The following is a 115,343-nucleotide window of genomic DNA, read 5'->3' on the forward strand; positions in this document are numbered from 1 at the left end:
CAAGGTGAAATCCTTGTGCGGAGTGACCAGGGTCACCAGCACCACCGAGACGACCAACACACCCAGGCCGGTACCGAAATAGGAAAGAAACGCGAGAAAACTCTGCAGGTTGATCGGATTCATGACAGGACCAAGGTGGGTGGAAGACGCGTGCGCGCTCAGGTGATATCCAGGTCGGCAACGGTGACATCGATACCGACCGCATAGGTGACGCAGAATTCGTTGGGGCCGGAATCTTCGCCGGTCACCAGCAGGAATTCTTCGCGCTGCAGCTCCGGCACATCGCGGCTGTAGAGCATGGCGTAATGGGTCAGATCGCCATCGCGGCGTGGCGGCTGGTAGCGGTACAACACTTCGTCGTAGGCGATCGGCGGAATCCGCGACGCGTCATCGGTGGACTGGGTGGCGCGCTGCCATTGTTTGCCGGCGTACTCGATCTGCGCCGCGCCCAGGTGCGGGTGCTGCATCACGAACTCCTGAAACGCCTGCTTGCTGGGCGGGTTCACCGTCTCGCAATACACGAAGGCCTTCATCGCTTCCAGATCGCCGCCCACGGTGGTGACCTGCAGGAACGCATCGTCGTCCAGGTAGAACCGGTGCAGCGCATAGCCATCGCCCAGATTGACATGACCGTAGCAGGGAATGCCCTGATGCCCGCCCGGCAACTCGGCGGTCATGGCCTCCGGTGCCATGCGGTACAGGGTGGTGTCGATCTCCACCTGGCCACCGACACGCAGCCCCAGGGGCAGCGTGTGACCGATCGCGCCACTTCCGGAAGCGGGCAGCGGCGGCGGTTGCGGTTGACCGAACAACTTGCTGAAAAAACTCATCGTCAGACACCTTGTGGCGATGGGGAAATGGGAGCCTCGCTGCGCATGGCCTGCCAGGCGATGGCGTGCGCCGGCACGCGCTGCTCGGCCAGGTAATACAGCATGGCACCGGCGGCGACAGCGGTGCGTGCTGGCGGGTTCAAGCGCAACGCGCCATCGGGCGCACGCAGGCCCAGCAGCAATGCGCCGCGCTCACCGAAATCGGCCGCAAGCCGGCTGTATTCCAGCGGTTGCACATTCGCAGGTACTGCAAGACTGAATTGGGTGGGGCCATCGTCGACCGACAGCAGCTCGGCGGTGATCGCCGCGCTGCCCGGATCCTGCGCCGCACGTGCCAGGATCTCGGCCGTCATCGGACGCGTGCACTCGATGGCGGGGTAATGGCAGTTGACCAAGCGCGCCGCGCTGGCCGAATCGAAGTGCGCCACGATATGCGCGGCCGGCGCATTCGCCATCAACGCGAACACCGCCGCCAGGGTCTGGTCGTCGGAGGGCGGGTTGACGATCACCCGCGCCGCGCCGGCAATGCCGGCACGCAGGTACACCTCGGTATGCGTGTACGACTCGGCAGCAATGAAGCGCATGTGGTCGGGCATCGGATTTTCCGCCACGCCCTCGGCGATCAGCACCACGCCTTCGTCATCGGTGGCGGTGTCGGACAGCAGCAATTCCAGCAGGCGCGTGGAGGCCGCGCCCTGCCAGCCGATCAGAATGGTGTGCCCGCGCAGGTCTGCATAGGCCATCTTGCCCATGTGGTGGCGCCTCCAGAAAGTGATGAGCACGCCGCTGGTCTTGGCCAGCACCGTGGCGAACAACGCCACCGCACCCGGCATCAACACGAACGCGGCGATATAGCGCCCGGCCACCGAACCCGGCGACAGGTCGCCGTAGCCGATGGTGGTGGCCGTGGTCATGTAGTAGTACGGAAATGCGTCCAGGCCGACGAGCTTGTGCTCGCCAGCCCACAGCAGCAGCAACCAGCTCAGCCCCATGTGCGCCAGCAGTGCCAGCGCCACTGTGCCCCAGCTGACGCGGCGCACGTGGCGCCGCAATACCTGCAACAGCCGTCCAACGATGATCATGGCGCATCCTGTGCCGTGCGATGGATCAGCTGTCGCTGCGCGGAACCTGCTGCACGTCGCGTACCTGGCCAATCAGCGGCGCGCTGCCGCCGGCATTCTCGTGACCCAGCTGCGCAGCTGGCTTCTTGAAGCGTGCCAGCACCGCAGCGGCGTTGGATTCGCCTTCCATCAGGCCAGCGGCAGCCAGGCGCCGATTGAGATCGCCATCGCCGCTGGACGCTTCGAGTTCTTCGGCCGATTCGATGCGCGCGGAGGTTTCGGCCTGGCGCGCCTTGATGCGCTCCAGCGATTCCAGCGCCGAGCCCATCTTGCTGCTGGCACCGGAATGACGCGCGGCGATGGCGGCCTGCGCCTTCTGCACCGCGTCGGTGGCCTTGACCGTATCGATCTGCTGGCGCATGCCACGCAGCTGGTTCTCGGTCTTCTGGATGGTGGCCTTGAGCGTCACCACCGACTGGTCCAGCGCAGCCTTGGAGGCCTTGTCGCCGGCATCCTCGCTTTCCAGCGCGGCCAGCTTGACCGCCACGTCGTGTGCCAGCGCTTCGTCGTTCTTGGCCAGCGCGCCTTCGATGTAGCGCGTGTATTCGGCCATCTTGCCGGCGCGTGCGTCGATCTTCTGCTGGGCCAGCTTGCTCTGCGCCATCAGCTTGGTGAGCTCTTCGCGCGAGCGCGTGAGCTGGGCGCCGGCATCGCGCATTTCCTGGTCCAGGATGCGCAGCGCATTGGCGTCGACGGCCTTCTGGCCGGTTTCGTGTGCGGTACCACGCAGCAGCGTGATCAGCTTGGAAAAGATACTCATGACAACACGCCTTTAGGAAAAGAACGGCTTGAGAGATTCGGCGGCATCCAACGTATTGGCCGCCAGGGTCTGGATTTCTTCGTCGATCTGGTCGAGCGTCGAGGAGGCCGACAGTTCGCCAAACACCACGTAACGGTCCTTGCCGTCGACCTGGACCAGGCCCAGGTTGGACAAGGGGTTGAGCGGATTCAGGCGCAGGCAGGCGTCGTTGAATGCGGCACGGTCGTTGACGTGCTCGGCATGGGCCAGCAGCGTGGACACGAAAACCTGCGAGCCGGAAGCGGCAACCTGGATCTGCATGTCGCCGTGGTCGGCCAGGGTGAGATTGATGGCCGGCTCCAGGCCGTCGATCAGTTCGACCTGGATTGGCTGGCCACGGTAGCGCTCGGCCAGCAGGCCGTGCAATTCGACGGTGGTATACTGCGTCATACGATGTCCTGTCCTTTGGTCATGCCGTGGTGGTGATGCAGCGAACGTCCTGCAGCGACCGGACATACTACAGACTGCCCATGACCGGCAGAAAGGGCCGAAAGTCAGCTGGTCAGGCGCGCGGCAGGCGCGCAAACCGCCCGTTCAGCTGGCTTGTCGCCCACGCCGGCCAGCTGCCTCACGGATACAGCATCCGCTTGCTCCAATGGCTGGCCGCGTCGGCCTCGTAGCGCCAGCGCTCGTGCAGGCGGAACTTGGCGCCGTACCAGAACTCGAACGCCTGCGGCACCACCCGGAATCCGCCCCAGCCATCCGGGCGCGGCACCTGGCGCCCTTCGAACGTCGCTTCGACCTTGGCAATGGCCGCATCGAACTCTTCGCGCGAACCCAGCGTCTGCGACTGCCGCGAGGCCCATGCGCCGATCTGGCTCATACGCGGGCGCGAGGCGAAGTAGGCATCGGATTCGTCCGCGCTCACCAGCTGCACGCCGCCTTCGATGCGCACCTGGATGCCGGCTTCGCGCAGGCTGCGCCACAGGAACAGCAGCGCCGCCTGCGGGTGGGTCTGCAGGTCGCGGCCCTTTGCGCTGTCCAGATGGGTGTAGAACACGAACCCGCGCGCATCGAAGGCCTTGAGCAACACGGTACGCGCGCTCGGCCGGCCATCCACGTTGGCGGTGGCCACGGTCATCGCGCTGGCTTCGGGTTCGGCGCTGTTCTGCGCCTCGGCATACAGCGCGGCGAAGGTGGCAAGGGCTTCTGCGTACAGATCGGTCATGACGGTGCGTGGCAGCCAGATGGACGCCTATTGTGGGCGCATCGCCCGCGCTTCGCCTATGCACCGCGATCGAATTGCCGAAACGGCGCGGAGTTGGTGTGGCTGTAGACAGCCAGTACACCGTGCCATCGGCCCGGCCCGATGGCGTGAATGCTAGGATCCCTGCGCATGAACCCCGCACCCAATCTCGTGATGGTCGGCCCGATGGGCGCCGGAAAAAGCTGCATCGGCCGCCGCCTGGCCGAGCGCTTCGGGCTGGAATTCGTCGATGTGGACCAGGCCATCGTCGAACAGGTGGGCAGCAGCATCCCGGCCATCTTCGAGCAGCATGGCGAAGCCAGGTTTCGACAGCACGAGACCGAGACCCTGCAGGCGCTGCTGGAACAGGACAACAAACTGATCTCCACCGGCGGCGGTGCGGTGCTGGATCCGCGTAACCGCGAGCGCATCTGCGCGCGTGGGTTCGTGGTGTACCTGCATGTCAGCGTGCCGGCGCAGCTGACGCGGCTGGCGCGCGACCGCAATCGCCCGCTGCTGCAACGCGCCGACCGCGAGCAGGTGCTGCACGCGATGGCCGCGCACCGCACGCCGCTCTACCGCCAGGTCGCCGATCTCAGCCTGGAAACCGATCATCTTTCCCCCGCCGAGGCCACCGCGCAGCTGGTGCTGCGCCTGGCCGCGCAATGGCGCATGTCGAGTGCCCCCGCATGACACTTCCCCGTTCCTCGCGCAGCGTCGATGTCGACGGCGCGCAGCCTTACACCATCACCATCGCCCCGGGCCTGCTGGCCGACGGTGCGCGCCTGGCCAGCCACGTGCGCGGCCGCCACGCGCTGCTGCTCAGCGACTCGCAGGTGGCTCCGCATTACGCGGCCGGCGTACGCGCCGCCTTGTTGAACGCGCGGCCGGACCTGCAGGTCGGCGAATTGGTCATTGCCGCCGGCGAAGCCTCCAAAACCTTGGAGACCTTTGGCTCTGCGATCACCGCACTGGCCGAACTCGGTGCCACCCGCGACGCCTGCGTGTTCGCGCTGGGCGGCGGCGTGGTCGGCGACCTGGCCGGCTTTGCGGCGGCGTGCTGGATGCGCGGCGTGGACTGCGTGCAGCTTCCTACCAGCCTGCTGGCGATGGTGGATTCGTCGGTCGGCGGCAAGACCGCGGTGGACATCCCGCAGGGCAAGAACCTGGTCGGCGCCTTCCATCCGCCGCGCGCGGTGATCGCCGACCTCGACACCTTGCGCACCCTGCCCGCACGCGAACTGCGCGCCGGCCTGGCCGAGGTGATCAAGTACGGCGCCATCCGAGACCCGCTGTTCTTCCAGTGGCTGCATGCCGAGCGTCACGCACTGCTGGACAGCGACCCGGCGGCATTGGCGCAGGCCATTGCCCGCAGTTGCGAGCACAAGGCCGAGATCGTGGCGCGCGACCCGCTGGAAAAAGGCGAGCGCGCGCTGCTCAATCTGGGCCACACCTTCGGTCACGCGATCGAAACCGAGCAAGGCTACGGTGCGCCCGGCAACGACAACCTCAACCATGGCGAGGCCATCGCGGTGGGCATGGTGCTGGCGGCGCGCCTGTCGGCCGCGCTGGGCATGAGCGATCCACAGGACACCGAAGCCTTGCGCGCGCTGCTGCACGACTTCGATCTGCCCACCGAGATCCCGCAGGGCCTGTCCCCCCAGGCCCTGCTCGCGCGCATGCGCCTGGACAAGAAAAACATCGCCGGCCGCCTGCGCCTGGTGTTGTGGCGCGGCATCGGCAAGGCCGAGGTCGTTCCGGACGTGGAAGAGGCCGCAGTACTGGAGATCCTGGCGGGATAAGGCCAGCCGGCCGAAGGCACGGAACGCCGGACGCCCGCAACCAGCTGCCGTCGATCGCCACGACGCTCACTATTTGTAGGAGCGCCCCCCCGGGCGCGATGGGGCCTTGCCGATAATCCCTATCGCGCCCAGGTGCGCTCCTACGCACTGCCTGCCCCCGTCTGCACCGGCGGTCTGAACCTCGCTCGGGAGCGCTCCGGCAAGCGCGGACGCCCAACCAAGCGCCTTATCGCAACCAGAACCCCCGGACGCGCGACTGCTCTCAGCCTTCAGCAGCGCCCGGCTACAATCGGCCGCATGCGCATCCTTCTACAACACGATCCCGGCGGTAACGCGCCGCTCCGCTACGTCCAGCTGACCCTGCAACCGGATCTGTTCGGTGGCTGGGAACTGCTGCGCGAAACCGGCGAGATCGGCGGACGCACGCAGCTGCGACGCGACCAGTACCTGCAACAGGATGAAGCGGACCGCGCCTTCGACAAGGCGCGCGACACCCAACTCAAACGCGGTTTCCAACTCATCACCGGCGGCGCCGACGACGCGCCGCGCTGAGGACACACTTTCCCATGCTCAAGAACGATCGCCTGCTGCGCGCGCTCAACCGTCAGCCCGTGGACCGCACCCCTGTGTGGTTGATGCGCCAGGCCGGCCGCTATTTGCCGGAATACCGCGCCACCCGCGCACGCGCCGGCAGCTTCCTCGGCATGGCCAAGAATCCGGACATCGCCTGCGAAGTGACCCTGCAGCCGCTGCAGCGCTTTCCGCTGGATGCGGCCATCCTGTTCTCCGACATCCTGACCATTCCCGATGCGATGGGCCTGGAGCTGTATTTCGTCGAAGGCGAAGGCCCCAAGTTCCGCCACCCGGTGCGCGATGCCGCGGCAATCCACCGCCTGGGCGTGCCGGACATGGAGACCGAGCTGCGCTACGTGATGGATGCGGTGCGGGTGATTCGCCGCGAACTGGATGGTTCCGTGCCCTTGATCGGCTTCTCCGGCAGCCCGTGGACGCTGGCCTGCTACATGATCGAAGGCGGCGGCAGCAAGGAATACGCGCGCATCAAGGCCATGGCCTTCAATGCGCCAGAGCTGCTGCATCACCTGCTCGGCACCGTCACCGACGCGGTGATCGCCTACTTGGCGGCACAACGCGCTGCAGGCGCACAGGCGCTGCAGGTGTTCGATACCTGGGGCGGTGTGCTCTCGCCGGCGATGTACCGCGAATTCTCGCTGCCCTACCTCACCCGCATCGCGCGTGAACTGGAACGCGGCACCGGGGCCGAGCGCACCCCGCTGGTGCTGTTCGGCAAGGGCAATGGCGCCTACGTGGCGGATCTGGCCGCCAGCGGCGCCGAAGCCGTGGGCGTGGACTGGACCATCTCGCTGGCTGACGCCGCCCAACGGGCGGGCGGCCGCGTTGCCCTGCAGGGCAATCTCGACCCGGCCACCCTGTACGGCTCGCCCGAAGCGATCCGGAGCGAAGTTGCCAAGACCCTGGACAGCTACGCGCAAGGCAACGGCGGCTCACGCGAAGGCCACGTCTTCAACCTCGGCCATGGCATGTCGCCGGATATGAATCCAGAGCATGTGGGCGTGTTGGTGGACGCGGTGCAGAGCCTGAGCAAGCGCTAAGCCGCCGCGTCGAGCGAGCCGGGTTACACAGACCCGGCCTGTGCTCGCGCCTGTGCCTGTGCCTGTGCGCACCTTGGCATTGCTGCGTCCTGTCCTGCGCCACTGAATCGATCCGCCGGATCTGCAGATTCACTTCGCCTCCCGGATTACCGGTGCTGGAGGCGCTGGGCCATGAAGCGCGTCGCGCGCTTCACACCTGCGCCCAACCAGCCAGTGCGATAACGCGACCTCGTTGAGCGCGCGCGGCGGGCCTGGCTTCATCACAGCGCTCGCCGGCAACACACGCATGCAGGGCGTCGCACACAGCGTTCCGCGCCGTGCACAGCAGGGAAGCGATAATGCAGCGTTCCCCCGGCCAAGCCCCCATGTCTCAGCCCGTCCCCGCCTTGCGCGCCTACGCCAGCATCAAGCCGCTGCTGTGGCTGGTGTCGCTGGCAATCTTCATGCAGATGCTGGATGCGACCATCGTCAACACGGCGTTGCCGTCGATGGCGCGCAGCCTGCGCGAAAGCCCGCTGCAGATGCAGTCGGTGGTCTTCAGTTATGCGCTGGCGGTGGCGATGTTCATCCCCGCCTCGGGCTGGATCGCGGACCGCTTCGGTACGCGGCGCACCTTCCTCGCCGCGATCATCGTGTTCACCTTGGGCTCGCTGCTGTGCGCAGCCGCGCAGCACCTGCCGCAGTTGGTGGCCGCACGCGTGGTGCAAGGCATCGGCGGCGCGATGCTGCTGCCGGTCGGGCGTCTGGCGGTGCTCAAGACGGTGGCGCGCGCAGACTTCCTGCGCGCGATGAGCTTCATCGCGATTCCTGCCTTGATCGGCCCGCTGATCGGCCCGACCCTGGGCGGCTGGCTGGTCGAAGTCGCCTCGTGGCACTGGGTGTTCCTGATCAACCTGCCGATCGGGGTACTCGGATTTATTGCCGCGCTGAAGATCATGCCCGACCACTATGGCGATGCACGCAAGCGCTTCGACCTGGTCGGCTACCTGATGCTGGCGTTCGGCATGGTGGCCTTGTCGCTGGCGCTGGATGGCATCTCGGAACTCGGCCTGCGCCATGCGTTCGTTATGTTGCTGGCCATCGGCGGACTGGCTGCACTGGCCGGCTACTGGCTGCATGCGGGCAACACCCCCAACGCGCTGTTTCCGCTGGCGCTGTTCAAGGTAGCGAGCTACCGCATCGGCATTCTGGGCAACCTGTTCGCACGCGTGGGCAGCGGCTCGATGCCGTTCTTGATTCCGTTGCTGTTGCAGGTGGGCCTGGGCATGAGCCCGATGAATGCCGGGCTGATGATGGTGCCGGTGGCACTGGCCGGCATGGCCGCCAAACGCGCGGCGGTCAAGCTGGTGGGACGCTTCGGCTATCGGCGCGTGCTGATGCTCAACACCGTGCTGGTCGGCGTGGCCATGGCCAGCTTTGCGCTCATCGATATCGGCCAGCCGCTGTGGCTGCGCCTGGTGCAACTGGCCTGCTTCGGCGCGGTGAACTCACTGCAGTTTACGGTCATGAACACCGTGACCCTGCGCGACCTGGACCGCGACCAGGCCAGCCCCGGCAACAGTCTGCTGTCGATGGTGATGATGCTGGCCACCGGTTTCGGCGCTGCGGCAGCGGGCAGTCTGTTGGCGGCATTCAATACCCATCTGGGCGATACGCATGGCGCTACCGCCGCCTTGCATGCCACCTTCCTGTGCGTGGGCGGCATCACCTTGTCGTCGACGTTGATCTTCTGGCAGCTAGCCGAGACGCGGCCGCACCCCAAGGAAGTGGAAGCGGTTGCCGAATAGGTGCTGCGCTGGCGCACGGTCGCTTCCGCCGCGGCTACGCCCCATCGCGCGCGCGAGCATGCCGCAACGCCTCGGCAATGGTGGTGGCCAACATCTCGCCGGTGAGCGGCTTGCGCAGGAAACGGTCGAAGCCCGCTTCCTGCGCGCTTGGTTCGGCGGCTTCATCGGAGCGTGCGGTCACCGCGATCAACGGCATCTCGTAGCCGAAGACGCGCAGTTGCCGCGCCAGCGCAAAACCATCCAGCCCGGGCAGGTCCAGATCCAGCAATGCCAGATCGAACGTGTTGTCGGCCGCTTCGGTCAGCGCCGCCAGGCCGTGCGGCGCATGCACCACCGAGTGCCCCTGTGCGCGCAACAGGCCGATGATGACCTCGGCGATGGTCGGGTCGTCTTCCACCAGCAGGATGCGCTGGGGTTCGACAGGGCTGGCGGCATGCGCGACCTCGCCGTCCAGCGTCGCGTTCGACGCCACCCAGCGCAGCGGCAGATCCACCACAAAGCGCGTCCCCGCACCGAGCCGGCTGATCACCTCGATATGCCCGCCCATCGCCATCGCCAGCTCCTGACAGATCGCCAGGCCAAGCCCACTGCCGCCATAGCGTGAAGTGGTCTTGGCGCCGTCGCCCTGCTCGAAGCGCTGGAACAATCGCGCCTTCTGTTCGGCATTGATGCCCGGGCCGGTGTCGGCCACTTCGAAGCGCAGGCCTTGATAGGAACCGAGCGTGGTGAGCTTCAGCGCGACCACGCCGCGCTCGGTGAATTTGATCGCGTTATTGAGCAAATTGAGCAGGATCTGCCGGATGCGGGTGGAATCGCCGCTGGCAGTGATGTCGCCGAGCAGCCCGATTTCCAGGCTGAAACGCAGCCCGCGCTCCTGCGCCAATGGCGCCATCAGCGCTTCGACTTCGGCCACGAGCTGACGCACCGAAAACGGCTGGAAATCCAGTTCAAGCCGGCCCGATTCGATGCGTGCCAGATCCAGCGCATCGTTGACCAGCCGCAACAGATGCGCACCCGCACGGCGGATCGACTCGGTATAGCTGCGCTGCGTGGCGTCTTGCTCGGTCTTGAGCAGCAATTCGCTCATGCCCAACACGCCCGTCATCGGCGTACGCACTTCATGGCCCAGGGTTGCGAGAAAACGCGTCTTGGCCAAAGACGCCTGCTCGGCCAACTCCTGCTTATGCACGGCCAGCTGCCAGGCATTCAAACGCCGCAGCCGACGGCGGTACAACAAGATGGCCGCGGCGATCACGCACAGGCTCAGCACCGCCAACAGGCCCAGGCCCCACGGCGACAGCCACCACGGCGGCAACACCTGGAAACGGACGATCTGGCTGGCCGACCAGATGCCATCTGCAGTGCGCCCCTGCACTTCCAGCGTGTAATGCCCGGAAGGCAGGCGCGAAAACAAGCGCTCGCCGGTGGACCCCACGTCGATCCAGTCCGGGTCGTAGCCACTGAGGCGGAAGCGGTAACTGGTGGATTCGGGATTGGTAAACGTGGGCATCCGCGCCACGATATGCAGGTCGCGATCGCCGTCCTGCACCTGCAGCGGCGTCTTGCCGGTGACATCCAGTTCGCGCTCGCCGCGTCGCAGGCTGACACGTTCGATCAACAGCTGCGGTCGGCGCAGATTCGGACGCATCGTGGCCGGATCGAACACCACGATGCCATCGGACGTGCCGCCCAGGATCTGCCCCGTGCTTGCCTGCACCAGCGTGGCCACCTGCAGCGGCGAACTGGGAAGTCCGTCGTGCACGTCGTACACCCGCACCAGCTTGCTGCCGGGGTCGACCCGAATCAGTCCACGATGACTGGAGACCCAGGCCACGCCACCGGCATCGATCACCAGGCCGGTCGGCGAGACCATCGGAAATTCCTGTTCCTTTCCCACCGTATCCAGATGCGTGAGCTGCTTGCCGTCCCAGAGATAGCGCCGCAATTGTCCGGCCAATCCGATCCAGACGATGCCGCCATCTGCCTGGCGAAACACATAGGTCGGCAGGGACGGCGCGCCGCGGACCGCAACGAACTGGTCGGCATGCGGATCCCATCGCCACAGCCCGGCATTGTTGCTCAGCCAGATCTGCCCATCCGGCCCGATCCGCATGTCCAGGACAGTCAGCGCCTTCAGCCCGTGGCTTCCATAGTCGAGCGTCCTGAGCAGCTGGCCCTCGCTGCTCCACAGCTGCACCCCGTGCGTCAGCAGCGCCACCCAGATGCACCCCTGTGCATCTTCGGCCATCCTGCCAGGCCTGCCGACATCTTCCAGATCGGTTGCCGAATCCTGATGCCCGAGCAGTGGCCAACGCCTGGCCTCGCCTGTCTGCGGGTCGTACCGAACCAGCCTTTCCTGCACGCCAATCCAGACCATTCCCTGCCTGCTCTCGATGACGGTATCGGGAATGCGTTCTGGATCGACCGGGGCCAGGCGTGGCTCCACGCGACCGGTGACGGGATCGAAATGCTCAAGCGTTCCCCGTGTGCCGACCAGCCAGATGCCGCCCGTGATCGAAGGCGCCGTGGCAACGACCGAGGGGTTGGCGAGCGATTGCGGATCATCTGCGCGATGCGAAAACAGCGCGAAGGTATCCCAGCGCGGAGGCAGGTGCCACAGCCCGCCCTCCAGGCTGGCAAACCACAGGCCTCCTTCGCGGTCCTGGTAGGCGGTGATCCAGTTCCGGTTGACCAGGCCGTGCGCCGAGAAACTGTAGACCGGCACGCGTTCGACGCCACCATCGCGGGTACTCATGCCCAGGCCGGTGGCGGTATCCAGCCAGTAGCGCCCGAGCCGGTCGCGCAGCAGGACGCCCCTGACCTGCGCGGTGTCCTTTCCGCCTTGCCAGGTGCGGGCCATGGGCCGCCCGACCGTGTTGAACTGGACGGGGTTGCCGTCGAAATCGGCAACCCAGAGCGCCTTGCCGTCGGGCTCCTTGTACATTCTGTTGACCGACTGGGACGGGCCCGGAAGCGGCACGCGCTCCAGGCGTCGGCCATCCCAGTGCACAAGCCCGCCCCAGGTGCCGATCCACAGGCCGCCGTCGGGCGCAACTTCCAGACCAACCACGTTGTCGGACGGCAAGCTGCCGGCATCGCCTGCCTTGGCAGAAAAGTGCTGCATGCGCCCGTCGGGCCGGTAACGATACAGGCCCTGCTTGGCGGTGCCGATCCAGATGTCGCCGTCCGGCGTTTGTGCCAGCGACCACAAGGTGGCGTCGCGCAATTCGGGGAACTGCGGATCTTCCAACCGTTTGAACGTGCGCGTGTTCGCCTCCAGATAGCCGACACCGCCGTCCTCGAAGCCCATCCACACCCGGTCGTTGGCATCGACACAGATGGTCCAGACCACGTTGCTGGTCAGGCCATCTTCCATCCGCCAGATCCGATAGTTGCGGCCATCGAACCTGGCCAGGCCGTCATCGCTGGCAAGCCACAGATATCCCTGTTTGTCCTCGGCCAACTGATTGATCGTGTCCGACGGCAGCCCGTCGGCGATCGTCAGCTGGATGGGTACCGGTGTTGCGGGCGTCCGCGCCTGCACCGGAAGCACTGCCAGACACAGGCATACCCAGAGCACAGCGAGCAGCCGATGGGGCAAGCGGGTTAGAAAGCGCACCGGATCAACTTCACGACAAGTCGGCGCATAGTGCGGGCCACGCGCGGTGCGGGCAAGCGCGTTCTGCGCGTTCTGCGCGTTCTGCGCGTTCTGCGCGTTCTGCGCGTTCTGCGCATGCGCTCAGGCTACAAGACGCATGCGCGACAGGGGCATTGGCAAGTCCACTCCACGTTGCAAGGTTCGCAAGAGCGGACCCAACAATTCGTTCCCACAAAGCCTGCTTGCGACGCAACCGCTCGCTGCGACCCGGTTGGCAGGCACCTGCAGCGCGCTTTCGCCTGCCCAGACCATCGCGACCCGCATCGCTGTTCGAGCAGCCCAACAGCGGACCGACGCGCCGCATGACACCTGAGTGCCTGCTCCGGTGACAGGGCATGCGCATGGCGTGTTAGCGCTTGCTGCGTAACGCGTCGGCAATGGTGGCGGCCAGCATGTCGCCAGTGAGCGGCTTGCGCAGGAAGGTATCGAAGCCCGCTTCCTGCGCGCTTGGTTCGGCGACCTCGTCGGCGCGTGCCGTCACGGCGATCAACGGCATGTCGTAACCGAAGACGCGCAGTTGCCGCGCCAGCGCGAAGCCATCCAGCCCAGGCAGATCCAGATCCAGTAACGCCAGGTCGAACGTATTGTCGGCCGCTTCGGTCAACGCCGCCAAGCCATGCGGAGCATGCACCACCGAATGCCCCTGCGCTTGCAGCAGCCCGACGATGACCTCGGCGATGGTCGGGTCGTCTTCCACCAGCAGGATGCGCTGCGGTTCGACCGCAGTATCGGCATGTCCGGGTTCGCCACCGATTGCGGCGTTGGAGGCCACCCAGCGCAGCGGCAAATCCACCACAAAACGCGTCCCGGCACCGAGCCGGCTGATCACCTCGATCTGCCCGCCCATGGCGATGGCCAGCTCCTGGCAGATCGCCAAGCCCAGACCACTGCCGCCGTAGCGCGAGGTGGTTCTGGCGCCATCGCCCTGCTCGAAGCGTTGGAACAGCCGCGCTTTCTGCTCGGCGTTGATGCCGGGCCCGGTGTCGGCCACTTCAAAGCGCAGGCCCTGATAGGAACCGAGCGTGGTCAACTTCAAACCAACTACGCCACGCTCGGTGAACTTGATCGCGTTATTGAGCAGATTGAGCAGGATCTGCCGGATGCGGGTGCAATCGCCACTGGCAGTGATATCGCCGAGCAGCCCGATTTCCAGGCTGAAGCGCAGGCCCCGCTCCTGCGCCAGTGGCGCCATCAACGCCTCGACCTCGGCCACCAGCTGACGCACCGAAAACGGCTCCAGCTCCAGCTCCAGCCGTCCGGATTCGATGCGCGCAAGATCCAGCGCATCGTTGACCAGCCGCAACAAATGCGCGCCGGCGCGGCGGATCGACTCGGTGTAACTGCGCTGTTTGAGATCCAGCGAAGTCTTGAGCAGCAGCTCACTCATGCCCAGGGCACCCGTCATCGGCGTACGCACTTCATGGCCCAGCGTCGCCAGAAAACGCGTCTTGGCCAAAGACGCCTGCTCGGCCACTTCCTGTTTGTGCACCGCAAGCTGCCAGGCATTCAAGCGACGCAACCGACGGCGGTACAACAAGATAGCTGCAGCAATCACGCATAACGTCAGCAAGGCAAGCAGGCTTAAACCCCACGGCGACAGCCACCATGGCGGCAACACCTGAAAACGTAATGTCTGGCTCGCCGACCAGATTCCGTCTGCAGTACGCCCCTGCACTTCCAGCGTGTAACGGCCAGAAGGCAGACGCGAAAACAGGCGCTCGCCACTGGGCCCGACATCGATCCAGTCCGGGTCGTAGCCGCTCAGACGGAAGCGGTAGCTGTTGGATTCGGAGTCGGCGAAGCTGAGCAGGCGCGCGACGATATGCAAGTCACGGTCGCCGTCCTGCATGACCAAAGAAGTGACATGACTCAGATCCAGCCCGCTCTCGCCGCGACGTAGACCCACACGTTCGATCACCAACGGCACCCGATGATCATTCGGCTTGAGTTCGGCAGGATCGAAGATGACCAGGCCATCCGGCGTCGCGCCGACGATCATGCCCTTGGACGACTGCACCAAAGACCGCGCAACGAATTGCGGATTGGGCAGGCCGTCATGAACCCCGAACACGCGCACGCCCCGCGTGGCAGGGTCCACGCGAATCAGGCCACGCATACTGGACAACCAGGCAACACCGTCGTGGTCGACCACCAGTCCCTGTGGCGCAAGCGCAGGGGAAGTTCTGCTCGGGCCCCACTGTATCTAGATGTTGAAGGGCGCCGTTCTTCCATAAATAGCGATGCAGCTTCCCTAGCCCGGCAAACCAGGCGATCTCATTGTCGCTGAAGCGAAACGCGAAAATCGATTCGTCGGGCGCGCCGGCGATGCGCTCGAAGCGCGCAACCGACGCGTTCCAGCGCTGCAGACCACGATTACTCGCCAGCCAAAGCGTTCCGTCCGGCCCAGCCTGCAGGTCGTACACCACCAGATCTGCTGCAAGGCCATGCGTTCCGCGCAGCATGGTGCGCAGCAAGCGACCTTGTTCGTCCCGCTCTTGTAGCCCCAGCGTGGCATGGACCCAGATGTGACCATCGGCGGTCTGCTGGAGCGATTCCAGGGAAGCGTCCAATGTCGCGTCCTGTGCAGCGGCGCCCGAGCCGCTTGCGGCAGCCTTCCAGCGCTGCACCTGGCCAGTGGCGGAATCAAAGCGCACCAGCTCGGCAAACTGACCGATCCAGACGTTCCCCTTGCGATCCTCCAGCACGCTATTGGACCAGCTAGCGGACCCCAGGGTGGGCAATACACGCTCGATCTTGCCAGTGGCAGGATCTACGCGTTCGAGCACGCCGGAGGTCCCCACCAACCACATCCGGCCATCGTACGATTTTGCGGTGCCCTGGATCGCCAGGTTGCCACCTTGGCCGCCGTCGTCCATGTAGTTGAAAACTACCGCGAAACGACGCCAGTTCGAGGGGAGATGCCAGAGCCCGCCGTTGGGGCTGGCAAACCATACACCGCCCTCGCGATCCTGATATGCCGATTCCCAGTTGGGACGAATGCGCCCGTGCGCAGACAGACTGTACAGGGGGACGTTGCGCACCTCCGCACCAGTCGTATGACCTAGGCCGGCCAGGGTATCCAGCCAATAGCTGCCATCCTGGTCGCGCAACAACACGCCCAACACCGGATATTCTGCAGGCGCCTGCCAACGGTGCGGACTGAGATGACCAGTTGGATCGCGTCGAAACAGCTTGTCGTCGCTGGTGCCGATCCAGATGCTGCCATCGGCATCGGCAGTTAGCCGGGTGATGATCTGTGCGGTGCCATCCGGAAATGCCTGTCGCTCGAAATCCTTGCCCGTCCAATGCGCAGCACCATCGGCGGTACCGATCCAGAGTGTGCCGCGGGTATCGACATCGAGCCGATAGATCGCATTGTCGGGCAGGCTGCGCGGGTCGTCGTTCCGATGTACGAAATGGTCCAGCGAACCATCCGAGCGCAGCCGGTATAGCCCACTCATTTCAGTGCCGAACCATATGCTGCCGTCGTCGGTGGACTTGATATTCCAGATCGCAACGCCGCGAAGTTCCGGATAGCGCGCACCATCATAGAAGGTGAACTGATGGCGTGCGGGGTCCAGCATCGCAAGGCCTGCCATGCCGGTTCCGATCCAGACCCGGTTGCGCTTGTCGACGTGAACCGCCCAGATCTGGTTGTCGCGCAAACCGTCTTCGATGCGCCAGATACGGAAGTTTCGCCCGTCGTAACGCGCTAACCCATCGCTGCTGGCCAGCCACAAATACCCATTGGCATCCTCATCGAAGCCATACACCACGTTGGATGGCAGTCCGTCGGCCACGGTCAGCTGCCGCGGCTGCGGCAAGACCGGCACGCCGGCCAGCGCAAGGCTCGGCCAGCCTGACACGACGGCCAGGCAAAGCAGGAATAGAGCCCGCGTAACCAAGGCTTGCAGCGGCATGCGACGACTGGGGTGTTGTGGTGATAGCAGCATGCACTCGATGTCCTTTGCACGCATAGTGCGGACCTCGCCTGATGCTGGCAACACACATAGGCGCGCCAATGGTGATCGGTTGCAGCAGCTGGGCGGATACGGGGTCTTTAAATGATTCGATGCGAACGAGCATCGGGATCGTCAACACATCGGACCCTTACATGCAGGCTAGGCCGTCGCCTGCATGCCGGCGCCCGCGCGCGCAGCCGTCATCGCTTCCACCAGCAGATCGGCAGTGACCGGTTTGCGCATAAAGCCGTCGAAGCCTGCGGCCTTCGCCTGGGTCTGCGCGGCGCTGTCGGCCCGTGCCGTGACTGCCAGCAGCGGGAAGCGGTGGCCAAGCTGGCGCAGCTGCGATGCCAGGGCAAAGCCGTCCAGCCCGGGAAGATCCAGATCCAGCAGCGCGATGTCGAACCCGCCATCCACCGTTTCCGACAATGCAGCCAGCCCATGTGCGGCATGCACGACGCGGTGGCCTCGGTTGGTCAGCAAGCCGCTGATCACCTCTGCCACGGTGGGGTCGTCTTCCACCAGCAGGATGCGCAGCGGCTCGCCTGCAAGCGGCTGGACCTGACCGGCAGCGATGCGCGTGCCGGAGCGGTCGAGCGGCAAGGGCAGATCCACGGTGAACTGTGTGCCGACGCCAAGCCGGCTGCGCACTCGGATTCGGCCCTTCATCGCCACGGTGAGTTCCTGGCAGATCGCCAGCCCGAGCCCGCTGCCGCCGTAGCGCGAACTGGTGCGCGCACCCTCGCCCTGTTCGAAGCGCTGGAACAATCGCTTCTGCTGTTCCGACCCGATGCCAGGACCCGTATCGCGCACTTTGAAGCGCAGGGCGTCGCCGTGCTGGCTAACGGTGAGCGACACCTCGCCGCGTTCGGCAAACTTGATCGCATTGCCCAGCAGGTTGATCAGGATCTGACGCACTCGCGTCGCATCGCCCACGACCATCACATGCGTGGAAAGCCGATTGCGGTACTTAAAGCACAGGCCGCGTGCCTCAGCGATGGGATGCATGAAATCAGCCAGTTCCTGGGCGAGCTGCGCGGGATCGAAGGGCTGCTGTACCAGCTCCAGTTTGCCGGCCTCGATGCGTGCCAGATCCAGTGCATCGTTGACCAAGCGCAGCAGATGCGTGCCGGCCTTGCGGATCGCATCGACATATCTGCGCTGCGTGGCATTGAGCGACGTGGCCAGCAGCAACTCGCTCATGCCCAGCACGCCGGTCATGGGTGTACGCACTTCGTGGCCAAGCGTGGACAGGAAATGCGATTTGGCGATCGATGCCTGCTCGGCGAGCTGTTGCCGTTGCTGTGCCAGCACCCACGCCTGCTGCCGCCGCACGCGCTTTCGCCAGGCCCACATACCCAGGTACAGCAGCAGCATGCAGAGCGCTGCCGCCACCAATTGCGCGGCCGTGCTCAACCACCACGGCGGCCGTACCTTCAGTTGCAACACCGGTGCGGTGACCCAGTCGCCATCGCCGGCGCGCGCCTGGACCTCGATGCGGTAGTCGCCAGGCGGCAATCGCGAGATCACGCGCTCGCCGCTGGCACCCTGCTCCACCCAACGTTCGTCGTAGCCATTGACACGGTAGCGGTAGTGCGCGGAGGTCGGATCGACAAACGACAACAGCCGTGCACTGATACGCAGATCGCGATCGCGCGCTTGCAAGATCACCGGCGCGTTGTGGGCAACCGTCTGCGGGCGCTCGGCATCGTTGCGCCGCACCTGCACCGATTCGATCACCAGGCGGGCCAGCGGCGCAGGCGCAAAAGGCCGTGACGGATCGAACAACACGATGCCGCTGGTCGTCAGCGCCAGCACCTGCCTGTTGGGGCCAATGGCCGGCGGACGCATCGAGAACTCGCTGTCTGGCAAGCCGTCGCGTGGACCGAACCGACGTACCTGCGGCTGGCCGCGCTTGTAGGCGAACAGACCTCGCGAGGTGGTGGCCCAGACCGTGTCGTCGCCGCCCAGCGCCAGGCCGCGTATCTCGGTAGAAGGCAGGCCGTGTTCGTGCCCGACCCGCTCCAGCAGGCGCGCCTGCTGCCCGTTCCAGCCGTAGCGCTCCAGCGCACCGGAACGCCCTACCCAGAACTCGCGCGACGAAACGAAGGCCAGCGCGTAGGCTTCATGATTGGCGTCCTTGACCACTGCGCGAAATCGTTCGCCCTGCCAGACCCACACACCGTCACCGGCTGCGACCCAGGCCGTGCCATCCGGGCGCACCGTCAGTTGCTGCACCATGCCACCGACCTCACTGAGATCGGTGCCGAAGCGGAACGTGCCCAGCAGCCGCCCATCGGCGGCACGTCGTTGCACGCCACCTTCCACGATCGACACCCAGAACTCGCCATCGATGCCGGGTGTCATCAGTTCCACCCGATGCGTTGCGGAAACACCGATCTGCATCGCGAGCTTCTGTTGCTGGCCGGTCGCCGGGTCATAGCGCGTCACGCCATCGCGCAGCGCGATCCACAAACTGCCGCCCCCGGCCGGCAGCACCGACTGCACGGTGCCGCCGCCCAAGGCATCGCTGTGCAGGACCGGCACCAGTTCACCGTCATTGCCGAGCCGGTAGACGCCTTCGCCGGTCGTCAACAGAAAGCTGTCGCCATCGGCCGCAGCGTTGACCAGATACAAGCTCTCCAGCGGCTTGCCCTGGGTCTGGAAAATGGTGGAAAACCGCCGCCAATCCGGCGGCAAATACGCCACGCCCTGCGAAATCAGTCCGAGCCATAGCCCGCCCTGGCGATCCTGCATCGCATCGAGTACACCGCTATGCGCGGTGAGGAAGCCGCTGCCGCGATCGCCTTCCATCAGGCGCAGCGTGGTGTCTCCCGGCGCCACCCGGAAAAATCCGTCGGCTGCACCAACCCAGTAGCCGCCGTGCACATCGTGTACCACGGTAGCGGCACGTAGGGCATCGGCCCCGCTCCAGGGCGCGCGTTCCAGCGCACCGGCAGGCGTCACCCTGCACACGCCCTTGCTGGTCCCGACCCACATCGTACCGTCGGCATCCTTGCTGAGCTTGAAAACCGTCGCGCTTAGTCGGTCTGGCGCGATGCGCACGAAGCGCTCGCCGTCGCGCATCACCAACCCGCTATCGGTGCCGATCCATAGCCGGCCGCGCGCATCGGTCACCAGGCTCATGATGGTGTTGCTGGGCAGTCCGTCCGCCGCATCCGGCGTGGCACGGAACGCCGTCACCCGACCATTCTCTTCGCGCCGGCAGAGCCCGGCGCTGCTGGTTCCTATCCAGATCGCATCCTGGGCCTGGGCCAGCGCCCAGACCTGCCCATCGCATGCGGTGCCAACGTCGGGAAATGGCGTAAATGCCGAGCGCGCCGCATCCAGCATGCTCGGTGGCGAGCCGTTGATGCCAACCCATATCCGGTCGCGATCATCGACCAACAGCGTTTCCACTTCGTTGCCCGGAATCGAACTGGCGACATGCGGATCGTGCTGCCATACCTGCAAACCGATGCCGTCGTAGCGCGCCAGGCCATCGCTAGTCGCCGCCCAGACATAGCCTTGCCGATCCTGGGCCAAGGCCAGCACCATGCGCGAAGGCAGGCCTTCGGCACCACCGAAGCGGCGCATGCGCGGAGTCTCGATCTGATTCACCGCCGCCGCATCCACGCTGCTCAACAGCAAGAGCACGGCCAGCATCGACAACAGCACGTCCTTCATCGTCATCCCTGTCCCCATCGCCGCGTGTGCACCCAGGCGCTCCTTGCTGGGACTGCACTTTACCCGCTACGCGGCAGTGATTGGTTGCGCCAAGTGTCTCGCCCCTTGGCAAAGTTGCCGGTCTGCTGATCGCTACGACCGGGCCGGCATGCGACCACTGCCCGGCCGGCCAATGCGGCAGCTACCTGCGTGCACGCCACTGATTGCGGCGTACGCAGTGCCGGTTTGCCGTCTGCCATGTGGAACCAAGACAGCGCCAGCGCCAGGCTGCTGTCGCGTCCTCGCCGGGCTTGCCCCTGGACCTACGCGTCGCCGGCCTCGCGATCGCGCTGGCCATCATCGGCATCGGCAAGCACCCGCGCCAATGCCTGTGCCAGCAAGTCGCCCGTGACCGGTTTGCGCAGGAAGCCATTGCAGCCGGCGGCCATCGCCTGCGGTTCGGCATCGGTGTCGGCACGTGCGGTCACCGCCACGATCGGGAAGCGCACGCCGCGCGCGCGCAACTGCGCTACCAGCGCCGCGCCGTCGAGGCCGGGCAGATCCAGATCGCACAATCCTGCATCGAAATTGCGCGTACTTACCTCTGCCAGCGCGGCAAGACCATGCAGTACATGCGTAACGTGATGCCCGCGCGTCTGCAGCAGGCCCACGATCACCTGCGCCACGGTCGCATCGTCCTCGACCAGCAGCAACTGCAACGGCGCTTGCTCACGCAGCGACGGGGCGCGCACCGCAGGCGCCATGACCGCAGGTAACGTGGACACCCAGTGCAACGGCAGCTCGACCACAAAACACGCGCCCTGACCCAGCGCACTGGTGACCGTCACCGCGCCGCCCATCGCCGCCGCAAGTTCGCAGCAGATCGCCAGCCCCAGCCCACTGCCACCGTGCCGTGCCAGCGTGACCGCGCCTTCGGCCTGTTCAAAGCGCTGAAATAGGCGTCCGCGCTGCTCGGCGCTCATGCCTGGCCCGGTGTCGCGCACTTCCACGCGCAGACCCTGCCCGGTATGCAGCGGCAACGTGGTGACGCGCAGGTGCACGCTCCCGCGCTCGGTGAACTTCACCGCATTGAACAGCAGATTCAACAGGATCTGCTGTACGCGGCTGGCATCGCCATGCAATGCCGGCGGCAATGCATCGTCGAGCTCGCAATGGAAAGCCAGCTGCTTCTGCTCGGCACTCGGGCGTACCAGTTCCACCACCTGCCCGACCAACTGACGCAAGTCGAAATCGCGATAATCCAGCGGCAATTTGCCCGCTTCGATCCGGGCCAGATCCAATGCATCGTTGACCAGACGCAGCAAGTGCTTGCCGGCCAGCTGGATTGCGCTTGCATAGCCTTGCTGGCGACCATCCAATGGGGTCTGCAGCAGCAACTCGCTCATGCCCAGCACACCGGTCATCGGCGTGCGTACCTCGTGACCCAACGTTGCCAGAAAGCGCGTCTTGGCCAGCGATGCCTGCTCGGCCAACTCACGCTTGTGCTGCGCCAGCTGCCACTGCGCACGCATGCGGATACGTCGGCGATATGCAGCGGCCAGCAAGGCGCTCAACAGCAATCCGGAAAAACCTATCAGCGCAATCCCGATCTCGCTACGCCACCAGGGCGGCCTCACCGAAAATTGCAGCGAACGCACCTGCGAGCGATTGCCCAGCGGGTCGATGCCCTGCAGCGCAAGCTCATAATTGCCGGCAGGCAGGCTGGCGAATTCGCGGATGCCGGTGTTGCCTATCGTCTGCCAGTCCGTATCGAAGCCTTTCAGGAAGCTGCGATACCGATTGGACAGCGGGTCGCTGTACGACAGCAGGCGGCTGACGATCTGCAGCTGGCGGTCCTCGGGGCCCAGCTGGAACGGGCGGTCCATGGGCAAGGCGATGCGTGCGCCATTGCGCAGCACGCTGACATGTTCCAGCTGCAGTGCCGGCACGAACGGTGCAACATCCGGCATCGCGGTATCCAGCAGCACGGTTGAGCCATCGCTGGTTGCACCGATCAAGGTGTCGCCCGACGTCAACAGGCAATGCTGGATGAACTCCTGACTGGTGAGGCCATCGCGCGTGCCGATATTGCGTACCCGCGCCGGATGCACCGAGGGATCGATCCGCCAAAGCCCGCGCAGACTGGAAATCCAGACACGGCCACGCGGGTCGATCTGCATGGCAGAGGCATCGAACCCGCTCAGTCCATCCGCTTCGCCGACCTGACGGACGCGCTTCCAGCCGGCTGCGCGCTTTTGCCACTGCTCTGCACCGGAGGCGCGATACACCCAAAGCGTGTCCGCAGACTGGCTGGCAAATGCCTGGATCGGCGTCCCCTCGAGCCCTGCCACCGGCACGAAGCGGCCTGTCGCCTCGTCCCATGCGAACATGCCGCCCTCGCCGGCCACCCAGACGCGCCCGTCGGGTCCCTGGTCCAGCTGTTGGATGTCGATCGCGCGTAGGCCATGCAGGTCTTGTTGGGTCATCCGCTGCAAGACCTTGCCGGTGCGCAGGTCGCGCTGCTGCACCATGTCGATGAAGGCCATCCAGACGGTGTCGCCATGCTCCATGATCCATTCCGGCGCCGACAACGCCGATGACGGTTCGGGCCCATCGGACGGCCAGTGCACGAAGTCACCGGTACGCAGGTCCATCCGCGAAAGGCCAAAGGTCAGATTCCCCAGCCACACCCGTTGCAGGCGATCTTCCAATGCCGACACCAACTCCATCCCTTTGAGCTGCGGCGACTGCAGGCCTGTCTGGAACGAATCGCCGGTGCTCGGATCCACGCGCAACAGACGCCCCTGCGCATCGACCTGCCACAAGCCGCCTGAGCGCTTGGCAGGCGCCAGGTTGCAATAAATCGCATCGCCCATCGGCACCGCGGGCTTGAGCACGGCACTGCGCTTCCAGTCGGCCGGCAGATACCCAAGCCCGGTGCCATGCATGGGCACCCACAGGCCGCCATCGGCCGCCCCCATCAAGCCGATCACGTTACGCCGCGACAACGGCCCCTCCCCGCTCAAGGCGGGCACCGGTGGACGCTCTCCGCGCGTGCGCCACAACCCACGCCCGCTGCCCAGCCAGAATTCGCCATCCGGCGTTGCGACTGCGCCCCAGAATTCATTGCCATTGCCGAACATCGTTGACCAGGCAAGCGGCTGCCAGCGACCGTCGGCGCGCAGCACATGCAATCCCGATTCGCTTCCCAGCCACAAACGGTCCCCGGTCCACTGCAAACCGAAGACGGCCGCTTCCCGGTTCGGCTCGTCCGCGATGTACTGGCGGTGCAGTTGCTTGCCGTCGTAATAGGCCAGGCCATTGCTGGTGCCGATCCACAGGCGGTGCTGGTTGTCCACCGCCAGGTTCATGACCATGGCGTGATCCAGCGCGCCTTCGATCCCGCCCAGATTCACCGACGACATCCCTCCGCTGGCATCGATGCGCACCAGCGCACCGGTGGTGGTGCCGGCCCAGATGCCGCCATCGAACGCGGCGATGCTGAAGATCTCGCCGTCCTTCAACAATGGATAGTCTGCAGCGCGATAGTGAACAAAGCGCCTACGGCCGGCATCCAGCACGCTCAGCGTCTTGCCGCACCCCACCCAGACCCGGTCCAGCGCATCGATATGCAATGCCTGCACCGCGTTGCAGGGCAACGAGCCAGGGTCGGCCGGATCGTGACGCCAGGTCCTGAAGCCGGCGCCGTCGTAACGCACCAGACCGTCGAGCGTTCCAAGCCATAAATAGCCGGCGCGATCCTGGCTGATGGCGACCACCATCGTCGAAGGCAATCCTTCGCTGGGTCCCACGATCCGAAAGCGTGGCACTTCCGGAATCTTTGCCGCGCACGGCCAGATGGCCAACAACACGGCCAGCACCACGATGAGTACACGCATGGGGGAATCCTTTCCTCGTCCAGCCGGCATGCTCGCAACGGATCGTTGCGAGCGCAAGCCAAGCGCGCGTTGCCGGGATATGTCTAGAATCCGCCCATGACAATCCTCGCCCGCTTAGTGGTGTCCTCTGCCCTGGTCGCAACCAGTCTCGCCGCCACCGCTGCGCCAGCGCGGTATGCGCTGGATCCGGTGCATACCCGGGTGCTGTTCGCGGTGGAACATGCCGGCTTTTCCAAGGCATTGGGCACCGTTTCCGGAAGTAGCGGCACCCTGGTCTTCGACCCGGACGACTGGGCCGCCGCCCGTCTGGATGTCACCGTGCCGCTGCACCGCGCCGACCTGGGCGATGCCAAGTGGAACCAGGCCACCCTGGCACGCAACCTACTCGACGCCGAGCGCTTTCCCGACGCGCATTTCGTCTCCACGCACGTCGAGGCCAGCGGCGAAAACCATGCCAAGGTCACCGGTAACCTGACCCTGCACGGGGTCACCCGCCCGGTCACCCTGGACGTCACCCTCAACGCGCTCAAGCGTCACCCGCTGCCGCCGTTCCGCCGCACCGCCGGTTTCTCCGCCACCGCCACGCTGAGCCGTTCCGAGTTCGGGATTGATGCGTGGAAATCGATGATCGGCGACAGCGTGGAGTTGCGTATCGAAGCCGAAGCCGTGCGCGAAGGGCGCGCCGACGACGAGACGCCCGAGCCGCAGGCCGCACCCATCACGCCGGACACCGCCGCCAACCAGGAATCGGGAACATGAGCCTGAAGAACGTCGAACGCTGGGGCGGCGTCAGTCAGACCCTGCACTGGGTGATCGCCCTGCTGATCCTGGTGTTGGGCGTCGTCGGCCTGACCATGGGCGAACTGCCCAAGACCCCGAAATACTTCTGGGTATACACCGCACACAAGTCGGTGGGGCTGACTGTCCTGGCCTTGGTGATCGTGCGGCTGGGCTGGCGCATCTACGCCGGTGCACCGCCGCCGGTGGCCGGTACGCCGCGCTGGCAGGAGCGCATTGCCGGGTTCACCCACTGGCTGTTGTACGCCATGATCTTCGCCATGCCGCTGTCGGGCTGGCTGTACGACTCCACCAGCGGCCTGCGGCCGTTCCGCTGGTTCGGCCTGTTCAATGTGCCCAAGCTCAGCCCCCCGGACGAACAATTGCGCGCCATTGCGCACTTCATCCACGAATGGGGTTTCTGGCTGCTGATTGCCGTGGTACTGGCGCATGCCGGCGCTGCGTTTTACCACCACCTGTTCCAGCGCGACGCCACCCTGGCGCGGATGTTGCCGCGTGGCTGGCTGGCTCCCAAACCATAAGGATTTCCCATGTCGTCCAAGTTGTTTGTCTCTCCGATGCTGGTCGCCGCCTCGCTGGTTGCCACGTTCGCCGCCGCACCGGTGCTGGCCGCCGACTACGTGCAGGCGCCGGGCTCCAGCCTGGTTTTTGCCAGCAAGTACGACGGCGAAGTGTTCACCGGCAAGTTCCCCGGCTTCGACACCACGCTGAGTTTCGATCCGGCCAACCTGGCCGGGGCCAAACTCGACGTGCGCATCCCGCTGGCCAGCGCGGTCAGCGGCAACAACGACCGCGATTCCACCCTGCAGGGCCCGGATTTCTTCAATGTCGCCAAGTTCGCCACCGCGCGCTACCGCGCCGACAAGTTCCGCGCCCTGGGCGGCAACCAATACGCCGCCGATGGCACCCTGGAACTACGCGGCGTCAGCAAGCCGGTCACGCTGACCTTTACCTGGACACCCGGCGCGCAGCCGGTGCTGGCGGGCAAGGCCGTCGTCAAGCGGCTGGACTTTGGCGTGGGCGGTGGCGACTGGGCCGACACCAAGACCATTCCCAACGAAACCGCGATCAGCACCAAGGTCGTGTTGAAGGCGAAGTAACGCCACAGGCCGCACCGGACGCAGCCACTGAGCGGCGGACTACTCGTCGGGTCCGCCGCTTTTTTATGCCCGCACGGGGTGGGACAGCCAGCCGATGCTCACCGGCTGCGACACGGATTGCGGCCTCGGCACGTTGTCGCGCCGCGACTATCTCTCGGCGCCATTTTCGTCCAGCCATGCGCGCAAGCGCACGCGATCGAACGGCCAATCCAGCTCGCGTCCACGCGCATCGCGCAGCACCGGCACACGCGCGCCATAAACGGCCTCAAGCGTCGCGTCGTCGTCGATGAAAACGCTCTCGAAATCGCCTGCACGCGCCCGCGCCAGCACTTCCACGGCCTGGTCGCACAGATGGCAATCGTCGCGCTGGTACAGGGTCAGGGGCATCGGCCGGGCTCTCATGCTGCGCTGCAGCCGTGCCGCAAGCGCCGAACGACTAGAATAGCCGCCTTTACGCTCACCTCTCCGGCACGCATGGCTGTCAGCACGTTCGACCTGTTCAAGATCGGTATCGGTCCCAGTTCTTCCCACACCGTGGGGCCGATGCGCGCCGCCGAGCGCTTTGTGCATCGCTGGCTGCTCGATGCCGGGCGCCTGCAGGACGTGGTGCGCATCCGCGCCGAAGTGTTCGGTTCGCTCGCCCTGACCGGCCGCGGCCATGGCACCGACAAGGCGGTGTTGCTGGGGCTGGAGGGCCATCGCCCGAACCTGATCGACCCGGACATCATCCCCGCCACGCTGGAGCGCATTCGCACCAGCAAGCGCATCACCTTGATGGGCCAGCACGCCATCGTCTTCGACGAAAAGCGCGACTTGCCGATGAACAAGCGGCAGAAGCTGCCCTACCACACCAACGGCATGCGCTTTACGGCCTACGACGCCGACGAAGCCGTCATCGCCACACGCGACTACTATTCGGTCGGCGGTGGCTTTGTCGTCAACCAGGACGACGCTGCCGACGATCGCATCGTGGCCGACGAAACGCCGCTGCCCTACCCGTTCCTCAGTGGAGACGAACTGCTGGCGCAATGCGCGCGCAGTGGTTTGAGCATTGCCGCGCTGATGTTCGAAAACGAGAAGAGCTGGCGCAGCGAAGACGAGATCCGTGCTGGCCTGCGCGAACTGTGGAATGCGATGCAGTCCTGCGTAACGCGCGGCATCCGCGAAGAAGGCACGTTACCGGGCGGCCTGAATGTCTCGCGCCGCGCGCCAGCGCTGTACCGCGAATTGTCCTCCAAGCCGGAAGCGGCCATGCGCGACCCGTTGACCACGCTGGACTGGGTCAACCTGTATGCGCTGGCAGTCAACGAAGAAAACGCCGCCGGCGGCCGCGTGGTCACCGCGCCCACCAACGGCGCGGCCGGCATCATTCCGGCGGTGCTGCATTATTTCGACCGGTTCTGCGCGGGTGCCTGCGAACAACGCATCTTCGACTTCCTGCTCACCGCAGCGGCCATCGGCATTCTCTACAAGGAAAACGCCTCGATTTCCGGTGCAGAAGTCGGCTGCCAGGGCGAAGTGGGGGTGGCCTGCTCGATGGCCGCCGGCGGCCTGGTCGCCGCGCTTGGCGGCAACCCGGGGCAGATCGAAAACGCCGCGGAAATCGGCATGGAACACAACCTGGGCCTGACCTGCGATCCGATCGGCGGGCTGGTGCAGATTCCGTGCATCGAACGCAACGCCATGGGCGCGGTGAAGGCCATCAACGCCAGCCGCATGGCGATGCGCGGCGACGGCAAGCACAAGGTGTCGCTGGACAAGGTCATCAAGACCATGCGCGACACCGGCCGCGACATGCAGGACAAGTACAAGGAAACCAGCCGCGGCGGGCTGGCGGTGAACGTCATCGAATGCTGAGCAGCGTGCAGGGCGCCACGCACGCCCCGGCGGCACTGACCACGGCGTCGGCAGTCTCGCGGCCGCGTAACGACGACACCTGCTGAACACCTGCCGCCATGGCGATCTGTGACGTGTCTCGGCATTCTCGCCAGGTAGAACCAAACGCCCGCATGCACCGGAAGGAAGGTTCGCAAATCGGCAAATGACCGCGCAAATCGCGCCACTGCACGCTTGCCTGTCCAACGACGATCCAGGTTGGCACTTCGTTAACAACGACACGCCGGCCATCAGCCAGTTCCGAAATCGCGACACACAATCGGGGGATTCACCATGAAAGTGAACTGCGCTGTATCGGGGGCGTTGTCGTGCTGCCTCACCGTTCTGTCCGTCGTGCTGCCGGGTCATGCGATGGCATTGCCCAATCCCCCGTCCGCCGATGCGACCAATACGTCAACCGACACCCGCCACCGGCCACGTGCCGTCGACAAGCGCGTGATCGGCTACTTCACCCAGTGGGGCATCTACGGCCGCAATTATGTCGTCAAGGACATCCAGGCCAGTGGCGCGGCCGGCTATCTGACCCACATCAACTACGCCTTCGGCAACGTGCGCAACAATCGCTGCGAGGTCGGCGTCATCGCCCCGTCCGACCCGAATACCGGAGCCAGCGGCGACGCGTATGCGGACTACACCAAGGCGTTTTCCGCCGAACAAAGCGTAGACGGCGTGGCCGACACCTGGAACCAGCCCTTGCGTGGCAACTGGAACCAGTTGAAGAAGCTCAAGGCCGCCAATCCCAGGCTCAAGGTCCTGATCTCGCTGGGCGGCTGGAGCTGGTCGGGCGGCTTTTCCAGTGCTGCCCGCCCCGAGAACCGCAAGGCATTCGTCGCCTCCTGCATCGACGCCTACCTGAGCGGGAATCTGCCAGTCACCGACGGCGCCGGCGGCACCGCCGCGGCGGCCGGCGTATTCGATGGCATCGACATCGACTGGGAATATCCGGTGGCCTGCGGGCTGACCTGCGGCAGCCCGGAGGACCGGGAGAACTTCACCGCGTTGCTGGCCGAGTTCCGCCGTCAGCTCGACCAAGTGCGTCCCGGGCTGCTGCTGACCGTGGCCGTCGGCGCCAGCATCGACAAGATCCGCGTCACCGACCCCGGCCAGTACGCCCGTTTCGTGGACTACATCAACGTGATGACCTACGACTTCCACGGCGCCTGGGAGTCGCGCACCAATCACCATTCTGCGCTGTTTGGTTCGCCCGCAGATCCGTCTACCGGCGACCAGCGCCGCTACAACAGCAACGACGCTATGCAGGCCCTGCTCGATCGTGGCGTACCTGCCGCCAAGCTCAATCTCGGACTAGGCTTCTACGGCCGCGGCTGGACCAAGGTCGGCAACGCCAACGGCGGGCTGTACCAGAGCGGCAGCCCTGCGCCGGGAACGTACGAGAACGGCGTGGAGGACTACAAGGTGCTGCGCGGCCTGCCCGGCACCCACGCTGTCGATCCCTTGGCGCGTGCGCACTGGCTCTACGACGGTGCCACCTTCTGGAGCTACGACACCCCGGCACTGGTGGGCGAGAAGATGCGCTACGTCAAGGAACGCGGCCTTGGCGGCGCCTTCTTCTGGGAGTTCAGCGGCGACTACCAGGGCGAGTTGCTGCGGACCATCGGCAAGGGTCTGAAGTAACGCAATCGCCGCTGGCCCGAACCGCCCCCGCGAGCATCACGATGCCGGCCATGCGCCGGCATCGACTTCACTGCACGCACTGCAGCCTGTCAATCGCTAGCCCATGTCGCAACCGTGAAGGTGGCGCCACCGCGCCGTCATCAGCCGGCCACAATCCGCAGCACGTCATCCAGCAACGCGGCCGCGGTCACCTCGGCGCCTGCACCCGGTCCCTGGATCAACAGCGGCTGCGCGCGATAGCGGTCACTGCTGATCGCCACCCGGTTATCGGTCCCGGCACCGCCTGCCAACGGGTGATCCAGCGCCAGTTCGCGCAAACCCACGCTCGCTCCATGCGCGTCCACGCGACCGACAAAGCGCAGGCAACGCCCTGCAGCACGCGCCTGTTGCCAGCGCGCCACAACCACCGCATCCAGCGCGCCCAGCTGCGCATCCAAGGCGTCAAGCGGCAACCGTGCAATGCCTGCTGGCACCAGCGATTCCACATGTACCTGCTCGGCCTCCAGCTGCCACCCGGCGGCACGCGCCAGGATCAGCAGCTTGCGCCGCACATCCTCGCCGGACAGATCGATGCGTGGATCCGGCTCGGTATAGCCAGCCGCCACTGCTTCGCGCACGCAGGCGGAAAACGCGCCGCTGCCGTCGTAGCGATGAAACAGCCAGGCCAACGATCCGGACAACACGCCTTCGATCGAATGAATCTGGTCGCCGCCGGCCACCAGCGCGCGCACGCTGCTCAACACCGGTAGCCCGGCGCCCACAGTGGCGCTGTCGCCATAAGACGCGCCGCTGGCATGACGGGCCGCGTGCAGCGCCTGCGCACGCGACAACGCGGTGCCCTGGCCCAGTTTGTTGGCGGTGACCACATGCACACCGCGCTGCAACCATTCGGCATGCCAATCGGCCACGATATCGCTGGCAGTGGCATCCACCAGTACATCGCCGGCACGCAGTGCGGTGGTTTCTGCCCACGGCTGCAAGACCGCCTGCCCGCGCGGCGCCGCATTGGCGTGCTGCAGGGCCTGCTCGGCGCTGACGCCACAATCCTGCGCAACACGCGAATTGGCCAGCCAATCGAAGCACGGCAAGCGCAGTTGGCGCTGCTGCAGCGCGGTGTAGCGCGTCACGAAAGCGCGCCCCACGGTGCCGGTCCCCAGCAACGCCAGCCGCGGCGTGGGCGTCACTGCAGCGACCTGCGCGCGGCGCGAAACGGGCAGGACATTGCTCACGCGTCGACCTGTTTGCGGCTGGCGGTGGTCAGGGTCGCTTCGGCACGGGCCAGACCGGCGCGCAGATCGATCAGCAGATCGTCGGCCGACTCGATTCCGATCGACAAGCGCAGCAAGCCATCGGAAATGCCGGCTGCCGCACGCGCTTCGGCGGTCATTGCCGCGTGCGTCATCGAGGCCGGATGCGCGATCAGGCTTTCCACACCGCCCAGCGACTCGGCCAGGGTGAAGTAACGCAAGCCATCGACGAACGCACGCACGGCCGCTTCGCCGCCTTCCAGTTCGAAACTCATCATCGCCCCGAAGCCCTTCTGCTGGCGCGCGGCCAGCGCATGGCCCGGATGCGCCGCCAGCCCCGGGAAATACACCCGATTCACCACCGCATGCCCGTCCAGCAGCGCGGCGATGGCATCGGCGTTTTCCTGATGCACGCGCAGCCGCGCATCCAGCGTGCGCAGACCGCGCAAAGTGAGGAAAGCATCGAATGGCGAGCCGGTCAGGCCCAATGCATTGGCCCACCACACCAATTGCTGATGCAGCTGGGCATCACGCGCCACCACTGCACCGCCCACCACATCGCTATGGCCGTTGATGTACTTGGTGGTGGAATGCAGCACCAGATCGGCGCCGAAATCCAGCGGCTTCTGCAGCGCCGGCGACAGGAAGGTGTTGTCCACCACGGTCAATGCACCGACCTTCTTTGCCGCTTCGATGACGAAGCGCAGGTCGGTGATGCGCAGCAGCGGATTGGACGGGGTTTCGATCAACACCAGCTTGGGCGACTGCGCCAAGGCATCGGCCAGCGAACGCGGATCGATCAGATCAGCGGTGATCAGCGCGAAATGGCCCTTCTTGGCCAACGCATTGAACAGGCGCCAGCTGCCGCCGTACGCATCGTGCGGCACCACCAGCGTATCGCCGGGTTGCAGCACCGCGTTGAGCACCAGATTGATCGCGCCCATGCCGGTGGAGGTGATCACCCCGCCCGCGCCGCCTTCCAGTTCGGCCAGCGCTTCGCCCAACAGGTCGCGGGTCGGATTGCCGCTGCGGGTGTAGTCGTACTGGCGCTTGTTGCCGAAACCATCGAACGAGAAATTCGACGACAGCACGATCGGCGGGGTCACTGCGCCGTAGGCGGTGTCGCGATCGATACCGGCACGCACGGCGGCGGTGGCGGCAGTACAGGGGGCGTCGGTGGGGTCACGAAAGCTCATGCGGTTTCTCCGGTGCTGCGAAGGGCGGTAGTGAGGATGGCGTCGATGCGATCGATTTCTTTCAGGAAGGCGTCGTGCCCGTACGGCGAGCGCAACACGCGCAGGCTGCCGCGCGGGCCAAGGCCTTCGACCAGGCTGACCATGTCGGCCAGCGGCACCAGGCGGTCGCCCTCCACCGCCACCACGACGGTAGGCACGCGCACATGCGCGGGGTCGATGCGATGCAGGTCGATGGATTCGGACAGGCGCAGATACGCATTTACCGGCGTGCGCGCCACGTACTGCGCCCCGGCGGCGTCCAGATAGTCCTCGGCCGCCACCCGCACGCGGCCATTGATCACTTCCGGCGGCGCATCGAAGCGCTCGCTGAATTCTTCCGGCGTGCGGTAGCTGAGCATGGCGAACTGCCGCGCCAACGCCAGGCCATGCTGCTCTGCGCACTGCAGCTGGCCCAGCGCCACCGCGCGGCGTTGCAGGGCGCGCCAGGCCGCGGCGTATGGGTGCGCGCGGTGCGCGCCGCTCACCGCGACCAGGGCGCCTACTCGGGCCGCGTGGCGAATTGCGAACTGCAAGCCCACCAGCGCACCGTAGGAATAGCCGACAAAGCCGTGCAAGCGCCCGATGCCCAGCGCGTCCAGCAAGGCGGCAATCGCATCGGCCTGGTCGGCGGTATCGATGGGCGCGTCCAGATTGCCGTCGGCACCGAGAAAATCGAATGCCAGCAGGCGGCGCGCGGCAGGATCCAGCGCGCGGCCACTGCCGACCAGCCCATCCACCCAGCCCTTTTCGGGGAACAGGTTGCTGGCGGCCAGATGGCGGTATGCGGAGATGCCACCGGCCACGAACACCACCGGCGCAGTGGCCGCGCCGATCAGCTCATAGCGCAGCTGCAGCTCGCGCATGCCGGCATGGCGCATCGGCAGGGCGATGACGAGTTCGCCGCGCACGGCAGTGAAGCCGTCGTCGCTGCTGGCGGGGGTTTCGACGAAATCGTTGGTAGACGGCGATGCTGTATTCACGAGGCTCATGGCGGTATCCAGGGTGGATCGGCCATCGAGCTTCGCGGAGCTCGCGTTCGACGTGCGCAAGGCACGATTCGAACCATCTTTCGGCGGACGCGGAGGTCCCCGCAGGATTTGGCACCAAACGCGGACGCTTAACGCGTTCCGCTGGCTGCCCCGGCATCAAAGGGCCTGTCCCTCCGCCGGTCTCGATGGTGAGGCTAAGATGCCACCGGCTTTTTACGATGTCAATCTCTTCATGCGGATGGAAAGATATATTTTCATCCGATACCACTCCTCTCGACGCTGGGCCGCATACTTGCGCCCCCTTGCTCGAGTCGATGGCGTGCCCTATCACGTGTCTCGCACTGCTCTGCCCGCCTTGATCGCGGCATGCGTCTTGCTGCCGGCATGGGCACCCGCGGCATACGCACAACCGCCTTGGCATTGGCCCGGCGCTGCGCAGCACTCGCCCCAGGCACGCAACGCACAACCCGCGACTGCGGCCACAGGCACTGGCGCCTCGCTACAGCTGGAATGGCAGGCGCCGGTGTATCTGGCCTGGGTCGCCAATCCGCTGGCCGGCCCTGCGCAACTGCGCCTGAGCGCACCGCCCAGCGAGGATTACCGCGCCGTGCTGCAATTACCGCTGACGCTCAAGTTGGCCGCACACAAGCGCCGCCTTGTCGCCCGGCGGTATCCGGCCAGCAACCAGCGCACCCTGGGCGGCTTCGGGCTCACGCTCGAGGTGGTGCCGGGCGATCCAAGCGCCGCCCCGCAGCCAGTGCGTTATCAATTGCCCTTCCACAACGTGCCGGTGCAGGTGGCGCAGGGCTTTGGCGGGCAATTCAGCCACGCCGATCCGCCCAACTGGTATGCGGTGGACTTCGCCATGCCGCAGGGCACGCCGGTGCTGGCAGCGCGCGAGGGCGTGGTCATGGAAGTGCAGCGCGATGTCCTCGACAGCGCCCCGAACGACCCCGCCGCTGGCGGCGGCAACTTGGTGCGCGTCCTGCATGCCGACGGCAGCATGGCCCTGTACGCCCACTTGGCGCCCGACGGCGTGGCCGTGCGACCTGGCCAGGCGGTGCGCACCGGCGAGCGGCTTGGCGCCTCAGGCAATACCGGCTTCAGCACCGCGCCGCACCTGCATTTTGCGATCCAGCGCAATGCCGACATGCAGTTGCTCTCGCTGCCGTTCCGCATGCTCGGCCCGCAGGGCGAGCTGCAGTTTCCATCGCCGGCGCCCTGACCGCCGCCGGCCCGACCGAGGTCCGGCGCCCAGATCGCCGAGCCCCGCCCCTGCCGCAAAAGCGTGCCGCAGCGAAGCCGCTATAATCGTCGGCTTCCTCAGTTTCCGCAGGCGTCCAACCGGGCGCGCCCCGCCCATGTCCGAAGTCTCCAACGAAGCCGCGCGCCGCCGCACCTTCGCCATCATTTCCCACCCCGACGCCGGCAAGACCACGCTGACCGAAAAGCTGTTGCTGTTCGGTGGCGCGATCCAGATGGCCGGCTCGGTGAAGGGCCGCAAGGCCGCTCGCCATGCCACCTCGGACTGGATGGCTCTGGAAAAAGAGCGCGGCATCTCGGTGACCTCCTCGGTGATGCAGTTCCCGTACGAGGGCAAGATCGTCAACCTGCTGGACACGCCCGGCCACGCCGACTTCGGCGAGGACACCTATCGCGTGCTCACCGCGGTGGACTCGGCACTGATGGTCATCGACGTGGCCAAGGGCGTGGAGGAACGCACCATCAAGCTGATGGAAGTCTGCCGGCTGCGCGACACGCCCATCATGACCTTCATCAACAAGCTCGATCGCGAAGGCAAGAACCCGATCGATCTGCTGGATGAAGTGGAAACCGTGCTCGGCATCCAGTGCGCACCAGTCACCTGGCCGATCGGCATGGGGCAGCGCCTCAAGGGTGTGGTGCACCTGATCTCCGGCGAAGTGCATCTGTACGAACAGGGACGCAATTTCACCCGTCAGGATTCCACCATCTTCCCCTCGCTGGAGGCGCCCGGCCTGGTCGAAAAGATCGGCGAGCAAATGCTGGCCGAGCTGCGCGAGGAGCTGGAACTGGTGCAAGGCGCAAGCAACCCGTTCGATCTTGACGCCTACCGCGCCGGCCAGCAGACCCCGGTGTTCTTTGGCTCGGGCGTCAACAATTTCGGCGTGCAACCGTTGCTGGATTTCTTCGTCGAACACGCACCGCCGCCGCAGACGCGCGAGACAACCGGCCGCCGCGTGGAGCCGACCGAAGCCAAGCTGAGCGGCTTCGTGTTCAAGATCCAGGCCAACATGGATCCGCAGCATCGCGACCGCGTGGCCTTCATGCGCGTGTGCTCTGGCAAGTTCACTGCCGGCATGAAGACGCTGCATGTGCGCAGCGGCAAGGACGTCAAATTGGCCAACGCGCTGACCTTCATGGCGTCCGATCGCGAGATCGCCGCCGAAGCGTGGCCGGGCGATGTGATCGGCATCCATAACCACGGCACCATTTCCATCGGCGATACCTTCACCGAGGGCGAATCGCTGTCGTTTACTGGCATTCCCAACTTCGCCCCGGAACTGTTCCGCCGCGCACGCCTGCGCGATCCGCTCAAGCTCAAGCAATTGCAGAAGGGCCTGGCGCAGCTGTCCGAAGAAGGCGCCACGCAATTCTTCCGCCCGTTGATGAGCAACGACCTGATCCTGGGCGCGGTCGGCGTACTGCAGTTCGACGTGGTCGCGTACCGGCTCAAGGACGAATACGGCGTGGATGCGATCTTCGAGCCGGTGAGCGTCACCACGGCACGCTGGGTGCACTGCGACAATCCCAAGAAGCTGGAGGAATTTCGCGAGAAAAATGCCGGCAACCTGGGCATCGACGCGGCCGGCGAACTGGTTTACCTGGCACCGACCCGCGTGAATCTGCAGCTGGCACAAGAACGCGCGCCGGATGTGCGCTTCTCGGCCACCCGCGAACATGCGCATGCCAGGGCGATCGATTGACCTGCGCATGACCTGGAGCAAGCGTGCGGTACCGCTGGCGATGCGAATTGCTCGCAATTGCGGTACCTTTTTGGCATGAACGCAGACGCCTCCCCCTCGACCGACCTGCGCGACGAAATCGCCAGTGCCGTCACACACGGCCTGGGTGCGATTGCCGCACTGGCCGGTGGTTCGGTGCTGATTACGCTGGCCGCCATCTATGGCGATGGCTGGCAACTGGCCACCGCCATCGTGTTCAGTGCCACGCTGGTATTGCTCTACGTCGCCTCAACGCTGTTCCATGCCATTCCGCATCCGGGCGCCAAGGCGCGCCTGCAGGTGCTCGATCATTGCGCGATCTATCTGCTGATCGCCGGCACCTACACACCGTTTACGTTGATCAATCTGCGCGGCCCCTGGGGCTGGGGATTGTTCGCCGCCATCTGGACGATTGCCGCCGCCGGGGTGATTTTCAAACTGTTCTTTACCGGTCGCTTTCGATTGCTCTCGACGGTGCTGTATCTGGTGATGGGCTGGCTGATCATCGTGGCCATCGAGCCGCTGCTGCGCTCTGTCGACACCTGGTCGCTGTGCTGGCTGTTGGCTGGCGGGCTCTTCTACACCTTGGGCACGTATTTCTATCAACGCGACACCCAGCGTTACTTCCACGCCATCTGGCATCTGTTCGTGCTCGCCGGTAGCGCTTGCCACTTCGTTGCGGTGATTGCGCAGGTGATGTGATCTGTGACCCACAGCGCGTTCGCGCGCCGTGCACGAGCCATCGCCAACCATTGCGCACGTGAACAACGTGCCCTCCTCGCCCGCTCATTCGCCCGCCCGCCTATCGCGACGTCGCCGTTGGTGGATGTGGCTCGGCATCGTTGCTGTCCTCGTGGCGATCTTCGTCCTGCTGTTCGACTGGAACTGGTTACGCGGGCCGGTCGAACGCGCGGTCAGTGCGAAGACCGGGCGCGCATTTCATCTGGGTCATCATGGATGTCGATCTGGGCCGCATTACCACCGTACGCGGCGAGCGATTGAGCCTGGGCAATGCCGCGTGGTCCAAGCGCGGCGCCATGGCAGAAATGAACGCGGCCGAGATCGATGTCGAATTCTGGCCATTGCTGCGCGGCAGCCTGCGGTTGCCGGAGATCCGGCTTGAGCACCCCACCCTGTTGCTGGAAGCTGGCAACGACAGCCATCCGGGTAACTGGGTCTTCGACCAGAGTGATGGCGACGGCAGCATGCCGCGCTTGGGGCGCCTGTTGGTGAATGATGGGCGGCTGCAATATATCGACGATGCCAGCCGCTCGGACGTGGATGTGGCGATCAACAGCCTGGCACCGCCCAGCAGCGACCAGCGCGCTGCGCCGATCGGAATCGACGGCAAGGGTCGCTGGAAAGGCTACCCGTTCTCGCTCAAGGGTAATACCGCCTCGCCGCTGGAATTGAGCCAAAGCGAACACCCCTTTCGCATCGATCTGCGCGGCAGCGCCGGCGCCACGCGGACGCATGTGCGTGGCACCTTGACCAATCCGTTTCAGTTCCGGGTGTTCGACCTGCAGATGGCGCTGAGCGGCCAGGATATGGAAGACCTGTACCCGCTGATCGGTGTCGCGATGCCCTCCACGCCGCCTTACACGCTGGACGGCCGCCTGCGCCGTGATGGCGATGTCTGGCGCTATGAAAAGTTCGCCGGCACTGCCGGCGACAGCGATCTTTCCGGTACTGCAGAGATCGATCTGCGCAACAAGCGGCCGTTCCTGCGCGCAGACCTGGCTTCCAAACGGCTGGATTTCGACGACCTGGCCGGCTTCGTCGGCGCGCCGCCCAAAACCGGAGCCAACGAATCGGCAAACGCCGAGCAGAAGAAACAGGCCGCGCAGCTCGCCGCCAGCGCACGCGTTCTGCCGACCACGCCGTACGACCTATCCAAGTTGCGTGCAATGGACGCGCAGGTACGTTGGCGCGCACAGCGCATCAATGCACCATCGTGGCCCCTGGACGATATGGACGCCTCGCTGACGTTGAAGGACGGCCTGCTGCGGCTGGATCCATTGAACTTCGGCGTCGCCGGCGGCGACATCCGCTCCACCATCGGCATGGATGCGCGCAGTGCAGTCATCACCACCCAACTGAAGGCCAGCATTCGCGGCATTCGTCTGGATCAGCTGTTCCCCGATGCCGCGCTCGCCAAGCAGGCCTCGGGTGCGATCGGCGGCGAGCTGGATCTGCGTGGCCGCGGCAACTCCATCGCCGCAATGCTCGGCAGCGCCGATGGCAGCATCAGCGTCGGCATGGGCCGCGGCCATGTCGGCAACCTGATCATGGAGCTGGCCGGCCTGGACATCGCCGAATCGCTGAAATACCTGCTCACCAAGGACCGGCAGATTCCCGTGCGCTGCATTTTCGGCGATTTCGGCGTGCAGGATGGGTTGATGCAGTCGCGGGCACTGGCCTTCGATAGCACCGACACCATCATCGTCGGCGAAGGCAACATCAGCCTCAAGAACGAAACGCTCGATCTGCTGCTGCGCCCGCGCCCGAAAGATCGCAGCATCCTCAGCCTGCGCTCGCCGCTGCGGATCGGCGGCACCTTCAAGGACCCAAGCTTCCGCCCCGACTTCAAGGCACTCGGCGTGCGCGGCGCGATCGCGGTTGCGCTCGGCAGCATCGCACCGCCGGCCGCCCTGCTTGCGACCTTCGAACCAGGCCCGGGCAAGGACAGCGATTGCGGCGGCAAGTACGCGCAGTAAGTCAGCGCAGCGTCAACTGGCGATGTAGCGTTGCAGCTGATCGATATCCTGCCGCTGCGCTTCGATCACCGCCTTGACCAGGTCGCCGATCGAAATCACGCCTTGCACGCGGCCGTTTTCGACCACCGGCAGATGGCGAAAGCGTCCGTCGGTCATCAGTTGCATGCAGCGCTCCACCGTGTCCGATGGCGACACTGTCACCACCTCCGCGCTCATGATCTCGGCGACACTGGTCGTGGAAGACGAGCGATCGCGTAGTACCACCTTGCGCGCGTAATCGCGCTCGGAAACGATGCCGACCAAGCGCGACCCGTCCATCACCAGGACCGCGCCGATGGCCTTCTCGGCCATCAGGCGAATCGCCTCGATCACCGCGGCATCGGCGGCAACCGCAAATACCTCAACCTGCTTGGTCCCCAACAGCTGTCGTACGGTCTGCATGGCCCGCTCCGCGCTTGGTCTGGTGATCGCAGCCTACTCCCACCGCGCCGCGCCGGGTATCAACCAGATACAGCGGGCGCTGCTTGGCCTCGTCGTACAAGCGACCCAGGTATTCGCCAATCAGGCCCAGGGCAATCAGCTGAACGCCCCCCAGAAACAGGATCACCGACATCAGCGTCGGCCACCCGGCCACCGGGTCGCCCATCAGCGCGGCCTTGATGACGACCCAGGCGCCGAACAGGAACGCCAGCACCGCAGTCAGCAGGCCCAGATACGTGGCCGCACGCAGCGGCACCGTGGAAAAACTGGTGATGCCATCGATTGCGAAATTCCACAGCCGCCATACCGTGAACTTGCTATGCCCGGAAAGCCGCGGCTCACGCCGATACGGCAGCGCCACCTGGCGAAACCCGACCCAGCCGAAGAGCCCCTTCATGAAACGGTGGCGCTCGCGCAGCTGCTGCAAGGCCTGCACCACGCGTGGCGACAACAAGCGGAAATCGCCGGTATCGGCAGGAATCGGGGTGCGCGACAAGCGCCGGATCACCCGATAAAACGCGTGCGCAGCGCTACGCTTGAGCCAACTTTCGCCCTCGCGAATGACCCGCGTACCGAAAATGTTGTCGTAGCCACCCCGCCACAGCGCGACGAATTCCGGGATCAACTCCGGCGGATCCTGGCCATCGGCATCGAGCAACACGACAGCCCCCGGCAGCACGTGGTCCAGTCCGGCAGAAATCGCCACTTCCTTGCCGAAATTGCGCGACAACCGCACCGCACTCACCTGCGCATCGGCTTCGGTCAGCGCGTGCAACACCTCCCAGGTGCCATCGGTGCTGCCGTCGTCGACATACAGCACGTGCGTTTGCAGGCCGGGCAATTGCGCCAACACCGCGCACAGGCGCGGATGCAGCAGGGGGATGCTGGTTTCTTCATTGAAGGCCGCGATGAGTATCGTCAGGCGTTCGGGTGCGGACGGCGGTTGGGCAGTCTCGATCGTGTTCACCGCGATGGCGCCTGCAGATAGGCAGGGCCGCCCAACTGGCGCGTCTGCCGCTGGATCCACGTCGCACGCCGCTGCACGAATGCACCCGGACGACGCGCGTCATAGCGCCGTGGCGATGGCAACACCGCTGCCAGGCGTGCCGATTCGCTTGGCGACAAGCCTGCCGCATCCTTGCTCCAGAACTGCTGCGCAGCCGCTTGCGCGCCGTACACCCCGTCGCCGAACTCGGCCACGTTGAGATACATCTCCAGGATGCGTTGCTTCGGCCAGAACAGCTCGATCAACACCGTGTACCAGGCTTCCAGACCCTTGCGCACCCAGCTGCGGCCCTGCCACAGGAACACATTCTTGGCGACCTGCTGACTGATGGTGCTGGCGCCGCGCACGCGTCCACCGCGGGCATTGTGATCGCGCGCCTTCTCGATCGCCTGCAAATCAAAACCGTGGTGCATCGGAAACTGCTGATCTTCGGCAGCCACCACCGAAATCGGCAGGCTTGCGGCGATCTTGTCGTAATCACGCCACTGCTGATGCAGCGAAAAACGCCAGTCGCCTTCGCCCCACGCTTCCAGGCAACGCCCCACCATCATGCTGCTGATCGGCGGATCGACCACCCGCAAGACCAGCACCTGCAGCACGCTCGCCGCTGCAAACAGGAGCGGGGCCGCCATCAGCCAGCGGCGCCACCGCCGCGTGCGCCGCGGTGGCGCCGCCTGCTTGCCATCCCATGCATCCGTCCCCATTGTTCGATACGACCTTCAATCCCGATGCCTGCCGCATTATCCGGCAACCAGCGTCCCTTACGCCCGATGTTTCCATGACCGATCACGATCAGCTTTCCCGTTTCCTGCTGCCCGCCGCTGGCGTGCGCGGCGTCCATGTGCGCCTGACCAAGGCCTGGCACGACATCCAGGGTGCCGCCGAGTACCCGCCCGCCGCGCGCCAACTGCTCGGCGAAGCTGCGGTGGCCGCTGCATTGTTCACCGGCCATACCAAGGTCGACGGGCGCCTGTCGGTGCAACTGCGCGGCAACGACACCTTGCGCACCCTGTTTGCCGAATGCACCGCCGCCGGCACCTTGCGCGGCATCGTGCAGCTGGCCGAGGGTGCGGATGCGCCGACCGACCTGCGCGAACTGGGCGAGGCCGCGCTGCTGGCGATCACCATCGAGAACCCCGGCCTGGACCCGCGCGAGCCGCAGCGCTACCAGAGCCTGGTCGGCATGCAGGCACCGGATCTGGCCGAAGCTTTCGAAACCTATTTCCAGCAGTCCGAACAGTTGCCGACGCGCTTGCTGCTGGCCGCTGGCCCGGATCAGGCCGCTGGCCTGCTGCTGCAGAAGCTACCCGGCGATGAAGGCGATAACGATGGCTGGACCCGGATCGGGGCCCTGTTCGACACCCTGGGCGCACCGGAGCTGCTCTCGATCGCCGGCCAGGACCTGCTGCACCGCCTGTTCCACGAAGAAGAGCCGCAGTTGCTCGGCAGCAAGCCACTCAGCTTCGGCTGCTCGTGTTCGCGCGAGCGGGTCGCCTCGATGCTGCAATCGCTGGGCGAAGAGGAGGCACGCGCGGCCGCCGAGGCGACTGGCGAAGTTGAGGTGCGCTGCGAATTCTGCGGTCGTGAGTATCACTTTCCGTTGACCGCGCTGGACGTACTTTTCAACGCAGCGCAGCCCTCGCAGGAAGCGCCGGAAAGGTTGCAATAGATAGGATGATGGTTGCGTTCTGGGGGCATGCAACCACTTGTTAAATAATCATAAAAACCCTAGCATCCTACTTGCCCGCTCTCGGGAACTTAACAACTGCCCCTGGGTCTGACCTCTGGTATGCGATACCTACTGCGCCTCCCGCTAGCTTTGATGGTTGCCCTCGCGGCAGCCACCGGCGTGCACGCGCAGTCGGCCCAGCAGTTACGCGAAAGCACGATCCTGCCGGTGTGGAACAAGGGCAGCGGCAAGGTGGAAGCCTTTCTGTACCTGGAGCCGACCGGCGAGCAGAAAGCCGGCGCGCGGTGGCATTTCGGTCGCAACTCGCTCGATGCCGCGTTTGGTCTGAGCTCCGGCGACTCGCTTGGCCTGCTCTGCAACAGCAGCCGTGGCACCAATATCAGTGGTCTTGCCAGCCACTGCCTGCTTGCAGGCATCGGCGATGACGAAGAAGACAGCGCTGCTGCCTCGCGCCGTGTGTCCGGCACGCTGGGTTTCAATCGCGGTAGCGCCCGGGTCGGCGTCACTGCCGGCACAGGCCGCGACACCCTGCCTGCCTGGCTGATCGGCGCAGGCAAGGCCCCGTTGACGCGTGTCGAGCAAAACGACCTGACGGTGTTCGGACAGAAGAACATCGGCCGCGAAGGCTTTGTTTCGATCGGCGGCACGTATGCTCGCGCACGTCTGGTACCGCTGGCCGATGTGTCCCCGGCCATTGCCGACCAGTGGGACAGCAAGACCTTGAGCGTTGGCGGCGGCTACGGTGCCTTCAGCGCAAATGTCATCGGTCGCGTCGTCGACGTCCCCGGCCAACCCGAAAAATGGGAAGGCCTGGGCCTGGGCCTGACCTGGCGCACTCCCTGGAGCGGCCAGCTCACCGTGGGCGCCGAGAACGTCATTTCCCGCGGCAAGAACCCGTTCGCGCCAAGTAACGAGAGCAACAGCGACGGTACGGTTCCGTACGTAAGATACGAGCAAGACCTGTAACCCACTGATTCCGAAGCATTTCTCAAGACGCCATCGGCCTGCAGCCGGTGGCGTTTTTCGTTGCGGATCGAATGCCAGGCGGCCACTTTCACAACCTTCTTCTTTTTCGTTAACGGGACTTTAATTTCTCTCGCAACGCATATACCATCGGTTCACCCTGACGTTTTGGATCCGCTTTTTCGGAACCCCCGGCAGGCAAAACAACCCTTGGCAGTACCCAAGATCACTTGGAGAGAGAGCTAATGAATTGCAAGTCCAACAAACTGCGCGATGCAGTTGTCCTCGCGCTCGTCGTGAGTGTGGGCGGTACCGGCACCGCCATGGCCCAGGAAGCCGGCACCACCAACCTCGACAAGATCGAAGTGACCGGTTCGCGTATCCGCCAGGTCGATAGCGAGACAGCCCAGCCGGTGCTGCTGATCAGCAGGGATCAGATCGAAAAGCAGGGCTTCAAGTCGGTTGCGGACATTCTGCAGAACATTCCGACCGCGGGCTCGCCGGCCATCAGCCGCACCTCGCCGCTGAGCTCTGGCGAAAACGTCGGTGGTTACTACATCGACCTGCGCAATCTGGGTGCCAACCGTACCTTGGTCCTGGTTGACGGCCACCGCCTCGGCATCACCAACGGCGGCCTGCAGGACGTTGCCTCGATCCCGGCCGTCATGGTTGAGCGCATCGAAGTCCTGAAGGACGGCGCATCCACGATTTACGGTTCTGACGCGATTGCAGGCGTGATCAACATCATCACCCGCAAGGATTTCGAAGGCGCCGAAGCGAACGTCTACATTGGCCAGTGGGGCCAGGGCGACGGTCAGCGCGACGTGTACGACTTCACGATGGGCTTCCGTGGTGATCGCGGCTCGCTGACCGCCGGCGTCGAATACACCAACGAAGACCCGGTCTGGGCACGTAACCGCTGGTTCAGCCGCGCCCGATTCCCGACTGGGGAAAAGACCGATCCGCGTCCGGGCGGTCTTTCGGGAACCACTGAATTTGGTCGTTTTGCTTATACCAATGCTGCAGGCGGCACCTCGACGCGCACGCTGCGCCGCGACGTTGCTGGGCTGGATCCGGCTGACTTTTCCAGCTATCGCGCGCTAAACGGCACCGACACCTCCAATCCCTCGCTGGCATCCACGGTCTACAGCGGCATCAAGCGCAAATCGGCGTTCCTCAATGGGCACTTCGATTTCACCGACAATGTCGCGTTCGACACCAGCGTTCTGTACACCGACCGCGAGTCGTTCGCACAGAATGCCGGCTATCCGATGCAGAGCGCCAATTTCAACCTGAGCAGCGGCGGCCTGTCCATCGACAGCGTCTTCAATCCGCTGGGCAATCAGGCGACCGGCACGCTGCCTGCAGGCGTCGCCCCGCAGGCTGTTCAATATGTCCGGCGTGGCTGGGAAGTTCCGCGCGAAGTTCAGAACAATCTGACCACCTCGCGATTCACGGGCAAGTTTAGCGGTAATTTCAATTTCGGCGAGAAATACTGGGATTGGGAAGCGGGCTTCCTTTACAACCAGAATAAAGGCACGCAGATCAGCACGGGTAATCTCAATACCTATGCCGTCGGCCAGGCCACCGGCCCCTCCTTCATCAATTCCGAGGGTGTGGCACAGTGCGGCACCGCCGCTAACCCGATTACCCTCGGCTCCGGCCCCGGGGCATGCACGCCTTGGAATCCGCTGGTTCCGTTCGGCTACAACGCGCCGAACGGCTTGAACGACCCCAACGTCCAGGCTTACCTGTATCAGCCCGGCCAGGCGCTGTCCGAAACCACCACCAAGAACTACTTCGCAAGCGTTTCCGGCATCCTGGCCTCGCTGCCGGCCGGCGACCTGGGCGTGGCTGTTGGCGTGGAACGTCGCGAAGAAACCGGCTCGTTCTCGCCAGATGCACTCGCACAGACGGGTATCTCGACGGATCTGGCCGCCGGCCCGACCCGCGGTGGCTACAACCTCAACGAAGTCTACGCCGAGCTGCAGGTTCCGTTGCTGGCGGACCTTCCCGGCGCCAAGGAATTGAGCGTCACGCTGGCAACGCGTTATTCGGATTACGACACCTTCGGCAATACGACCAACAGCAAGTTCGGATTCAAGTGGAAGACGTTCGAGTCCGTGCTGGTGCGTGGTACATGGTCGGAAGGTTTCCGCGCGCCGACCGTTGCAGACTTGTTCGGCGGCCTGTCGCAGAGCTTCGAGAACTACACCGATCCGTGCGATACCTCGTTCGGCCCGGCTGCCGGCAATGCACGCTGCCTGGCTGATGTGCCGGCAGGTTTCCGTCAGCTCAATGCGTCGGGCGTCGCTCCCGCACCGGGCCCTGGCGAACAGACGAATGTGCCGTTCGTGTCCGGCTCGACTCCTACGCTGACCCCGGAAACCTCGACCTCCAAGACGCTTGGCCTGGTGTGGAGCCCCGGTTTCATCACCGGCCTCAACGCATCGCTGGATTGGTGGAATATCCGCATCGAAAACACCATCGTTGGCGACACGCCGACCGACCTGCTGGATGATTGCTACCTGCGCGGTATCGAGTCGCGTTGCGTGGGCTTTACCCGTAACGCAGCGGGCAACATCACCAGCCTTTCGTTCGGCCTGCGCAATGCCGGCTATGTTGAGACCGAAGGCTTCGACTTCGATCTGAATTATCGCTTCGAGACGCAGTGGGGCAACTTCACCACCTCGCTGTTGAACACCTACGTATCCAAGAACGAACTGAAGGCCGACAACTCCAGCAATCCGCCAAGCCAGCAAAATGGCTACGGCGGCAACTTCCGTGTTCGCTCCAACCTGTCGGTGAACTGGCAGTGGGACGATTGGTCCGTGACATGGAGCGCGCGTTACTACTCGCGTACCAAGGAGCGTTGCTTCGCCACCGATCGTTGCAGCTTGCCGGACTTCAGTGCTCCTGAGTTCCAGGGCGCGACGGTCGGCATGAACGAGCTGGGCTCGAACACGTTCCACGATTTGCAGGTCGCGTACGCCCTGCCGTGGAATGCCACGGTTGCAGTTGGCGCCAACAATATCTTCGAGCACTACTCGGCGCCGGCCTACGGCCAGCCGAACTCGGGATATTCGTACTACGGCGGCTACGACATTGGCCGTTTCATGTACATGAAGTATCAGCAGCGCTTCTGATAGGCTGACAGCACGAGAAACGGCCCCGTTCACCGGGGCCGTTTTTTTTTGGAGCAGATACACCATCTCCGCACACGTGCCCTGCAGCCAGCCATTTTCAGATGCGTAACAACTCGGAGAAGTCCCAACATCTGCGCCGCATGGGCATGACATCAGCGACGACGGCAACTGCTTTCGGTGCCCATGATCGAAGGACAATGGGCGCCGTAACAGTGGCAGTGTGCTGGTTACGCAAGACTGCACAACGTTGCAAGTAAGCTGTCAGCCGACGACAGCCCATAAGGCGGTCGACATGCCGCCTGTCGGCACATCGAAAGACGCGCCGAACTCTGCGATCGCCTATCGATGAAGTGATAGACGCCACATGTGGGCACCAGGCAGAAGGCAACGCGCTCTTGCGTACGCTCCGCCGCATCCACACGTGCTACTCCATTCGCCCTATATAGGAGCGAGCACTGGCAATGCTAGCGCTCACCCAGGAATCAACGTCTGGATCACATGCTCGACGTAGGCTTCGAAATCTTCGCGGGCCGGCTTGGGCTGTTGCAATTGCAGTGAGAGTTGCAGGAAGCCGACGTAGGCGGCGTAGGCCAAACGGGCGCGGTGCTGGGCGTCGGTGCGGGACAGGCCGGCCTGGCGGAACGAGGCGATGAGGTAATCGAGGCGACGTTGCGAGACGCGGTCGATGACCGGGCGCACGGCCGGGTGGTCGAGTGCCTTGAGCAGTTCGCTATAGATGACGTGCGGTTTGACTTCGTGGGCGACCAGCTGAAACAGCGCGCGCAGGCGGGCGCTGGGGTCGGGCACGTCTTCCAGGCTGCCGAACACCTCTTTTTGCTCGAAGATTTCCCAGCGCTCAAGGGCCGCTTGAAGCAGCGCGTCGCGCGAGGGGAAGTGCCAATAGAAGCTGCCCTTAGTCACGCCAAGCCGGCGCGCCAGCGGCTCGACTGCAACCGCGCCCACACCTTGTTCGGCAATCAGGTCGAGCGCTGCCTGTGCCCAATCGTCCGCGCTGAGGCGATTGCCGCGACCGGAGCTGGCGCGGGGCGTGGTGAGGCTGGAGTCGATGGTGTCGTTCATGCCGCGATTTAACCATACGCTTGTGTCAGTTGCAGTATGCATCACGAAATTGACATATCAGCGCCATGATTCAATGGCTTAACCGTCCATACGATTGAGTATTGACAGTCGCCATCGCCCATCCATACCATTAAGTATGGTCATCTCACCCTCTAGCCTCGCCTCCACTGCGCCCCTGTCCAGCGTCAACGCTGGCGACGCAGTGCTCGCGGTGTCGATGCGGGGTTCAGAACATGCCCCGACGGTGTTGTTCGCGCATGGCTTTGGACAAACCCGACATGCGTGGGAAGCCTGCGCCACGACGCTGGCAGACAAGGGCTACCGCACCCTGGCGTACGACGCGCGTGGGCATGGCGATTCCAGCTGCAATGCGGCAGACCACCCCTACTCGGCAACGCAGTTCACCGACGATCTGATCGTGCTGGCCGGCGAGCAGCCCGAGCCACCGGTGCTGGTTGCTGCATCGATGGGGGGCTTGTTCGGGCTGCTGGCCGAAGCGCGGTGGCCGGGCCTGTTTCGTGCCATCGTGCTGGTCGACATCACACCACGCTGGGACACCACGGGTGTGGAGCGCATCCTGCGCTTCATGACCGCGCATCCGGACGGTTTTGCATCGCTGGATGCGGCTGCCGACGCGATTGCCGCCTACCTGCCGCATCGGCCGCGCAAGACGCCGGGCCAACTGCAGGCATTGCTCCGGCAGCGTGCCGATGGGCGCTGGCACTGGCACTGGGATCCACGCCTGGTCGACGAGCTGGCCGGCCAGGATGCCCAGCTCCAGCAGCATGCATTGCTGGAGGCGGCAGCACAGGTACGTTGCCCGATGCTGCTCATCAGCGGCGGGCGCAGCGACCTGGTGACGCCAGCCAATATCGCCGAATTCCTCTCCATCGCGCCGCATGCGCAGCATGTGCATCTACCCGATGCCACGCACATGCTGGCAGGCGACGACAACACCACGTTTACCGCCACCGTGTTGCATTATCTGGACGCACTGCCGGCGGCTTGCACCATCGCAGCGTCCAACACTACCGAGCATGTCACTGGAGCAAGACCATGAGCATCATTGCACCGTTCCTCCTCGTCATCCTGGCGGCGGGTATCGCTGCCTATCACCGGATGCGCCTTGCCACGTGGGTTGCGAACAGCGCCTGTGTGCTGGTGGCGTGCTGGCTGCTGGGTGCCAATCTCACCGCCACCATCGTGGCCGCCGCGCTGGTGGTGCTGGTCTCCGCACCGGTGCTGCTGCCGTTCCTGCGCAAGCCGCTGCTGACCACGCCGCTGATGGGCTTCTTCCGCAAGGTGCTGCCGCCGCTGTCGCAGACCGAGCGCATCGCATTGGAGACCGGCTCGGTCGGTTTCGAGGGCGAGCTGTTCACCGGTGATCCGGATTGGCAGAAGCTGCTGAACTATCCCAAGCCGCAACTCACCGCCGAAGAACAGGCCTTCCTGGATGGCCCGGTGGAAGAGCTGTGCAAGATGATCAACGACTGGGAAATCACCCACGTCCACGCCGACCTGCCGCCGGAGCTATGGGACTTCATCAAGAAGAACAAGTTCTTCGGCATGATCATTCCCAAGCAGTACGGCGGCCTGGGTTTCAGCGCGCTGGCACACCACAAGGTGATCCAGAAGCTGTCCTCGATCTCCAGCGTGGTCAGCTCCACCGTGGGCGTGCCCAATTCGCTCGGCCCCGGTGAGCTGCTGCTGCACTACGGTACCCCGGAACAGAAGGACTACTATCTGCCGCGGCTGGCGGTCGGTGCGGAAGTACCATGCTTCGGCCTGACCGGTCCGTTCGCCGGCTCCGATGCCACCTCGATTCCGGACTACGGCATCGTCTGCAAGGGCGAGTGGAATGGCGCCAATGTGCTGGGCGTCAAGCTGACCTTCGACAAGCGCTACATCACCCTGGCACCGGTCGCCTCGCTGATCGGCCTGGCGTTCCGCGCCTACGACCCGGACGGCCTGATCGGCGACAAGAAGGACATCGGTATCACCCTGGCGCTGTTGCCGCGCGACACCCCTGGGGTGGAAATCGGCCGCCGCCACTTCCCGTTGAATTCGCCGTTCCAGAACGGCCCGATCCATGGCGAAGAGGTGTTCATTCCGCTGAGCCAGCTGATCGGTGGCGTGGAGATGGTCGGCAAGGGCTGGAACATGCTCAACGAGTGCCTGGCGGTCGGCCGTTCGATCACCCTGCCCTCCACTGCCAGTGGCGGCAGCAAGGCCGCGGCGGTGGTGACCGGTGCGTATGCGCGCATTCGCAAGCAGTTCGGCCTGTCGGTGGGCCGTTTCGAGGGCGTGGAAGAAGCGCTGGCCCGTATCGGCGGCAAGGCCTATGCGATCAGTGCGCTGTCGCAGGCCACGGCTGCGGCAGTGGATCGCGGCGACGTGCCGTCGGTGCCGTCGGCGATCGCCAAGTACCACTGCACCACCATGGGCCGCGAAGTGGTCAGCGACATGATGGACGTGATCGGCGGCAAGGGCATCATCCTGGGGCCGCGCAACTTCGCCGGCCGCGCCTGGCAGGCCGCGCCGATCGGCGTGACCGTCGAAGGCGCCAACATCATGACCCGTAGCCTGCTGATCTTCGGCCAGGGCGCCATCCTGTGCCATCCGTGGGTGTTGAAGGAAATGCAGGCCGCGCAGGATCCCGATACCCGTCGCGGTCTGGAGCAATTCGACCAGAGCCTGTTCGGTCATATCCGCTTCGGTATTTCCAACGCGGTGCGCTCGTTCTGGTTCGGCCTGACAGGTGCGCGCATCGGTGCGGCGCCGGGCGATGCGTATACCCGTCGGTTCTTCCGCAAGCTGGATCGCTATTCGGCCAACCTGGCCTTGATGGCCGACGTGTCGATGCTGATGCTGGGCGGCAAGTTGAAGTTCAAGGAGTCGCTGTCCGGTCGCCTGGGCGATGTGCTGAGCCATATCTACATGACCAGCGCGATCCTCAAGCGCTATCACGACGAAGGCGCGCCGGCGAGCGACCAGCCGTTGCTGGCTTGGGCGTTCCATGACAGCGTGCACAAGATCGAAACCGCGCTGTCGGCGGCGCTGCGCAACTTCCCGATCCGCCCGGTGGGCTGGTTGATGTGGGTGCTGATCTTCCCGTTGGGCCGTCGCGCCGAAGCGCCGGGCGACCGCCTGGGCCATCGTGTGGCGTCGCTGTTGATGACGCCCAATGAGGCGCGCGACCGTCTGGCCAACGGCGTGTTCCTGACGCCGTGCGCCAACAATCCGGGCGGCCGTATCGCCAGCTACCTGACCAAGGCGGTGATGGCCGAGCCGGTGGAGCGCAAGTTCCTGAAGGCGCTCAAGACCAAGGGCATCGAAGCGCTGGATTTCCCCGCGCAGCTGGACGAAGCCGTGGCCGAAGGCGTGATCAGCATGGAAGAGCGCAAGCTGCTGGAGGAGCTGCGGGAGATCATGATGGACACCATCACCGTGGACGACTTCGATCCGCATGAGTTGCGTGCGGCCAGCTTCTACGACAAGCCGCAGGTGCAACAGCCACGCGAAGCTGCGTAAGGCGTAAAACTGGGGCGAGAATAGACGACGGCGGGCTTCGGCCCGCCGTCGTTGTTTGTGCAGCTGGGTCTTTTCACCATCATGCTGCCTGCGGCCTTCGGCTGCAGGCTCGCGACAGACCGCATCCGTCGGCGACGCCACGCGCTTGGCCGACGATCGAATGAACGCGCATAGGGGCCGAACGCGTGCCAGAGTCGCCCACCTCACACGCTGCAAGCAGCCTGGTGTTGAGGCTAGGAACAAGCGCTAATCGCAGCCATGCACACTGCGAACAACTACCGCAGCTGGATCAGAACGGCAGCCATACCAGCGCCAAGGCGATCAACGCCGGCAGCGCCTGTACGAAGAAGATGCGGCGGTTGACGCTGTAGGCGCCGTAGCAACCTGCCACAACCACGCAGACCAGGAAGAAGCTCAGCACGTCGGCGCGGGCGGCCACTGCGCCCCACAACAGGCCAGCGGCCAGGAAGCCGTTGTAGAGCCCCTGGTTGGCAGCGAGCACGCGGGTGGCCTGCGCCTTCTCGAGGCTATTGCGGAAGGTCTTCAAGCCCAGCGGGTGCGTCCACAGCACCATTTCCAATACCAGGATGTAGACGTGCAACAGTGCGATGCACAGGCCGGCAATGATGGCGAACAGGGACATGGCAGACCGCCTCGGAAAATGGTGCCGCCAGCATAGCCGCGATTACGGTCGCGCTGTTCGGCACACCTGCACTGCCGAGCTGGTGCGTGCGCTTCTGGCGCGGCCGGTGTGAGAAGCAAACCGTCGGCGTGGTCGATGCCAAGGCGACAAGTGGCATCTGTGCGCCTCTGTGCCACATGTGCTGTGGCCGTGCTTACTCGGAAACGCGCTTGTCCGTCTCCACGTCGCGCTCGGCAGGTAGCTTGCGCGCTTGGCGCAACAGGCCGAACGCGCCGACCGTCATGCCGGTCGCCACGGCCAGGCCGACGCCGAACACCGCGCTGGAGCCGAACGCAGAGACCAGCTTGTGCACCCAAACGAAGGTGAGATCGCCACCGCGATAGACCACCGTGTCGATTGCGGCGCCCGCCTTGTAGCGCCACTCGCGATTCACCCGCGTGTACAGCGTTTCGCGCGCGGGCTTGGCCAGTGCGAATTCGCTGGAGCGGGTAATCACCTGCACAATCGCGATCATCATCGGCAACGGCGAAGCCGCCAAAGCCGCATAGCCCAGCATGATTGCCACGCCAGGGATCAACAACGCCGGCGCGATGCCGAAGCGCGACAGCAAGGCGCGCGTCACCAGCAGCTGCAGCACCAGCGCAAGCGCATTGATCGCCAGGTCAATGCTGGAGTAATAGGCGGTGGCCGCCGCTGCATCGGTGTAAAGCCGCCGCACCAGCGCCGCCTGCTCGTTGTAGAGCAAGGTCCCCACGCCCACGCCGAACAACACCATGAAGGCCAGCCAGCGCAACAGCGGTTCGCGCACGATCAGCTTGAGGCCGCCGAGCACATCGCCGCCCATCGGCACTTCCCCGGAGCTCAGCTGGCCCTCCTGTTCGCGCGCAACGGCCCACAGCCGCAGGCGCAGCACGCAGACCACGCAGACCGCCAGAAACCCGGCCGACACCAGCATCAGATGCGCGATGCCGATACGCTCGACCAGGACGCGTGTCAGGACCGGGCCGAGAAACGCACCCAGCGTGCCTGCCGCGCCGATATAGCCGTAGTAGCTGCGCGCTTGGGCATTGCTGAAGACATCGGCCATGAAACTCCAGAACACCGCTACCGCGAATAGGTTGAAAACGGTCACCCACAAAAAGAACGCCATGCCACGGCCCGGCACGCCGCTGTCGAACAGCACGTAGAACAGCAGCAGCGTGGCGATGAAAAAGCCATACACCCCCGGCAGGAACACCCGCCGCGGATAGCGGCTGACCAGGCCGCCGTAGACCGGTTGCAGCAGCACCATGATCAGGAAGGTGCAGGTAAACAGCACCTGCAGCGTGAAGTCCTTCAGCGGCACACCGTGCGCGGCGAAGAACGCGATCATGCCGGTGGGAAAGAGCGCCTCTACATCGGCCGAGGCGCCCATCGCCTCGCGCACCGGACGCAACACGTAGTAACCGCTGAGCAGGCAAAAAAAGTAGAGGAACGACCATGCCAGTGGTGGCGAGCTACGCAGTGCCGCGCTCAAACGGCCAGCCGCAGATCGCGGCGCAGAAGGGCTGGTCATGGGGTCACGGCCGCTCGCACAGGCGGGCCCGACAGAAAAAACATGGCAACGGCAGCACCTGCGAAAGAAGCGCGCAAGTTAGCCGATGCGAGGCAGCGCCACCAGCGACAGTCGCAGGACACTGCGGCCGGGGCTGCGCTTCGTGCCGGCACACTGCTTGCAGCGCCTAGTGCACCAGCGCGTGGCAACGCCTCGGCGGCCCCGGAATCCTCGATTTCTGAATCTAAAATCATCAACAGGATCAATGCGATGCCCATTCATCTTCCGGCAGTTTGTGCTATTGCAAAGCGCGGCGCTAGAATCGCCGGAGGCAGCGGAACAGGCGGGACCACCATGACAGAAATGCGCACGCGCCGACGGTTCCGACCGTTGGCCATCGGGCTGTTCGGGGCGTTATTGCCTCTGGCCCTCTCCTCCACCGCGCAGACACCCGCGCCCACCGCCGCTGCATTGCAGGCGGCCACTGTGGCGCAGTCGCCCACCGCACCGCTGCCCTATCGCAGCGCGTTGCCGGCCAATCAGGTGTTGGCACCGGCTGCCGGTTTCGATGTGGCGGCATTCGAATCGATGGCGGACCAGCTGACCTACGGCAACCGGGTGCCCGGCATGGCGATGGCCATCGTGCAGGGAGGCAAGGTGCTCAGCGCGCGCGGCTATGGCGTCACCGATGTCAATCATCCGCAGCCGGTCGATGGCCACACCGTGTTTCGCCTGGCCTCGCTGTCCAAAGCCTTCGCCGGCACCATGGCCGGGCTGCTGGTCAACGATGGCGTGCTGCGCTGGGACAGCAAGGTGGTCGACTATGTGCCGGGCTTCCAGCTCAGCGACAATGCGGCCACCCGTAAACTCACCGTGGCCGAAGTACTCAGCCATCGCGTCGGCCTGACCCGCAACGCCTACGACCGCGATATCGAATCCAACGTCGACTACTACTCGCTCAGCCATAAGCTGGCCGCTGCGCCGCTGCGTTGCGCCCCAGGCGATTGCTACGCGTATCAGAACGTCGCCTTCAGCCTGGTTGGCGATGTGGTGTTCGCCGCATCGGGCAGCTTCTACGAGCAATCGGTAGAGCGCCGCATCTTCAAGCCGCTGGGCATGAACGACGCCAGCATGGGTCTGGCCGGTATCCAGGCCAGCCCGCACTGGGCGCGCCCGCATGTGCGCAGCCGCAATGGCTGGGTGTCGCTGACGCCCAAGCCCACCTACTACCGCCTGGCGCCCGCTGCGGGCGTCAACGCCAGCGCCAGCGACATGGCGCAGTGGCTGCTCGCGCACACCGGCCATCGCACCGACGTGCTGCCTGCGCCGCTGCTGGCGACGCTGCACGCGCCGCTGATCTCCACGCCGGGCGAAATGCGTTCGGGCTGGCGCCATGAGCGTGTGGATGCAGCCAGCTATGCGCTGGGCTGGCGCGTATTCGATTACGCCGGCCATCAAGTGGTGTTCCATGCGGGCGCGGTGCAGGGGTATCGCGGCTTGGTCGCACTGCTGCCAGAGCGCGACCTGGGTGTTGCGATCCTGTGGAACGGCGAAAGCGGCCTGCCCTCGGGCATGCTGCCGACCATCCTGGACCGCGCGCTCGGCCTGCCGGCCAAACGCTGGCTGGACATCGACGTGGACGGCGACTTCGGCAGCGAGAATATGCTGGCAGAGAAGCCCGACCCGGCTGGCAAGGGCGTGTCTTCCGGCAAGTCGGTGGCGTCGCCACGCTAAGTGGACCTCGTGCACTGACCTGGTGTCGGTAGCGTAGGCAAAGGCGGCTTCGGCCGCCTTTGTTGTTTCTGTGTCTTCATTGCGCGTTGGGCGGCTCGCCGATGGCATGCCTGCCGGGCGCGCAAGAGCAAGGCCGTGGATGCGCAATGCGCCCGACATCCCTGGCTGCCGCAAACACCCAGTGCCCCCAACGCCGAGACTGAGCCGGTCTGTTCGGCGGACCGACGTGGCGAGCCCGAACGGTTGGCTCTGGAATCTCACGGCTTGGTCCGCCGCATGATCTTGCTCTGCGACCTGCTGCATTGCCACGCGATCAAATCAGGCAGCGGCCGCGTGCTGTCGTGCCCTCGAGCCAGTGTGCAAAGTACCGACAATTGTCCAGGTTGGCCGGCAGAGCCAGATGACCCCGCAGCAACGTCTGCACTGCCGATCGGCATGTGCCGGTGGCCGCACGATGCCGCGAACTTGAAATCAGCGATCTTGCTCGGCCGGCAACAGCGACGCCGTTTGCGGACTGGCGACGCGCAACCTCACAACCAGCACGCCGGTGCCAGGCATAAAAAAGCTCCCTCCCCGCTGGGCGTCGGGGAGAGAGCTCGATGTTTACGGAGATCGGGTATTACAAGATCAGATCAGCGGTGCCGGGGTTGCAGGCAGCGCGACCGGAGCGGCCTTCTTCTTGCGAACGGCCGGCTTCTTCTTGGCGACCTTCTTCACGGCGGGCTTCTTGGCAGCGGTCTTCTTGGTGGCGGACTTCTTGGTCGCCTTCTTCGCTACTGCCTTCTTGGCGGTCTTCTTGACGGCCTTCTTGGCGGTCTTCTTGGCGGCGGTCTTCTTGGTCGCCTTCTTTGCGGTCTTCTTCACTGCCTTCTTGGCGGCAGTCTTCTTGGTTGCCTTCTTCGCAGTCTTCTTCACTGCCTTCTTGGCGGTTGCCTTCTTTGCAGTCTTCTTGACGGCCTTCTTGGCAGCAGTCTTCTTCACTGCCTTCTTGGCGGTTGCCTTTTTGGCGACCTTCTTGACTGCCTTCTTGGCGGCAGTCTTCTTCACTGCCTTTTTGGCAGTGGGTTTCTTTTTCGCAGCTTTTGCAGTGGCCATGTAATTGGCTCCTCGTCAGTGAACTATGGAGGTGAAACGCCCAGTTGAACCAAACCCCGCGACGGCATGCCGTCGTCGGGAACCGTCCGCAGATGATGCGCGACGGAACGGATACAGAAACACCCGCATCGAACAGCGACACGGGTGCGTAGTCGGAACGACAACTGCTTTCTTGGAGAGAAGCGGACCCGACTCCACCGTGGTTAGCGCTTCGGTGGACATCCGGAACAAGCTTGTCGGCGCGATGTCGATTCTGCTCACTCTCTTCCGCAGCAATGTCTGCTGGGCGAAACCTAATCACGCTTTTTTTTACTGTCAACACTCTTTTGCAATTTTTTTTTACCCACCATCGCTGCGCGCCACGGCCACGCCATCGAATCACCCCGCGCGTGCACATCCTCGTCCAAGCGAAAAGCGCGTTGGCCCAACAGCGTTTTCAAAAAAGCACTTCTTTTCCGCTGTTTTTTTTATGCCGTGTGCTTGCGTGGCTGCCTGGGCGCTTGGACGACGCGGCGGCCAAGCCGATGCCGCGGCATTGCTTGCCGCCTGTCCGCCAGCTGAAAATTTTTTATCCAACGGCTGCACTTCCGACGTCGCATGAGCAGAAATGCGCAAACTTATCGAGCGCCTAGAGCGTCATGCACGCACCCGCGCGCACCGACTGCTGCATCCATCGCGTGCACCGACGGATGATCGAGCGAGGCGGCATGGCGCAAATTTTTTTCACCGGGCGCACGCCAAACCCTCACGAACGACTCACGTCAGAAATCCGGCGCAGTGCAGGTGGGCGAGCAGTGGATGCACGTTGGATCGTTGCTGCCGATCAACCGCATCGACATGCCACCAACGGCATCGCGGTCGGGGGCGGCCGACGCGTCCCTCTCGCCGATTGCGCGCCGGCTCGCGCCGCATCGCTGCACCGAGGCCCGCATCACCGACGCAGCCGCGCAAAAAAAATGGCCGCTCCAGGAGCGGCCATCGGATACCGGCGGCAACGATACCTGATCAGTGATCGTCGTCTTCGAGCAGCTCGGCATAGTCGTCCGGGTCCAGCAGGTCGTTGAGCTGTTCCTTGTCGTCGATCTCGACGACGAAGATCCAGCCTTCGCCATAGGCGTCCTCGTTGATGGTTTCCGGCTTGTCGCTCAACGCGCTGTTGACCTCGACAACGGTGCCGCTGACCGGGCTGTAGACGTCGGAGGCGGCCTTGACCGATTCCACCACCGCAGCGCCGTTGCCGACCTGCACGGTGTCGCCGACGCCCGGCAGTTCGACGTAAACCAGGTCACCCAGCAAGCCCTGCGCGTGGTCGGAAATGCCGACGGTCACGCGACCGTTGCTTTCGACGCGGGCCCACTCGTGGGATTTGAGGAACTTGAGGTCGCCAGGGATCTCGCTCATGGGTGTGCTCCGGGAAAGATGATGGTTGGGGACAGGTGGCTAGTTTAGACCGCGCGACAAGACAGGTGCACGCACGGCGGTGTGGCGATGGCGATACGGATACGGATACGGACCCGGGCGCCGCGCGCAATACGCGGCGCTACACGAGTCAGTCGCCGAGCACGCCGGGCTGTGCCTGGCCATCGCGCACGAACGGAAACTTCACTGCGCGCAGCGGCACCTGCTTGCCGCGGATGTCCACCCGCAGCTGCTCGATGCTGCCGGCCGGCACACGCGCGAAGGCGATCGCCTTGCCCAGCGTGGGCGAGAACGTTCCGGACAGGATCTCGCCTTCGCCACTGGCGGTGAGCACGGTCTGGCCGTGCCGCAACACGCCCTTCTCGTCCATCACCACACCGATCAGCTGACGCGGTGCGCCCTGCGCCTTTTGCGATTCGAGCACGCTGCGACCGATGAAGTCGCGTCCTTCGTCCAGGGCGATCGTCCAGGCCAGCCCGGCCTCGTAAGGGGTGACGCCATCGTCCATGTCCTGCCCATAGAGATTCATGCCCGCTTCCAGACGCAGGGTGTCGCGTGCACCCAGGCCTGCGGGCTTGACGCCCTGCGCGAGCAACGCATTCCAGAATGCGACGGCGGCCTGCTGCGGCAACACGATCTCGAAACCGTCTTCGCCGGTGTAGCCGGTGCGCGCGAGGAACAAATCAATGCCATCGCGCGAACGCGTCTGCAGCGCGGCGAAACGGCCGAGCTTGCTCGCCGCTGCGGTGTCGGCCGGGTCGAGCAGGTCGATGACCTTGGTGCGCGCGTTGGGACCTTGCACGGCAATCATCGCGAAGTCGCTGCGCTCTTCCACCCGCACGTCGAAGCGTGCAGCCTGCTCGCCGATCCACTGCAGGTCCTTTTCGCGGGTGGCGGCGTTGACCAACAGACGGAAGAAGTCTTCCGTCATGTAGTAGACGATGAGGTCGTCGATCACCCCACCCTGCGGATTGAGCATGCAGGTGTACAGCGCCTTGCCGGCGACCTTGAGCTTGTCCACCGAGTTGGCGAGCAGGTAGCGCAGGAACTCGCGCACGCGCGCGCCGTGCAGATCGACCACCGTCATGTGGCTGACGTCGAACATGCCGGCGTCGCGGCGCACCTGGTGGTGCTCGTCCAGTTGCGAGCCGTAATGGATCGGCATGTCCCAGCCGCCGAAGTCGACCATCTTGGCGCCAAGCGCACGATGGGTGTCGTTGAGGATGGTCTTCTGGGTCATGTGCGCCGTTCCAAGGGAAAGACGGCCATTATCGCCGTCCTGTCACGCTTGGGGGAACGGCGTACATGCCGCTGCGTGGTTGCGCTGCTTGCAAGCGCTGGCGCAACGCGATGCTACGCCGCGCTGCAACAATGCCGAGGTCGGCACCGCAGTGCCAAGCCCTGCCCGCGTACATCAACCGGCCGGCTGCACCAGCAAGGTCATGCCATCGACGCCGACGATGCGCACCGGCGTGCCGGCCGGCAGATCCGGGCCGGCCACCACCCAGAACGCATCATCGACCTTGGCCCGGCCGCGACCATCGTGGATGGCCTGATCGAGCGGCACGCAACGGCCGATCAACTGCTCGGCACGCCGATTGAGCAGCGGGCGATCGCTCTGTCGGCCCTTGCCGCGGAACCAGGTGCGATACACCTGCACCGAGACGAAGCTGAGCAGCACGAATGCCACGATCTGCCACAGCAACGCGATGTCCGGCAACACCAGCACCAATAAGCACACCGCTGCGGCAGCGATCCCCATCCACAACAGGAAGGCACCCGGCACCAGGGTCTCGGCCGCAATCAGCAGCAGCGCCAGCACTGCCCAGACCGCCACGTCCCAGCGCATGGCTCAGGCTCCCGCGCGCGGCGGCATCGGCGGTACGCGCACGGGCGCGTCGGGCTTGCCGGCCGCCTCCTTGGCCAGCTCGGCGATCCCGGCGATGGAGCCGATGATGCCGCTGGACTCCATCGGCATCAGCACGAATTTCTGGTTGGGTGCGGTGGCCAGCGCCTTGAACGCTTCCACATACTTCTGTGCGACGAAATAGTTGATCGCCTGCACGCTGCCGTTGGCGATGGCGTCGGACACCATCTGCGTCGCGCGTGCCTCGGCCTCGGCCAGACGTTCGCGCGCTTCGGCATCGCGGAAGGCGGCTTCCTTGCGGCCTTCGGCCTCGAGCACGGCGGCCTGCTTCTCGCCATCGGCGCGCAGGATTTCCGATTGACGCGAGCCTTCGGCTTCGAGGATCTGGGCACGCTTTTCGCGCTCGGCTTTCATCTGCCGCGCCATCGAATCGATCAGGTCGCGCGGCGGCTGAATGTCGCGAATCTCGATGCGCGTGACCTTGATGCCCCATGGATTGGTGGCCTGGTCGACTACGCTGAGCAGCTGCGCATTGATGGTTTCGCGCTGGCTGAGCGACTCGTCCAGATCCATCGACCCGATCACGGTGCGGATATTGGTTTGCACCAGCGCGATCGAGGCGATCTCCAGATTGGACACTTCGTATGCGGCCTTGGCCGCATCCAGCACCTGGAAGAACACCACTCCGTCCACGCGCACCACTGCGTTGTCCTTCGTGATGACGTCCTGGCTGGGGACATCCAGCACCTGCTCCATCATGTTGATCTTGCGCCCCACGCCGTAGACCACCGGCACCAGGAAGTGCAGCCCAGGGCTCATGGTGTGGGTGTAGCGGCCGAAGTGCTCCACCGTCCATTGGTAGCCCTGCGGCACCATGCGCACGGTTTTGAACAGGACAACGACGCCGGCAACCAACACGGCGATGGCGAGAAACGAAGTCGGAAACATGTGCAGCCCCTTGCAAGTCGTGGATCTATCCTTGCGTGAGTATGCCTCAGCGCTCCCGGCGACCAATGCCGGCCACGTGCAGGGCGGGCCCGGGCACAGCCGCTGCAGCCGGCCGCTGCCGCAAGACAGGCAACGTACGCGCATGCATGCAAACGCAGTCAGGCGCTACGCGGCGAGAACATGATGACCGCCATGCCGAGCAGGCAACAGGCGGCGCCGAGCAGATCCCAGCGCGTCGGCGTTACGCCATCCACCCACCACAACCATAGCAGCGCGCTGGCGATATAGACCCCGCCATAGGCCGCGTACACGCGACCGCTCGCTTCCGGATGCAAGCTCAACAGCCAGACGAAGACGGCAAGGCTCAGCGCAGTGGGCAGCAGCAACCACGCGCTGCCCCCTTTGCGCAGCCAGAGATAAGGAAGGTAGCAACCGACCAACTCGGCGAGCGCCGTCGCGGCGAACAGCAGGAGCGTGGTCGGCGCGATCGTCATGCGGGGCGCGGCGTATCGGCGTCGGCGTCGGCGTCGGCGTCGGCGTCGGCGCCATCGTGGCCGGTTTGATACCGCACTGCACTGCGGGAAGCCTCACCGCCGACGGACGGGTGACGGCTGGCAGGGCTGTCCACAGGCGGTGCGTGGGAAAGCGGGGCGCCCGAGGCCGATGCGTCGCCTGCGGAACTGTCGACGGCCGGCACATCGCCGCTGCGCTCCTCCCGCTTGACCTGTTGCCACAACGCTTCCTGCTCGCCCAGCGACAACGCGTCCAGCGACGTACCGGCAGTGCGCGCCTGCGCCTCCATCGCACGAAAGCGACGTTCGAATTTCAGGTTGGCGTGCCGCAACGCGGCGCCGACATCCACCTTGGCATGGCGCGCCAGATTGGCGCAGACAAACAACACATCGCCCAATTCGTCTTCCAGCCGGGTTTGATTGTCGGCCACCGGGCCGCGGGCGAATTCCACGCGCAGCTCGTCGATTTCTTCCTGCAGTTTTTCCAGCACCGGCATCGGGCCGGGCCAATCGAACCCCACGCGCGCCGCACGCGACTGCAGCTTGGTGGAGCGCTGCCATTCCGGCAGCCCGCGCGCGATGCCGGCAAGTGCGGAGTCGTCCCGATTGCCTGCGGCGCGGCGCTCGTCGCGCTTGATCTGCTCCCAGCTGGCGCTTACCGCCTGCGCATCGGGCGCCGGTTGCGCGGCGAACACATGCGGATGGCGACGTATGAGCTTGTCGCTGAGCGTGGCGACCACGTCGGCGAATGTAAACGCCCCCTGCTCGGCCGCCATTTGCGAATGGAAGACCACCTGCAGCAACAGGTCGCCCAACTCGTCGCGCAGGCCAGCCAGATCGTTGCGGTCGATCGCATCGGCCACCTCGTAGGCTTCTTCGATGGTGTACGGCGCGATGCTGGCGAAGGTCTGCTGCACATCCCAGGGACAGCCATTTTCGCGATCGCGCAGGCGCGCCATCAAGTGCAACAGCTGCTGGATATCGCCGGTGGATGGGGTCTGAGACATCGTGTATTCCTGGAACCTGAGTGAGTGCGCCGCCTGCGCATGCGCCACGCGACGCAAGCGATGTACGCGGCCGTTGCACACCGCAACAACGCGCCGCACGCAAGCGCGTACGGGGATACCGGAGTGTACCTTTCAGTGCGTCAGGGCCTTGCGCAGCCATGCCGTCGCCAAGACGGCGCGCATGCCGCTCAGGCCAGCCAATCGCGCCAGGGCAGATTGGGGTCGCCCAGTGCAATGAAGTCGCCGTTGAGCAAGGTGTCGCGGCGGTTGTAGCGGAACGGTTTGCCGCTGGCGCCGGCCAGCAATACGCCACCGGCCGCATGCAGCACGCACTGGCCGGCGGCGGTGTCCCACTCGGAAGTGGGACCGAAGCGGGGATACACGTCCAGGTCACCTTCGGCGATGCGGCAGAACTTCAACGACGACCCTTGCGCGACCACGTCGATCTCGCCCATCCGCTCCAGCGCGGCGGCGGTACGCGCGTCGCGATGCGAGCGGCTGGCCGCCACCCGCAACGGCGTGGCGGCCGGGGTGCGCGTGTGCAGCATCTCATCGCGGTCGCCATCGCGGCGGAAGGCATTCTCGCCGCGCGCGGCGTACCAGACCCGCCCGTCGACCGGCGCCTGCACCACTCCCAGCACCGGTGCGCCCATATGGATGAGTGCGATGTTGACGCTGAACTCGCCATTGCGCTTGACGAATTCGCGGGTGCCATCGAGCGGATCGACCAACCAGTAACTGGTCCAGTACTGGCGCTGTTCCCAGGCCACGTGCGCAGACTCTTCCGACAGCACCGGCACATCCGGGGTGACACGGCGCAAGCCTTCGACGATGACGCGGTTGGCCGCCAGGTCGGCTTGGGTCAGCGGGCTGGCGTCGTCCTTGATCTCCACCGAAAAGTCCTGGGCATAGACCTCCATGATTGCCGCGCCGGCATCGCGCGCGATGGCGATCACGGTTTCGCGCAGCTCCATCGGGATGCGGATCATGGAGTGCGCTCCAGCCATTCGCGCGCAATGAACAAGGCGGCCAGCGAGCGGCCTTCGGAGAAATCTTCGCGCAGCATCAATTCGTCCAGACGAGCGATCGGCCACGGCACCACGTCCATCTCTTCCGGCTCGTCGCCAACCAGGCGCTCGGGGTAGAGGTCGCGTGCCAGCACCAACCAGGATTGGTGACTCATATAAGTAGGAGCGAGCGTCATCGCGCGCAGCACCTGTACCTGGCGTGCGCCATAGCCGGCTTCTTCCTTGAGCTCGCGGTCGGCGGCCTGCTCGGGTGTTTCGCCGGCGTCGATGCGGCCCTTGACCAGACCGAGTTCGTAGCGGTGCACGCCAGCGGCATATTCGCGCACCAGCAGCACGGTTTGCGCATCGAGCATGGGCACCACCACCACGGCGCCGTGTCCCTGGCTGAGTTGGCGTTCGTAGATGCGGCGCTGCCCGTTGGAAAATTCCAGATCCAGCTGCTGCCGACGGAACGGCCCGTCGCCCAGATCGGTGATCTTGTGGATGATCGGCAGACGCGAGCTCATGCGTTGCACGCAGCCGCAAAGCGGGCCGATAGAATAGGCGGATGCATCGACATGTCCATGAACCCGAAATCCTAGCAGACCCTGCAGCCGCACAAACTGCCGAACATTGGCGGCAACGCGATCTTGCGGTGGTGTGGCACCCCTGCACGCAGATGCGTGAGCACCCGCATACGCTGCCGCTGGTGCCGATCGCGCGTGGCGAAGGCGCATGGCTGGTCGGCCATGACGGCCGCCGCTACCTGGACGCGGGGAGCAGCTGGTGGACCAACCTGTTCGGTCATACCGAACCGCGCATCGGCGCGGCCATCGCGCGCCAGGCCGGTGAACTGGAACAGGTGATGCTGGCCGGCTTCACGCATCCGCCGGCCGTGCAACTGGCCGAGCAGTTGCTGGCGATCGCGCCGCGCCAGGCCGGGCGTGCACCGTTGTCCAAGGTGTTCTACGCCGACAACGGATCGGCGGGCGTGGAGGTGGCGCTGAAGATGGCCTTTCATTACTTCCACAATCGCGGCGACCACCGGCGGACACGGTTCATCGCACTGGAGAATGGTTACCACGGCGAGACCATCGGCGCGCTGTCGGTTGGCGATATTCCGCTATACCGGCGCGTGTATGCGCCGCTGCTGCTGGAGGCGATGTTCACGCCCTCGCCCGATGCCTACCTGGCCGAGCCGGGGCAAAGCGCCGAAGACCATGCGCTGCAGGCAGCCGATGCGTTGCAGGCCCTGTTCGAACGCTCGCCCGGCGAAATCTGTGCGCTGATCCTGGAGCCGCGCGTGCAATGCGCGGGCGGGATGCGCATGTACCACCCGGCGTATCTGCGCCGCGCGCGCGAATTGTGCGATGCCCATGGCGCATTCTTGATCGCCGACGAGATCGCCACCGGTTTCGGCCGTACCGGCACCTTGTTCGCCTGCGAACAGACCGGCGTGATGCCCGACCTGCTATGCCTCTCGAAGGGGCTGACCGGCGGCTTCATGCCGCTGTCGGCGGTGCTGGCCACGCAGCAGTTGTACGACGCGTTTCTGGACGATTCGCGCGAGCGTGCGTTCCTGCATTCGCACAGCTACACCGGCAACCCGCTGGCATGTGCGGCGGCGCTGGCGACCTTGAAGATCTTCGCAGACGACGACGTGATCGCGCGCAACAGACCCATCGCCGCGCGCATGCGCGAGCTTGCTGCGCAGATCGGCGAACATCCGGCCGTGGCGGACGTGCGCCAGGCCGGCATGATCGTGGCGTTCGAGCTGACCCAGGGCGGCGACAAGCGCACGCCATTTGCGTCTGCCGCACGCTTCGGCCTGAAGGCGTATCGCGCGGCGCTCGAAAAAGGCGTGGTGCTGCGCCCGCTCGGCGACGTGCTGTACTGGATGCCGCCGTATTGCGTGGACGAGGCGCAGCTTGCGTTGCTGGCCGAAACCACCCGGCATGCCATCACGGAGGCGATGGCATGCGCCTGACCCGTTCGCATGTCGCGCTGCCGATGCACTGCGACCAGGAAGTGACATTGCCGGAAGAGTCGGCCAATCACCTGCTGCGGGTACTGCGGCTGCGCGAGGGCGATGCCTGCATCCTGTTCAACGGCGACGGCAGCGACTACCACGCACGCATCACCGTGGCGGGCAAGCGCGATGCACGTGCGCTGGTAGAACGCGTCGAGCCGCTCTCCAACGAATCGCCGCTGCGCATCACCTTGATGCAAGGCATCGCGCGCGGCGAGAAGATGGACCTAATTTTGCAGAAGGCCACCGAGCTGGGCGTTGCGGCGATCGTACCGGTGATCGCCGAGCGTACCGAGGTCAAGCTCGATGCGGCGCGTACCGAAAAACGCGTGGCGCACTGGCGCAGCGTGGTGGTGTCGGCCTGCGAGCAATCCGGCCGTGCACGTCTCCCCAGCGTGGCCGCGCCGCAGGGCTTGCAGGACGCGGCGCAGGCCAGCGATGCGCATGCGTTACGGCTGACGCTGGACCCACAGGGCGAGCATCGCCTGGGCACGTTGGCATCGAGCGTCCAGCAACACATCGTCGTGGCGATCGGGCCGGAAGGCGGCTGGTCGCCGCGCGATCGCGCGCTGCTTACCGAGGCGGGCTTCAGCGGCCTGCAGCTGGGGCCACGCATTCTGCGCACCGAAACGGCGGGGCTGGCGGCGATTGCGGCGCTGCAGTCGCGGTTCGGGGACCTGTAGCGCCATGACACTGTAGGAGCGCACCGGGGCGCGGCCGGGCGTTTATCGGTAAAGCCTCATCGCGCCCGGGTGCGCTCCTACGGGTCCGGGTACGCTCCTACGGGGATGCGGGCTTTGCTCGGCATAGCGTCGCCCCTTGCATGCTGACGGCTCCGTCCACCGCGTCCCGACCTGACACCCGCGCTGTCTCGTAGGAGCGCACCTGGGCGCGACAGGGCGTTTATCGGTAAGGCCTCATCGCGCCCGGGTGCGCTCCTACGGGGATGCGGGAATTTGCTCGGCATAGCGTCGCCCCTTGCATGTTGACGGCTCCGTCCACCGCGTCCCGGCCTGACACCCGCGCTGTCTCGTAGGAGCGCACCGGGGCGCGACAGGGCGTTTATCGGTAACCCCTCATCGCGCCCGGGTGCACTCCTACGGGTGCGGAGGTGATCGATCTGGTGCAGCCGGATTGCTGCACCTGCCGATGTGCAAACGCTCAGCGGCCGTGCTGCAGGAACCAGCTGGCCGCGCCGATGACGCCAAGCTGGCCGTGCTCGACGATGCTCACCGGCACCTGTTCCAGCGCGGGACGCAAGGCGCCCTTGTCGAGCAGGCGCGCGACAAAATCGCTAGCGGCAATGAAGGTGGCGATTTGCGGCAGGAACCCGCCAGCCAGATAGACGCCACTGCGCACGCCATACAGCAGCATCAGGTCGCCGACCACGCTACCCATAAAGCCGCAAAACGCCTGCAGAGCGTCGTGCGCCAATCCATCGTTGCCGGCCATTGCGGCCGCGGTGATATCGGCCGGGCTGGCGTGCAGCACGGGGTCGCCGCGCAACGCAGCCAGCGCGGTGTAGAGATTCAACAGGCCTGGGCCGGACAACAGCGTTTCGGTACCCACGTGGGTGCGCGTGCGCCGCAGTTCCTGCAGCAGCGCCATTTCCAGATCGCTGGCCGGCGCCAGTGCAGCGTGGCCGGCTTCGGTGGGCAGCACCACCGGATCGGCACCGTTGGGGATCCACAGCGCCGCGCCCAGGCCCGTGCCCGGACCAAGCACCAAGGCCGGGCCTGCGGCACCTTGCGCCGGGCCAGACAATTGCATGACCTGGTTGCCGATCATGTAATTGGCCGCATAGGCGACCGCTTCGAAATCGTTGACCAGATGCAGGGCCTGCATGCCGAGCTGGCGGCGAATCTGCTCCGGCGCCAGCACCCAGGGCAGATTGGTGGTGATCACGCTGCCGTCTTCCAGCGCATAGCCGGCGCTGGCGATCACGCCCCGGCGTACTGGCGCACACCCCAGTTCTGCGAAGAACGCGGCCATGATGTCGGCAAGGCCTGGATAGTCGGCGCAGCGGTATTTGCGGTAGTCCAGCACCGTGACCGGCTTGCCTGCGTCATTGCTTTCGCATACCAGCGCCAGGCGCACATGCGTCCCGCCCACATCGGCGGCAACGAAGGTTTCGGGGCGCGGAAAGGCCACCGCTTCCATTGGACTGCTTGCGCTCACGCATTCTCCTGATCAGTGCCGGCGGCTGGCGGCGTGGCCCGTTCTCCGACGAACGGCAAACGGGTAGACAACGTTGTCAGCAATCGCCTCGTAACGCAACCGTATCAACCGCGACTCGTCCCAGGTGGAACGACGCGCATCATTCGCCAAAAATCCGCAGGCGTAATGGCGATTCCTGCACAACTCCAGAGCGAACCAGTGTCGTTTCGATATTTACGATAGTACGCGCCGATGGTAGCAGTCGCGTTCGCAAAGCGCATTGCGCAAAATGCTGCAGCGCAGCGTTCGCTTTCGCCCGGAAATGCTGCATTGCAGCGCAATCGCAGCCACATCAGAGATCTGTGACGACGTGTTGACAACGCTGTCAGCGCTACGCGAGACTCGATTCAAATCGGAGTTCTGGCAGGAGGGGCCATGGACTGTTCGGTACTGAAGAACGGGCATTCCCTCGCCTGGCATTCCAGATTCGCGAGTCGTGCGTCGCCAGACGTTCCCGCTCGCTGATGTGCGTTTAGCTCCACCGCTTCACCACACGGGGGACACCTCCTTCACCACGCGAATCGCCTGCACTACTGCTTCGAAAGAAGCGTGCCAGCGCAATCACCGCGATCGGTCAGGGCGTGTTGTTTTGCCGGCCACGCCGAGCGCGTTGCGTCCTACTGCAGGGCAGCGCGCTCACAGCACTAACCAATGAGGTTTAGCCATGCACAGCCGCACCACGACGTTAGCACTCTGTATCACCGCCGCTCTGTACTGCTCCGGCTCTGCAATGGCTGCCGGACAAGAACAACAAGCCCCGGCCAGCACGCCGTCGGCCACCACCGAGCTGGATACCATCACCGTCACCGGCTACCGCGCGTCGCTGGAGAAGAGCCAGGCGGTCAAGCGCTCGGCCAACTCCATCGTCGATGCGATCAGCGCCGAAGACATCGGCAAGTTCCCGGACGTCAATGCGGCCGAATCGCTATCGCATCTTCCGGGTATCAGCGTCGACCGCCAGTTCGGCGAAGGCGAAAAGGTCAGCATCAACGGCACCGACCCGGCATTGAACCGCGTGCTGCTCAATGGCCAGACCATCGCCTCGGGCGATTGGGGCGGCAACCCGACCGACACCAGCGGCCGCACCTTCAACTACACGCTGCTGTCGCCGGAAATCATCGGCCTGATGGAGGTCTACAAGACCCCCGAAGCGCGCATCGACGAAGGCTCGATCGGCGGCACCGTGATCGTGCACACCCGCAAGCCGCTGGACCTGCCCAAGAACACCATCCGCGGCTCGATCGGCTACAACTACAACGACCGCTCCGAAGAAGGCAATCCGCGCGGTTCGGCGCTGTGGAGCTGGAAGAACGACGACGAGACCTTCGGCGCGTTGATTTCGGCCACGCACGACAAGCAGGACCTGGCGCGCGCCGGTATCGAATACTTCGGCTACACCACCGGTGCCAACATTCCGCCGACCGCCACCATCACCGGCGATGGCAGCGATGTGGCCACCGCGCGCGTACCGGCCGGTATCAACAGCGCATTCTTCCAGCAGACCCGCGAACGCAGCGGCGTGCAAGGTGCGTTGCAGTGGAAGCCGAACGACCAGAACGAATTCAACCTGACCGGTCTGTACATCAAGGGCAAGTACAACAACTTCAGCGAATCGCGTTACGTCTGCCCGGCCTGTAACAACGACATCCAGAAGATCACCAGCGCCAACGTCGAGAACGGCGTGGTGTCCTCGGCCACGGTATCGGACAACACCCGCGGTGGCGTCAACGATCAGCCATACGCGCAGCTGGATGCGAACTATCGCGAGAGCACCGTGACCACCAAGAGCCTGAACCTGCGTCACGACTGGTCGGGTGAAAAGTGGGTGTTCACCACCCAGGTTGGCGACACCCAGGCAACGGGCGGCAAGAACCCCGAATACCTGATGAAGTTTTTGATGACCGATGGCGGCTACAACTACGACTTCGACGGTTCGCACACCGCAGTCAATTACGCCAATGGTGGTGCATCGAACTGGACGCTGCCCGGCTCGCCGGCAGGCCTTGCACCGGGTTCGCAAGATGCCAGCGCCACGCAGGCGGGCGGCATCTTCTATCAGAAGAGCAAGGACGAAGAGAAATATTTCCAGTGGGATGCCGCACGCGACCTGGCGGTTGGCCCGTTCACCAAGCTGCTGTTCGGCTACAAGTACATCAACCATAACAATGGTGTAGACGCACGCGGCAACCGCATCAACACCACCGATCCGGTGTCGCTGACCCAGTTCAACCCGGGCACCACCCCGAGCGGTCTTTACGACGGCCTGGGTGCAAGTGGCGACCTGACCACCTGGCCGACCGCCAGCCTGAGTTCGGTCCGCAACTATCTGCTGTCGCAGCCGCAGGGTCCGTACCGTACCGACTTCGGCTCCTCGTTCGACGTGAAGGAAATCACGCAGAACTTCTACACGCAGTTGAACTACGAGACCGGCAAGTGGCGCGGTAACGTTGGCGTGCGTCTGGTTGATACCACCGACAAGTCCGAGTACTGGCAGAGCCAGGACGGCGGCACCACCTTCAGCCGTGTTGCCGAGACCAACGACTACCGCAAGGCGCTGCCGAGCTTCAACATCGCCTATGACGTCACCGACGATACCGTGCTGCGCTTCTCCGCTGCCAAGGTCATCGCACGTCCGCGTTATGCCGATCTGGCCGGTTCGTTCACCATCAACAGCGGCAACGGCAACCTGACCGCCAACGGTGGTAACCCGGATCTGAAACCATACGAATCCACCAACTACGATCTGGCTGCCGAATGGTATTTCGCGCCATCCAGCATGCTGTCCGGTGAAGTGTTCTATCGCGACATCAGCTCCTACATCGTCAACACCACGGTCAGCCAGCAGCTCAATCCGGCGCCGCCGGCAGTGGCGGGCGTCTACCAGGTGACCACGCCGGTCAACGTTTCCGATGCAAAGGTCAAGGGCGCATCGATCAACTACCAGCAGGCGTTCGGCCTCGGTTTCGGCTTGCAGGCGAACTACACGTTTGCCAAATCCGATGCGAGCACCGGCTTGAACCTGCCCTACCTGTCGCGCGACACCTACAACGTGATTCCGTATTGGGAACACGGCGACTGGACAGTGCGCGTGAACTACAGCTACCGCTCCAAGTACTTCACCCAGATCGGACGCCTGGGCTCGGAAGACTTCGCGGACAGCTACAAGCAGCTGGATTTGACCGCCTCGTATCAGATCACCGACTACATGGGTCTCACCTTCGGCGCCACCAACCTGCTGGATTCCACCTACCGCTTGTACAGCGGAACCAGGGACACCCCGACGGCGTTCTACAAGAACGGCCGCGGCTACCAGGCCCAGCTGAACTTCAAGTTCTGATGTGGCACAGGCGCGCCACCGACCCTCCACGGTGGCGCGCTTTTTTTTTGGACCTGTCGCTGTCCGCAGCGGCAGGTCGATGTCGCATCAAGGAGTGGTACTGGCCACGCCCCTTCGCTGCCGAGGGGGCATGGCCAGGCCCGCTTTCGCCATCCACGCGCGGCCGCAGCATGACCGACGCGTTTCGCTTACAGGAGTGCAGTTCCCATGACGACCGATAGCCGCCAGTTGGCGGCTCCATCCCGCCGCCACGCCGGAGCTGCACCCAGGAGCCGAATGCTCGCGTTCGCTCTCTTGCTCGCGCTGCCCACGCTGCACGTCAACGCGGCGCAATCGCCGACCGCCCCCACCGCCACCACGCTCAGCCCCGAAGCGATCGACCAGCAGTGGCTCGATGCCACCGCTGCCTATGCGCCCGAACGCGAGCGCCTGGTGCGCGAAGCCGAAGCCGGCGCGCGCAAGGGCCCGTTCCGTCCCGACTGGGCGGCACTGAAGGCGTATCAATCGCCGGCGTGGTACGACAACGCCAAGTTCGGCATCTTCATCCACTGGGGCGTGTTCTCGGTGCCGGCGTTCGGTAGCGAGTGGTATTCGCGCAACATGTATCTGCAAGGCTCCAAGGAATTCGCCCATCATGTGGCCACCTACGGGCCGCAGGCCAGCAGCGGCTACAAGGACCTGATTCCCAAGTTCACCGCGCCCAAGTTCGACTCGACTGGCTGGGCCAAGCTGTTTCGGCAATCCGGTGCGCGCTATGTGGTGCCGGTCGCCGAACACCACGATGGTTTTGCGCTGTACGACTCGAAGTTGTCCGACTGGACCGCGATGAAGATGGGGCCCAAGCGCGACCTGCTGGGCGAGCTGTCCAAGGCCATTCGCGCGCAGGGGCTGCATTTCGGGCTGTCATCGCACCGCGCCGAACACAACTGGTTCTTCGATGGCGGGCGCAAGTTCGATTCGGACGTCAACGATCCGCGTTACGCCGCGCTGTACGGTCCGGCGCAGGTGCGCTTGCCGGGCAAGGACGATGCCGATGTGGCCAACGACTGGACGCCGGTCTCGCAGGCCTGGCTGGACGATTGGCTGGCGCGCACTACCGAGTTGATCGACACCTATCAACCGGACCTGATCTATTTCGATTGGTGGATTGCCCACCCCACCTTCCGCCGCAGCCTGCCGACGATGTTGGCGTATTACTACAACCAGGGCGCAGCGCGTACCGAGGCCGACCGCGGCGTGGTGGTGAACTACAAGCTCGGCGCCTTCCCGGAAGGCGCTGGCACGCTGGATATCGAGCGCGGCCAGCTCACCGGCATCCACCCCACGCATTGGCAGACCGACACCTCGGTCAGCAATGCCTCGTGGGGCTACATCGAGAACGACACCTATAAGTCGCCCACCTTCATCATCCACATGCTGGCCGACGTGGTGGCCAAGAACGGCAACCTGATGCTCAACATCGGCCCGCGCGCCGATGGCTCGATCCCGGACACCGAGCGCGGCATCCTGCTGGCGATCGGCAAGTGGCTCAAGACCAACGGCGCCGCGATCTACGACAGCAAGCCGTGGCGCGTGTATGGCGAAGGCCCCACGGAAGTGGTGGGCGGCACCTTCCAGGACATCAAGACCAAGCCGTACACCTCCGAAGATTTCCGCTTCACCACGCGCGACGGCGCGCTGTATGCGATCGAACTCGGCTGGCCGAGCAATGGCGAGGCGGTGATCCGCTCGCTCAAGGCCGCCGACGGCGTGCGCGCTGTGACCTTGCTGGCAAACGGCAAGAAGATCCCGTTCGAACAACGCGCCGACGGCCTGCATCTGCGCCTGCCGGTCAAGCCGGTTGGCGAGAGCGCCTATGTGTTCCGCATCGACCTTTCTTCCCCCACTCCCTGACGGATGTTGTCTTTCATGAGCAAGCGATTGACCTGGATGTTGCTCGCGCTGGCATTTGCCTGCGCCCCGGCCTTGGCCAAAAACCCCACGGCGTTGTTCTATCTGATGAACACGCAGAAATCGACCAACTCGTTCATCGCCAACGTCGACAAGATCGATGTGGTGGTGCCCACCTGGTATGGCGTGGACCAGAACGGCCTGGTCAACGGCACCCCCAACATGTATCTGTACGACATCGCCAAGCAGCACAAGTTGCGGGTGATGCCGATCCTGTCGATGACCACCGGTCGCGAAGGCTTCCACAAGCTGATGCATGACGAAGCCGCCAAGAAGCGCATGATCGAATCGCTGCTCATCCACGGCAAGCAGCACAAGTACTACGGCTTCCAGTTCGATTTCGAAAACATCGCCTGGACCGACCGCGACGCCTACACGCTGATGGTCAAGCAGACCGCAGATGCGCTGCACAAGGCCGGGTTCAAGATGTCGGTCGCCGTGGTGCCGAATGCACCGGGTTATGCCGAAGGCGGCCAGTTCTCCAAGTGGATGTGGGAATACTGGCGCGGCGCGTACGACCTCAAGGCGCTGGGCCAGGCGGTGGATCTGGTCAGCCTGATGACCTACGACCAGCACACGCGCTGGACCACGCCCGGCCCGGTCGATGGCATGGTGTGGATGAAGAAGCACCTGGATTACGCCATCACCCAGGTACCGAAAGACAAGCTGTCGCTGGGTATCGCCACCTACGGCTACCGCTGGTACACCGGCAACCCGGTGAAGGAAGACGGTACCGAGGCATCGAATATTTCCGCAACGTATATCGATGCGGACGAGTCGTTCCCACTGGCGCAGGAACAGAACGCCACCGTGCAGTGGGATCCGGTCGAGCAGGAATCGTGGTTCTACTTCTATCGCGACGACATGCGCGAGTGGGTATTCCGCCCGGACGCACGTAGCTTCAAGGCACGTTACGAGCTGACCAAGCAATACGGCCTGGAAGGCTTCAGCTGCTGGGTGCTGGGCGCCGAAGACCCGAAGGTGTGGGACGAGCTGCCGACTGCGCAGCGCTAAGCGCAGCCGACGCGACGACGGCATAGTGATCAGGCGGGCGCGGTTGGTGCAAGGAATTGGACTGCGTGGTTGCAGTCCGGTTCCAGCGTTGCCCGCGCCCGTTTCGCAGCGACCGCTCCCACTGACGTGATCGCATGATCACGCAGCGCCCCCGCTGCGCAACGGGACGAAGCGTGCGCCAGTCACTGCGTCTTCCGACACGGCTTTGCTACTGTGCGTGGCTGCCGTGTACCGCCGCCATACCGGGATGTGATTGCATGATGTCGAACTCCGCACCCATTGCTCGCCTGACAGCCGTCGCGCCGTTCTCCTCGCGCCTGCTTGCGCTTGCGTTCGCAGCGATGTCGCTGGCCGGCTGCGGGCAACGTGCGCCAGGCACCTCGCCGGCCGCTGCCACGGCGGGCACCCCTGCCGCGGAAACCGCAAGCACGGCGGGTACTCCGTTGCCACTGATTCCCGCAGCAGTCGAGGTCAAACGCGGTAGCGGCAGCTTCACGGTGGGCGCCGGCACGGTGATCTCGATCGTGCCCGGCGACGCCGATGCACGGCGCAGTGCCGAACATCTGGCCGACCTGCTGCAACGCACGCGTGGGCTGCGCTTGGAAGTGCGCGCCGAAACCAGCGCATCGCCGGGCAGTATCCGCCTGGAGCGCAGCGCGCAGGCTCCGGTGGTGCACAAGGAAGGCTACAGCCTGGAGGCAGATGCCAAGGGCATGCGTATCACCGCGCGCGATGGTGCCGGCTTGTTGTATGGCGCAATCAGCGCCTGGCAATTGATGACACCGGATGCACGCAAGGGCGAGGTCCAGGTGCCGGCGGTGGCGATCCGCGACTGGCCGCGTTTCAGCTGGCGCGGCCAGCATCTGGATGTGGCCCGGCATTTCCATGATGTGGACACGGTCAAGCATGTGCTCGATACGATGGCCCTGCACAAGCTCAACGTGCTGCATTGGCATCTCACCGATGACCAAGGCTGGCGCATCGAGATCAAGCGCTATCCCAAGCTCACCGAGGTGGGCGCATGGCGTACACCGCCCGGCGCCGGCCAGCACGGCACGCCGCAGCGTTATGGCGGCTTCTACACACAGGAACAGATCAGCGAGATCGTCGCCTATGCGGCGCGCCTGCATATCACCGTGCTGCCCGAACTGGACATGCCCGGCCATGCGCAGGCGGCCGTTGCTGCCTATCCCGAGGAAGTGGGCGTACCCGGCGCACGCACGCAGGTGGGCGTGGACTGGGGCGTCAACCCCTACCTGTTCAACACCAGCGAACGCAGCCTGACCTTCATCACCAACGTGCTGGACGAAGTGCTGACGTTGTTCCCGTCGACCTACATCCACATCGGTGGCGATGAGGCGGTGAAGGATCAATGGGAGGCCTCGCCGGCGGTGCGCGCGCAGATGCGCAAGCTCGGGGTCAAGGACGCGCATGCGATGCAAGGCTGGTTCAACGAACAGCTGGCGGCCTACCTCACCCAGCACGGCCGGCGCATGATCGGCTGGGATGAAATTCTGGAAGGCGGCGTGCCGGCCAGTGCGTCGGTGATGTCGTGGCGCGGCATCGAAGGTGCAGTGACCGCAGCAAAGCAGGGCCACGATGTGGTGCTGGCGCCGGGCGACTGGCTCTATCTGGACAACCTGCAAACCACGCGCAGCGATGAACCGAACGGTCGCCTGACCGTATTGCCGCTGTCCAAGGTCTACGCATTCGACCCGGTGCCGGCCGAGCTCGGCGCCGAACAGGCCAGGCATGTACTGGGCGCACAAGGCGCGCTGTGGTCCGAATACATCCCCTCGCGCTGGCATGTGGATCACGCCCTGTTTCCGCGGCTGGCTGCGGTAGCGGAAGTGACCTGGTCGCCGCCGGCAGCGCGCAACTGGGACAGCTTTCTGGCGCGCATGCCAGCGCAGCTGCAGCGCTACAAGGCGCTGGGCATCGACTATAGCGACGGCGCCTTCGCAGCCGATATCGCGTTGGAAGGCGGATCTAATCCGGTGCTCGCCGGCGGGCCGGCCAAGGTGGCGCTGAGCACGCAAGCCGGCGCGGGCATGCTGCACTACACCATCGACGGCAGCGAGCCCACGCCGGCATCGCCGCGCTACAGCGCGCCGTTCGCGATTCAATTGCCGACCACGGTCAAGGCCACCACGTTCGATGCGGGCGGCACGCCGCTGGCGGCCACGCGCAGCCGTACCTTCGATCGCGCGAGCTTGTTGCGGGTGGATACGCAGGGATTGCAGCACTGCGTCGACACCAGCGCGCTCGGCTTGCGCCTGCCGCTGTTGCCGGAGATGACCGGCGCCGACACGCCGGTGTACAACGTCGACCTGTTCCATGCCTGCCGCCTGTATCCGCAGGCACGGCTGGACGGTATCGGCGCCATCCGCATCGACGCCGCACGCCTGCCCAACAACTTCGGCCTGGCGCACGAGCAATCCAAGGTCGTGCAATACCCGGCCAAGACCCGCGGCGGTGAGCTGGAAGTGCGCCTGGGCTGCGACGGCGAGCTGATCGCCAGCGTGCAGCTGCCGCGCAGCGACACCCTGGGCGAACAATTCACCCTGGAAACCGCACTGCCTGCACGCACCGGCATCCACGATCTGTGCCTGCGCTTCACCGCGCCGATCCGTGGCCCCCTGTATGCCATCGGCGCCGTCCAATTGATTGAAACCACTGCGCAGGCGCCCCCCGCCGCCACGCGCTGAGCCACCCTAGGAGAGTCACGCATGCCCCTGTCCCGTCATCGTTTTGTTCCCGCGCCCGCCCGTCTCGGGCTTGCCCTGGCCTTGGCCCTCTCGCAGGCCTGGGCAGCGCCGCCTTCGGCAGTGACGCTGGACAGCGGCTGGCAGGTGCGGCTGGTGCCGGGTCAGGAGCAGGGCAAGACGTATCCGAAGGCAGCGGCGTGGCTACCGGCGCAGGTGCCCGGTGCGGTGCAGACCGACCTGATCGCCGCCAAGATCGTGCCCGACCCGTTCTATCGCGACAACGAAGGCAAGATCCAGTGGGCCGGCCTGAGCGATTGGCAGTACCAGACCCGCTTCAACGTCGATGCAGCCACGCTTAAGCGCGAACATGTCGAGCTGGTGTTCGACGGCCTGGACACGTTTGCCGAGGTCACCCTCAATGGCAAGAAGCTGCTCAGCGCCGACAACATGTTCCGGCAGTGGCGCGTGGATGCGAAATCCCTGCTCAAGCGCGGCGATAACGTGCTCGAGGTCAAGCTGTATTCGCCGATCAAGAAGATCCAGCCGTGGCTGGCCAAGCAGCCGTATGCGCTGCCGGGCGCCTACGATTCGGCGTTCGGCGACGAGCCCGAAGCACGCCACAGCTCGACCTATGTGCGCAAGGCGCCGTACAACTTCGGTTGGGATTGGGGCCCGCGCATGGTCAACGCCGGCATCTGGAAGGATGTGCGCGTGGAAGCGTGGGACGCCGTGCGTGTGGATGGGCTGCATATTGCCCAGCAACGCGTGGATGCCGATAGCGCGCAATTGCAGGCGCAGCTGGACCTGCAGGCCGGCCGCAGCGGGCCGGTGCAGGTGACGCTGGATGTACTGGGCCCGGATGGGCAGAAAGTCGGCCAGTTCACCCAGGACGCGGTGGTCGATCCCGGCCGGAACCGCATCGACCTGGCGGTGCGCATCGCCCATCCCAAGCGCTGGTTTCCGGCCGGTTACGGCGCGCAGGACCGCTACACCTTTGTGGCCAACGTGCGCGATGCCGATGGCGACAGCCAGCAGATCAAGCGCGTCACCGGCCTGCGTTCGGTGGAGCTGCGCCGCGAAAAAGACCAGTTCGGCAAGAGCATGGAGATCGTGATCAACGGCATCCCGATCTTCGCCAAGGGGGCCAACCTGATTCCGCTGGATGCCTTCCCGGCACGTGTCACGCACGAGCGCATGCGCAGCACCTTGCAGGATGCGCGCGATGCCAACATGAACATGCTGCGCATGTGGGGCGGCGGGCATTACCAGGACGACTATTTTTACGACGTCGCCGACGAACTGGGCATCATGATCTGGCAGGACTTCATGTTCGGCGGCGCGGTACCGCCGTACGACGTGGAGTTCCGCGAGAACACCCGGCAGGAGGCGATCGAACAGGTCAAGCGGCTGCGCGACCACCCCAGCATCGTGTTGTGGTGCGGCAACAACGAGGTGCAGACCGGCTGGGAAAACTGGGGCGACCGGGTTAAGTTCAAGCAGTCGGTGGACCCGGAAGAACGCGCCCGCATCGAACGCGGCATGACCACCCTGTTCGGCACCGTGTTCCGCGAAGTGGTGGCCACCTACGATAGCGATGTGCCGTACTGGGCTACCTCGCCGGGCACCGATTTCGATGGCGCGGCCGACCAGACCAACGATGGCGACATGCATTACTGGAAGGTGTGGGGCGGCCCTGCCCTGCCGGTCACCGAGTACCTCAACGTCACCCCGCGCTTCATGTCCGAATACGGCCTGCAGTCGTTCCCCGACATGCGCACCGTGCGTGCGTTTGCCGAGCCTGGCGACATGGATCCGGAATCGCCGGTGATGCGCGTGCATCAGAAGTTCGACAAGGGCAACGGCAACAAGCGGCTGATGCTATACATCCGCCGCGAATTCGGCGAGCCCAAGGATTTCGAAAGCTTCGTCTACCTGAGCCAGCTGATGCAGGCCGAAGGCATCAACATCGCCGCCTCGCATCTGCGCGCATCGCGTCCGCAGTCGATGGGTTCGCTGTACTGGCAGCTCAACGATGTGTGGCCGGGCGCGTCGTGGTCCAGCGTGGATTACTACGGCCGCTGGAAGGCGCTGCATTACCACGCACGCCGATTCTACGCGCCGGACATGATTGCCGCGTTGCGCAACGACAAGGGCCAGACCGAGGTGTCGCTGGTGTCCGACCGCACCACCCCGCTGGCAGCACGCTGGCGCATGCGGGTGATGGGCATGGATGGCAAGGTGCTGAGCAAGCGCGAAGAAAAAGCCACGGTCAAACCGCTGAGCAGCCTGAAGGTGGGCAACTTCACCGACAAGCAATTGCTGGGCAGCGCCGATCCCAAGCGCACCTATGCAGTGTTCGAGCTGTTGGACGGCGACAGGCTGCTCTCGCGTGAGGTGGTGTTCTTCGCGCCGGCCAAGCAGCTTGCCTTGCCGGCCGCGAAGATCGACGGCCAGTGGCGTGCCGATGGTGATGGCTACGCACTCACACTGACCAGCAACACGCTGGCGCGCGAGGTCTGGCTGTCGTTCGGCGATGTGGATGCCACGCTGTCGGACAATGCCTTCGACCTGCTGCCGGGCGAGCCGCTGACCGTGCATGTCTCCAGCAAGTTTCCGCTCGCGCAGGTGCAGGCGGCGCTGCAGGTGCGCGATCTGGCCTCGACCCTGGCTGGCGCACCGGCCAAGCCGCAGGAGGCAGCGGCTGCGAAATAAGAAGCAGGGCGGCCCTCATCCGCCCTTCGGGCACCTTCTCCCGCAACGCGGGAGAAGGATTGGATTTCCTGCAATGAGAGACTGGATTTCTCGCAATTGAAGGACTGGATTTCCTGCAATGAGAGACTGGATTTCTCGAAATGAGAGACTGGATTTCTTGAAATGAATGACTTGGTTTCTAGCAATGAAGGACTTGATTTCTTGCGATGAGAGACTCGATCTCTTGCGATGCACATCTTCCTTCGCGCATGAATGCCCTTCTCCCGCTGGCGGGAGGGTAATCCCCCCACAGGTTAGCTGACGCCAGAAGTGGAATTTTCTCGTACCCTTTTCCGAGGAGGTTCCATGAAGACATCCCGCTTCACCGACAGCCAGATCATTGCCGTCCTCAAGCAGGCCGAGGCCGGCACGCCCGTGCCGGAGTTGTGCCGGGAACACGGCATCAGCTCGGCGACGTTCTACAAGTGGCGCAGCAAGTTCGGCGGCATGGACGCATCGCTGATGTCCCAGCTCAGGGAGCTGCAGGACGAGAACCGGCGCCTGAAGAAGATGTACGCCGATGCCCAGCTCAGCGCCGACCTGCTGAAGGAGGCGATGGCAAAAAAATGGTGAGGCCATCTCAACGCCGGGAGATGGCCCGATGGGCCGTAGATGGTGGCCACACGAACATCCGGCATGCCTGCCGGACCTTTGCGGTGAGCGAGACCTGCTTTCGCTATCAAGCCAAGGCCAGCGAGGAGAACGCCCGGATTGCCGATTGGCTGGTGCGGTTGACCACAACCTATCGTGATTGGGGGTTCGGCCTGTGCTTTCTGCACCTGCGCAACGTGAAGGGCTTTGGCTGGAATCACAAGCGGGTGTACCGCATCTATCGGGAGCTGGAGTTGAACCTGCGGATCAAGCCGAAGAAGCGGCTGGTGCGCGAGCGGCCAGAGCCGTTGGCGGTGCCGGAGACGATCAACCAGGTCTGGTCGATGGATTTCATGCACGACCAGCTGGCCGACGGCCGCAGCTTCCGGTTGTTCAATGTGCTCGATGACTTCAACCGTGAGGGTCTGGGCATCGAGGTCGACTTATCGCTGCCATCGGCCCGGGTGATCCGCTCGTTGGAACAGATCATTGACTGGCGCGGCAAGCCAAACGCCATTCGCTGCGACAACGGCCCGGAGTACATCAGCGGCGCGCTGCTAGCTTGGGCACAGCAGCGCGGGATTCGGATCGAGCACATCCAGCCAGGCAAGCCGCAGCAGAATGCCTATGTCGAACGTTACAACCGCACCGTCCGCTACGCCTGGCTGGCCACAACGTTGTTCGACACCATCGAGCAGGTTCAGGACAAGGCCACGCGCTGGCTATGGACGTACAACCATGAGCGCCCCAACATGGCGCTCGGCGGTATCACGCCAGCAATGAAATTGGCGATGGCCGCCTAGCTCCACTTTTGGCGAACGCTCAAAGCGGGGGGATTACCGGAGAAGGTGCCCCGCAGGGGCGGATGAGGGCCCACCGCAAGACCAGCACCAGCCGTCACCCACGGCACGCATGCCACCGCCGCGCCTCACCCTTCACCTCGCCGCAGCCATTGCGGCACTACCAGAACAATGCCCAGCGGCCTTGGCCGCTGCCCAGGAGTGAATCCATGTCGTCCGTGTTTGTATCGCGCCTTGCCATGGCAGTGGGCCTTGGCCTGACACTGCCCTGCCTCGCCCTTGCCGCCCCTGCCGAACGGGGCGGATCGCCCGAACAGCGCGCCGCCGCCCTGGTCGCGCAAATGAGCCGCGAAGAAAAAGTGGCGCAGGCCATGAACGATGCACCGGCGATTCCGCGCCTGGGCATCCCCGCCTACGAGTGGTGGAGCGAAGGTCTGCACGGCATCGCGCGCAACGGTTACGCCACGGTGTTTCCGCAGTCGATCGGCCTGGCGGCGAGCTGGAATACCCGCCTGATGCAACAGGTGGGCACGGTGGTTTCCACCGAAGCGCGCGCCAAGTTCAACCAGGCCGGTGGTCCGGGCAAGGACCATAAACGCTATGCCGGCCTGACCATCTGGTCGCCCAACATCAACATCTTCCGCGACCCGCGCTGGGGCCGTGGCATGGAAACCTACGGCGAAGATCCGTTTCTCACTGGGCAAATGGCGGTGGGCTTCATCCGCGGCCTGCAGGGCGAGGATCTCGACCATCCACGCACGATCGCCACGCCCAAGCACATCGCGGTGCACAGCGGCCCCGAGCCGGGACGGCATGGCTTCGATGTGGATGTGTCGCCGCACGATGTGGAAGCGACCTATACGCCTGCGTTTCGCGCCGCGCTGGTCGAAGGCCAGGCCGGCTCGGTGATGTGCGCCTACAACTCGTTGCACGGCACCCCGGTCTGCGCAGCGGACTGGCTGCTCAACGGCCGCGTGCGCGGCGACTGGGGCTTCAAGGGCTTTGTGGTGTCCGACTGCGATGCCGTGGACGACATGACCCAGTTCCATTACTTCCGCCCGGACAACGCCGGCTCGTCGGCCGCCGCACTGAAGGCTGGGCATGATCTCAATTGCGGGCATGCCTATCGCGAACTCGGCACGGCGATCGCGCGCGGCGAAGTGGACGAAGCCTTGCTCGACCAATCGTTGGTGCGCCTGTTTGCCGCGCGCTACCGCCTGGGCGAGCTGGAGGCTCCGCGCAAGGATCCGTACGCGCGGCTCGGCGCGAAGGACGTGGACAACGCAGCGCATCGTGCGCTGGCCTTGCAGGCGGCCGCCGAGTCGATCGTGCTGCTGAAGAACGATGCCGACACCTTGCCGCTCAAAGCCGGCACACGTGTGGCGGTGATCGGCCCGAATGCCGACGCACTGGCTGCATTGGAGGCCAATTACCAGGGCACCTCGTCTGCGCCGGTAACGCCATTGCTGGGCCTGCGTCAGCGCTTTGGCGCGCAGCAGGTGAGCTACGCACAAGGCGCACCGCTGGCTGCCGGCGTGCCCGGCATGATCCCGGAGACCGCACTGCGCAGCGATGACAAGCCGGGGCTGCGTGGCGAATATTTCGACAACCTCGACATGCGCGGTGCTGCACGCGTGGTGCGGCAGGACCGCACGGTGAGCTTCAACTGGGATCAGGTCGCCCCGGCGAAGGGAGTGCCGGCTGACCGGTATGCGGTGCGCTGGAGCGGCGAACTGCTGCCGCCCAGCGCTGGCGATTACACCCTGGCAGTGCGCGTGGCGCGTTGCTTCGATTGCAGCGGACACGACCCCGTGCGCCTGTATATCGACGACAAGCTGGTGGTTGCCGGCAACGCCGAAGACAAGCACGTGCCGGCCGGCATGCACAACGCCGACGGCCGCAGCGTGGAAACCGTGCTGCATTTCGACGACACCCGCCCACGCAAGATTCGCCTGGAAATGGAGCACCGCGGCCAGGATCAGGGCGTGCGCCTGGAATGGCTGGCTCCTGCCGCCGCGCAACTGGCCGAGGCCGAGCAGGCCGTGGCACAGGCAGACGCGGTGGTCGCCTTCGTTGGCCTGTCGCCGGATGTGGAAGGCGAAGAGTTGCGGATCGATGTCCCCGGCTTCGACGGCGGCGACCGCAACGACATCGCCCTGCCCGCCACGCAGCAAGCGTTGCTCGAACGGGCAAAGGCCTCGGGCAAACCGCTGGTGGTGGTACTGATGAGCGGCAGCGCGGTGGCCTTGAACTGGGCCAAGACGCATGCCGATGCGATCGTGGCCGCGTGGTACCCGGGCCAGTCCGGCGGCACCGCGATCGCGCGCATGCTGGCCGGCGACGACAATCCCGGCGGCCGCCTGCCGGTGACCTTCTACCGCTCCACCAAGGACCTGCCGGCCTACGTCAGTTACGACATGAAGGGCCGCACCTATCGCTACTTCAAGGGCGAGCCGCTGTTTCCGTTCGGCTATGGCCTGAGCTACACCCGCTTTGCCTACGACGCGCCGCAGCTATCCACCACCACGCTGCAAGCCGGCAACACGTTGCAGGTGACCACGACCGTGCGCAACACCGGTGTACGTGCTGGCGACGAAGTGGCGCAGGTGTATCTGCAATATCCGGACCGCCCGCAGTCGCCGTTGCGCAGCCTGGTCGGTTTTCAGCGCGTGCATCTTGCGGCGGGCGAGCAACGCACGCTGAGCTTCGAGCTGGATGCGCGCGCCTTGAGCGACGTGGACCGCAGCGGACAGCGCGCGGTGGAAGCCGGCAGCTACACGTTGTTCGTCGGCGGTGGGCAGCCGGGCACCGGCGCCGTTGGCAATGCGGCGTCGTTTTCGATCCAGGGACGTTCGCCGTTGCCCAAGTAATGTCCCTGATTGCGTGACGCACAAAGGCGCCGGCTGTCTGGGCCGGCGCCTGTTGCGTCGACGCGTGATGAAGGCCACGCCGGTGCGTGGCCACACGTTGATCTGAGCACCCGCTCGCAACTGTCTGGAATTCGAAACGGCGCCCGCTGGTCACTGCCGCGGGGCCAGCGCAATGCAAGGGGCGTGCGGTGTGCCGGTGCCGGTGCAGGTGCTGCTGGTGTTGCCATTGACGGCGCCAGCGTGGCACCGGCTTAGCGCCATCCACCGCCTGTCCTTTCAGCCAACAAGCTGGGGGGCGAGGGTCCGAGCGAGCCTCGCATACCCGGCGGCGGCAGGCTGGCGCTAGCGGTCTTTCGCGCCGCCGGCACCGAGGCTCAACGCGCAGCGCACTCCCACGCATACGGCGGAGAATTGTGCGACCGCACTATGCACGTTCGGCGCACACGTTGTATGGTCATCGGGAATTGGTCATGCATAGGTCTCATCCTTCGCCGGCAGGTAGCGCGGCGCTGGAGCGGCACTGGCGTGCAGGCCCGCTGTCGAAATCCAAGGAGTTCCAGGTCATGCACACCCGCCGCGACATCCTTCAGCTGCTGGGCGCCAGTGCCGGTGCCGGCCTGCTCGCCGGTGCCCTGCCCGCGCTTGCGGCCGCGCCCGCTGCCGGCACGTCTAGCACAACCGGCCGCTTTGTCAGCAAGCGTCCACCCAAAGCGCAGCGCCGCTTTGTCAGCAAGGCAGTCGAGCAGCAAATCGCGCAGGTCAAGGCGCGCATCGCCGACCCCGAACTGGCCTGGCTGTTCGAGAACTGCTACCCAAACACCCTAGATACCACGGTGGAAACCGGCACTCGCAACGGCAAGCCGGACACCTTCGTCATCACCGGCGACATCCACGCGATGTGGCTGCGCGATTCCTCCGCGCAGGTGCACCCGTACGTGCCGCTGGCCAAGCACGACCCGGCGTTGCGGCGCATGTTCCATGGCCTGATCCAGCGCCAGGCCGCATGCATCACGCTCGACCCGTACGCCAACGCGTTCCTGCCCGATGGCCAGACCCAGCGCCTGAAGTGGTCGCTCAACGACATCACCGACATGAAGCCCGGCGTGGGCGAGCGCAAGTGGGAAATCGATTCGCTGTGCTACCCCATCCGCATTGCGCACGAATACTGGCGCGCCACCGGCGATGCCGCACCGTTCGACGACGACTGGCGCGCGGCGATGCATGTGGTGGTCAAGACCTTCCGCGAGCAGCAGCGCAAGGACAACCGCGGCCCGTACGTGTTTCAGCGCCCCTCGCCACTGGCCACCGAAACCCTGGTGCTGGAAGGCTACGGCCAGCCGACCAAGCCCAACGGCATGATCCACTCGATGTTCCGCCCCTCCGACGATGCCTGCGTGTTTCCGTTGTTCGTGCCGGCCAACCTGTTTGCGGTGACCTCGCTGCGGCAGCTGGCCACGATGAGCACCGCCTTGCATCGCGACGCTGCCTTCGCCGCCGAGTGCACCGCGCTGGCCGACGAAGTGGAAACCGCCACCCGCCAGTTCGGCCAGCAACGCGATGCCGACGGGCAGGCGTACTGGGCGTTCGAAGTAGACGGCTTCGGCAACCAGCTGTTCATCGACGACGCCAACGCGCCCGGCCTGCTCAGCCTGGCCTACCTGGGCTGCTGTGATCGCGCCGACCCGGTGTTCCTGCGCACGCGCCAGCTGGCCTGGAGCGAGCGCAACCCGTATTTCTCGCGCGGCACCGCCGCCGAAGGCGTCGGCAGCCCGCACAGCGGCATGGGCACGATCTGGCCGATGTCGATCATTCAATACGCGCTGGTCAGCGACGACGACGCGCAACTGCGCCAATGCCTGCAATGGTTGAAAACCACGCATGCCGGCACCGGCTTCATGCACGAGGCTTTTCACAAGGACAACCCGAACACCTTCACCCGCGACTGGTTCGCCTGGGCCAACACCTTGTTCGGCGAACTGATCATCGACCTGCATCAACGCAAACCCCAGCTGCTGCGTAGCGCCTGATCCATGCGCAGCGCCTGTTCTCAGCCCTTCTCCCGCACGCGGGAGAAAGTGCCCGAAGGGCGGATGAGGGCGCTCCCGCACCGGCCCATGATTTACGAGAGCAAACACACATGACAACACGACGCGGTTTTCTCCAAGGCGCCATCGCCGCAGCCCTGTTCGGCAGCGTCGGCCTGCCCGGCCTGCCCGGCCTGGCCCGCGCGCGTGCCGGCAATTACGCGCTACCGGCCGATGCGCGTGCCCGCGCCGACCTCACCCGGCATGTGGATGTGTTCATCGGCACCGGCGGCCATGGCCACACCTTCCCCGGCGCCACGTTGCCGTTCGGCATGGTGCAGCTCAGCCCCGACACCTACAACGCCGTGTGGGATTCGTGCTCGGGATACCACGAGTCCGACGGCTCGATCATGGGCTTCTCGCACACGCATCTCTCAGGCACCGGCATCGGCGACATGCTGGATTTCCTGCTGGTGCCCGCCACCGGCGAGGTCAAACTGGTGCCCGGCCCGCTCGACAACCCGGACGCCGGCTACCGCTCGCGCTACGACCATGCCGATGAAGCCGCATCGCCGGGTTACTACCGCGTGCGGCTCAAGGACAGCGGCGTGCATGCCGAACTTACCGCCACCGCGCGGGCTGGCCTGCACCGCTATCACTTCCCCAAGGGCAAACCCGCGCATGTGTTGCTGGACCTGTGCCACGGCATGCAGGACAAGCCAGGCATTCCCACCCGCGTCAGCGATGCGCAGCTACGCGTGGTCGACGAACGCACGCTTACCGGTGGGCGCCGCGTGTACCAATGGGCCAAGGGCCGCTACATCTATTTCGCCATGCGCCTCTCGCGCCCCTTCAAGCACGTGCAGTTGTACAACGAGGACCAAGCACTGGCCGCCGGCACGCGCAGCATCGACGGCACGCACCTCAAGGCCGTGTTGCATTACCCCGACGCTGCCGACGCCCCGCTGCTGATCAAGGTCGGCATCTCGGCCGTCAGCGCCGACAATGCACTGGCCAACCTGGACGCCGAATTGCCGGACTTCGACTTCGCGCGCGTGCATGCGCAAGCGGTGGCCGCCTGGGAAAAGGAACTGGCCCGCGTGCGCATCGACAGCGATGACGACGCGCAACGGCGCATCTTCTACACCGGCCTGTATCACAGCCTGCTGGCACCCACGCTGTTCTCCGACGTGGATGGCCGCTACCGCGGCATGGACCTGCAGATCCACACTGCGCCGAAGGGCTACAACAACTACAGCACCTACTCGTTGTGGGACACCTACCGCGCCGCGCATCCACTGCTCACGCTGGTACAGCCCGAGCGCGTGCCCGACCTGGTGCAATGCCTGGTGCGCGGCGCCAACGAATGCCCGGACGGCGTGGGCATCTGGCCGCTGCAAGGCGTGGAGACCGGCTGCATGATCGGCTATCACTCGGCCGTGGTGCTGGCCGAGGCGCATGCCAAGGGCTTCACCGGGATCGACTACAAGGCCGCGTGGCCGGCGTACCGCAAACGTGCAATGGACGATACCACCCACGGCATGGGCGAGTACCGCAAGCTCGGTTACATCCCCGCCGACAAAGTGGACGAAGCGGTCAGCCGCACGCTCGAATATGCCTACGACGACTGGGCCTGCGCACACCTGGCGCAGGCCGCCGGCGCCAGCGACGATGCACGCGCATTGCGCGAACGCTCGCGCAATTACCGCAACGTGTTCAATCGCGATAGCGGCTTCGTGCAGGCGCGGCTTGCCGACGGCAGCTGGGCCACACCGTTCGACCCGCGCGGCATGGGCCACATCGCCAAATGGCGCGATTTCACCGAATCCAACGCCTGGCAGGCCACCTTCCTCAACCAGCACGATCTGTACGGGTACATGGACTTGTACGGTGGCCGCGCGGGTTTCGTCGCCAAGCTGGACGAGCTGTTTTCCACCAGCTCCGAACTGCCCGCCGATGCACCGCCGGATATCGACGGCATGGTCGGCCAGTACGCGCATAGCAACGAGCCCAGCCACCATGTGGCGTATCTGTTCGCCTATGCCGGCCAGCCGTACAAGACCCAGGCGATGGTGCGCCGGTTGCTGCGCGAGCAGTATCACGACGCGCGCAACGGCCTGTCCGGCAACGAAGACTGCGGGCAGATGAGTGCGTGGTTCGTGCTCAGCGCACTGGGGCTGTATGCGGTGGACCCGGTCAGCGGCAACTACATCGTGGGCAGCCCCTTGTTCAAGCGCGCCACGCTGGAGGTGGGCAACGGCCGCACGCTGCACATCGTGGCCAAGGACAACAGCGCGCAGAACGTCTATGTGCAGTCGCTCACCTTCAACGGCAAATCGCTCACCCGTGCCTGGCTCCGCCACACCGAGCTGGCTGCCGGTGGCACGCTGGAATTTGCGATGGGGCCCAAGCCGAACCCGGCCTTCGGCGCAGACAAGGAGGATCTGCCACCGTCGTTCGCGTAATGCCGGTCCGTCGCCTGCGCGAGCGGCGCGTTCGGTTCTTGCAACCCAAATGGAGAACGCCCTTCCCCGCTCACGCAAACAGGGATCGCTTTTCATTTGCCAGTGGAACTTGCTTTCTCTTTTCCGCAAGCGGGGATTGCTACTCCTTCTCCCGCAAGCGGGGATTGCTCTCCCTTCTCCCGCAAGCGGGAGAAGGTGCCCGAAGGGCGGATGAGGGCAACACCCAAACACCGGCCCCTGCCATCCACCCGCACCACCGGCCCTACCTACATCGAGACTTCCATGCTGCGTACCACTCTTGCTCCCCTGGTCCTGGCCCTGGCGCTCGCGCTGCCCGCCGCTGCCGCGACGCCCGAGTCCTGGCCCACCTTCGGCACCCAGGGCACGCAATTCGTGCGCGACGGCAAGCCGTACCAGCTGCTGTCCGGCGCCATTCATTTCCAGCGCATTCCGCGCGCATACTGGAAAGACCGCCTGCAAAAAGCGCGCGCCCTGGGCTTGAACACCGTAGAAACCTACGTGTTCTGGAACCTGGTGGAACCGCAGCAAGGCCAGTTCGATTTCTCCGGCAACAACGAAGTCGCCGCCTTCGTCAAGGAAGCCGCCGCGCAGGGCCTCAACGTGATACTGCGCCCCGGCCCTTACGCCTGCGCCGAATGGGAAGCCGGCGGCTACCCGGCCTGGTTGTTCGGCAAGGGCAACATCCGCGTGCGCAGTCGCGACCCGCGCTTTCTTGCCGCCAGCCAGGCGTATCTGGATGCGTTGGCCAAACAGGTGCAACCGCTGCTCAACCACAATGGCGGCCCGATCATCGCCGTGCAGGTCGAGAACGAATACGGCTCCTACGCCGACGATCACGCCTACATGGCCGACAACCGCGCCATGTACGTCAAGGCTGGCTTCGACAAGGCCTTGCTATTCACCTCCGATGGCGCCGACATGCTCGCCAACGGCACCTTGCCCAACACCCTGGCGGTGGTGAACTTCGCGCCCGGCGAGGCCAAGAGCGCATTCGACAAGCTGATCAAGTTTCGCCCCGATCAACCGCGCATGGTCGGCGAATACTGGGCCGGGTGGTTCGACCATTGGGACAAGCCGCATGCCGCCACCGATGCCAGGCAACAGGCCGAAGAGTTCGAGTGGATCCTGCGCCAGGGCCACTCGGCCAATCTCTACATGTTCATCGGCGGCACCAGTTTCGGCTTCATGAATGGCGCCAATTTTCAGAACAATCCCAGCGACCACTACGCGCCGCAGACCACCAGCTACGACTACGATGCCATCCTCGACGAAGCCGGCCACCCCACGCCCAAATTCGCGTTGATGCGCGATGCCATCGCCCGCGTGACCGGCGTGCAACCGCCCGCATTGCCGGCGCCGATTGCCACCACCACGCTGCCGGCCACGCCGCTGCGCGAATCGGCCTCGCTCTGGGACAACCTGCCCACCCCGATCGCCATCGACACCCCGCAGCCGATGGAACAGTTCGGGCAGGATTACGGCTACATCCTTTACCGCACCACGATCACTGGCCCGCGCAAGGGCCCGCTGTATCTGGGCGATGTGCGCGATGTGGCGCGCGTGTACGTGGATCAACGACCAGTCGGTAGCGTTGAGCGGCGCTTGCAGCAGGTGTCGCTCGAGGTAGAGATTCCTGCAGGCCAGCACACCCTGGATGTGCTGGTCGAAAACAGCGGCCGCATCAATTACGGCACGCGCATGGCCGACGGCCGCGCCGGCCTGGTCGACCCGGTGCTGCTGGACAGCCAGCAGCTCACCGGCTGGCAGGCCTTCCCGCTGCCGATGCGCACGCCCGACAGCATCCGCGGCTGGACCGGCAAGGCGGTGCAAGGCCCGGCGTTCCACCGCGGCACCCTGCGCATCGGCACGCCGACCGACACCTATCTGGACATGCGCGCCTTCGGCAAGGGCTTTGCCTGGGCCAACGGCGTCAACCTGGGCCGCCACTGGAACATCGGCCCGCAGACCGCGCTGTATTTCCCTGCGCCATTCCAGCGCAAGGGTGACAACACGGTGGTGGTCTTCGACCTGGACGATGTTGCCACCCCCAGCGTGCGCGGCCTGAAGCAGCAGGTCTGGCTCACACCGAAGGAGTGAGGCTTACGCGGCGGCTGCTGCAGACGCGTGCTCGCTCGCACGGCCACAATCAGGTCGTAGACGCCGGCGCTGCGGCAGCCGCCTGCTCGCGGATGCGTGCTGCCTGTATTTCGGTGGCCAGCAGCGTGCCGCGCACGTGTGTCGTGTGCTGACGGGCCTGTTTCATGCAGAACCGGGCGAAGCCTGCAACGCCTTCTTGCGGCACGATCGCGTTCGAGGTCAGCACCCGGATCAGGCGTTGCTGCAAACCGGGCATCCTGGCGGCGGCGCGCGCCTGGCTTCGCGCATCTGGGCTTGCCAGCTCCTGCTCGGCCATCTGCAGTTCCTGCAGCATCAGGCTGATGGTGCGCTGATGGGTGTCGTCGCGCATGCGCGCTTGGTGCAATTGCGCCAGTAAGCGTTCCGGCGCCCGATCGACCGTCGCAGCCGGCGTTTGGCCATGAGAATGCGGATCATCGTGCACGTCGGGCTGCGGAAGGTCCGCCTGCGCGCTGAGCTTGGTGTCGAGATATTTCTTCTGCAGTTCGAGGCAGCATTGCATGTAGGCGATCTGCGACTTCACCGAGCCGGGCGTTTGCAGCCACTGCGCAAACGCGGTTTCGGTCAGCACCGCGCTGTGCTTGGCATGGCTGCGCATCGCCTTACCGCGCGCCTGCTGCGGCTTACCGGTCAAGACCGCGCGCCCGTAATTGGCTGCTGCGCGCAGGGCTGCATTGACGCGCCGACCCAGCGGCGCCGCAGCTGCTGCTCGACCCGAGCCCTTGCCCTGGTCTGTCGAGCGCGGCTTGGCCGGATGCAATTTCTGCAGGTCGTCGGCACCGCTCTGCACAAACGCGTCCAGTGCGTTTTCCTGCCCGTCGATGCAGGCGTAGAGCGCACTGCGCAACTCGAATCCATGGTGGGGCACCGCGTTCTCTGCCGTGCTTGCACTCGAGGTGTCGGCAGTGGAAGCGGAGGGTTCCGGCAGTGCCGGTTGCCCATCACGTGCAGCAGAGGCGCCTTGGCGATGCGTCGGCTCCAGGCCGGGATCGGCGTCTGCAACGATCGCGTCTTCATCGCTCCCCGCCGCTTCCTCCGCCACTGACGTCAGTGCAACGTCCACCGCGGTTGGCTGCAACGGGTCGGCGAAGGTGGGCGCTTGCTGGGCTGCTGCACCCTCCGCCTCGCGTGCAGGCAATAGATCCGCCACCGCCAGTAGCGCGCGGTCGACGCCTGGCATGTCCTCGGTCTGGTACCTGCGATAGCGCTTCTGCTTGCCGTGCGCCAGCAGGAACTGATGGCTGCCGACCCCCATCGTGGCCGCACCGAGCAGACCTGCGCCGATGATCAGGCCGGTGCCCACCGGTGCGGCCACCGTGGCGCCGGCAACGACGGCCGCGCTGACGCCGACCTTGGTCAACGTACTGGCGGTGTAGGTGATTCCCCCCACAACAAAGCCCTTGTTCCACTGGTTGAACCGATGCGCAAAGTGGTCGTACTTGCCCAACTTGGTGTTCACGAAGTGCTGGTAGCGCTGTGCGCCAGGACTGAGTTCGCCAGGTTCGAGGTCGTGCAGGAAGCGCTGGACCCTGCCCACATCCACGGCAACACGCGTCCTTTCCCGACGCGACTGGTGCAGGAAGGTACCCCCCAATGCGGTGGCCGCCACGCTTGCCAACGGCGCGAGCACGAAGCTGCCGGCGATACCCGCCGCGGACGCAGCACCTGCGGCAGCGGCGCTGTGACCCACCAGGCCCGCCGCATTTGCGCTCTTGCTGGCGATGGCCAGCCCGCCCTGGATGCCGAGTTCGCTCGCCGCCTTGGTGAAGATCACCCCGGCCGAGGCCATGGAGGTCGCGGCAATGGCCCCGTCCCGCGCATTTCGCCGCTGCAGGTAGGCGTTGGTCTCGATCGCCTCGCTCAGTGCATGCGCGTGCGCATTTGCAGCGCCTGCAGGCGCTGCCGTGCCCAAGGCAGATTGCAGTGCCGCCTGCTCCGAGCGCAGGCGGCGCTCCTGCCGTCGCAAGTGCGTGCGCTGCTCGGCAACTTCGCGGGTTTCCTTGTACGCGGCATAGATCGCAAGACTCGACAGCGGCAGCATCGTCCCGCTGATGCCCAGGCTCATCGCCAGATCGAATGCGCCTGCCGGCGCGCCTTCCTCGGCAAGAGCGTGCAGGACGCCGTCCTTCGCCGTATCCCCAAGCGCTTGCGGATCCGCCGGATGCCCGACGCCGGCATCCGGTGCGTGCGGCCCCTCCGGCGTCGGCGCATGCGGGGCATCTGCAGCGTGCGGCTGTACGGGATGCGCGGCCTGCGCTGGATGCGGCGGGTGGTGGCCATCCGGTGCCGCTGCATGCTCGGCCGGTGAGTGCTCGGGTGGATGCGCCGACTCCCCAGCGTCCGCAGACTGCCCGGGTTCTCCGCGGCGGGGAATGTCGTTGATCAATTCGGCCGTTTTGTCCGCGGTTCCGTGCAAGGGGTCGGCCACGTACTTGGCGACCACGAGCACGTCGTAGGCTGTCTCCGCTTCGGCAACCCGGGCGTTGGCGTCCCCGTGGTGCGGTCGTCGCTCGCTCTCATCGCGGTGTGTGCGTTTGGGCACTGGCCGCGTCCGCAGCACTTGCAACCCCATTGGCCACCCCTGTCCATCTTGCGGCAATTCCGCTGTGGGCGGCGTTTCAACGTCCGCACAATCGCGTGAGACAAGATGCTGTGCAGTGGATCGCTGGACACGCATGAGCAAACTCCAACCGGTGCAAAACGGCGATGGTGCGCCTGTCTTCTCCAGCCAGTCTTGCTGCGACGAACACGCGATTGCGTAAACGAACTCTCCGGCGCAACCGCGCTCCGCACGGTTTATCCCGGAGAAAGCCGGCCGCTGGGACCTGCATGCTGGATGGGCAAATGCAAGACCCCGCACCGATGGCCTGGCGGAGCCGACACTGCCCCGCAAAGCGCCGAGATGGCGATCCGGCTGTCGAGCCGCCGCGTCCTGCAAGAGGTCCCCATCGCCTCGGGCCCTGTTGCGCAATCAGAGACCACCGCCGGAGCAGATTTCTGCCGATGGCACTTTAGACCTGGCCGCAGCCGCCGTTATCAGAACGTCCGGTGCCGCTGCGCCGCCCGCATACCGTCGAGGTATCGGACGGCACAGATTCCAGGCAATATCACCGGCTGACTCCGTTACGGATGCGCTTGCTTGCGACGTAGACGGCTTGATTGCAGGTTCCAGGAGCGTTGCATGTCGTCGTCTACCGTTGCACAAGAGTCCGTCCCCGCCGTTGCCGAGCACACCCAGAACGCCTTCGCCGAGCAGATCCACAGCAAGCCCATGGGCAGTGCCGAAGCCGCACACCTGATGACCTTCCTGTGCCAGACCGAATCGGCCAAGAAGCCGCAAACGCTGCTGCCGCCGCAAGTGCGCGACGACAACGCGGCCTGAGCGGGCCGTTTTCGCGGGCAAGCATGGCGACAGACGTGACGCTGCCGCCAGCGACGATTACTTCGCAGTGTCGAACGCGTTGAGCGCGGTGAGCAGACTGTTCAGAGTGTCTGCGGCACCGCCTTGGGCAACGTTCTCGACCTCTGCCGTGCAAGCGCTGGTCTCGACACCGTAGGTCTGCATCACGCCCTGGTTGTTGGCCGCCTGCGCCAGGGCGTTTTGCTGCTGTTGTGCAGCGATCGCATTCTGGAACAGGATGCCGCCCGAATGGGCCAGGCTCTGGTAAATCGAACCCATCGCAAACGCTGGGGCTTCGCCAACGACCTTGACGTTGGCCTGGGTGACGGCATCGGTGATCTGCGGATTGACTGCGGTTGGAAAAGCCATCAATGCACTCCTGAGTGAAGGGATGCACGGCGGTCTGCGTCGTGCCGGCCCATGGGTGCGAAGACCGCAACGCGGTCATGTCCCCGCAATACCGCCGACAAACCGCCACATCACGCTCGCCGTGCCATCCCGATAGCGGCCGGCGCGCGCGCAACTCGACCCTCGCAATGCCAGGTTTCGGCGCACGTCGCAGCATCAGTGTGATCGTGCACGCGGGTGCAAGGCTGCTGGGCAGTCTGCTGCAGTGAGGGCTGTGCCGCGGGCATGCTGCACGATGGCCGCGTGCACGTCGCCCCCAGGTCGGGCTAGGTGACACCAGCCAGTAGAAGCCGGAGCAGAGCGCCCCTTGCTGTACATCTGGCAATGCAGTTCGACCAATCCGCCCGACGACGGGAACACGTGGTATTTAAGAGATAATAAAGAGGTCTTTTAAACCTCGCACAGGACTGGACCACGATGCATCCGCCACGCCTGCTGAGCCGCCTCGTCGTGAGCCTTGCTGCAAGCCTGGCTGCGATCGTTGCGCAGGCGCAATCGCCCACGTCGCCGCCCTCGCCGATCGTGCTGAGCGAGTTCATCGCCGACCCGGCTCCCACGCCGCAAGCACATGCCTCCACCTTGCTGGAAACGCGCGATGGTCGCCTGCTGGCCGCCTGGTTCGGCGGCGAGCACGAAGGTTCGGCCGATGTCGGCATCTGGCTCGCTCAGCGCGGCCCGCAGCAATGGCAGCCACCACGTCGTCTTGCCGATGGCGCGCACGCAGGCGTCGATGGCACTGCAGTGCCGGCATGGAATCCGGTGTTGTTCCAATCGGCCACCGGGCCGGTGCAGCTGTACTACAAGCTCGGACCCAATCCGCGCCAATGGTGGGGGCTGCGTCTGCTCTCCACTGACGATGGCGTGCACTGGTCGCCACCGCAGCGGTTACCCGACGGCATTCTCGGGCCAATCAAGAACAAGCCGGTGCAATTACCGAACGGCCGTATCCTGGCGCCCAGCAGCAGCGAAGACCGCGGCTGGCGCGCGCATCTGGAATGGAGCGACGACGACGGCGCGCACTGGCAACGCGGCATGCCGCTCAACGATGCGAAGACGATCGGCGCGATCCAGCCCAGTCTGCTGCTGTATCCGGATGGCCGGCTGCAGGCGTTGGGCCGCAGCCAGCAAAACAAGCTTTTCAGCACGTTCTCGCTCGATGGCGGCCTGCATTGGCAGCCCATGTACTTGCTGGACGTGGAAAACCCGAATTCGGGCACCGATGCAGTGGTGCTGCGCGACGGTCGTGCGTTACTGGTCTACAACCCCGCCATTGCCGGCAAGGACTAGTGGGATGGCCGCGGTACCCTGGCCGTTGCGCTCTCCAACGACGGCGTGCACTGGCAACGCGTGCTGACGCTGGAAGACAGCGCCCATGATGAATTTTCGTATCCGGCCGTGATCCAGAGCCGCGATGGCTTGGTGCATGTCAGCTACACCTGGAAGCGCCGACGGATCAAGCATGTGGTGCTCGATCCCACGCGGTTCGGCAAGTGCGGTCCCTGCCAGGCGCCCGCTCCCGCAGCGCTGTCTGAGCGCTGCACAACGGCATGCGGCCACGCCGCTGATCCTTCGTCATGATGACGATGGCTTCGCCCCGCGGGATTCGCTAATCGCGTTGCATGCCGATCATCGTCATGGCGCGACAGCCAAGACGAGGAATGCGATGCGACGTGTCGATCAACCACGCCCGCCGGGCCCGCCTGTCGGACTGCGGGAGCAGACTGCGTCCAGTGCCGATGCGCCCGCGCGCACTGTCCCACCCGCACACCCCGCGCCCGAGCGCCCCACCGGCATGCTTAGCGGCCTGACCAGATATGTGCCTGGCGACCGTTCCGGGCGTCCGCCAGCAATGCCTGCCGCTGCCGAGACCTCTCGCCGGCCAACCACATCCGCTCGCCCTCTTCCCTACGATGGCTCCGGCAGCGCTGCGCGAATGAACCAGGCGACTGGACAGGCTTCGCGGATGCCGCAATTGCCACAGCTCAGCAACATAGAACGCTCGCGCTTCCACTCCGTCACCACCGATTCGCAACGCTTGCAGCCGGCGCGGCCGCGCGTGCCGCCGAGCGTGGGCGCTTCACCCTTACGGCGCTCTACAGCGCTGCGCCCTTACCGCGACGTTCTGGCGCAATGGCAACGACACTACAACGCAGACCGCAATCGCTGGCACAGCGCATGGCGCCAGGCCAATCGCAACAACCCGCAGGTCGAGACACGCACAGACCGGGCGCTGAAGGCGACCGCAGACTTGCTGGAGAACGCAAGCCAAACGGGTCGGGTCGCGCTGGAGCTGCGCTCGGTTCCCCTTCCGCAATTTCCCGACCAGGCATTCCGTCTATCTCATCTGCAGCACATGACGATCGATGCGGCGGGGTTGATGGAGCTTCCGGACGCCATGCAGCAATTTGCGGGCCTGGAAACACTGACGCTTGCGCACAATCCGCTTCGCTCGCTGCCCGCATCCATCGCAAGCCTCACCCAATTACGCGAGCTCTCCATCCGCGCCTGCCCGGAACTGACGGAACTTCCCGGCCACCTGGCAAGCACCAATGCATCCGGCGAGCACGAGGGCTTGATCAACCTGCAGAGGCTACAGCTTGTAGAAACCGGGATCACAGCGCTTCCGGCGTCCATGACCAACCTGCAAAACCTGAAAAGGCTACAGATACGCAACTGCCCGCTGTCCGTGCTTGCTCCAGCCATCCATCGGCTGCCACGGCTGGAGGAACTTGATCTGCAGGGCTGCACGGCGCTACGCAACTATCCGCCGATTTTCGGCGGCGGTGCGCCCTTGAAGCGACTGATTCTGAAAGACTGCAGCAACCTGCTTACGTTGCCGCTGGACATTCACCGCCTGACGCAGCTGGAAGAACTCGATCTGCGAGGCTGCGTCAATCTCTCCAGACTGCCCTCGTTGATCGCCCAATTACCTGCCAACTGCATCATCCGGGTGCCGCCGCATTTGCAAGCGCAACTCGACCAGCATCGCCCGGTTGCGCGCCCCGCCGAACCAGAGCCGACTGGCCCAACCGCCCCAGTTCCCTCGCCCCCTGTTCCCGGCAATCGAGCCAGGGCAACCTCTTCGGCGGCCACCACCTAACCGCCTCGCACGGTTGCGCTCGAACGCATCGAGGACACCGCACAGACCATGCTGAGCACGGTCATTGATGAGGAACGAAATCCCTTTCTGGAAGGTGCCCCCTCCTACCTTCCAGAAAAGCGCCTGCCCGGCGCTCCCACCACCTTCGGCCAGATTCCGGCCTTGCAGAAAATGCTGGAAGAAAGCAGGGATTCCCATTTCCTGAGGCGGGTGAGCGACATGGCAGGCCCATCCCCCAGAATCGAAGACCCGAGCGAGGAAGGCCTCAGCCGCCACTACACCAACGTCAGCAACTGGAAGGCGCAGAAGAGCGCGCACCTGGGCATCGTCGATCATCTCGGGCAGTTCGTTTATCACGCAGGAAGCCAGCTCGACGCAGCGACATTGGCCAAGGCGGTCCAGATGTGGAAGACCCGGGAGCTGATCGTCAATGCACACCCGCAGGATCGCGCGCGCTTTCCCGAGTTCGCTGTGCACATTCCCGAGCAGGTCAGCGATGACGCTGACGACGAACAGCAGACAAGCCCGGAACCTTCAGGCCATCAGTAGAGGGTCAACGCGACAGGCGCAGCAGCCCATCGAGCATCGCCCTCAGCGTACGTGCGCAACTCAAGGCCGCGCCTATGCTGGCCGAAGTCACCGTTGTGCGCGTTTCACGCCTGCTGCAACGCGTCCACCATCCGGCGTACCCGCGCGGCATCGGTCCGCTGGTAGTCTCCGCCCAGATCGCGGATATACGGGTGCGGCGACGGCACCTGGGCCGCGATCATGCCACGCGCCGAGGCATGGAATTCGTGCGCGCCGGTGTGCTGCCATATGGTGTGGATGTTGTGCTCGGAAAGCCCGGCACCGGGCATGATGCCGATGCGCCCAGCTGCCTGCCGCACCAATGCGGCGATGGTGTCCATTCCGTCCAGCGCACTCGCACGTGCACCCGAGGTCAGCACCCGCTCGCAGCCCAGCCCGATCGCATCTTCCAGCACGCGCGACGGATCGGCACTGACATCGATCGCACGATGGAACGTCACCCCCAACGGCCCTGCTGCCTGCATCAACACGCGCATCGTCGCCAGATCGACCAGCCCATGCCGGTCCAGCGCGCCGAGGACCAAGCCATCGCATCCAAGCCGCACGCACTGCTCCACATCGCGGCGCATCACCTCCACTTCCGAGGCGTCGAACACGAAGTCGCCCACGCGCGGACGAATCAGCACATACAGCGGAATCCGCAAGCGCTCGCGCACCACCGCCAACGTGCCGAACGACGGGGTCAGCCCGCCGCCATCCAGCCCGCCGCACAGCTCCACGCGCATCGCGCCGCCTGCTTGCGCAGCCAACGCCGAGGCCACCGAATCGGCAGCCACTTCCAACCCTGACGCGCTCATGCCGTCGGCTCGCGGGTGTAATGGCTCTCGCCAGGCACCAGCAGATCCTGCCGCTGAGCGTCGCACACCGCGTAACTGAAGCCTTTCTGGATCGCGAACGCGCCCACTTCGCCGCGCTTGTTCATCGCCAGAAAGCCGACCTGCAATGTGCGCGTCAATTCCGGCTTGCGGCGGATCAGCCGCATCACCACCTCGCGGCAGGCGTCGGCCGGCGACTTGCCCTGCCGCATCATTTCCACCACCGCAAAACTGCCGACGTTCCGGATCACCTCTTCGCCCACACCGGTCGAGGTCGCACCGCCCACTTCGTTGTCCACGTACAGGCCCGCACCGATGATCGGGCTATCGCCCACGCGGCCATGCATTTTCCACGCCATGCCGCTGGTGGTGCATGCACCGGATAGATTGCCGTACGTATCCAGCGCCAGCATCCCGATGGTGTCGTGATTGTCCTTGCCGCCGGGCAACTTGGCATCGCGCCAGGCGCGATTTTCGACATTGGCTTCGGGCGAATACTTCGAAGTCTTCAACCACTCTTTCCAGGCCGCTTCCGAGCTTGGGGTCAGCAGCTTGGCTTTCGGAAACCCCTGTTCGAAGGCGAATTGACGCGCACCATCGCCCACCAACATCACGTGCGGCGTCTTCTCCATCACCGCACGCGCCACCGAAATGGCGTGCACCACGTCTTCCAGCGATGCCACCGCGCCGCAGTTGCCCAGGTGGTCCATGATGCAGGCGTCCAGCGTGACCCGGCCATCGCGGTCCGGATAACCGCCCAGGCCGACGGTGGGATTGCTTGGGTCCGCCTCCGGCACACGCACACCGGCCTCTACCGCATCCAGCGCAATACCACCGCTGCTGAGAATCTTCCAGGCTTCCTGATTGGCGGCGACGCCGAAATCCCAGGTGGAAATCACCCGCGCCGCACCCCGCGGCAGCGCCGTCGGCCGCACGCCTGGCGTGGCGCCTGCCGCAGCGTGCGCGCGGGCGCCCCAGCCGGCCAACCCGGACGCGATCGCGCCCAGCGTGGCGCCCTTGAGGAAGTGACGACGTTGAAGCATGCGGATGACTCCATGGCGGAAACGAGCGGCCGCGCAGTGCGGCACCAGCCTTCCATCATGCGACAGCGTGATGTGCGGATAAACCTTCTTGCGGCGTTGTCGCATGCGGATCCGTGCACAACCGTTGCATGGCTGGGCCAACCCTGCCTCAGCCGCTGCGCGTCCGATGCATGGATCTGGCTGGCGGCAAGCGACGGGCGATGCAACGCGCAGCGGCCGCAAGGGCGCTTACCCAACCATCAACAGGACAGGAGTCGACGCAAGGCGATGCGCACGCGGCGATGACGCCGCCCCCACCGCCTGCCCCCCCATCGGCGCGCACAACGACGATCTACAGGCCAGTGGCGCGCCGTGGCAGGCACGGATGACAGCAGCGCACCTCCCCCCGCAGCCAACCAAGCGCACGCCAGCGCCTGCGGCGGCGCGCCGGCACTACCGATGTTGCCGGCACCGTTGCAGGATCCATCGTTGCGTATCGAATGCGGGACGGCCAACGCACCTGCGACCACCCAGATCGCGATATCGCCAAACGCCTCGCATGCCGCGCCAACAGCTGCACCTGCACGAAGATGGGAACCGCCGGACGGCAAGCCGCAGCCCGGAGCATCTCGCAACATGTGGTCGCCACCTTCGGCCACCCGCACTGCCACACAGCAGGCACGTCAACAGCGAGACAGTCACGCGCGAGCAGATGCACCGCACGGTGTTTCTGAAACTTTCCGCGCCACCGAGCGATCGGCTAACGGACCGTGCTGCTTCCTGGAACACGCAGACACGATAACGATCGGCATCAAGGCGGCCACGCCGGATGCAGCGTCGGTGCAGGCCTGGGCGGCGCAGTTGCGCAATCAACTCAAACGACGTGGCTGGCCAACGCAGATCGAGCTTGCGCAGGACAATCCGCTAGCCGCCGATGAATGACGGCTTGAGTTCTCGGGCGCTTTGCCCTAACCCGGCTCATCATCCACAGCGCCTTCGCCAGGCATGCCGTCCTCGCGCAATCTGCTGGTCAGCACATGATCGCGCCAGTGGCCATTCAACTGCAGATAGCGCCGCGCATAGCCTTCGATCTGGAAACCCAGCCGCCGCAGCACGCGCGCGCTGCGCAGATTCTCCGGCACGTATTGCGCCATCACCCGGTGCAGGCCGAGCTGGCCGAAGGCAAAAGCGATGCCTTGCGTAGCTGCCCACTGGATCAAGCCGCGTCCCTGCTGCGCCGCGTCCAGGCCGTAGCCCATATGGCACGCCTGAAACGCGCCGCGCTGGATCTGGGTGAACCCGGTGGTGCCGATCACGTGCTCGCCCTGCAACAAGACCAGTTGCAGCTCGCGCTCGCCAGGCATCGCGCCGCGGTATGCCATGCACAGGCGGCGCCAGCCTTCGACGGTGTAGAACGCGGGCGGCCGCAACGGCATCGCATCGGCCAGATGAGCGCGGTTACGCGTGTGGTAGTGCGCCATTGCAGCCGGATCGACCACGGCCAGATCGCACAGCACCACACCGTCAGCGCGGCGGATCGGCGCAAAGAGCGGATGGCTCATGACGTCCACGCCTCAACCCCGCGCGTCAGCTTGCTGCGAGGTGCATCCGGCTGATGCATACCGATCATGCTCCGCAAGCCGTCTCCAAGGCAGGGCGTCATCCAGTGCGTAAGATGGAACGCCCAACAGTCAGCCACACCCTCAACCGCGCATCACTCAATGCCCGGCAGCCTCCGCTGCACTGCGTCACTGCGCCCGCCCGACGGCGAGCACAGCAGGCATTCGCCGCTCTCAGGCGGCAGCGACCGCAAGCGCCTGGCCGACCTGCGCTTCGATGGCGTCCAGGTTCGGCAACAGCGCGCTTTGCTCGCCCAGCAGCACGCGCATGTGCACACCGTCCGGCAGCGCATCTTCCGAGGCATCGGCCAGCAGGCCATCGCGCGGCACCGAAATCAGCTGCGGGAACGAGGCAGTCAGCAGCGCGAAATACGGCAACGCCGGGTTGCCACCCAAGGCCTTCAACACGATGACCTTGTTGTTGACTGCGGTGGGTTCATCGCCCATGCCGCTGAGGCGCGCGAACGACAGCAGCGGCACCTTCCAGCCGTACCAGTCGATGCGTCCGACCACCCAGCGCGGCATGTCGGGCAGGGGCTCGACCGCCACGCGCGACATCACCTCGGCCACCGTTGCGTTCGGCAGCAGCACGCGCTCGCTACCGGCCTGGATCAGGACGCCGCGGATTTCGTCGTTATTGGCGTAGCTCATCGCATGATTCCGATTCGAAAAGGAGCGCCCGGCTTATGCCGGCCAACGCTGCGCCAGCGCCTGCGCCAACTGCGCAGGGTCGCCGGTCAGGATGCCTTGCCGCGCCAGACGCGCGGCGGCGGCGGGGTCGTAACAGCCGTCGGTGGATTGCCCGGCCAACCAGCCGCCTTGCTCGGCTAATGCCAGCGATGCCTCCACCAGCGCCTCGTTGGCACCGCTGAGCATCAGCACCGCACTGTCGGCCGGCGGCAGCGCGGCGATCAGCCCGGCCGGATCGGCCGGTGCCACGAACGCCAGCGCGCCGGCATGCTGGTGCACGCCGACCTCGTCGGAGAGCACATACACCTTGCCCGGTGCGACCACCTGCCCCGCTTCGCCCAATTCGACCGGCAACGCAGACACGCGTCCCATCTGCCGCACCAGGTTGCCGTACTGGCCGCCATCCAGGGTCATGCGCACCAGCACCGCGCGCGGGAATTCCGGCGGCAATGCGGCCAGCAAGCGGCGGATCGCATCCGGCCCACCAATGCCAGCGACGACCAGCACAGCGCCGGTGACGCTGCCGCTGTGCTCCAGATCCACCAGCGACAAGCCGCCGGTGGACAGGGCCGCCACATCGGGTTCGGCGCGCGGGCGCACCACCACGGCCACCTCGTCCACCAGGCCCCAGGTGCTGGAATCGCCCAGCGTCAGGCCCGGTTTTTCCGCAGCGACCGGTGCCGCCTCCTGCACGGAGGCATGCGCGAACAAGGCATCGCCAGGCACGCTGTCGAACGCATGCGCGGCCGCTTCCAGGTGTTGATCCAGTTGCAGGTCAGAATGCTGCTGCGGTGCCAGCGTCAGGCCGGGCTCGGGCTGCAGCGAGGGCTCGCTTTCGGTGCCCGGCGGCAGCACATCGGCATGGCCATGCAGTTTGGCGGCCAGATGACGCACCCAACGCTGCGCTTCCCAGCCCTCGCGACGCACCGTCAGTTCGGCCTCGTCGAAGATCACGGTGACGCCCGGCATGTTGAAGGCCGGCTCCAGCGCTTCGAGCGCGTCTTCGATCGACGGTTCCAGTGCGACCAGCACTGCCACCGGCTCGGCGTCGCGCAGCATCTGCACGTCGACCGCCGCTGGCTCGTCTTCCAGCACCACCTGCGCGCCGGCCAGGCCGAGCGCTTCGCGCAGGCGCTCACGCGCCTGGCCGGGACGACCCAGCAAAGCAACCGGAGTTCCCATTGCGCCATTAGTCTCGGACACGGGCGATCCCCAGCAGGTCATACACGTTTCGCATCAGATCCAACTCTTGGTAAGGCTTGCCCAGGTAACGCTGCACGCCGATCTCGAAGGCACGCTGGCGATGCTTCTCGCCACTGCGCGAGGTGATCATCACGATCGGCACCGCCTTGAAGCGCGGGTCGGCCCGCATCGCGGTCGCCAGCTCGTAACCGTCCATGCGCGGCATTTCGATATCCAGCAGCATCAGGTCGGGCACGCGCTCTTCGAGCAGCTCCAGCGCCTCGACACCGTCGCGTGCGGTCGTGACGTCCAGGTTGTGGCGTTCCAGCACGCGGCTGGTGACCTTGCGCATGGTCAGCGAATCGTCGACCACCATCACCAACGGCACCTGGCGCTGCGCTTCGGCCTGTGTTTCCAGCGACGGACGCGCCGGCTGGGCCAGGAAACGACGGACCAGCGGGGCGACGTCCAGGATCACCACCACGCGGCCATCGCCGGTGATGGTGGCGCCGTAGATGCCCGGCACCGAGGCGATCTGCAGGCCCACCGGCTTGACCACGACTTCGCGGTTGCCCAGCACCTGATCGATGGCCACCGCCGCGCGCAGGTCGCCCGCACGCACCAACAGCAACGGCACCTGCGCCTGGCCATCGGCACGCGCGGCGGCCTGGCCGACCAACGAGCCGAGGTCGTGCAACACGTACTCTTCGCCGGCGTAGTGATATCCGCCCTCGCCCGACTCGTAACGGGTGCGCGAAATGCGGCCGATACCGCTGACCGAACCCACCGGCACCGCGAACGTCGTTTCGCCGATGCGGACAAACACCGCCTGGGTGACCGCAAGCGTTTGCGGCAGACGCAAGGTGAAAGTGGCGCCCTGCCCGCGTACCGAGTGGATATCCACCGAGCCGCCGAGCTGACGCACTTCGTTGCGCACCACGTCCATGCCTACGCCGCGACCGGCCAACTGGCTGACCTGCTCGGAGGTACTGAAACCGGAGGCGAAAATCAGGTTGTCGAGTTCGGCCTCGCTCAGCTCCTGGCCCGGTTCGATCAGGCCGCGCTCCTCGCCGCGGCGACGGATCGCCTCGCGGTCAAGCCCGGCACCGTCGTCGGCCACTTCCAGCACGATTTCCGAGCCTTCGCGGCGCAGACGGATCGCAATGCTGCCTTCTTCCGGCTTGCCGGCGTCGCGGCGTTGCTCGGGCGTTTCCAGCCCGTGCGCCACCGAGTTGCGCAGCATGTGTTCCAGCGGCGCGACCATGCGATCGAGCACGTTGCGATCCAGTTCGCCCTGGGTGCCTTCCAGCACCAGGTGCACCTGCTTGCCGGTGTCGCTGGCCGCCTGACGCACCACACGACGCAAACGCGGCACCAGGCCATCGAACGGCACCATGCGCGCACGCATCAGGCCGTCCTGCAGCTCGGAGCTGACGCGCGACTGCTGTTGCAGCAGGCCGTCGTATTGGCGCGAGAGGTCTTCCAGCACGCCCTGCAAGCCGCCCAAGTCGGCCGCCGATTCGTTCAGGGCGCGGCTGAGCTGCTGCAGGGTGGAGAAGCGGTCCAGTTCCAGCGGATCGAAGGTGCGATCGCCCTGGTCCTGTTCGCGCTGATAACGCGCCACGATCTGCGCTTCGGTTTCCAGATCCAGACGTCGCAACTGATCGCGCAGACGGGCGTTGGTGCGATCCAGTTCGCCCATGGCGCCACGGAACGCGCCCAGCTGCTGCTCCAGGCGCGAGCGGTAGATCGCCACTTCGCCGGCGTGGTTGACCAGACGGTCGAGCAGGTCCGCGCGCACGCGCACCTGTTCCTGCTGCACGCGCGGCAGGAAGTCTTCTTCGGCCTGGCCGTCCACCGGAACCGGGGCGGACAGCGGCGCCGGTTCCACCGACGCCTTGGCGATCGCGCGGACATCGGCGTCGCTGGGCGGTGCGGCATTGCGGCCACGGGTACGGGTTTCGAAGGCTTCCACCAGATCGGTCGGCATCGTCACCGCACGGTGCATGCCGGTGCGGGTCAGCAACTGATGCAGGCGGTCGAAGCCACGCTCGAACAGACGCACGTCGTCGCGATCGATGTCGGTGCGGTTGGCCGCCACGGCTTCGAGCAGCGATTCGATCGCGTGACCGAGATCGCCGATGGCGTTGATGCCGGCCATGCGCGCACCGCCCTTGAGCGTGTGCAGATCGCGCTGCAGTCCGTTGAGGACATCGCGGTCTCCCGGCACTTCGCGCATGCGCGCGATCAGGCCATCGCAATGGTCCAGCAGGTCGCGACCTTCTTCGACGAAGATGTCGACCAGCTCGCCGTCGAGTTGATCGAAGTTCAGCGGGCCGGCATCGAATGCCGCGCCGATATCGTTGCTGGACGCAGCGGCACGCGCCGCATCTTCGACCGGGGCGCTGAACGCAGCGGTGGTGGTGTCTTCCGGCTCGTCGGCGCTGCGGTCGGTTGCGTGCTGATCTGCGGAGTCGGCGGCATGCTGCTGATCGGCACCGGCGTGGTCGCTGGCTTCCGTTGGTTCGGCGTGCGCTGCGTGTCCTGCGCCGTCGAACTGCTCTTCGCGCTCGGCGTGATCGCCCACGGCAGAAACATCGACCGCGGCCTGCGCATCGGCCTGCGCCGCGTCGTCGGCGGTGACAGCCTGCGTGTCGTATAGCGCCGGCGCAGTGTCCGATTGCCGATCGCCGGCCTCTTCCACCTGATCGGCCGCATGCGCCATTTCGAATGCCTGCACCGATTCGACAGTGTGATCGGGCAGCACATCCGCATCGGTCTGCGCGGCGTCAACATGGTCGGCGCCTGCGTACTCTGCATCGGAATGCGCGGCTTCGGTCTGCTCGGCTGCCAGGTGCTCGGCTTCGGAATGCGCGGCTTCGGCGTCCTGGTGGTCCGTCGCGTGCTCGACGACGCCCGCGCGTTCGTCGGAATGCGCATGCGTTTGCAGCTGCTCCCCGGCCTCGACGTCCTGATCAGACGGCACCTGCTCATGGACGTGCTGCTGCGCATCGGCGGACGCATCATCGCCCGAATCCATCTGCTGATTCGAAGATGCGTGCGCTTCCACCTCTGCGTGCTCGCCCAGCTGCGCGGCTTCTTCCAGCGCTTGCTGCTCGCCCGCATACGGCTCGCCTGCATGCGGCAATGCTGCATCGCTGTGCTGCGCCGCCTGGTCTGCCGGCTGCTCGCCTGCCTGTTCCTGCGTGTCGGCGTGGTCGTGGCCAGACTGATCGGACGCCACGCTGTCCAGCGCTGCGGTTTCCGGGGTCCAGTCTTCCGCGGTCGTTGCATCGGCGTCATCAGCCAACGCAGCGTCGGCGTGCACGGCCTCCAGCGCTTCGATGCTCTCGACCGCCTCGTCAGCGTCTGCTGCAACCTGATCGTCGTGCGCGGGCACCTGCTGTGCGTGCGCGTCCACTGCCTGCTCGGCATCGGCTGCAGCCAGCGTCTGCGCATCGCCCAAGACAGCTTCTGCATCGGCCAGCTCGTCTACCGCAATTTTGTCGGCGTGCGTGCTGGTCGCATCGGCGTCGTGCTCGCCCGACACAACCTCAGCAGATGCCTCACTCGGCACCTCTGCCGCGTGCTCGCCCGGTACGTGATCGTGCGGTGCGGTCTGCGCATGCTGCAGTTCGGTGGCATCCCAGGCCTCGGCTTCGACCAGCGGCTCGTCGGCCGGCAGGTCGTGTGCGTCGATGTCCTGCGATGCGGCCCGGTCTGCCGCGTCGTCTGGCGCAGCATCGCCGTGCAGCGCATCGGCAAGCTGCTCGGATTCGGCAACCGGTACCAGTGCGTCGTCGCTCGATGCAGGCACAGACTCGGCAGCGGCGTGGGCATCTTCGTGCATGGCGGCATGGCCGGCATCGTCGAGCGCATGCGGTGCAGGCGCGTCCAGTGCGAGTGCCGAATCATGCTCGGCTTCGGCCTCGGCCAGCTCGTCCACGGCAATCGGCGCATCGTCCGGCTGCGGCTGCGCGTCTTCGGCACCTTGCGCCGATACAAGGGCGTCGGACGGTAGTGCGCCGGCATCCAGGTACTGCGACAGATCCTGCGCACCGGTCAGTTCGACCGAGGCAGCGCTGCCGTCTACCGTGGCGCTCGGAGCGTCGACATCGTCCAACTCGTCCAGGAACACCTGCGGAGGCCACTGCGCTTCCGGCAAGCTGTCCACCAGCGCGCGCAAGCGCTCGGTCAACGGTGCGAACGACGGAATCAACGGCGCATCGGCACGCAGCGCGGTCACCGTGGTGGCAATCGCAGCAGCGGTGGCGGTGAGTGCTTCGAGCCCCTCCGCCGACGGCGTGACCGAGGCGGCCAGCAAGCGCTTGACGTAGCTTTCGGCCGGCGTCGTCACCAAGGTGATTTCCGGCACGTCGGTCATCGCGAACGCGCCACTCATCGTGTGCACGGCGCGCAGTACTTCTTCGGTCGCCAACTGCGGCTCGGCCTGGCTGGCCTGCAGCCACCCGTTCACCGTGTCCAGATGCGTGGCGACCTCGGCTTCCAGGATCTCGCGCAGCACGCTGTCCACCGAAGCCGGGGTTCCGCCGCTGGCGGCGAACACGCCTGCGGCTGCCGCCGGAATCGCCGCGGCCTCGGCCACCGGTGCCACGGCTGCGGGCACGTAGTAGACCTCTTCGCCGGCAGCAACGCGCTCGGCAATGCCCTGGATTTCAGGCAGATCGGCGCTGATGCGGCCCTGGTCGCGCAGCGCGGCGTTGAATTGCGGCAACACCTCGTAGGCCAGTTCGACCATTGACACGACCGCCGGGCTGGCCGGCCGCGAATTATCGAGCACGCGGTTGAGCATGCTCTCGATCTTCCAGCTGAACTCGCCGAGCACGCTGGCGCCGACCAGACGCCCACTGCCCTTCAAGGTGTGGAAGACGCGGCGGATCGGGCGCAGGGTTTCCGGGTTGGTGGGCGCGGCGCGCCACACCGGCAACAGCTGCCCCAGGTTGACCAGCTCTTCGTCGAATTCTTCCAGGAACACGTCGCGGATATCGTCGTCGATATCGCTGTCGCCGAAGCCGCCGAAAATGCCGGCGTCGGCAGCCTCCTGCGCAGGTTCGCTGGACACCGGTTCAGAGCCTGCCTGCGCGATCTGCGCATCGGCTGCCACTGTCGGTGCCTGCGGACGCTCCACGTCGAACTGCGCGGCCGCTGCATCGAGCTGGGCCAGGAACGCAGCCGAGGCGTCGTCCAGCTCGAACTCGCTGACCACCGCCTGTTGCACGCGCGGGGCGACCGGCTCGGATGCTGCTTCGGACGGAGTGTCCTGCGGCTCCTGTGCCGGCTCGACGAACGGGTCATCCAATTCCTGCGGCGGGCTCGGCGGCGGCGAGAAGGCATCTTCGATGCTGGTCTGCGCGCGGCGCGTTGCGTTCTCGGCGATGAAATCCAACGGTGCGTCGGTCTGATCGGCGTCGCCCGGCAGGTCGATCTGCTCGATCTGCAGCGGCGCGTCCTCGGCAACCTGCGGCTCGGCGGCGTGTGCCTGCTCCAGCGCGCTCAGATCCACCGTGTAGCTGACCTGCGTGGCCTCGTTGCCATCCTGCTCGGCCGACACCGGGTCGAACGCAGAGGTGGCGATCGGCGCGGCCTGCTCCGTGGTTTCCAGATGCCAGTCGCCGGGCGCCTGCGCGCCGTCGCCCGAAAGATCCAGCGGCGCCACGGTGAACGGCACGTGCGACTGGCCGGAGACGGTTTCTTCGGCGGCGACCGGGTCGAACGAGAACACCGTATCGGTCGCGGCAGCGCCGGTGTCGTGCACCACGCTGGCAGCGAACGGCGTCTCGACGACGGTTTCGTTCGCCCATTCCAGCGACGGCAAGGCCGCCGCATCGTTGGCGGCCTGCGGCGTATCGGCGTGTTGCAACGGCGGGGCGGCCACCGGCTGCGGCTCGGCCGCGCTGCCGGGCTGGTCCGCGCCGACCGGCAAATCGGACGGCTGGCCCGACGGCAGCGGCCAGTAACGCAGCGTTTCCAGGCTGTTGCGGGTGATATCCAGAATCTCTTCGCGGCCGGGACGGCGCTCGCGCAGGGCTTCCAGGTAGTACTCCAGGCTGGCCATCGCATCGGCCAGGGTATCCAGCTGGCGTCCGCTGGGCACGCGCTGCTTGCCGATCAATTCCAGATCGACGTAGCGACGCACGCCTTCCAGATAATCGGCAGCCTGCGGCAGCTCGAGAATGCGCAACGCACCGCCGACTTCGCCGAGCAGGTGCGGCACCTCGGCAAGACGCGCGTGGTCCCAGTTGGTTTCGATGAAGGCGACGAAATGTTCGCGCGCCGCACCGAAGTTGGCGATCGCCTCTTGCGCCAGCACATCGACCGTGCGGCGGACTTCCGAGGAGTTGGCACTGTTGCTGACTTCGGTGCCGTCGCCCGGGTCGGCGCCGAGGCTGGCGACCTGATCGTCCAGCGACGCATCCACGTACAGCAGCGCGCCGGCAATATCCAGCAGCACGCTTTCGTCCATCTGGGTCTGGCCATCGACCACGCGTGCCAACGCATCGCGCTGCTGCACGACGACGCTGCGCGCAACGCCCAAGCCCATCATGCCGAGGGTGTCGGCAACGCTGCCCAGATCGTTGACCTGGGTCTGCAGCTCGCCGATCTCCCCGCCGGTGCGCAAATGCAGGTCCAGCGCGTCTTTGACGCGCAGCAGTTCTTCCTTGACCGCGTTGCCGACGGTGTCGAGCAACTCGCGATTGCGCCCGCTCAGACTGCCGCGCGCATGATCCAGCTCGGCCTCGGTGGCAACACCGGCCTGCGGGTCGAACGCGAACAGCACGCTTTCGCTCAGACCCGGCTGGCCACGGGTGGCACGGATTTCATTGAGCAGCGGCAACAGCACGATCGGAATGTCGCGGTGACCGTTCTGCAAGCGCTCCAGGTAATCGGGCAGCAGCACGGTGCCGCGCATCAGCATCGCGCAGGCTTCGTCGCGGTCGGCGACCTCGCCCGCCTGCACGGCCTGGGCCAGCAGCTCGAGCTCTTCGGCCACCATCGCCGGCGCATACAACTCGACCATGCGCAGCGTGCCCTGCACCTGGTGCAGGTAGCCGGCGCAGAACCGCATCCGACTGGTGTCGGAGGGTTCTTCGGCAAAGTATTCGATCTCGTTGCGCGCCTGGCGCAACGTCTCGTCCAGCTCTGGCTTGACCCAGCCCAGTGCGGCGTGACTCATCGCATCGCGAAGCGCGCTCATTGCAGCCCCCTGACTACGACCGACTCGCCGCCAGCGCGGCAACCGGTCACTTCCTGCATCGACGTAACGCTACTACGCGCCATCTGCTGATCCTTTCCCGTTCCGCGTCGTGGTCACGCCGGCAGCTTGAAGTCGGCGACCGAACGGCGCAGATCGGCAGCGAGCTGAGCCAGGTTGCCGATCGATTCGGCCGTCTGCTCCGCACCCTGCGATGTCTGGCTGGTGATCTGACGGATCACGCCCATGGTCTGTGTGATATCCGTCGCTGCGGCCGACTGCTGGTGCGCAGCGATGGAGATGTTCTTAATCAGGTTGTTCAAGGCGTTGGACACGCGCTCGATTTCGGTCAGCGCGGTGCCGGCGTCTTCGGCCAGGCGCGCACCGGACACCACTTCAGATGTGGTCTGTTCCATCGAACTGACCGCTTCGTTGGTATCGGCCTGAATGGTCTGCACCAGACCTTCGATGCGTCGGGTCGCACTGGAGGTGCGTTCTGCCAGGCGCTGCACTTCGTCGGCCACCACAGCGAAACCGCGACCGGCTTCGCCGGCCGACGCTGCCTGCACCGCGGCGTTGAGCGCCAGGATGTTGGTCTGCTCGGAAATGTCGTTGATCAGTTCCACGATCGAGCCGATCTCCTGCGAGGATTCGCCCAGCCGCTTGATGCGCTTGGAGGTTTCCTGGATCTGGTCGCGGATCTGGTCCATGCCCTGAATCGTCTCGCGCACCACGCCGGCACCCTCGGCGGCGATGACCACCGAGCGCTGCGCCACTTCGGCCGACTCGGTGGAGTTGCGCGACACCTGTTCGATGCTGGCGGCGATTTCGCTGATGCGCTCGGAGGCGGTGGTGATCTGGTTGGCCTGCTGGCCGGCCGCTTCGGCCAGCTGCATGGCCGTGGCCTGGGTTTCCTGGGTCGACACGGCCACCTTCGCGGAGGTGTCGTTGATGGTGGTCACCAGGTGGCGCAGTTCGTCCACGGCGTAGTTGATCGCGTCCGCGATCGCGCCGGTCATGTCCTCGGTCACCGAGGCTTTCACGGTCAGGTCGCCCTCACCGAGCGAGCTGATTTCGTCCAGCAACCGCATGATCGCCTGCTGGTTGCGGCTGTTGAATTCCACCTGCGACTGGTAGCGCACGTCCTGCTCGCGGGTGCGCACGCGCACCGAGCTCCACACGAAGCCGATGATCGCCAGCAGCGCGACCAGGCCGGACACCACGCCCAGCCAGAAGTTCGGGAACAGGCGCGTGTCGCGCACCGAACCGAACGCCGAGAAGGCATCGAACAGCTTCTTGCTGTCGTCGAGCATCTTGCCCGAGCCAGCCGTCAGTGCGGCGGCCGAGGACTGTGCGGCGAACAGGTTGCGCGAGCTGGCGAGGATGGCGTCGACGTCTTTCTTCATCGTCGTCCACTGCGCCTGCGACTGCTCCAGCGCCGACAACGCGGCCGGGTTGCGCACCGCGGCGATGCCGAGTTCTTCGTTGCCCGTGCGCAGGCCTTCGAGCATCTGCGTAAACACCACCGAGTCACGTGCCAGCGCGTCGCCCGAGGCGGCCGCATTGGCACCACCGGCGCGCATTTCAGTGACCCGGCGTGCCATGGTGCCGGCGACCACCACCTGCTGCAGCGTGTTGTAGATCTGCGAGGCGGGCGCGCCGCTGACCGTCATCGCGCGCACCACTTCGTTCAACTGCGCCTGCAGCTGCGGCACGCTGCCGGAGAAGCGTTCGGCGTTGCCGGCCAAACCCAGCACCGCCGGCTCGCTGGCGATGACCTGATCGGCGTTCTTGCTCAGCGGCACCCAGGTCGCCTTGAGCTGCGCCATCGAGCTGGCGATCGAGCTTTCCTGGCCGTAACGGCCATCCAGTTCGCTGACCGTGCTGTCGATGCGGCCCTTGGTTTCCTTGAAGGCGGCAAAGGCCTTGGCGTCGCCGGACACCGCTTCGCGGCCCTGGTTGGCCAACTGCTGCGAGAGCACCTGCAAGTCGGCCGCGCCGGTGCCGGCACCGGCAAGACGACTGCCCTGCCAGGTCGCGACGCCGGTGTTGGCGCCAAACACGATCATCGACAAGACCAGCAAGCCAAGCCAGAAGCTGGTGCTGACGCTGCCGAGCTTGTTGGTCTTGCGGGCGTCCGGGGCGGTACTCATGGTTCGACCTCGATCTGTATGACGTGGCGGGGTCGCGGCTTAGGCCGCGGCCTGCCGGAATTCAGGAGTGCGCGACAGCAACGCCAGGGAAAACACACCCCAGTCCTGCGTCTCGTTGCGGAAGGCACGGTCGATGAAGTGGGCGTAGCGGCCTTGCGCCAACTCGCCGGGTTCCACCGCCTGGACCTGCTCGAAGCTGCGTTGGCCGTACAGCTCATCGATGGTCAGCGCGACGTCGCCGCCGGCCTGACGCATGATCAGCACGCGCTGGCCTTCCTGCAGCACCGTGCGACGGCCCTCCAGGAACTGCTTCAGGTCGATCACCGGGAACAGATTGCCGCGCAGGTTGCCCACGCCCAGCAGCCAGGGCTGTGCGCCCGGCACCGGAGTGACCGGCGGCATCGGCACGATTTCCGCCACTTCGCGGAAGTCCGAGACCAGTCGCCGGGTCCCGACGCGATACCCCACGCCGCGCCAGATATCGGCCGAGAACTGGCGTTCCGGCAGTGGCGTGGCGTGCGCAAGACTACGGCGCTCGTAGTCTTCGAGAATGTCGAATGGAGAGCGCATCAACGCACCAATTGTCTGATGCGCGCGATCAGATCGTCTTCGCGCGGCGGCTTGACGATGTAGTCGCTGGCACCTTGTCGCAGACCCCAGGCCCTGTCGGTTTCCATGCCCTTGGTGCTGACCAGCAGCACGGGAATGTCCTTGGTTGCCTGGTCGCGTGCGAGAGCACGGGTTGCCTGGAAGCCGCTCATGCCGGGCAACACCACATCCATCAGCACAAGATCGGGCGCCTGGCTGCGAACCAGCTCAAGCCCCTCTTCTGCATTATCGGTGGCGACGACCGTATGGCCTGCTTTTTCCAGCCATTGACTGAAGACTGCCCTGTCGGTGGGCGAGTCCTCGATCAATATAATTCGAGCCATGTTGCCTTTCCCCCTGGTCAGGCGTGGACGTACGTGCGGATCGCGCTCAGTAGTTCTTCACGGGTGAACGGCTTGGTCAGATATTGCTCGGAACCGACGATGCGGCCGCGTGCCTTGTCGAACAGGCCGTCCTTGGACGACAACATGATCACCGGCGTCGATTTGAAGAGCTGGTTGCCCTTGATCAACGCGCACGTCTGGTACCCATCCAGGCGCGGCATCATGATGTCGACGAAAATGATCTGAGGTTGCTGGTCCGCAATTTTGGCCAGTGCCTCGAAACCATCCGTTGCTGTCACTACTTCACAACCTTCCCGCTTCAGCAGCGTTTCGGCGGTGCGGCGAATGGTTTTCGAATCATCGATCACCATCACCTTCAGTCCTGCGAGTTCCCCACCCGCAGCAATGTTTTCACTCATGCAAATATCCCCGGGCGCGCGACGCTTCATCCCTTCCGACGTCGCTACGAAACTGCATGTATATCCCAAGACCCGCATCGACTGTCAAGGGCGCATTGCCGGGGCCCCGCCAGGCGGACGTTCCGACCACGTCTGGGTGCGTCCCGGCCGGCAAGTCGCGCACTACGACCCACCGGGCGCGCCATCGCCCATCGCTTGAAGTTACCATCGGCAGCTTGTTCGAAAGGTTTAGCCCCATGTCGCTCGACGTCGTTGTGGTGATGGATCCCATCGCCTCCATCAAGATCGCCAAAGACACTACGTTTGCCATGTTGCTGGAAGCCCAGCACCGTGGTCACCGCCTGCACTACGTGCGCCCCGGCGGGCTCAGCCTGCGCGAAGGGCGCGCGGTGGCGCAGGTGGCGCCGCTGAGCGTGCGAGAGGACAAGACCGGCTGGTTCACGCTGGGCGAGTTCGCCGAACTGGCGTTCGGGTCCGGCCAGGTGGTGCTGATGCGCAAGGACCCGCCGGTGGATGCGGAGTTCGTCTACGACACCCAGGTGCTGAGCGTGGCGCAACGCACCGGCGCGCAGATCGTCAACGACCCGCAGGGCCTGCGCGACTACAACGAGAAGCTGGCCGCACTGCTGTTTCCGCAATGCTGCCCGCCGACCCTGGTCAGCCGCGATGCGGCCGCGCTCAAGGCTTTCGTGCTGGAACATGGCCAGGCGGTGCTCAAGCCGCTGGACGGCATGGGCGGACGCTCGATCTTCCGCAGCGGCAGCGGCGACCCCAACCTCAACGTGATCCTGGAAACGCTGACCGACGGCAACCGCAAGCTGACCCTGGCGCAGCGCTTCATCCCCGACATCACTGCCGGCGACAAGCGCATCCTGTTGGTGGACGGCGAGCCGGTCGATTACTGCCTGGCGCGGATTCCGCAGGGCGACGAATTCCGCGGCAACCTGGCCGCCGGCGGGCGTGGCGAAGGCCGGCCATTGTCCGAACGCGACCGCTGGATCGCCGCGCAGGTGGGCCCGGAAATGCGCCGCCGCGGCATGCGCTTCGTCGGCCTGGACGTGATCGGCGATTACCTGACCGAGGTCAACGTCACCAGCCCCACCTGCGTGCGCGAGCTGGATGCGCAGTTCGGCCTGAACATCGCCGGGCTGCTGTTCGACGCAATCGAGGCCGGCGCCGCGCAATGAGCACGGCCGCGGCCCTGCCGGCACCGATGGACGACGGTCGCCGGCTGATGATGACGCTGGTGATCTCGCTGCTGCTGCATGGCGTGCTGATCCTGGGGGTGGGCTTTGCGGTCAGCGAGGACGCGCCACTGGTGCCGACGCTGGATGTGATCTTCAGCCAGACCAGCGCGCCGTTGACGCCCAAGCAGGCCGACTTCCTGGCCCAGGCGAACCAGCAGGGCGGCGGCGATCACGACACCGCACAGCGCCCCCGGGACAGCCAGCCAGGCGTGGTGCCGCAGGACCGCACCGGGCTGGCGCCACAGGCGCAACGCGCCACCAGCGTAAACGCGCCCGAGCCCACCCAAACCCGCGTGGTGACCAGCCGGCGTGGCGAACAGGCCGTGCCGACGCCGCAGCCGAATCCGCAGACCGATCCGCTCACCCCGGCCGAGGCGCAGCGCATCCAGCGCGATGCCGAAATGGCCCGGCTCGCTGCCGAGGTGCATCTGCGCTCGGAACAATACGCCAAGCGCCCGAACCGCAAGTTCGTCTCGGCCAGTACCCGCGAATATGCATACGCGAACTACCTGCGTGCCTGGGTGGACCGCGCCGAGCGCGTCGGCAACCTGAACTACCCGGACGATGCCCGCCGCCGCCGGCTGGGCGGCAAGGTGGTCATCAGCGTAGGCGTGCGCCGCGACGGCAGCGTGGAAAGCAGCCGCGTGCTGGTTTCCAGCGGGGTTCCGTTGCTGGACGATGCCGCGTTGCGCGTGGTGCAACTGGCGCAGCCGTTTCCGCCCCTGCCCAAGACCAAGGACGATGTGGACATCCTGCAGGTCACGCGCACCTGGCTGTTCCTGCCCGGTGGCGAGCTGCACGACGACCGCTGACACCCGCGGGCGTTCACCGCCCGATGCAAGGCACCACAGCCGAGCGGCACCGGGCTGACAGAACATATAAGCGCAGGATCAGCGCCGCTGCGGCGCACCCTCCTCGTGCCGTGATGCCCCTGGACCGAGCGTGGACGCCAGGCCAGCGGCCCTGCGCGGCCTGGTCACCGCCTTGTACGCCTGCACAGCGCCAAGGTGCCATAGCGGCGCGCACGTGCAGCAGCAG

79 protein-coding genes, 3 pseudogenes and 1 riboswitch (1 of these 83 cut by a window edge) are annotated in these 115,343 nt (G+C 65.2%); of the genes and pseudogenes, 39 read left to right on the plus strand and 43 right to left on the minus strand.

Going from position 1 to position 115,343, the window contains the following annotated elements; all coding sequences use genetic code 11:
- The 6 genes from FLG15_RS15105 to pdxH form a co-directional block, all read right to left on the minus strand.
- Positions 1 to 123, minus strand: the 5' portion of a protein-coding gene (locus FLG15_RS15105; RefSeq protein ID WP_057678732.1) for a DUF350 domain-containing protein. The gene continues 282 nt to the left of window position 1, outside the view; the window shows 123 of its 405 coding nt (coding positions 1–123); the start codon lies at positions 121 to 123; its stop codon lies off the left edge, out of view.
- 35 nt (positions 124 to 158) lie between these two features.
- Positions 159 to 836: a YjfK family protein gene (locus FLG15_RS15110; protein WP_039572232.1), complete on the minus strand. Its 678-nt coding sequence runs from the start codon at positions 834 to 836 to the stop codon at positions 159 to 161.
- Entirely contained in the window at positions 833 to 1,912 is a 1,080-nt protein-coding gene (locus FLG15_RS15115; RefSeq protein WP_057678730.1) for a potassium channel family protein, read from the minus strand. The genes FLG15_RS15110 and FLG15_RS15115 overlap by 4 nt, the downstream gene beginning before the upstream one ends.
- 25 nt (positions 1,913 to 1,937) lie before the next feature.
- Positions 1,938 to 2,711 carry a PspA/IM30 family protein gene (locus FLG15_RS15120; protein WP_017158982.1) on the minus strand — a complete coding sequence of 258 codons (774 nt, stop codon included), beginning with the start codon at positions 2,709 to 2,711 and terminating at the stop codon, positions 1,938 to 1,940.
- A 12-nt stretch (positions 2,712 to 2,723) separates the two neighbouring features.
- Complete coding sequence (locus FLG15_RS15125) at positions 2,724 to 3,140, minus strand: YjfI family protein (protein ID WP_007965635.1); 417 nt, start codon at positions 3,138 to 3,140, stop codon at positions 2,724 to 2,726.
- Between the two features lie 178 nt (positions 3,141 to 3,318).
- Positions 3,319 to 3,918 (minus strand): pyridoxamine 5'-phosphate oxidase, encoded by a 600-nt coding sequence (gene pdxH / locus FLG15_RS15130; RefSeq protein ID WP_017157840.1) that lies wholly within the window; start codon positions 3,916 to 3,918, stop codon positions 3,319 to 3,321.
- Between the two features lie 168 nt (positions 3,919 to 4,086).
- Between pdxH and FLG15_RS15135 the strand changes: the two genes are divergently transcribed.
- The 5 genes from FLG15_RS15135 to mdtD all read left to right on the plus strand — a co-directional run bounded on the left by FLG15_RS15135 (position 4,087) and on the right by mdtD (position 9,156).
- Entirely contained in the window at positions 4,087 to 4,629 is a 543-nt protein-coding gene (locus tag FLG15_RS15135; RefSeq protein ID WP_057686964.1) for a shikimate kinase, read from the plus strand.
- A complete protein-coding gene (aroB, locus tag FLG15_RS15140) occupies positions 4,626 to 5,738 on the plus strand; it encodes a 3-dehydroquinate synthase (RefSeq protein ID WP_150146683.1) in 1,113 nt (370 codons plus the stop codon). Before FLG15_RS15135 ends, aroB begins: the two co-directional genes overlap by 4 nt.
- A 297-nt stretch (positions 5,739 to 6,035) precedes the next feature.
- The gene (locus tag FLG15_RS15145; RefSeq protein WP_005928169.1) at positions 6,036 to 6,290 is read left to right on the plus strand and encodes a WGR domain-containing protein; all 255 of its coding nucleotides are present in this window, start codon (positions 6,036 to 6,038) and stop codon (positions 6,288 to 6,290) included.
- A 14-nt stretch (positions 6,291 to 6,304) separates the two neighbouring features.
- Entirely contained in the window at positions 6,305 to 7,369 is a 1,065-nt protein-coding gene (gene hemE / locus FLG15_RS15150) for a uroporphyrinogen decarboxylase (RefSeq protein ID WP_017157843.1), read from the plus strand.
- 365 nt (positions 7,370 to 7,734) lie between these two features.
- Positions 7,735 to 9,156: a multidrug transporter subunit MdtD gene (mdtD, locus tag FLG15_RS15155; protein ID WP_039583691.1), complete on the plus strand. Its 1,422-nt coding sequence runs from the start codon at positions 7,735 to 7,737 to the stop codon at positions 9,154 to 9,156.
- Between the two features lie 34 nt (positions 9,157 to 9,190).
- On the opposite strand, the gene FLG15_RS15160 is transcribed toward mdtD, so the two are convergent.
- From FLG15_RS15160 to FLG15_RS15185, 5 genes and pseudogenes are all read right to left on the minus strand, one after another.
- Positions 9,191 to 12,736: a hybrid sensor histidine kinase/response regulator gene (locus FLG15_RS15160; protein WP_150146686.1), complete on the minus strand. Its 3,546-nt coding sequence runs from the start codon at positions 12,734 to 12,736 to the stop codon at positions 9,191 to 9,193.
- A 427-nt stretch (positions 12,737 to 13,163) separates the two neighbouring features.
- Positions 13,164 to 16,734, minus strand: a pseudogene (locus tag FLG15_RS15170) (hybrid sensor histidine kinase/response regulator).
- Between the two features lie 201 nt (positions 16,735 to 16,935).
- On the minus strand, positions 16,936 to 20,463 hold the full coding sequence (locus FLG15_RS15175) for a sensor histidine kinase (RefSeq protein ID WP_150147700.1): 3,528 nt from the start codon (positions 20,461 to 20,463) through the stop codon (positions 16,936 to 16,938).
- A 59-nt stretch (positions 20,464 to 20,522) separates the two neighbouring features.
- The gene (locus FLG15_RS15180; protein WP_057679376.1) at positions 20,523 to 20,702 is read right to left on the minus strand and encodes a hypothetical protein; all 180 of its coding nucleotides are present in this window, start codon (positions 20,700 to 20,702) and stop codon (positions 20,523 to 20,525) included.
- A gap of 63 nt (positions 20,703 to 20,765) precedes the next feature.
- Positions 20,766 to 24,341, minus strand: a complete 3,576-nt coding sequence (locus FLG15_RS15185) for a hybrid sensor histidine kinase/response regulator (protein ID WP_150146690.1) — start codon at positions 24,339 to 24,341, stop codon at positions 20,766 to 20,768.
- 96 nt (positions 24,342 to 24,437) lie between these two features.
- Here FLG15_RS15185 and FLG15_RS15190 point away from each other — a divergent pair, with 96 nt between their 5' ends.
- From FLG15_RS15190 to FLG15_RS15200, 3 genes are read left to right on the plus strand one after another with little or no spacing between them, the layout of a single operon-like run.
- Positions 24,438 to 25,100 (plus strand): YceI family protein, encoded by a 663-nt coding sequence (locus FLG15_RS15190; RefSeq protein WP_057679378.1) that lies wholly within the window; start codon positions 24,438 to 24,440, stop codon positions 25,098 to 25,100.
- Entirely contained in the window at positions 25,097 to 25,660 is a 564-nt protein-coding gene (locus FLG15_RS15195) for a cytochrome b (protein WP_057679379.1), read from the plus strand. The genes FLG15_RS15190 and FLG15_RS15195 overlap by 4 nt, the downstream gene beginning before the upstream one ends.
- Positions 25,661 to 25,669: 9 nt before the next feature.
- The gene (locus FLG15_RS15200; RefSeq protein ID WP_003490276.1) at positions 25,670 to 26,239 is read left to right on the plus strand and encodes a YceI family protein; all 570 of its coding nucleotides are present in this window, start codon (positions 25,670 to 25,672) and stop codon (positions 26,237 to 26,239) included.
- Between the two features lie 147 nt (positions 26,240 to 26,386).
- Here FLG15_RS15200 and FLG15_RS15205 read toward each other — a convergent pair whose 3' ends face one another.
- Positions 26,387 to 26,626, minus strand: coding sequence for a glutaredoxin family protein (locus tag FLG15_RS15205; RefSeq protein WP_017157852.1), 240 nt, complete (start codon positions 26,624 to 26,626; stop codon positions 26,387 to 26,389).
- An 87-nt stretch (positions 26,627 to 26,713) separates the two neighbouring features.
- Between FLG15_RS15205 and FLG15_RS15210 the strand changes: the two genes are divergently transcribed.
- Both FLG15_RS15210 and FLG15_RS15215 read left to right on the plus strand, forming a co-directional pair.
- Positions 26,714 to 28,096 (plus strand): L-serine ammonia-lyase, encoded by a 1,383-nt coding sequence (locus tag FLG15_RS15210; protein ID WP_017157853.1) that lies wholly within the window; start codon positions 26,714 to 26,716, stop codon positions 28,094 to 28,096.
- Between the two features lie 390 nt (positions 28,097 to 28,486).
- On the plus strand, positions 28,487 to 29,770 hold the full coding sequence (locus FLG15_RS15215; protein WP_150146693.1) for a glycoside hydrolase family 18 protein: 1,284 nt from the start codon (positions 28,487 to 28,489) through the stop codon (positions 29,768 to 29,770).
- Between the two features lie 140 nt (positions 29,771 to 29,910).
- Here the strand turns inward: FLG15_RS15215 and FLG15_RS15220 are convergent, their stop codons facing one another.
- From FLG15_RS15220 to metX, 3 genes are read right to left on the minus strand one after another with little or no spacing between them, the layout of a single operon-like run.
- On the minus strand, positions 29,911 to 30,999 hold the full coding sequence (locus FLG15_RS15220; RefSeq protein WP_209228182.1) for a homoserine dehydrogenase: 1,089 nt from the start codon (positions 30,997 to 30,999) through the stop codon (positions 29,911 to 29,913).
- Positions 30,996 to 32,213 (minus strand): O-succinylhomoserine (thiol)-lyase, encoded by a 1,218-nt coding sequence (locus FLG15_RS15225; RefSeq protein ID WP_057679812.1) that lies wholly within the window; start codon positions 32,211 to 32,213, stop codon positions 30,996 to 30,998. Before FLG15_RS15225 ends, FLG15_RS15220 begins: the two co-directional genes overlap by 4 nt.
- Complete coding sequence (gene metX / locus FLG15_RS15230; protein ID WP_150146696.1) at positions 32,210 to 33,241, minus strand: homoserine O-succinyltransferase MetX; 1,032 nt, start codon at positions 33,239 to 33,241, stop codon at positions 32,210 to 32,212. Before metX ends, FLG15_RS15225 begins: the two co-directional genes overlap by 4 nt.
- Before the next feature lie 70 nt (positions 33,242 to 33,311).
- A riboswitch (SAM riboswitch) is annotated at positions 33,312 to 33,433 on the minus strand.
- Between the two features lie 127 nt (positions 33,434 to 33,560).
- On the opposite strand from metX, the gene FLG15_RS15235 reads away from it, so the two are divergent.
- The 4 genes from FLG15_RS15235 to FLG15_RS15250 all read left to right on the plus strand — a co-directional run bounded on the left by FLG15_RS15235 (position 33,561) and on the right by FLG15_RS15250 (position 38,942).
- Positions 33,561 to 34,466: a M23 family metallopeptidase gene (locus FLG15_RS15235; protein ID WP_150146698.1), complete on the plus strand. Its 906-nt coding sequence runs from the start codon at positions 33,561 to 33,563 to the stop codon at positions 34,464 to 34,466.
- A gap of 136 nt (positions 34,467 to 34,602) precedes the next feature.
- Positions 34,603 to 36,207 (plus strand): peptide chain release factor 3, encoded by a 1,605-nt coding sequence (locus tag FLG15_RS15240; protein ID WP_057679809.1) that lies wholly within the window; start codon positions 34,603 to 34,605, stop codon positions 36,205 to 36,207.
- Positions 36,208 to 36,282: 75 nt separating this feature from the next.
- Complete coding sequence (trhA, locus tag FLG15_RS15245) at positions 36,283 to 36,927, plus strand: PAQR family membrane homeostasis protein TrhA (RefSeq protein ID WP_057679808.1); 645 nt, start codon at positions 36,283 to 36,285, stop codon at positions 36,925 to 36,927.
- Between the two features lie 335 nt (positions 36,928 to 37,262).
- Positions 37,263 to 38,942 carry an AsmA family protein gene (locus FLG15_RS15250; protein WP_342344117.1) on the plus strand — a complete coding sequence of 560 codons (1,680 nt, stop codon included), beginning with the start codon at positions 37,263 to 37,265 and terminating at the stop codon, positions 38,940 to 38,942.
- A 12-nt stretch (positions 38,943 to 38,954) separates the two neighbouring features.
- On the opposite strand, the gene FLG15_RS15255 is transcribed toward FLG15_RS15250, so the two are convergent.
- The 3 genes from FLG15_RS15255 to mtgA are packed head-to-tail and all read right to left on the minus strand — an operon-like array spanning position 38,955 to position 41,132.
- A complete protein-coding gene (locus FLG15_RS15255; protein ID WP_057679806.1) occupies positions 38,955 to 39,383 on the minus strand; it encodes a CBS domain-containing protein in 429 nt (142 codons plus the stop codon).
- Positions 39,343 to 40,389, minus strand: a complete 1,047-nt coding sequence (locus tag FLG15_RS15260) for a glycosyltransferase family 2 protein (protein WP_057679805.1) — start codon at positions 40,387 to 40,389, stop codon at positions 39,343 to 39,345. Before FLG15_RS15260 ends, FLG15_RS15255 begins: the two co-directional genes overlap by 41 nt.
- Positions 40,386 to 41,132, minus strand: a complete 747-nt coding sequence (mtgA, locus tag FLG15_RS15265) for a monofunctional biosynthetic peptidoglycan transglycosylase (RefSeq protein ID WP_057679804.1) — start codon at positions 41,130 to 41,132, stop codon at positions 40,386 to 40,388. Before mtgA ends, FLG15_RS15260 begins: the two co-directional genes overlap by 4 nt.
- A 74-nt stretch (positions 41,133 to 41,206) precedes the next feature.
- Between mtgA and hslO the strand changes: the two genes are divergently transcribed.
- The 3 genes from hslO to FLG15_RS15280 all read left to right on the plus strand — a co-directional run bounded on the left by hslO (position 41,207) and on the right by FLG15_RS15280 (position 46,227).
- A complete protein-coding gene (hslO, locus tag FLG15_RS15270; RefSeq protein ID WP_057679803.1) occupies positions 41,207 to 42,097 on the plus strand; it encodes an Hsp33 family molecular chaperone HslO in 891 nt (296 codons plus the stop codon).
- 153 nt (positions 42,098 to 42,250) lie between these two features.
- Positions 42,251 to 43,084 carry an XOO1806 family protein gene (locus tag FLG15_RS15275; protein WP_057679802.1) on the plus strand — a complete coding sequence of 278 codons (834 nt, stop codon included), beginning with the start codon at positions 42,251 to 42,253 and terminating at the stop codon, positions 43,082 to 43,084.
- A gap of 242 nt (positions 43,085 to 43,326) precedes the next feature.
- The gene (locus tag FLG15_RS15280; protein ID WP_150146701.1) at positions 43,327 to 46,227 is read left to right on the plus strand and encodes a TonB-dependent receptor domain-containing protein; all 2,901 of its coding nucleotides are present in this window, start codon (positions 43,327 to 43,329) and stop codon (positions 46,225 to 46,227) included.
- Positions 46,228 to 46,698: 471 nt separating this feature from the next.
- On the opposite strand, the gene FLG15_RS15285 is transcribed toward FLG15_RS15280, so the two are convergent.
- A complete protein-coding gene (locus tag FLG15_RS15285; protein ID WP_017157868.1) occupies positions 46,699 to 47,307 on the minus strand; it encodes a TetR/AcrR family transcriptional regulator in 609 nt (202 codons plus the stop codon).
- A 136-nt stretch (positions 47,308 to 47,443) separates the two neighbouring features.
- Between FLG15_RS15285 and FLG15_RS15290 the strand changes: the two genes are divergently transcribed.
- Positions 47,444 to 48,367 carry an alpha/beta fold hydrolase gene (locus FLG15_RS15290; RefSeq protein ID WP_057679800.1) on the plus strand — a complete coding sequence of 308 codons (924 nt, stop codon included), beginning with the start codon at positions 47,444 to 47,446 and terminating at the stop codon, positions 48,365 to 48,367.
- Positions 48,364 to 50,838, plus strand: a complete 2,475-nt coding sequence (locus FLG15_RS15295; protein ID WP_057679799.1) for an acyl-CoA dehydrogenase — start codon at positions 48,364 to 48,366, stop codon at positions 50,836 to 50,838. The genes FLG15_RS15290 and FLG15_RS15295 overlap by 4 nt, the downstream gene beginning before the upstream one ends.
- Positions 50,839 to 51,127: 289 nt before the next feature.
- On the opposite strand, the gene FLG15_RS15300 is transcribed toward FLG15_RS15295, so the two are convergent.
- A complete protein-coding gene (locus FLG15_RS15300) occupies positions 51,128 to 51,481 on the minus strand; it encodes a DUF1304 domain-containing protein (RefSeq protein WP_039572303.1) in 354 nt (117 codons plus the stop codon).
- A gap of 193 nt (positions 51,482 to 51,674) precedes the next feature.
- Entirely contained in the window at positions 51,675 to 53,036 is a 1,362-nt protein-coding gene (locus tag FLG15_RS15305) for an NTP/NDP exchange transporter (protein ID WP_150146704.1), read from the minus strand.
- Between the two features lie 333 nt (positions 53,037 to 53,369).
- Between FLG15_RS15305 and FLG15_RS15310 the strand changes: the two genes are divergently transcribed.
- The gene (locus FLG15_RS15310; protein WP_057679797.1) at positions 53,370 to 54,749 is read left to right on the plus strand and encodes a serine hydrolase domain-containing protein; all 1,380 of its coding nucleotides are present in this window, start codon (positions 53,370 to 53,372) and stop codon (positions 54,747 to 54,749) included.
- Positions 54,750 to 55,376: 627 nt separating this feature from the next.
- On the opposite strand, the gene FLG15_RS15315 is transcribed toward FLG15_RS15310, so the two are convergent.
- Positions 55,377 to 55,844 carry a histidine biosynthesis protein HisIE gene (locus FLG15_RS15315; protein ID WP_104619465.1) on the minus strand — a complete coding sequence of 156 codons (468 nt, stop codon included), beginning with the start codon at positions 55,842 to 55,844 and terminating at the stop codon, positions 55,377 to 55,379.
- Positions 55,845 to 56,088: 244 nt separating this feature from the next.
- On the opposite strand from FLG15_RS15315, the gene FLG15_RS23525 reads away from it, so the two are divergent.
- Both FLG15_RS23525 and FLG15_RS15325 read left to right on the plus strand, forming a co-directional pair.
- Complete coding sequence (locus tag FLG15_RS23525; protein ID WP_158011210.1) at positions 56,089 to 56,445, plus strand: hypothetical protein; 357 nt, start codon at positions 56,089 to 56,091, stop codon at positions 56,443 to 56,445.
- A gap of 176 nt (positions 56,446 to 56,621) precedes the next feature.
- Positions 56,622 to 56,849 carry a hypothetical protein gene (locus tag FLG15_RS15325; RefSeq protein ID WP_057679795.1) on the plus strand — a complete coding sequence of 76 codons (228 nt, stop codon included), beginning with the start codon at positions 56,622 to 56,624 and terminating at the stop codon, positions 56,847 to 56,849.
- Here FLG15_RS15325 and gcvH read toward each other — a convergent pair whose 3' ends face one another.
- The 8 genes from gcvH to nudE all read right to left on the minus strand — a co-directional run bounded on the left by gcvH (position 56,850) and on the right by nudE (position 63,131).
- On the minus strand, positions 56,850 to 57,245 hold the full coding sequence (gene gcvH, locus FLG15_RS15330) for a glycine cleavage system protein GcvH (RefSeq protein ID WP_003482419.1): 396 nt from the start codon (positions 57,243 to 57,245) through the stop codon (positions 56,850 to 56,852).
- 148 nt (positions 57,246 to 57,393) lie between these two features.
- A complete protein-coding gene (gcvT, locus tag FLG15_RS15335; protein ID WP_057679794.1) occupies positions 57,394 to 58,503 on the minus strand; it encodes a glycine cleavage system aminomethyltransferase GcvT in 1,110 nt (369 codons plus the stop codon).
- A gap of 174 nt (positions 58,504 to 58,677) precedes the next feature.
- Positions 58,678 to 59,112 (minus strand): NfeD family protein, encoded by a 435-nt coding sequence (locus FLG15_RS15340; RefSeq protein ID WP_039571997.1) that lies wholly within the window; start codon positions 59,110 to 59,112, stop codon positions 58,678 to 58,680.
- Between the two features lie 3 nt (positions 59,113 to 59,115).
- A complete protein-coding gene (locus FLG15_RS15345) occupies positions 59,116 to 60,078 on the minus strand; it encodes an SPFH domain-containing protein (protein ID WP_150146707.1) in 963 nt (320 codons plus the stop codon).
- Positions 60,079 to 60,236: 158 nt separating this feature from the next.
- Positions 60,237 to 60,572, minus strand: a complete 336-nt coding sequence (locus FLG15_RS15350; protein WP_017157878.1) for a YnfA family protein — start codon at positions 60,570 to 60,572, stop codon at positions 60,237 to 60,239.
- Positions 60,569 to 61,597: a nucleoside triphosphate pyrophosphohydrolase gene (gene mazG, locus FLG15_RS15355; protein WP_150146710.1), complete on the minus strand. Its 1,029-nt coding sequence runs from the start codon at positions 61,595 to 61,597 to the stop codon at positions 60,569 to 60,571. Before mazG ends, FLG15_RS15350 begins: the two co-directional genes overlap by 4 nt.
- Positions 61,598 to 61,785: 188 nt before the next feature.
- Positions 61,786 to 62,586 carry a 3'(2'),5'-bisphosphate nucleotidase CysQ gene (gene cysQ / locus FLG15_RS15360; RefSeq protein ID WP_008572065.1) on the minus strand — a complete coding sequence of 267 codons (801 nt, stop codon included), beginning with the start codon at positions 62,584 to 62,586 and terminating at the stop codon, positions 61,786 to 61,788.
- The gene (gene nudE / locus FLG15_RS15365) at positions 62,583 to 63,131 is read right to left on the minus strand and encodes an ADP compounds hydrolase NudE (RefSeq protein ID WP_057679792.1); all 549 of its coding nucleotides are present in this window, start codon (positions 63,129 to 63,131) and stop codon (positions 62,583 to 62,585) included. Before nudE ends, cysQ begins: the two co-directional genes overlap by 4 nt.
- A gap of 41 nt (positions 63,132 to 63,172) precedes the next feature.
- Between nudE and bioA the strand changes: the two genes are divergently transcribed.
- Both bioA and FLG15_RS15375 read left to right on the plus strand, forming a co-directional pair.
- Entirely contained in the window at positions 63,173 to 64,591 is a 1,419-nt protein-coding gene (gene bioA / locus FLG15_RS15370; RefSeq protein WP_150146713.1) for an adenosylmethionine--8-amino-7-oxononanoate transaminase, read from the plus strand.
- Positions 64,582 to 65,316 carry a 16S rRNA (uracil(1498)-N(3))-methyltransferase gene (locus tag FLG15_RS15375; protein WP_057679790.1) on the plus strand — a complete coding sequence of 245 codons (735 nt, stop codon included), beginning with the start codon at positions 64,582 to 64,584 and terminating at the stop codon, positions 65,314 to 65,316. Before bioA ends, FLG15_RS15375 begins: the two co-directional genes overlap by 10 nt.
- Positions 65,317 to 65,794: 478 nt before the next feature.
- On the opposite strand, the gene FLG15_RS15380 is transcribed toward FLG15_RS15375, so the two are convergent.
- The gene (locus tag FLG15_RS15380; RefSeq protein ID WP_170922406.1) at positions 65,795 to 66,793 is read right to left on the minus strand and encodes a glucokinase family protein; all 999 of its coding nucleotides are present in this window, start codon (positions 66,791 to 66,793) and stop codon (positions 65,795 to 65,797) included.
- A 721-nt stretch (positions 66,794 to 67,514) separates the two neighbouring features.
- Here FLG15_RS15380 and FLG15_RS15385 point away from each other — a divergent pair.
- From FLG15_RS15385 to FLG15_RS15430, 10 genes are all read left to right on the plus strand, one after another.
- Positions 67,515 to 70,187 (plus strand): TonB-dependent receptor, encoded by a 2,673-nt coding sequence (locus tag FLG15_RS15385; protein WP_057679788.1) that lies wholly within the window; start codon positions 67,515 to 67,517, stop codon positions 70,185 to 70,187.
- Positions 70,188 to 70,394: 207 nt separating this feature from the next.
- On the plus strand, positions 70,395 to 72,080 hold the full coding sequence (locus tag FLG15_RS15390; RefSeq protein WP_150146716.1) for an alpha-L-fucosidase: 1,686 nt from the start codon (positions 70,395 to 70,397) through the stop codon (positions 72,078 to 72,080).
- A gap of 3 nt (positions 72,081 to 72,083) precedes the next feature.
- Complete coding sequence (locus FLG15_RS15395; protein ID WP_017155577.1) at positions 72,084 to 73,151, plus strand: glycosyl hydrolase family 18 protein; 1,068 nt, start codon at positions 72,084 to 72,086, stop codon at positions 73,149 to 73,151.
- A 257-nt stretch (positions 73,152 to 73,408) separates the two neighbouring features.
- Positions 73,409 to 75,859 (plus strand): family 20 glycosylhydrolase, encoded by a 2,451-nt coding sequence (locus FLG15_RS15400; RefSeq protein ID WP_209225513.1) that lies wholly within the window; start codon positions 73,409 to 73,411, stop codon positions 75,857 to 75,859.
- Positions 75,860 to 75,880: 21 nt separating this feature from the next.
- The gene (locus tag FLG15_RS15405) at positions 75,881 to 78,571 is read left to right on the plus strand and encodes a beta-mannosidase (protein ID WP_209225515.1); all 2,691 of its coding nucleotides are present in this window, start codon (positions 75,881 to 75,883) and stop codon (positions 78,569 to 78,571) included.
- 345 nt (positions 78,572 to 78,916) lie between these two features.
- Positions 78,917 to 80,004, plus strand: a protein-coding gene (locus tag FLG15_RS15410) for an IS3-like element ISXcd1 family transposase (protein WP_223842567.1) whose coding sequence is annotated in 2 segments (ribosomal slippage) — positions 78,917 to 79,169 and positions 79,169 to 80,004 — 1,089 coding nt in all. Because the reading frame shifts where the segments join, the coding sequence is not laid out codon by codon here.
- A 206-nt stretch (positions 80,005 to 80,210) separates the two neighbouring features.
- On the plus strand, positions 80,211 to 82,871 hold the full coding sequence (locus FLG15_RS15415; protein ID WP_150146718.1) for a glycoside hydrolase family 3 C-terminal domain-containing protein: 2,661 nt from the start codon (positions 80,211 to 80,213) through the stop codon (positions 82,869 to 82,871).
- Between the two features lie 563 nt (positions 82,872 to 83,434).
- Positions 83,435 to 84,898 carry a glycoside hydrolase family 125 protein gene (locus FLG15_RS15420; protein WP_017155573.1) on the plus strand — a complete coding sequence of 488 codons (1,464 nt, stop codon included), beginning with the start codon at positions 83,435 to 83,437 and terminating at the stop codon, positions 84,896 to 84,898.
- A 110-nt stretch (positions 84,899 to 85,008) separates the two neighbouring features.
- Entirely contained in the window at positions 85,009 to 87,360 is a 2,352-nt protein-coding gene (locus FLG15_RS15425) for a GH92 family glycosyl hydrolase (protein WP_150146721.1), read from the plus strand.
- A 282-nt stretch (positions 87,361 to 87,642) separates the two neighbouring features.
- Complete coding sequence (locus tag FLG15_RS15430) at positions 87,643 to 89,478, plus strand: glycoside hydrolase family 35 protein (protein WP_150146722.1); 1,836 nt, start codon at positions 87,643 to 87,645, stop codon at positions 89,476 to 89,478.
- Positions 89,479 to 89,527: 49 nt separating this feature from the next.
- Here the strand turns inward: FLG15_RS15430 and xopK are convergent, their stop codons facing one another.
- Entirely contained in the window at positions 89,528 to 92,194 is a 2,667-nt protein-coding gene (xopK, locus tag FLG15_RS15435) for a type III secretion system effector XopK (RefSeq protein WP_280514388.1), read from the minus strand.
- A 504-nt stretch (positions 92,195 to 92,698) separates the two neighbouring features.
- Here xopK and FLG15_RS15445 point away from each other — a divergent pair.
- On the plus strand, positions 92,699 to 92,899 hold the full coding sequence (locus FLG15_RS15445) for a hypothetical protein (RefSeq protein WP_017155569.1): 201 nt from the start codon (positions 92,699 to 92,701) through the stop codon (positions 92,897 to 92,899).
- Between the two features lie 57 nt (positions 92,900 to 92,956).
- Here FLG15_RS15445 and FLG15_RS15450 read toward each other — a convergent pair whose 3' ends face one another.
- Positions 92,957 to 93,286, minus strand: coding sequence for a RebB family R body protein (locus tag FLG15_RS15450; RefSeq protein WP_057680160.1), 330 nt, complete (start codon positions 93,284 to 93,286; stop codon positions 92,957 to 92,959).
- A 456-nt stretch (positions 93,287 to 93,742) separates the two neighbouring features.
- Between FLG15_RS15450 and FLG15_RS15455 the strand changes: the two are divergent.
- Together FLG15_RS15455 and xopL are read left to right on the plus strand one after the other, a co-directional pair.
- Positions 93,743 to 94,903 (plus strand): annotated as a pseudogene (locus tag FLG15_RS15455) (sialidase family protein).
- A gap of 385 nt (positions 94,904 to 95,288) precedes the next feature.
- Positions 95,289 to 96,974, plus strand: a pseudogene (gene xopL / locus FLG15_RS15460) (type III secretion system leucine-rich repeat domain-containing effector XopL).
- Positions 96,975 to 97,078: 104 nt separating this feature from the next.
- On the opposite strand, the gene FLG15_RS15465 reads toward xopL, so the two are convergent.
- The 10 genes from FLG15_RS15465 to pilG all read right to left on the minus strand — a co-directional run bounded on the left by FLG15_RS15465 (position 97,079) and on the right by pilG (position 113,058).
- On the minus strand, positions 97,079 to 97,810 hold the full coding sequence (locus FLG15_RS15465) for a copper homeostasis protein CutC (RefSeq protein ID WP_057680163.1): 732 nt from the start codon (positions 97,808 to 97,810) through the stop codon (positions 97,079 to 97,081).
- Entirely contained in the window at positions 97,807 to 98,871 is a 1,065-nt protein-coding gene (locus FLG15_RS15470) for a glycosylasparaginase (RefSeq protein ID WP_150146725.1), read from the minus strand. The genes FLG15_RS15465 and FLG15_RS15470 overlap by 4 nt, the downstream gene beginning before the upstream one ends.
- A gap of 947 nt (positions 98,872 to 99,818) precedes the next feature.
- Positions 99,819 to 100,412, minus strand: a complete 594-nt coding sequence (locus FLG15_RS15485; protein WP_057677683.1) for a GNAT family N-acetyltransferase — start codon at positions 100,410 to 100,412, stop codon at positions 99,819 to 99,821.
- 231 nt (positions 100,413 to 100,643) lie between these two features.
- Positions 100,644 to 101,120 carry a chemotaxis protein CheW gene (locus FLG15_RS15490; RefSeq protein ID WP_008575177.1) on the minus strand — a complete coding sequence of 159 codons (477 nt, stop codon included), beginning with the start codon at positions 101,118 to 101,120 and terminating at the stop codon, positions 100,644 to 100,646.
- Positions 101,121 to 101,153: 33 nt separating this feature from the next.
- Positions 101,154 to 102,341 carry a chemotaxis protein CheB gene (locus FLG15_RS15495; protein ID WP_017155563.1) on the minus strand — a complete coding sequence of 396 codons (1,188 nt, stop codon included), beginning with the start codon at positions 102,339 to 102,341 and terminating at the stop codon, positions 101,154 to 101,156.
- A 7-nt stretch (positions 102,342 to 102,348) separates the two neighbouring features.
- The gene (locus FLG15_RS15500) at positions 102,349 to 109,557 is read right to left on the minus strand and encodes an Hpt domain-containing protein (RefSeq protein ID WP_057677681.1); all 7,209 of its coding nucleotides are present in this window, start codon (positions 109,555 to 109,557) and stop codon (positions 102,349 to 102,351) included.
- Between the two features lie 113 nt (positions 109,558 to 109,670).
- The gene (locus tag FLG15_RS15505; RefSeq protein ID WP_017155561.1) at positions 109,671 to 111,707 is read right to left on the minus strand and encodes a methyl-accepting chemotaxis protein; all 2,037 of its coding nucleotides are present in this window, start codon (positions 111,705 to 111,707) and stop codon (positions 109,671 to 109,673) included.
- 39 nt (positions 111,708 to 111,746) lie between these two features.
- Positions 111,747 to 112,277 (minus strand): chemotaxis protein CheW, encoded by a 531-nt coding sequence (locus FLG15_RS15510; RefSeq protein WP_017158584.1) that lies wholly within the window; start codon positions 112,275 to 112,277, stop codon positions 111,747 to 111,749.
- Complete coding sequence (locus FLG15_RS15515; RefSeq protein ID WP_005913708.1) at positions 112,277 to 112,639, minus strand: response regulator; 363 nt, start codon at positions 112,637 to 112,639, stop codon at positions 112,277 to 112,279. Before FLG15_RS15515 ends, FLG15_RS15510 begins: the two co-directional genes overlap by 1 nt.
- A 17-nt stretch (positions 112,640 to 112,656) precedes the next feature.
- Complete coding sequence (gene pilG / locus FLG15_RS15520) at positions 112,657 to 113,058, minus strand: twitching motility response regulator PilG (protein ID WP_005913706.1); 402 nt, start codon at positions 113,056 to 113,058, stop codon at positions 112,657 to 112,659.
- Between the two features lie 236 nt (positions 113,059 to 113,294).
- Here pilG and gshB point away from each other — a divergent pair, with 236 nt between their 5' ends.
- Together gshB and tolA are read left to right on the plus strand one after the other, a co-directional pair.
- Positions 113,295 to 114,245 carry a glutathione synthase gene (gshB, locus tag FLG15_RS15525; RefSeq protein WP_057677680.1) on the plus strand — a complete coding sequence of 317 codons (951 nt, stop codon included), beginning with the start codon at positions 113,295 to 113,297 and terminating at the stop codon, positions 114,243 to 114,245.
- Positions 114,242 to 115,117 (plus strand): cell envelope integrity protein TolA, encoded by an 876-nt coding sequence (tolA, locus tag FLG15_RS15530; protein WP_057677679.1) that lies wholly within the window; start codon positions 114,242 to 114,244, stop codon positions 115,115 to 115,117. The genes gshB and tolA overlap by 4 nt, the downstream gene beginning before the upstream one ends.
- The last annotated feature ends 226 nt before the right edge of the window (positions 115,118 to 115,343 follow it).

Origin of the sequence: Xanthomonas phaseoli pv. dieffenbachiae (assembly GCF_008639345.1) — a bacterium.
GTDB lineage: Bacteria > Pseudomonadota > Gammaproteobacteria > Xanthomonadales > Xanthomonadaceae > Xanthomonas > Xanthomonas phaseoli.

Coding starts and splice junctions, on each gene's coding strand:
- FLG15_RS15115 (WP_057678730.1), bottom strand. CDS start 1,912: ATGATCATCGTTGGACGGCTGTTGCAGGTATTGCGGCGCCACGTGCGC.
- FLG15_RS15120 (WP_017158982.1), bottom strand. CDS start 2,711: ATGAGTATCTTTTCCAAGCTGATCACGCTGCTGCGTGGTACCGCACAC.
- FLG15_RS15125 (WP_007965635.1), bottom strand. CDS start 3,140: ATGACGCAGTATACCACCGTCGAATTGCACGGCCTGCTGGCCGAGCGC.
- pdxH (WP_017157840.1), bottom strand. CDS start 3,918: ATGACCGATCTGTACGCAGAAGCCCTTGCCACCTTCGCCGCGCTGTAT.
- FLG15_RS15135 (WP_057686964.1), top strand. CDS start 4,087: ATGAACCCCGCACCCAATCTCGTGATGGTCGGCCCGATGGGCGCCGGA.
- aroB (WP_150146683.1), top strand. CDS start 4,626: ATGACACTTCCCCGTTCCTCGCGCAGCGTCGATGTCGACGGCGCGCAG.
- FLG15_RS15145 (WP_005928169.1), top strand. CDS start 6,036: ATGCGCATCCTTCTACAACACGATCCCGGCGGTAACGCGCCGCTCCGC.
- hemE (WP_017157843.1), top strand. CDS start 6,305: ATGCTCAAGAACGATCGCCTGCTGCGCGCGCTCAACCGTCAGCCCGTG.
- mdtD (WP_039583691.1), top strand. CDS start 7,735: ATGTCTCAGCCCGTCCCCGCCTTGCGCGCCTACGCCAGCATCAAGCCG.
- FLG15_RS15175 (WP_150147700.1), bottom strand. CDS start 20,463: ATGAAGGACGTGCTGTTGTCGATGCTGGCCGTGCTCTTGCTGTTGAGC.
- FLG15_RS15180 (WP_057679376.1), bottom strand. CDS start 20,702: ATGGCAGACGGCAAACCGGCACTGCGTACGCCGCAATCAGTGGCGTGC.
- FLG15_RS15185 (WP_150146690.1), bottom strand. CDS start 24,341: ATGCGTGTACTCATCGTGGTGCTGGCCGTGTTGTTGGCCATCTGGCCG.
- FLG15_RS15190 (WP_057679378.1), top strand. CDS start 24,438: ATGACAATCCTCGCCCGCTTAGTGGTGTCCTCTGCCCTGGTCGCAACC.
- FLG15_RS15195 (WP_057679379.1), top strand. CDS start 25,097: ATGAGCCTGAAGAACGTCGAACGCTGGGGCGGCGTCAGTCAGACCCTG.
- FLG15_RS15200 (WP_003490276.1), top strand. CDS start 25,670: ATGTCGTCCAAGTTGTTTGTCTCTCCGATGCTGGTCGCCGCCTCGCTG.
- FLG15_RS15205 (WP_017157852.1), bottom strand. CDS start 26,626: ATGCCCCTGACCCTGTACCAGCGCGACGATTGCCATCTGTGCGACCAG.
- FLG15_RS15210 (WP_017157853.1), top strand. CDS start 26,714: ATGGCTGTCAGCACGTTCGACCTGTTCAAGATCGGTATCGGTCCCAGT.
- FLG15_RS15215 (WP_150146693.1), top strand. CDS start 28,487: ATGGCATTGCCCAATCCCCCGTCCGCCGATGCGACCAATACGTCAACC.
- FLG15_RS15225 (WP_057679812.1), bottom strand. CDS start 32,213: ATGAGCTTTCGTGACCCCACCGACGCCCCCTGTACTGCCGCCACCGCC.
- metX (WP_150146696.1), bottom strand. CDS start 33,241: ATGAGCCTCGTGAATACAGCATCGCCGTCTACCAACGATTTCGTCGAA.
- FLG15_RS15240 (WP_057679809.1), top strand. CDS start 34,603: ATGTCCGAAGTCTCCAACGAAGCCGCGCGCCGCCGCACCTTCGCCATC.
- trhA (WP_057679808.1), top strand. CDS start 36,283: ATGAACGCAGACGCCTCCCCCTCGACCGACCTGCGCGACGAAATCGCC.
- FLG15_RS15250 (WP_342344117.1), top strand. CDS start 37,263: ATGGCAGAAATGAACGCGGCCGAGATCGATGTCGAATTCTGGCCATTG.
- FLG15_RS15255 (WP_057679806.1), bottom strand. CDS start 39,383: ATGCAGACCGTACGACAGCTGTTGGGGACCAAGCAGGTTGAGGTATTT.
- mtgA (WP_057679804.1), bottom strand. CDS start 41,132: ATGGGGACGGATGCATGGGATGGCAAGCAGGCGGCGCCACCGCGGCGC.
- hslO (WP_057679803.1), top strand. CDS start 41,207: ATGACCGATCACGATCAGCTTTCCCGTTTCCTGCTGCCCGCCGCTGGC.
- FLG15_RS15275 (WP_057679802.1), top strand. CDS start 42,251: ATGGTTGCCCTCGCGGCAGCCACCGGCGTGCACGCGCAGTCGGCCCAG.
- FLG15_RS15280 (WP_150146701.1), top strand. CDS start 43,327: ATGAATTGCAAGTCCAACAAACTGCGCGATGCAGTTGTCCTCGCGCTC.
- FLG15_RS15285 (WP_017157868.1), bottom strand. CDS start 47,307: ATGAACGACACCATCGACTCCAGCCTCACCACGCCCCGCGCCAGCTCC.
- FLG15_RS15290 (WP_057679800.1), top strand. CDS start 47,444: ATGGTCATCTCACCCTCTAGCCTCGCCTCCACTGCGCCCCTGTCCAGC.
- FLG15_RS15295 (WP_057679799.1), top strand. CDS start 48,364: ATGAGCATCATTGCACCGTTCCTCCTCGTCATCCTGGCGGCGGGTATC.
- FLG15_RS15300 (WP_039572303.1), bottom strand. CDS start 51,481: ATGTCCCTGTTCGCCATCATTGCCGGCCTGTGCATCGCACTGTTGCAC.
- FLG15_RS15305 (WP_150146704.1), bottom strand. CDS start 53,036: ATGACCAGCCCTTCTGCGCCGCGATCTGCGGCTGGCCGTTTGAGCGCG.
- FLG15_RS15310 (WP_057679797.1), top strand. CDS start 53,370: ATGACAGAAATGCGCACGCGCCGACGGTTCCGACCGTTGGCCATCGGG.
- FLG15_RS15315 (WP_104619465.1), bottom strand. CDS start 55,844: ATGGCCACTGCAAAAGCTGCGAAAAAGAAACCCACTGCCAAAAAGGCA.
- FLG15_RS23525 (WP_158011210.1), top strand. CDS start 56,089: ATGTCGATTCTGCTCACTCTCTTCCGCAGCAATGTCTGCTGGGCGAAA.
- gcvH (WP_003482419.1), bottom strand. CDS start 57,245: ATGAGCGAGATCCCTGGCGACCTCAAGTTCCTCAAATCCCACGAGTGG.
- gcvT (WP_057679794.1), bottom strand. CDS start 58,503: ATGACCCAGAAGACCATCCTCAACGACACCCATCGTGCGCTTGGCGCC.
- FLG15_RS15340 (WP_039571997.1), bottom strand. CDS start 59,112: ATGCGCTGGGACGTGGCGGTCTGGGCAGTGCTGGCGCTGCTGCTGATT.
- FLG15_RS15345 (WP_150146707.1), bottom strand. CDS start 60,078: ATGTTTCCGACTTCGTTTCTCGCCATCGCCGTGTTGGTTGCCGGCGTC.
- FLG15_RS15350 (WP_017157878.1), bottom strand. CDS start 60,572: ATGACGATCGCGCCGACCACGCTCCTGCTGTTCGCCGCGACGGCGCTC.
- mazG (WP_150146710.1), bottom strand. CDS start 61,597: ATGTCTCAGACCCCATCCACCGGCGATATCCAGCAGCTGTTGCACTTG.
- cysQ (WP_008572065.1), bottom strand. CDS start 62,586: ATGATCCGCATCCCGATGGAGCTGCGCGAAACCGTGATCGCCATCGCG.
- nudE (WP_057679792.1), bottom strand. CDS start 63,131: ATGAGCTCGCGTCTGCCGATCATCCACAAGATCACCGATCTGGGCGAC.
- bioA (WP_150146713.1), top strand. CDS start 63,173: ATGCATCGACATGTCCATGAACCCGAAATCCTAGCAGACCCTGCAGCC.
- FLG15_RS15375 (WP_057679790.1), top strand. CDS start 64,582: ATGCGCCTGACCCGTTCGCATGTCGCGCTGCCGATGCACTGCGACCAG.
- FLG15_RS15380 (WP_170922406.1), bottom strand. CDS start 66,793: ATGGAAGCGGTGGCCTTTCCGCGCCCCGAAACCTTCGTTGCCGCCGAT.
- FLG15_RS15385 (WP_057679788.1), top strand. CDS start 67,515: ATGCACAGCCGCACCACGACGTTAGCACTCTGTATCACCGCCGCTCTG.
- FLG15_RS15390 (WP_150146716.1), top strand. CDS start 70,395: ATGACGACCGATAGCCGCCAGTTGGCGGCTCCATCCCGCCGCCACGCC.
- FLG15_RS15395 (WP_017155577.1), top strand. CDS start 72,084: ATGTTGTCTTTCATGAGCAAGCGATTGACCTGGATGTTGCTCGCGCTG.
- FLG15_RS15400 (WP_209225513.1), top strand. CDS start 73,409: ATGATGTCGAACTCCGCACCCATTGCTCGCCTGACAGCCGTCGCGCCG.
- FLG15_RS15405 (WP_209225515.1), top strand. CDS start 75,881: ATGCCCCTGTCCCGTCATCGTTTTGTTCCCGCGCCCGCCCGTCTCGGG.
- FLG15_RS15415 (WP_150146718.1), top strand. CDS start 80,211: ATGTCGTCCGTGTTTGTATCGCGCCTTGCCATGGCAGTGGGCCTTGGC.
- FLG15_RS15420 (WP_017155573.1), top strand. CDS start 83,435: ATGCACACCCGCCGCGACATCCTTCAGCTGCTGGGCGCCAGTGCCGGT.
- FLG15_RS15425 (WP_150146721.1), top strand. CDS start 85,009: ATGACAACACGACGCGGTTTTCTCCAAGGCGCCATCGCCGCAGCCCTG.
- FLG15_RS15430 (WP_150146722.1), top strand. CDS start 87,643: ATGCTGCGTACCACTCTTGCTCCCCTGGTCCTGGCCCTGGCGCTCGCG.
- xopK (WP_280514388.1), bottom strand. CDS start 92,194: ATGCGTGTCCAGCGATCCACTGCACAGCATCTTGTCTCACGCGATTGT.
- FLG15_RS15445 (WP_017155569.1), top strand. CDS start 92,699: ATGTCGTCGTCTACCGTTGCACAAGAGTCCGTCCCCGCCGTTGCCGAG.
- FLG15_RS15450 (WP_057680160.1), bottom strand. CDS start 93,286: ATGGCTTTTCCAACCGCAGTCAATCCGCAGATCACCGATGCCGTCACC.
- FLG15_RS15465 (WP_057680163.1), bottom strand. CDS start 97,810: ATGAGCGCGTCAGGGTTGGAAGTGGCTGCCGATTCGGTGGCCTCGGCG.
- FLG15_RS15470 (WP_150146725.1), bottom strand. CDS start 98,871: ATGCTTCAACGTCGTCACTTCCTCAAGGGCGCCACGCTGGGCGCGATC.
- FLG15_RS15485 (WP_057677683.1), bottom strand. CDS start 100,412: ATGAGCCATCCGCTCTTTGCGCCGATCCGCCGCGCTGACGGTGTGGTG.
- FLG15_RS15490 (WP_008575177.1), bottom strand. CDS start 101,120: ATGAGCTACGCCAATAACGACGAAATCCGCGGCGTCCTGATCCAGGCC.
- FLG15_RS15495 (WP_017155563.1), bottom strand. CDS start 102,341: ATGGGAACTCCGGTTGCTTTGCTGGGTCGTCCCGGCCAGGCGCGTGAG.
- FLG15_RS15500 (WP_057677681.1), bottom strand. CDS start 109,557: ATGAGCGCGCTTCGCGATGCGATGAGTCACGCCGCACTGGGCTGGGTC.
- FLG15_RS15505 (WP_017155561.1), bottom strand. CDS start 111,707: ATGAGTACCGCCCCGGACGCCCGCAAGACCAACAAGCTCGGCAGCGTC.
- FLG15_RS15510 (WP_017158584.1), bottom strand. CDS start 112,277: ATGCGCTCTCCATTCGACATTCTCGAAGACTACGAGCGCCGTAGTCTT.
- FLG15_RS15515 (WP_005913708.1), bottom strand. CDS start 112,639: ATGGCTCGAATTATATTGATCGAGGACTCGCCCACCGACAGGGCAGTC.
- pilG (WP_005913706.1), bottom strand. CDS start 113,058: ATGAGTGAAAACATTGCTGCGGGTGGGGAACTCGCAGGACTGAAGGTG.
- gshB (WP_057677680.1), top strand. CDS start 113,295: ATGTCGCTCGACGTCGTTGTGGTGATGGATCCCATCGCCTCCATCAAG.
- tolA (WP_057677679.1), top strand. CDS start 114,242: ATGAGCACGGCCGCGGCCCTGCCGGCACCGATGGACGACGGTCGCCGG.